Consider the following 115,343-nt stretch of genomic DNA (forward strand, 5'->3'; position numbering starts at 1 on the left):
TTAACCGTATTAATCGTGATATTGTAGAAAGTCCTTATAAAATTCGTGATCTTGGTATTCAAGTGATGGTTGAACCACCAGAAGGATTAGAAACATTACCACAAGATCAGCTTAACGATATCCAACAAATATTAGGAACGATCGTTCGCACGAGCATTTCAAGTGTTTACGCAGATGAATTAACAGAGGATGAAATCGAAGGGAAAATAGTCGTAAGCTCTCACCCTTTCGATGGAAGAGTGGTAATGGATCAAGAACCAATGATGACAATTCCAACATGGGTCTACGTTGTTGGTGGAGTGTTAGTTGCTTTAATATTAATTTTACTGTTTATTTTAATGAGAAATAGAAGAAGAAAGCTTGAAGATGAGTCAGTGGACGGATCATTAGCCGCGAATGCACCATTTGATTTACCTGAATTACCTGATGAAGATACATCTGAAGGAGCAGCAAAAAGAAGACAACTAGAAAAGCTGGCTAAAGAAAAACCTGAAGACTTTTCTAAATTACTACGAACTTGGTTATCAGAAGATTAGGAGGGAAGTAAATGGCTGTATCAAAAAAAGGAATTACAGGAAGGCAAAAAGCTGCCATACTTCTGATTTCTCTTGGTCCAGATGTTTCAGCACAAGTGTATAAACACCTTTCAGAAGAAGAAATTGAGAAATTAACACTGGAAATAGCTAATGTTCGTAAAGTGGATAGTGAATTAAAAGAAGAAATACTCGAACAATTTCATTCTTTAGTGTTGGCACAGGATTATATAGCACAAGGTGGAATAGGCTATGCAAAAAGTATATTAGAAAAGGCATTAGGTGAAGAAAATGCGATGGGAATTATTAATCGTTTAACTTCCAATTTACAAGTAAGACCTTTTGATTTTGCTCGTAAGGCAGATCCATCTCAAATTTTGAACTTCATTCAAAATGAGCATCCACAAACGATTGCGCTTATCTTATCTTACTTAGAATCAGAGCAGTCGGGGCAAATCTTATCAGCATTGCCTCAAGAGGTACAAGCTGATGTCGCGAAAAGAATTGCTGTTATGGACAGTACGTCTCCGGAAATTATTAATGAAGTGGAAGCTATTCTTGAACAAAAGTTGTCTTCAACGGTGACTCAAGATTATACCGAGGCTGGTGGTATTGAATCAGTTGTCGAAGTGTTGAATAGTGTTGATCGAAGTACAGAACGAACGATTCTAGATGCATTAGAAATACAAGACCCAGAATTAGCAGAGGAAATTAAGAAGAGAATGTTTGTGTTTGAAGACATTGTTACATTAGATAATCGTAGTATTCAGCGAGTCATTCGTGATGTTGAAAATGAAGATCTACAGCTATCTCTGAAGGTAGCAAGTGAGGAAGTTAAGGAAATTATCTTCAGTAATATGTCTCAAAGAATGGCTGAAGCATTTAAAGATGAGATGGAATTTATGGGTCCAGTTCGTTTAAAAGATGTAGAAGAAGCTCAAACGAGAATAGTATCTGTGATTAGAACGCTAGAAGAAGCTGGAGAAATCGTAATTGCACGTGGTGGAGGAGACGATATTATTGTCTAAAATCATCAAATCAACTCATTCTAATGCCAATCAGGCGTCAAAAAAAACGATTTCTATTATAAAAAGATTTCAACGGGATGATGAAATAAGCCATAGTCAAGAGAATGATAACAACTTAGAGAACGAGCAAGGTAATACAGAAGAAGATGAAAAAAATACTCTAAATCGCTTAAAAAAGGACATAGAGCAACAAAAAGCAGAAGCTGAAGCAATCCTTCATCAAGCTCACCAAGAAGCTGACGATATTCGACAACAGATTAAAGAGCAGCTTGAACATGCTGAACAAGAGAAAGACCAGCTCTTTGAGCAAGCGAAACAAAATGGATATGAAGAAGGCTTTAGTAAAGGTCAAAACGATGGCCTTCAATCCTATAATGAATTAATTGATCAGGCGAAAAATATTGTCACTCAATCAGAGCAGCAATTTAACCACCGAATTGAGGAAGCCGAACCTTTAATCATTGAGTTAGCAACGGCTTTAGCTAAGCGGATTATCGGGAATCAATTAATAGATGATCAACAAAATTGGACAAGCATGTTAAAACAGGTAATAAATGAAGTTCGTGAGCATGAAGATGTGAAAATTTATGTGCATCCTGATTGGTATGAGCTTACAGTCAGTCAGCAGGAAGAACTAGTGCAATTATTAAGCCATTGTGATCATCTTTTTATATACCCTGATGCTGGATTGATGAAACATGGATGCGTCATTGAAACAAAGCATGGACGTATTGATGCAAGTATGGATCGTCAGTTAAAGGAGTTAAAAACACAGTTATTAGCAAAGCTCAAGGAGGATTCACGTTGAATGTTCAATCTTTACCAGAATTAATTCCGCAGCTTTCTCCATTTAAATGGTACGGAAAAGTAACGCGAGTCATTGGTCTAATGATTGAATCGAAAGGTCCGCAAGCTTCTATTGGAGACCTCTGCTATATAACAACAGGAAGAAATTTAATGACAAGAGTAAGAGCAGAGGTCGTTGGCTTCAGAGATGAATTTGTTTTGCTAATGCCATTAAACGGAACATCCGAAATAGCTCCTGGTAGTTTAGTAGAAGCGACAGGAAGACCACTAGAAATTAAAATAGGCACTCAGCTAATAGGTTCGATTGTAGATAGTTGTGGTGAATTGTTAACGAAGGAGTCGTTACCAAAAGGGTTATCCAATTTTCAAACAGATAATGACCCTCCAAATCCAATTAAAAGACCACGAATTAAGGAGCTAATGTCCTTAGGAGTAAGATCCATTGACTCGTTATTTACAGTTGGAAAAGGGCAAAGAATAGGTATTTTTGCAGGGAGTGGAGTAGGTAAGAGTACACTATTATCGATGTTAGCGAGAAACTCTGAAGCAGATGTAAATATCATTGCTTTAATTGGAGAACGTGGACGTGAAGTAAAGGACTTCATCGAACGAGATTTGGGTGAAGAAGGGCTGAAGCGCTCTATTGTAGTTGTAGCAACATCAGATCAGCCTGCGTTAATGAGGATAAAAGGGGCGATGACAGCTACGGCCATCGCTGAATATTTTCGCCAACAAGGTATGGATGTTAACTTAATGATGGACTCTGTAACGCGTGTCGCAATGGCACAGCGAGAGATCGGCTTAGCAATAGGGGAACCTCCTACTTCAAAGGGATATACTCCGTCAGTGTTTGCTCTATTGCCTCGTTTATTAGAGCGCTCAGGAACAGATGAAAAAGGTTCTATTACTGCGTTTTATACAGTGTTAGTTGATGGTGATGACTTAAATGAGCCAATTTCTGATGCGGTCCGTGGAATTTTAGATGGACATTTAGTATTAGATCGAAAATTAGCTCAAAAAGGGCAGTTTCCAGCAATCAATGTTCTAAAAAGTATTAGTAGAGTGATGTCTGACATCGTAACGGAAGAGCATAGAAAAGCAGCTGAACGTTTGCGCTATTTCGTTTCTGTATATGAAGACAATGAAGATCTTATTAATATAGGGGCATATAAAAAAGGTAGTTCACCTGAAATTGATAAAGCTATTTTAATGTACCCTCAAATTGTATCATTTCTTAAACAAGCAACAGATGAAAATTCAACCATTGATCAATCAATACAAACGCTTATTAAATTGCTAGGAAATGGTGGTCGATCATGAGTTTTCAATACACATTACAAAAAGTTCTAGAGCTTAAACAATCACAAAAAAATGAATTTGAAGCTGCATATAAAGACGCAACCGATCATTTTGAAAAGGTAGCTACTCAGCTTTATCATCTTTTGAAAAAGAAGGAAGGTTTGGAGGAGATGGCTCGAAATCAATTGCAGCAAGGAACGTCGATTAAGGCCATACAATTTCAAGAAACGACATTGTCACAACTTGAAAAAGAAATATTGATTTTGCAACAACAAACTCAGCAGGCTCGCTTAAAAATGGTGAATAGGCAAGATCAATTAATGAATGCAACTGTTGAAATGAAAAAATATGAAAAAATGAAGCAACGAGAACATGAGCAATACAAAGAAGAGTCGAAACGAATAGAACTATTAGAAATGAATGAGTTATCGATTCAAGCATATGCGAATCGTTGAAATTAGGTGAGAAAATGAGTGATAAGGAACGCTCTTATAATAAGTTTCAATTATTCTTTTTAGTTATTTTCATTCCAATTATATTTGGATTAGTGTTGTTTGGTTTTGTTTTTTCTTTAATAGGATATGACGTTATTGGTCAAGCTCAAAAAATAGGTTCAACTATACCTATTGTATCTAATTGGGTTCAGGATGAAGATGAAGAGTTAGAAAACAACACTACAGAACAGCTTGAACAAGTTGAGGCTAATTTGGCTGAAAGCGAAGATGAAGTTACAAGGTTAGAATCAGAATTACAACGAAAAGAATTAGAGATTTTAGAACTTCACGATGAAATTGCAGATCTTCAAGAGGAACTTTTATTTCAAGGTCAAGAAGAAATTAGTATTCAAGAATCACTTGAAGAAATCGGGCAATTGTACGAATTAATGTCTGAAGAGAAAGTTGCGAACGTCTTGAGTCAAATTGATCCGGATGAAGCTGTTTTGCATTTAAGATATGTATCAATTGAACATCGTGCAGCTATTTTAGAGGAAATGGATGATAGTCAGGCTGTTGAATATTTAAGAAGAAAACTGAACGAGTAAATCGGGTTCTTTTGAAAGGAGGTGAAATGAAAAGTTGAATCAATTAATGATGGCACTGGCATACCAGAAACCAAACCTTGTCGTTCAAACGATGGGGAGCAATACTAATTCAATTAAAGAAGAAACGGATTTTTCTCAAGTGCTAGGTGGATTGCTAGAAGGTGACGAGGAGGTGGTACAAGACTTCTTAAATCACGACGATATAGAACTGCTTTTGGAAGAATTGGAGGTACCTGAATTTCTGGAATTTAAAAATTGGCTTTCTCAACCGGACGTAAGCGAAATTTGGGATAAGCTCTCTAGTAACCTTCAAGGAGATTTAACTGGAGATGATTGGTTTAAAGAAGGATCGACTGTTGACGAGCAAATGATGATAAGTTTGATCGCGATGTGGCAAGAATACAAAAACCAAGACGAACAAAACAGCATAGAGAATACTACTTTAAATTCAACCGTTATGGGACAGTTAGTTTTAGGGTTAATTCAAAGTCAGATGACTAATCCAAATGATGAAATAAATTCGCTAAAGACACGCGAGGAACAAAATGTAAATCAATTGCGTATTGATCAGGATAGGACCTTAAAGCAGTTTCTTAGAATGCTCATTCAAAATCATGATAGCGGCAACGGGAATAGTCGTAATCGGTTCTTTAATGAGCTATCTCTAAATCAAAACAGTCAGCAAGTAGATTCAAGTTCATTAGCGATCGGACAGATTGTTAAGAGATTAGTAGAATCAATGACTGAAGAAAGAAATAAGGGAAACCAAGTTAGTGAGCGGAATGTTGAATCAACTATGCTTTCTTTACCGAAAGATCTGAGATTAAATCCATTATTATCTGAAATAGGATCGTATACAACAAGAACTGATCAAGCAACAATTCATGTGGGTGAACAAATGCCTCGTGAAATTCAACAGCAACAATTCATGAGACAGTTTCAAAACCTAATGAGACATGCCACTATGACTCATTCTAAAGAAGGCGTTCAAACCCTTTCCGTGAAGCTGCATCCCGAGCATTTAGGTCGATTGGATGTACAATTAACGCAAATCAATGGGGTGTTGTCTGCCAAAATAATGGTTAGTCAATCAGCAGCAAAGGAACTAATTGAAAGCCAGCTTTCTCAATTAAGGCAAGCCTTTATCCAGCAGCAGCTTCCAGTTGAACGTATTGAGATCACGAATCAACAGTCTCAATTGGAAAAAGAAAAGGACAAAGAAGGTTCATCTTCACAACAGCAACGTCAAGATGCGAATGATGACGGACAAGAAGAGAATCGAGAGTTTCATGAGGAGTTTCAAGATAGTCTTTACTCAATAAATGAACAGGTTTAGGTGTGTGATAATATGCCAACGATTAACGAAAGCTTATATTTACAAGAAAGACAGCAGCAACCGCAAAATACGAATCAAAGTATTTTAGGAAAAGATGACTTTTTAAAATTGTTAATTACTCAATTACAAAATCAAGATCCGTCTAATCCAATGGATGACCGAGAATTTATTGCGCAAATGGCTCAATTTTCTTCCTTAGAGCAAATGACTAATATGAATCAAGCGATGCAATATTCTGTTCATTTACAGCAGAGTCAAAGCTTAGTACAGCATAGTGAGTTAATTGGTAAAACCGTTCAATGGAAACGTGAAGTTGAATTGGATGAATATCGAACGGAAACCGTATACGAAAATCATAAAGTGAAATCAGTTCGTCTAGAAAACGATGGTAAAATTCGTATTTTACTTGAAAATGATCGATGGATTAGCAATGATCAGGTTGTTCAAATTAGTGAAACAACAATAGAAGAATAAAAGGAAGTGAATGTATGGATCCAAGGGTTCAATGGCATCCGTTACCAAATCTTCCGAAATCACCTAGTGTTAATACTAATGATAGTCATGCAAAAAAGAAAAACTTTAAAGAAGTTTTTCAAACGGAACTAAACAATGCTACAAAATTAGTATTTACAAAACATGCAAAAAATCGAATGGAATCAAGAGGAATTTCAATTGATGATAACAAATGGATAGAAATCGAAAACAAGGTGGTTGAGGCAAGGAAAAAAGGTATTAAAGAGTCTGTTGTTATTACAGAAGATGCAACTCTATTGATTAATGCACAAACTCATACAATTATTACGGCACTCAATCGAAATGAAGCGAAATCACAAATTTTCTCAAATATTAATGGTACGATTTTAATTGACTAGACTGGACCCGTAAAGGGAAGTCTTTGACTGCTGATCGATAGATGCAGTTTATAAAAAGGAGGATACGTAAATGTTAAGATCGATGTATTCAGGTATTTCGGGTATGAACAATATGCAAACGAAATTAGATGTAATTGGGAATAATATTGCCAATGTCAATACATTTGGCTTTAAAAAAGGCCGTGCGACATTTAAAGATATGATTAATCAACAGATCGCAGGAGCATCCGCTCCTGGAGCTGGTATGGGGGGGACGAACCCTATGCAAGTAGGATTAGGTTCAATGCTCTCTTCTATTGATACAATTCATACTGGCGGTAGCTTACAAAATACGAATCGTGAATTAGACTTAGGGATTTCCGGGGATGGCTTTTTCCGGGTGACCGATGGAGATGCCATTTTTTATACACGTGCTGGAAATTTTTATTTTGATGAAGAGGGTGCAATTGTAACTTCTGGGGGACTTTACTTACTCGATGATGATGGTGACACAATTTTAGTACCGGAGGACGCACGTAGCTTCAGTATTGGTCAAACAGGTGTCGTAAACTATGTTGATGCAGATGGAGATTTACAAGAAGCAGGTACTATATCATTAGCATATTTTGCTAACCCAGAAGGTTTACAAAAGGAAGGAGATAACCTTTACCAAGTTACCCCTAACTCAGGTGGTGTCAATATAACGACTCCAGGTAATGAAGGTACTGGAGTGGTAGTTGCTGGAACATTAGAAATGTCAAATGTAGATTTATCTGAAGAGTTCACTGAAATGATTGTTGCTCAACGTGCTTTTCAGGCTAATACTCGAATTATTACAACTTCAGATGAAATCCTACAAGAGTTAGTGAATTTAAAACGTTAACGAATGAATGAACCACATAGGAAATACTAAGGAGGGTTGGACTAGGACGCAAACTCCTAGTCCATTTAATCAATTATGATTGAGCTTATAAGAATTAATGGGAAATCTTTTTACCTTAATGTCCTTCTAATTGAACAAATGGAGGCATTTCCAGACACAACCATTACACTTGTGAATGGGAAAAAAATTGTTGTTAAAGATGAAATAGAAGATGTAAAAGTTTTAATTAATAAACAATTTAAAGATCTAGGTCTTTTAGCAACATATAAAGATGTGGGGGGCGCATGATTGTTTAAGAATAAGTTAGTCAATATTATGTTAATCATTTTAGCTGCGCTGACATTACTTGGGGTTATTGTATTTGTCTTATTTAATCAATTTTTAGATAGTCCTGAAGAGGGGCAAGAACCAACGATTGATCAGATTATTAATTTATCTTTTGATACGGATGAAATTACGACAAATTTACAATCAAACGATTTTATTCGAGCCACTTTTCGTATACAAGTGGATAGCAGATCAGCACTATCAGAAATACAAAAGCGTGATTTTCAAATTAACAACATATTATTACGTTCATTATCCAACAAACGTTCTTCAGAGCTAGCTGGTAATGAAGGAATCGTCGATTTTGAAAATAGTATACGAGATGAAATTAATGCATTAATGCAAGAAGGTGAAGTGGTTCAAGTCTACACGACAAGTTGGGTCATACAATAATAACCTCAAATTGCTTTACTGCTTAATTGGATGGAGAGGTGAGGCACTTGGCTGACGTTTTATCTCAAGGCGAAATCGATGCCTTGCTATCAGCAATTTCCACAGGGGAAATGGATGCTGATGAATTGAAAAAAGAAGAAACTGAAAAGAAAGTTAAAGTGTATGATTTTAAAAGAGCTTTAAGATTTTCTAAGGATCAAATTAGAAGTTTGTCGAGAATTCACGAGAACTTTGCTCGTTTATTAACAACTTATTTCTCAGCACAACTGCGTTCATATGTACAAATATCTGTGACGTCAGTTGATCAATTACCATACGAAGAGTTTGTACGTTCCATTCCTTCTATGACAATATTAAATGTCTTTGAACCTTATCCACTAGATGGACGTTTAATCATGGAGATCAACCCGAATATCGCATATGCGATGTTAGATCGTTTACTTGGAGGAAAAGGGTCAAGTATTAACAAAGTTGATTCATTAACAGAAATCGAAACGAAGATTATGTCACAATTGTTTCAAAGAACACTCGATAGTTTTCAAGAAGCTTGGAGTTCTATTATTGAATTAGACCCTGTGATGGAAGAAATAGAAGTTAATCCGCAATTCTTACAGATGGTATCTCCAAATGAAACTGTTGTGGTCATTTCGTTACAGACAACGATTGCAGAGACATCTGGGATGATTAATATTTGTTTGCCACATGTTGTACTAGAAAGTATCTTACCAAAGCTTTCGATGCACTATTGGATGCAAGAGAAGAAAAAAGAGCGAGACGAAGGCGAACTAGAAAAGATTGAACAAAGTGTAAAGAAAGCTCCGTTACTCATTCAAGCTGAGCTTGGAGATTCAGAGATTACGATTCAAGAATTTTTAAGTTTAACTAAAGGTGATGTTATAGAATTGAATCAATCTATCGAAGAGCCATTAGGTGTCCTTGTAGGTGGAGAGAGAAAATATTATGCACAACCAGGTATCTTAAAGAATCGTGTATCTGTGCAAGTAACGGAATTGATTGAGGAGGTTGAGGATGATGAATGATGATATGCTATCCCAAGATGAAATAAACGAATTATTAAAAGGTGTTTCAAGTAGTGAAGATGAGGATAGTTCACAGCCTGATTCAGATAGTGATTTAGGTATTTCAGATTATTTGTCCGATGTTGAACAAGATGCACTTGGTGAAATAGGAAATATTTCATTTGGGAGTGCTTCCACTGCACTGTCAACGTTGTTAAGTCAGAAGGTCGATATTACAACACCGACCTTATCAATAATTAGAAGAGATGAATTGGAGGGTGAATTCCCAAAACCGCATGTAGCCATTCACGTAAATTATACAGAGGGCTTTGAAGGAATGAACTTGCTCGTTATGAAAACTTCGGATGCTGCCATTATTGCTGATTTAATGCTCGGTGGAGATGGAACAAACCCTGATGAAGAGCTAAATGAAATGCATACAAGTGCTGTACAAGAAGCAATGAATCAAATGATGGGATCAGCTTCTACATCTATGTCGACGATTTTCAATAAACGGGTTGATATTTCTCCTCCTGGAATTGATTTAATGGATGTGAAGAATGATGAAGGAACGAAGCATGTTCCTGATGACGATATTTTAGTTAAGATTTCTTTTAGGTTAACGGTCGGAAATTTAATAGACTCAACGATTATGCAATTGGTTACCATTTCTTTTGCTAAAGAGCTTGTGAATGAATTAATGAATCCGAGTATTCCTGAAGAGGAGCCGATATCAAAGCAAGCCGGAGAACCTGTTCAACAACAAGAGGTTGCCCAAGGTGAGACTCATTCAAGTAATCAGTCTTATCCTGAAAATAACTCATATTCTAATTCAACATCAGCACCTCAACCTAGTTATGCGAATCGTGGACAGCAACATCTAGGAGGTCAATTTAATCAGCGAGATGTTGATGTACAGCCCGCTGCATTTTCTCAATTTGAAAATCACCAGTTGTCATATGAAGAATCCAATAATTTGAATATGTTGCTTGATATCCCTTTACAGGTAACTGTTGAATTAGGGCGAACAAAGCGCTCGATTAAGGAAATTTTAGAATTTTCACAAGGCTCGATCATTGAACTTGATAAATTAGCTGGTGAACCAGTCGATATTTTAGTTAATCAAAAACTAATAGCAAAAGGTGAAGTTGTAGTCATTGATGAAAACTTTGGTGTTAGGGTTCTTGATATTGTGAGTCAAGAAGCGCGAATTAATCATTTAAAAAAATAGAGTAGGTGAAAGATAGTGGCGAAAAAAGTATTGATTGTTGATGATGCAGCTTTTATGAGGATGATGATTAAGGACATCCTATCGAAAAATGGTTATGAGGTTGTAGGTGAAGCTGCTGATGGTAATCAAGCGGTTGAAAAATATAAAGAATTTTCACCTGATTTAGTGACATTGGATATTACGATGCCTGAAAAAGATGGAATTGCAGCATTAAAAGAAATTATTGCACATGATGGTCAAGCAAAGGTAATCATGTGCTCGGCAATGGGGCAACAATCCATGGTTATTGATGCTATACAATCTGGTGCAAAAGATTTTATCGTAAAACCGTTTCAAGCTGATCGAGTGCTAGAAGCAATTGAAAAAACACTTGCATAAACGGAAGGCAAATGGGGGTAAGTTGTGAAGATGTTGTTTAAGGCTAGATGGGTGGGTATTATCATATTAATAATTTGGGGAATAATGCCAATTTCTGCATTTGCTGAAAATCAGGTTTCTTCTGATGAATGTAGTGTGACTCAATTTATCAATGGGGAATGCCAAGAATTTGTTGAGCCGTCCACGTCAACGGAAGAGTCTGAAGAAGGTCAGGTTGACGAAAGTATTTTCCCTGAAACGAATACTTTTGCTATGTTCGCCCAAACCATCTTAGCATTAGCATTCGTCATTATCTTACTATATGTACTATTGCGTTTTGTCGGGAAACGTTCGCAATCTTTTCGCTCAACTCAGATATTGCAGTCGATGGGTGGTGTTCCATTAGGTGGGAATCGATCTGTTCAAATTGTTCGTGTGAACGATCGAATCTTAGTAGTTGGAGTGGGTGAGTCCATTCAATTATTGAAAGAAATTACTGATCCAGAAGAGGTAAAGAAAATGATGTCACAGCAGCAACAAACAATGGAATCTTTTGATCAGCCTATTGACAAAGTGATGAGTTGGTTTAGAAAAGGTAAAGGTAGGTCAGACGCACATCCAACAAATCATGATGCATTTAAACAACTGTTAACTAAACAGTTAGGAGAAGTTACTGAAACTCAAAAGAAGGTTCGTGATGAGGTAAGGGAGCGTGGTCATAAATGATGGATTTTTTCATCATTTCAGTCATTAACCCATTGCCTGGATTGGATTTAGATTTTATTACGGAAGAGCCTACAGGAGTTGTAACTACGATTCAACTTCTATTAATATTAACGGTTTTGTCATTGGCGCCTGCTATTTTAATTTTAATGACTAGTTTCACAAGGATTGTGATTGTACTATCGTTTGTCAGACAAGGGTTAGCGACACAAACAATGCCTCCGAACCAAGTCATTATTGGATTGGCATTATTCTTAACGTTTTTTATTATGGCTCCTATTTTTGCAGAAATTAATGAAGTAGCGTTAACACCACTAATCAATGAAGAAATTGATCAAGATGAAGCATTTGAACTTGCTGTAGTGCCATTAAAGGAATTTATGGCGTCACATACAAGGGAAAAAGATCTTGCATTATTTATGGGATATGCTGGGCTAGAACAACCAGAGTCTTTAGATGATATTCCATTAACTGCACTTGTTCCGGCTTTTGCGATAAGTGAGCTGAAAACGGCCTTTCAAATTGGTTTTCTCATTTTTGTACCATTTCTTGTTATTGATATGATTGTTGCAAGTGTTTTAATGTCGATGGGAATGATGATGCTTCCTCCAATTATGATTGCATTACCATTTAAAATATTGTTGTTTGTGTTAGTAGACGGCTGGTATTTAATTGTTCAGTCTTTGCTTTTAAGTTTTAGTTAGCGGGTGGTGTTGGTTGTGAGTTCAGAATTTATTATAAGTATGGCGGAAAATGCGGTTTGGGTTGTCCTATTTGTTGCGGGTCCTTTACTTTTAGTTGCATTAGGTTTAGGACTTTTTGTGAGCATCTTTCAAGCAACGACACAGATTCAGGAACAAACGCTAGCGTTCATTCCTAAAATTGTTGGAGTATTTGTTGCTCTTATTGTGTTTGGGCCATGGATGCTTTCTACTGTTACGAATTTTGCCTATCAAATTTTTAGTAATCTTCATCGGTTTATAGGATAATGGTTGAATTTGTAAATGTTTTACCTGCATTTCTATTAATTCTTGTTCGTATTCTGGCATTTTTTGCGATTTTACCAATCTATGCTCACCATTCATTACCCAATACGTATAAAATCGGACTAGCTTGTTTTCTAGCCTGGGTGATGGTTTTTACGTTGGAAAATCCAGTTGTCGTGATGGATGGAACCTATTTTCTATTAGTGATGAAGGAAGCACTTGTTGGCTTAATGGTTGGATTGATTGCATCTATTATTATGTATGCCATTCATATAGCTGGTGGGTTTATCGATTATAGTATGGGCTTTATGATTGCAAATGTCGTTGATCCACAAACTGGTGCACAGACCCCCCTTACTGGGAGTTTTTTATATGCATTTGCTATTTTATTTATGCTTCTTATGAATGGTCATCATTTATTGTTAGATGGTATTTTTTTCAGTTATCAATTTGTTCCGATTGATCAGCTCTTTCTACCTTTTAGTCAAGAGAATATCATTCAATATGTTGTGACAACTTTCAATTCAATGTTTATTATTGCCTTTCAAATGGCATTTCCTATTGTGGGATCTCTCTTCCTTGTTGATGTTGGTTTAGGAATGATCTCTCGTGCTGTGCCACAAATGAATGTTTTTGTCGTTGGTTTACCGCTGAAAATCACAGTAGGGCTATTGTTATTGACCGTGTACATCAGCGTATTCTTTATCATCGTACAGCAATTGTTTGAACAGATGATTATAACGATGAGAACGTTGCTGCAACTATTAGGAGGGGCCTAAATTGAAACCATATCCATTTAAACTTCATTTGCAATATTTTGCAGATGAAAAAACGGAAAAAGCAACTCCTAAAAAACGACAGGACACTCGTAAGAAGGGGCAAGTAGCCAAAAGTAATGATGTTAATACTGCAATCATACTCTTATTTGTATTTTTATGTTTTTGGTTTTTTGGAAGTTATTTCGGAGAAACACTTACCAATCTGCTGAAACATACGTTTCAAACCTATTTATTGGAAACCGTAAACGAGCCATTTATTGAAACGGTGTTTATTGAACTGCTATTTCAAGCAGCTTTAACATTCTCACCTATTATGTTAATTGCGATGATTGCTGGTGTATTTGCTAGTTATATTCAAGTAGGTCCTTTGTTTGCTCCTGAAGCATTAAAGATGAAGATTTCGAAATTGAACCCTATTCAAGGAGCAAAGCGAATTTTTTCAGTAAGAGCTATTGTTGAACTCGTAAAGTCATTATTAAAAATATCTTTTGCGGGAATAACCGTTTTTACGATTATTTGGTTTAGTTTAGAGGACGTTATGCTGTTATCACAAAAAAGTGTTATGGAAGGCTTTGGTTTAATTGCACAGCTGACTGCGTTGTTAGGTATTTCTGTAGCCATTTTGCTATTGATACTAGCAGTACCAGATTATATTTATCAAAAATATGACCATGAAAAACAAATTAAAATGTCAAAAAAAGATGTTAAAGATGAACATAAAAATATGGAAGGGGACCCGAGGATTAAATCGAAACGAAAACAAAAACAAATGGAAATGGCGATGCAACGAATGATGCAAGAAGTACCAAAGGCAGATGTTGTTATAACGAATCCAACCCATTTCGCAGTCGCTCTTCGTTACGATGAATCGGTCTCTGAGGCACCCATTGTTATTGCAAAAGGTGTCGATATTATCGCACAGAAAATTAAAGGAATTGCATCAGAATATGATGTAATTACTGTTGAAAATAAACCATTGGCAAGGGCTTTGTATCATCAAGCAGAAATTGGTGACCAAGTGCCTGAGGCATTATTTAAATCAGTCGCAGAGGTTTTAGCATATGTTTATCGATTGAAAAACAAACAAGTCAATTAGTTTGTTGACGTAAGGGGAGAAGTTTTGTGGGAGTAAGAGATTTATCGGTTTTACTTGGTGTTATTTTAATCATCGCGATGTTAATTATACCTTTACCAACAATCATGTTAGATTTTCTAATTATTATTAATATTTCTCTTGCTCTTATTATTATTTTAGTAGCAATGAATACTCGAGAGCCTTTGCAATTTTCCATTTTTCCAACTTTACTGTTACTCGTTACCTTGTTTCGCCTTGGTTTAAATGTTTCTACTACTCGTTCTATTTTAAGTGAGGCAAAAGCAGGTAATGTCATAGATACTTTTGGTAGTTTTGTTGTTAGTGGAAATGCTCTTGTTGGTTTTGTCGTTTTCTTAATTTTAGTCGTCATTCAGTTTCTTGTTATTACGAAAGGGGCAGAACGAGTATCAGAGGTAGGTGCGCGTTTTACGTTAGATGCGATGCCTGGTAAGCAAATGAGTATTGATGCTGATTTAAATGCTGGAATGATATCAGATGCAGAAGCGAAGGAAAGACGAGAAAAAATAGAACAAGAAGCTGATTTTTACGGTTCAATGGATGGTGCTAGTAAATTTGTTAAAGGGGATGCTATTGCTGGTATCGTCATCGTTATTATTAATTTAATTTTTGGGTTTATCATCGGTATGATGCAACAAGGAATGACCTTTGATGAATCAGTAACGACATTTACATTACTTACTGTTGGGGATGGGTTAGTAAGTCAAATCCCAGCGTTGTTAATTTCGACAGCAACAGGAATTGTCGTAACAAGAGCGGCTTCTGAAGGCAGTTTAGGGCATGATGTGACGAAGCAAATTTTTGCATATCCTAAGATGCTCTATGTTGCAGGTGGAACGATTCTAATGCTAGGGATCGTCACACCGATTTATCCAATCGTTACATTTCCAATAGCGATTTTACTTATTATCGGTGGATATATGCTTTCTCAAAATGAGCTGAAGATGACTGAGGAAGAAGATGTCATAAATGAAGAAGAGACAGAAGATGATATGAAGTCTCCTGAAAGTGTAGTCAATTTGCTACAAATTGATCCGATAGAATTTGAATTTGGCTATGGATTAATACCATTAGCAGATGCTAACCAAGGTGGGGATTTACTTGATCGTGTCGTCATGATTAGACGGCAAATGGCATTAGAATTAGGAATGATCGTCCCGGTCATCAGAATAAGAGATAATATTCAATTACAACCTAATGAATATACAATTAAAATAAAAGGTAATGAAATAGCGAAGGGTGAATTGCTGTTAGATCATTATATGGCAATGAGTCCTGGAGTAGAGGATGAATCGATTGTTGGAATAGAGACAGTAGAGCCTGCATTTGGAATGCCTGCGCTTTGGATTGGTGAAGATATGAAAGAACAAGCAGAACTTTCAGGATATACGGTTGTAGACCCACCTTCTGTTGTATCGACTCATCTAACAGAGGTAGTGAAAAGGCATGCACATGAATTATTAGGTAGAGAAGAAACGAAGCAATTAGTTGATCATTTGAAAGAAACCTACCCAGCTCTTGTGGAAGAAGTAACGCCAAGCACGTTATCAACTGGTGAAATTCAAAAGGTGTTAACGAATTTGCTAAGGGAAAATGTCTCTATTCGAAATTTACCTACCATTTTCGAGACGATGGCCGATTATGGATCGATGACAAAAGATATGGATCTATTAACGGAGTATGTTAGACAGTCGTTATCAAGGCAAATCTCTAAGCAAATGACAACACCAGGAGAGCCTTTATATGTTGTGACATTAAGTGGCACGATCGAAAAGAAGATTGCCGATTCGATTCAACAAACTGAGCATGGAAACTTTTTGGCTTTGGATCCAAATGAGTCTCAACGAATTTTGGAGTCGGCAGCTGCAGAAACAGATCGGTTAGCGCAAATGGGGCAAACACCTGTTATTCTTTGTTCCCCAGCAGTAAGAATGTATGTGAGACAGCTAATTGAACGTTACTTACCTCAAGTGCCGGTGCTTTCTTATAATGAATTAGAAACGGATATAGAGGTGCAAAGTGTAGGGGTGGTGAATGTTGAATGAAAGTAAAGAAATTTATTGCTACAAATATGGCTGAGGCCATGCACTCTATTCGTTCAGAATTAGGCGAGGATGCAGTCATACTTCATTCAAAGAAAGTGGATACGGGTGGTTTTCTTGGGATGTTTACGAAGAAAAAGCTCGAAGTAATTGCCGCGATTGATCCACTTGGGAGTCAGCCTAAATCAAAGGCGTTAACTTCAGCAGCACGTTTAAAGCAGCAACCAAAACAAGCAAAGCAGCCAACAGTAAGTACCGATAATCAACAACTTTCCATGAAAAATGAGATTGAGCAGTTAAAAACGTTAATAAGTGAAATGAAACCTAAATCTAAAAATGATCTAGAGTATCCGCGTCCGTTCCAAGAGATCGAAAATCATTTAGCAGATCAGGGAGTATTGAAGTCTGCAAGGGGGATCATTATAAAGAAAATAATGAAAGATTGGTATGATAACGAAGAAGAGGATTTTCAATTGAATGTCGACTATTCTTCTATTTTAAAAACACTTTTTACTAATCTTTCATTTGGCCAACCTTTTAATAAAAAAATTGTTAACATTGTTGGGCCGACAGGTGTAGGGAAAACGACCACTATTGCTAAGTTAGCAGCCATTGCGACACTTCAAGAGAAAAAAAAGGTGGCTTTAATTACGACTGATACGTTTCGGATTTCAGCGGTAGAACAATTAAAAACATATGCGAAAATTTTAAATGTTCCTGTAAAAGTTGCTTATTCAATTGATGATTTTAAAAAAGGGATTGATATGTATTCACATTATGACTTAATATTAGTCGATTCTGCTGGAAGGAATTTCAGGAATTCTCTTTACGTCGAAGAGCTATCGAAAGTCATGAATTTTGACCAGGATACTGAAACACACTTAGTTCTTTCTCTTACTTCTAAGTATGAAGATATGAAGGCGATCATTGAGCAGTTTAACCTTATCTCCATTTCTTCTATTATTTTGACAAAAAAAGATGAAACGAGTACACACGGTGCTATGGTAAATATTCCATTTGAATATAATATGCCTCTTACTTATGTGACAACAGGTCAAAATGTGCCGGATGATATTATGACAGCTTCGATTGAATTAATTGCTTCTTCCATCAAAGGGAGGGCTAAAGATGAATGATCAGGCTGAAAATTTAAGAAAAATGGTTGCCACTGAAGCTACAAAAGAAGCGAAAGTTATCGCAGTTGTAAGTGGAAAAGGAGGGGTTGGCAAATCAAATGTTTGTTTGAACTTTGCCCTATCCTTGACACGTTTAGGTAAGAAGGTAGCTATTTTCGATTTAGATATAGGGATGGCTAATTTGGATATATTAATGGGAGTATCCTCAACCTATACGATCATGGATGTGCTAGAAAATGAGCTATCTATTTGGGATATCATTGAAAATAGTGAGGATGGATTAGCTTACATCGCTGGGGGGTCTGGCTTCTCATCTTTTGTAGAATTAACTGATTCAAAAATTCATCGCTTTTTTAACCAGTTAGAGTTAATAGGTCAGCATTTTGATTTTGTATTTTTGGATATGGGAGCGGGAGCAACAAAGGCTAGTATGCAATTTATTTTGGCAGCAAATGAAATTTTCGTGGTGACAACCCCTGAACCAACATCGATTACAGATGCTTATGCAATGGTAAAGTATATACATTTAAGTGATGAACAAATTCCGATGTATTTGCTCATTAATCGTGCTGAATCTGAAAAGGAAGCAAAGGATACCGAGCAAAACTTCAAGCGAGTTACATTACAATTTTTAGGTAAGCATTTACTCCCATTAGGGTATGTTCCTTTTGACGATAAAGTAACAAAATCTGTTAAGTCACAAAAGCCATTCGTTTTATTATACCCACAAACAAAGGCAAGTCAGTCAATTGCTCAAATGGCATCTTCTTATATTGGGATAAAAGAGTCTACACCTTCAAAGTTTGGACAATTCATAAAAAAAATGAAGGTATTCATGAATAAGTAAAAATAACAACGTGGAAAGTTGGGGATAACATGAATAAATTAATTCGTGTATTAGTAGTAGATGATTCTGCTTTTATGAGAAAAGTCATCTCCGATATTATTAACTCTGACACGCGTATGGAAGTTATTGCAACAGGTAGACATGGTGGGGATGCGATTAAAAAAATTGAAGAATTTGAACCTGATGTGATGACACTTGATGTTGAAATGCCAATCATGAGCGGATTAGATGCGTTGAAATGGATTATGAAAAAAAAGCCAATGCCTATTGTAATGATTAGTAGTAAAACAAAAATAGGAGCCGACGCAACCTTACAAGCAATGGAAGTAGGGGCTGTTGACTTTATTACAAAGCCATCGGGTGCGATTTCACTTGATATTGGGAAAGTGGCTGATGAAATAAAAGAAAAGGTTTACCATGCTTCAAAAGCGAATGTCGAGGCTCTACAGAACGAACATCGTCCTAGTAAAGTTCAACCAATCCCGATTAAAAAAGATAGACAAGCTGTGGCGACAAAATCTTCTACGCAAAAAATAATAGCAATTGGTACTTCAACTGGGGGACCGAAAGCATTAAAAACAGTCATTAGTCAACTTCCTTCATCCATACAGGCTCCGGTTTTAGTTGTTCAGCATATGCCAGCTGGGTTCACTAAGTCATTAGCTGATAGGCTTGATCGCTTGTCAGAGCTTACTGTCAAGGAAGCTAAATCAGGAGATGTGTTGGAGAATGGACATGTTTATATTGCTCCTGGAGGCTTGCATTTGAAGCTGGTCGTTCAATCTAAGGCTTTAACGATTCAAACAACTTTAGATGAACCAAGGAAGGGGCATCGTCCTTCGGTAGATACGATGTTTGAATCTTTGGCACAAATCAATCAAATTGATGTGATTGCGGTAGTGATGACTGGAATGGGAACAGACGGTACGATTGGATTAAAAGAATTAAAAAAGCGATATAACTGTTATTCCATTGCCGAAGCAGAAGAAACTTGTGTCGTTTATGGAATGCCTAAATCAATTGTGGCCAATAGATTAGCTGATGAAGTTGTTAGGGTTGAAAGCATTAGTCATTACATTACACAATATTGCCAAGGGTAGGGGAATAAAATGGATGATCTTAAAAAATTACAGCCATTTCATTTAGATGTATTAAAAGAAATTGGTAATATCGGTGCTGGTAATGCTGCGACAAGCTTGTCACTCTTATTAAATAAAACGATTGATATGAGTGTACCAGATGTTCGGGTTGTTTCATTACAAGAAATACCAGATCAAGTCGGTGGTGCTGATACAGAGGTAGCTGCAATCTTCTTACGTATAGAAGGGGAAGCTCCAGGTAGTATGTATTTTATAGCGGATATTACGGATATTGAAAAAATGATTTGCCGATTAATTGGAAATGATCATTTCCAACTTGTATCTCCTCCTTTTGATGAAATGGGTATGTCAGCCTTTTTGGAAGTTGGAAATATTTTAGCAGGATCTTATCTCTCTTCTTTTTCAGATTTTACTCAATTAGATTTGCAGCCGTCAGTTCCCGGTGTAAGTATTGATATGGCAGGGGCTATTTTAAGCTATGGCTTAATCCCAATATCTGAGGTCGGTGATTTTGCTATTGTGATTGATACGGAAATTGTTGAGGTGGATGAAGAATCTGAAAAGGTTTCAGGTCATTTCTTTTTATTACCGGATCCCGGTTCATTTCAAACGATCTTCAAAGCGTTAGGAGTGGAAATAGATGAGTGACGTTATTAAGGTTGGCATGGCTGATTTAAATATTGTCACTCCTCCAAATACGATTCGTACTTCAGGACTCGGCTCTTGTGTCGGGTTAATCATATTTGATGATCAAAAAAATGTTGCAGGTATGGCACATATTATGTTACCTAATTCAAAATTATGTAAACAATCTCCGCCAAATGTTGCTAAATATGCTGATACCGCAATACCAGCTTTGATACAGGATTTAAAGAAAAAGGGTGCTAAACCAGCATTTTTAAAAGCTAAAATGGCTGGCGGTGCACAAATGTTTTCGTTCTCAACTGGGAATGAGATGATGAGAATTGGGCCAAGAAATATTGAGGCTGTTAGAGCATTGTTGGAAGCATTGAATATACCAATTGTTTCTGAAGATGTTGGTGGGAAAAGTGGTCGCACGATTGAATTCAATCCAGTTTCTAATCTGTTGAATATTCGAACGGTCAACCAAGGGACGAAGGAGATCTAACAAACAGAGGTGATGAGATGGCACAAGTAGCAGCAGATCAAAAAATATGGGATAAGTGGATAGAAGAACGGTCGAGAGAAGCTTGTAACGACTTGATCCAACATTACATGCCACTCGTCCATTATCATGTACAACGCATCTCAATCGGTTTGCCAAAAAATGTCCAAAGAGAAGATTTAATTAGCCATGGAATGTTTGGTTTATATGATGCACTTGAGAAATTTAACCCTGAGCGTGACTTGAAATTTGATACATATGCTTCCTTTCGTATAAGAGGTGCAATCATTGATGGATTAAGAAAAGAGGATTGGTTACCACGCTCGATTCGAGATAAAATTAAAAAGGTTGAATCGACTATTGAAAAACTCGAACAATTGTATGGAAGGTTCATTACAAGTGAAGAAGTGGCGAAAGAGTTAAATATCGATAAAGCAGAAGTTGAGCAAGTGATGACGGAATATTATACGGCTTCGTTATTATCAATGGATGAACGACCACAAGATCAAGATAGAAACGAAACGTATGCGACAACATTAGAAGATAGACAAACAAAGAAACCTGAAGATAAAATGGTTGAAGAAGCAACAAAACAAGAACTAGCAGAAGTCGTTAAGCGTTTAACTGAAAAAGAGCAACTGGTTATTAGTCTCTTTTATTTTGATGAAATGACGTTTACTGAAATCGGACAAATTCTTAATCTTTCGACTTCTAGAATTTCACAAATTCATTCTAAGGCTTTATTTCGGTTACAACAAGTAATGAAAAAAAACGTTAAAGAGGGTGAAAAGCGGGGATGGTAGATGTAGCAGAATTCTATGAAGTGATCGTTTCTAAGGATAAAATGAATGCAACTATTCGACAAGTAGAAAAAAGAAATGAAGACGATAAAATCACAGCAGAAGATTTAAAGCGCTTGTTATATGACCATGACGTTGTCTATGGAATTGATGATTCAGTATTAAACCTTTTTGTTAATACACCGATTATTAGTCAAGAGCTTGTAGTAGCAAAAGGGAAAGCTCCGAAAGATGGTCATAATGCTTATTTAAAACCAATTTCATTTAATGAAAAAGCAAAAGATATAGAAAGCTATGAAAATATTGATATGCGAGATGTTGTGGACATTCCAACAGTTGTGATTGGTGAAAAAGTAGGAGAGAAAATTCAAGCAACGCCAGGAGAAGATGGTATAAATATAAATAACGAACAAGTACCCGCTAAGCCAGGTCATGATTTCAAGCTTGCGAAAGGAAAAAATACGAAAATTAGTGATAATGAGCTGGAACTTTATTCCTTAATTAATGGTCAAATTAGTGTCGATAAATATACGATCCATGTACATCCTACATATGAAATTAAAGGTGACCTTTCCATGAAAACAGGAAATGTTGATTTTGTAGGTAATGTCATCATTAATGGAAATGTTCCGGCTGGTTATTCAGTAAATGCAGTAGGTGATATTAGAGTCACTGGTACAGTTGAAGCTGCAACCCTTATTTCTGGTGGTTCTATCTTTATTGGTTCAGGGGTGGTAGGCCAGCATAAAAGCTATCTTGAGGCTGAAAAAGATATTAAAACAGCTTTTATAAATGAGGGAACTGTTAAAGCTGGCGGAATAGTTGAAGTAACACAAACCATTTTACATAGCCAAGTAACATCAGGGAAAATGGTCATTTGCAATCGAGGAAGAGGCCTTATAGTAGGAGGGGCTATTTCCGCAATCGAAACGATTAAAGCTAAAGAAATTGGAAATGATATGCATACTCAAACAGACTTATTTATCGGTCTTACAAAAGATACCATTGATGAGCATAAAGCTCTTGAAAAAGAAATGAATGAAATTAATGATGCATTAAAAAAGCTCACTCAGCTGTTAAGAACATTTTTAACAAAAGAGAAGAAAAACGGGACTTTAGAAGGGAGAGATAAACAAACAAAATTAAAAGTATTGCACTCATATCAAGAAAATAATGAAAAAAAACTAAAAATTCAAGAAAGATATTCTGAATTAGATGATATGATTGCCAATGAAGGAACTGGCCATGTGATTGCCGAAAAGAAGATGTATGGTAATGTTTCTGTTCACTTTGGTAAATACAAACGAACACTGAGATCTAATTACTCTAGACCGACTGTGAAAATGGAAGATAGCGAGATTAAAATCATAACGAAATAACAAGTAAGCGTTTACTTGGATTGGAGGGGATAGTCATGAGTATACGTCCGGTTGAAGTACAAGGGTCTTTTCCTCAATCACAAAAATCAGGTAAAATTCAAGAGCAACTTCAGCAACGAGGTCAAACATCACAAGACGTGATTGCCCAGCAAGAGAAAGAAGAAGCTAGAAAGTTACGTCAGCAAGTGAAGCAATCAGACGAATCTGAGCAGTCAAGGTTTCACAAGGATCGAGAATCTGAGCAACAAGAACAGAGTAATCAAGAAAGAAAACAAAAAAAACAAGAAGAGCCTACAAAACAAAAGCATCCTTATAAAGGAAACTTTATTGATTTTTCAGGATAGAAGGGAATTGTATGCTTGAATTATTAGTAGTCATTAGTTTATTACTGCATGGTTTTACGTTTTTATGGATTATGATTTTATTGCAGCGGATACGACATGTACAGAGCCAGCCAGATAGTATGAATCAGCTACAATCAGAAATGGAAGACATATTATTAGCGTATACAACAGAAATGAAAGAAGAGAATGAACGATTGCTTGAGAAGGTACAAAGAAATAAGCATCAAACGACAAGGAGTTTAGTGGAGGAACAATCAGCTAAAGCTTCAAATGATTCAATACAGCTAGAAGCGAAAGAGGAACAGGAACAGGAAGATTCTCTCCCATATATTCCTCCTATAGAAATAAACGAACAAGAAACATACGAAAAATCCTATACAGTAAAAGTATTAGAGTTAGCACAGTCCGGTCTCACTTCCGAGCAAATTGCCAAAAAATTAAAAATGGGAAAAGGTGAAGTTGAGCTTATACTGAAATTTCATCAATCATGACAATCCATACTTGCGCCGCTAGTGGCAATGTGGTATAGTAATTCTCGGTGTTAATCACACACGCTATTTGATTTATGAAAAGGTGCTGAATCCAGTCTTTCATAAAAATGATCATAGCGGAGGAAAAAAACCATAAATGAAGGAGGTGTTGGATGTGGCAGTAATCTCCATGAAGCAATTATTAGAAGCTGGTGTTCACTTCGGTCATCAAACTCGACGATGGAACCCTAAAATGGATCGCTACATCTTCACAGAAAGAAACGGTATTTACATTATTGATTTACAAAAAACAGTTAAGAAGGTTGAAGAAGCGTATCAATTTGTTCGTGATTTAGCTGCTGACGGTGGAAAGGTATTGTTTGTTGGTACGAAAAAACAAGCTCAAGACTCTGTCAAAGATGAAGCAGAACGTTGCGGCATGTATTATATTAACCAACGTTGGTTAGGTGGTACTCTTACAAACTTCGAGACTATTCAAAAACGTATTGCACGTCTTAAGAAACTTGAGAAAATGCAAGAGGATGGAACATTTGATGTTCTTCCTAAGAAAGAAGTTATTCTTCTTAAAAAGGAAATGGATCGTCTTGAAAAGTTTTTAGGCGGTATTAAAGATATGCAAGACGTCCCTGATGCTTTATTTGTTATTGACCCTCGTAAGGAACGTATTGCAATTGCCGAAGCACATAAGTTAAACATTCCAATTGTTGCAATTGTTGATACGAATTGTGATCCGGATGAGATTGACTATGTTATTCCAGGTAACGATGATGCCATTCGCGCAGTTAAATTATTAACTGGTAAGATGGCAGATGCAGTCATTGAAGCAACTTCTGCTGAAGCTGAAGAGGTTGAGGAAGAAGAAGAAACGACAACAGCTTAATTATTGTACTCAAATGGGGTGGTAAAGGGGGATTACCCTTTACCACTTTTTTAGAAGTTAAGATTTTTTCAATTCTTAGACGATAAGTCCTTTTTATTACACAATATTTTCACATGATACATAAAGACAATTAAAAGGAGGCGTTATTTATGGCAGTAACGGCGAGTATGGTAAAAGAACTACGTGAAAAAACAGGTGCTGGAATGATGGATTGTAAAAAAGCACTAACAGAAACAGGTGGCGACATGGAAAAGGCAGTTGATTTCCTGCGCGAAAAAGGAATTGCAAAAGCTGCTAAAAAAGCGGACCGTGTTGCAGCAGAAGGGTTAACAATTGTTAAATCTGAAGGCAATAAAGCGGTTATTGCTGAAATTAACTCTGAAACAGATTTCGTTGCTAAAAATGAAAACTTCCAAAAATTAGTTGGTGACCTAGCTGATTTTGTATTGAAAAATGAGCCTACTACTGTTGAAGAAGCACTTGGGCAAGAGTTTGCTCCTGGACAAACAGTCGAAGAGTTCATTAATTCATCTATTGCTAAAATCGGTGAAAAAATTTCATTACGTCGTTTTGTAGTAGTATCCAAAGCTGATGGTGATACTTTTGGTGAGTATTTGCATATGGGTGGGCGTATTGGTGTACTAACAATTCTAGAAGGCACATCTGATAGTGAATTAGCTAAAGATATTGCTATGCATATCGCTGCTATTAACCCGAAGTATGTATCGCGTGATCAAGTTGCTCAGGATGAAGTAGAGCGTGAACGCGAAGTATTAAAGCAACAAGCACTTAATGAAGGTAAGCCAGAAAATATTGTTGAAAAAATGGTTGAAGGCCGACTCGGAAAGTTCTTTGAACAAGTATGTTTAAATGATCAAGCATTTGTTAAAGATGGAGATCAAAAGGTAGGCAAATATGTAAAAGCAAAAGATGCTGAAGTAAAAGGTTTCATTCGCTATGAAGTTGGAGAAGGAATTGAGAAGCGTGAAGACAACTTCGCTGAAGAAGTTATGTCTCAAGTGAAAAAATAAAGATGAAGGGACACGAAGGTGTGTCCCTTTTTCACAAGAAGATGGTAAAACTTCAGGTTCGAGCGGAGGTCACTATGAAATCATATAATCGAGTAGTTTTAAAATTAAGCGGGGAAGCCCTAGCTGGTGATCAAGGGTATGGAATTGATCCATTGGTTATACAATCTATTGCCAAGCAAATTAAAGAAATTGTCGAATTAAATGTTGAAGTAGCTGTTGTAGTTGGTGGTGGAAACATTTGGCGAGGTATGGCAGGTAGTGCAAAAGGAATGGATCGTGCGACTGCTGACTATATGGGGATGCTTGCAACTGTCATGAATTCATTAGCATTACAAGATGGGCTTGAAGATATTGGGGTTGAAACGAGAGTTCAAACCTCGATTGAAATGCGTCAAGTAGCTGAACCGTATATACGTCGAAAGGCGATTCGTCATCTTGAAAAGAAACGTGTTGTTATTTTTGCTGCAGGGACAGGTAACCCTTATTTTTCTACTGATACAACTGCTGCATTACGTGCAGCTGAAATAGAGGCAGAAGTGATCCTTATGGCAAAAAATAAAGTCGATGGTGTTTATAGCGCAGATCCATCAGTCGATGCTTCCGCAAAAAAATATACAACGCTCTCCTTTATGGATGTGTTAAAAGAAGGTTTAGCTGTTATGGACTCAACAGCATCATCTCTTTGTATGGACAATGACATACCATTAATTGTCTTTTCGATTATGGAAGAAGGTAATATTAAAAAAGCCGTTACAGGTGAAGAAATTGGAACAATTGTCAGGGGGAATGAATAATGTCAAAGGAAATTATTAATGACGCGAAATCAAGGATGGAAAAGGCGATTGATTCGTTAAATAGAGATTTGGCTAAGCTTAGAGCCGGTCGAGCAAATCCTGCTCTCCTAGATCGAATAACAGTTGAGTACTACGGAGCTGAAACTCCGTTAAATCAGCTTGCAACGATTTCGGTACCAGAAGCGCGATTATTGACAATTCAACCATTTGATAAGTCTTCAATTGGTGAAATTGAGCGTGCAATTTTGAAATCTGAGTTAGGTTTAACACCTGCTAATGATGGATCTATTATTCGAATAACGATTCCACCATTAACAGAGGAGCGTCGTAAAGAATTAGTGAAAATGGTTAAGAAATCAGCTGAAGAGGCAAAGGTTGCTATTCGTAACGTACGTCGTGATGCAAATGATACACTGAAAAAAGGACAAAAGGATGGCGAGTTAACTGAAGATGATCTTCGTCGTTATACAGATGAAATGCAAAAATTAACAGATACGTATACAGCTAAGGTTGATGATGTTTCCGACCATAAAGAAAAAGAAATCATGGAAGTGTAAGATCGATCCATGTAAAATAGAGATTAAAGACCCTCTTTTTTATAGGGGGTTTTTCCACTTTCATCCTACCATATAACGAGTAAGTGTACAGTTATGTAAGATGTTGAACCTGCTGTAAGTAGATGGAGGGCGCTTAACATGCTTGATAGACTAACAAATTGGAGAACAAAACGTTCGAATGATGAAGATGAAATGCATTTATCAACGAATATACCGAAACACATTGCTATCATAATGGATGGAAACGGTCGTTGGGCAAAAAATAGAGGTTTACCGAGAATTGCTGGACACCGTGAAGGCATGAAGGTCATTAATAAAATTGTACGAAAAGCAAATGAGTTAGGTGTTGAAGTCTTAACACTTTACGCATTCTCAACGGAAAATTGGAAGCGTCCAAAAACAGAAGTTGATTTCTTAATGAAACTTCCCGAACGCTTCTTAGCGACTGAGTTACCACAATTAATGAAAGAAAATGTGAAAGTGCGTTTAATGGGAAGTATTAATGAATTACCAGAACATACAAAGAAGGCCGTTAACAAGGCCGTTGATCAAACCTCTGGTAATACCGGACTCATACTAAACTTTGCTTTAAATTACGGAAGTCGATTTGAGATAGCACTTGCGGTAAAAAAAATTAGTGAACAAGTTGAGCAAGGAATTATTAAGTCAGACGAAGTGAATGAGAATTTATTAACAGAGCATTTAATGACAGCTGAATTACGTGATCCAGATTTACTCATTCGTACGAGTGGAGAAATTCGATTAAGTAATTTTATGCTTTGGCAGGTTGCTTATAGTGAGTTTTGGTTTACGGAAGTATTGTGGCCGGATTTTAGTGAGCAGCATTTGGTTGAAGCGATCTTCGTCTATCAAAAACGTGCGAGAAGATACGGCGGTGTATAGAGAGGGGCGAGGTTTTGAAGCAGCGAATTATTACAGGAGTCATCGGTGGGGCATTATTTGTTAGCTTTGTCATCATTGGTGGTTGGTTGTTTTCACTTTTTATAACGATTGTCGCATCGATTGCAATGATTGAGCTTTTAAAGATGAAAAAGATCAGACCAATCTCGCTAATGGGTATTATAAGCTTACTTTCAATGTGGCTATTACTTGTACCAACAGTATGGTATGATCAAGTTATTCCATTTTCATTTACGAAAGTAGAAGTGTTTATCTTTGTGATTTTGGCTTTACTAATGTTTACGGTTCTTACAAAAAATACGTTTACATTTGATGAAGTTGGATTTGTAATCGTGTCATCGGTCTATGTTGGCTTTGGGTTTCACTACTTAATTGTAACAAGGGAAATACCAGATTTGGGTATGATGCTTGTTTTCTTTATTTTGTTCATTATTTGGACAACCGACTCTTCAGCGTATTTTGTTGGTCGCTCACTAGGTAAGCATAAATTATGGCCAGATATTAGTCCGAAGAAAACGATCGAAGGGTCGATTGGTGGAATTATTGGTGCGATATTAATAGGTTCTACGTTTCATTTTATATATCCGCTATTTTCCAGTTTTTATCTCGCTTTAGTTGTGATTATTGTCGCATCAGTATTGGGGCAATTAGGAGATCTAGTAGAATCAGCTTTAAAGCGTCATTATGCAGTAAAGGATTCTGGAAATGTATTACCTGGTCATGGTGGGATCTTAGATCGATTTGATAGTTTGATTTATGTGATGCCGATTTTACATTTGCTTCAGCTAATTTAAAATCATATCGTTTGTTTAGCAAGAAGAATCCTTGGAATAATGTAGGTGAAAAGATTGAAGCATATTAGCTTATTAGGTGCGACAGGTTCGATAGGGACACAAACTCTTGATGTAATTAGACAGTTTCCTAAACAATTCTCACTTGTAGCGATGTCAGTTGGACGAAATATTGATCTAGCAATTGAACAAATACATGAATTTAAACCGTCAGTTGTTTCGGTCATGTCAAAGACTGAATATGACAAGTTAGTTCATCAAGTTCCGAGTGATACAAAAATCGTTTGGGGGGATGAAGGACTAATTGAAGTTGCAACTATTTCGAAAGTGAGTATTGTCGTAAATGCTGTCATTGGCAGTGTAGGATTAGCGCCTACGTTAGCGGCGATTCGTGAAGGGAAAACAATAGCGATTGCGAATAAAGAAACTCTTGTGACAGCAGGTCATATTGTTACGAATGAAGCAAAACGTGCCAATGTTTCTTTACTGCCGGTTGATAGTGAGCATTCAGCTATTTTTCAAGCTTTACAAGGTGAACAAAGAAGTGAAATTGATAAGTTAATATTAACCGCTTCAGGTGGAAGCTTTAGAGATCGTTCTCGTTCTGATTTAAAAGGTGTAACCGTTCAAGAGGCTTTGCAGCATCCTAATTGGTCAATGGGAGCTAAGATTACAATTGACTCTGCCACGATGATGAACAAAGGGTTAGAGATTATTGAGGCACATTGGTTATTTGATATACCATACGAGAAGATTGATGTATTACTACATAAAGAAAGTATTATTCATTCAATGGTTGAATACATTGATGGAAGTGTCATTGCGCAATTAGGAACTCCTGATATGAAAGTACCGATTCAGTATGCGCTGACTTATCCAAATAGATTTCAAAATTTCACTAATGAACGACTAAAGCTATCAGAAATCGGACAATTACATTTTCAAGCGATGGATGTCGAACGCTATCGTTGTGTGGAATTCGCATATGAGGCAGGACGAATTGGCGGGACGATGCCGACGGTATTAAATGCAGCAAATGAAGTAGCGGTATCTCATTTTCTTCAAAACCGGTTGTCGTTTCTTGGGATTGAATCAGTCATAGAACAAGCTATGACTGAACATGAAGCGATTCAACAACCATCACTAGAAGAAATAGTAGCAGTAGATTTAGAAACACGTCAATTCATTAATACATTGATTAAATAAGAAAGGTGGTCGTCATTAGATGCAATCTATTCAAACGATTTTAGCGGTCATTGTTATTTTTGGCCTTCTCGTATCCATTCATGAATGGGGACACCTTTATTTTGCTAAACGTGCAGGAATACTTTGCCGTGAATTTGCTATTGGATTTGGACCGAAAATTTACTCTTTTAAAAAGAACGAAACGGTTTATACAATTAGACTCTTGCCGCTCGGTGGGTTTGTTCGAATGGCTGGTGAAGACCCCGAGATGATTCAAATTAAACCAGGATACGAGATTGGTTTAGTTTTTAATCAAAAAGGAAAAGTTTCCCAAATAATCATTAATAACAAATCAAAGCATCCTGAAGCACAAGTTGTGCAAGTTGAAAAGATAGATCTGGAAAAGCATCTAGTTGTAGAAGCTTATAACCAGGAGGAAGAACTTGTTCAATATGAAATTGATGAGAAAGCACACTACATTCAAGATGAACAAGCAACTCAAATTGCTCCGTGGAATCGTCAGTTTGGATCTAAATCAGTAGGTCAACGAGCGATGGCTATATTTGCAGGGCCATTGATGAATTTTGCCTTAGCGGTTGTTATTTTAATTGCTTATGCTTTATTGCAAGGTATGCCTGTTGATGAAGCAAGAATTGGCGATGTGACTAGTGATGGGGTAGCCATTTCAGCAGGGCTACAAAAAGATGATGTAGTCTTGTCTATTAATAATCATTCATTATCGACGTGGGAAGAAATGACATCGATCATTCAAGAACACCCAAATGAGGAGCTTATTTTTGAAGTAGAGCGTGAAGGTGAAACATTAACCATTCCTGTTGTTCCAGAAGCTAGAGAAGGACAGTTTGGAGAAAATGAAGGGTTTGTTGGTATTCGTGGTCCGACAGAATTCTCGATCGTCGGAGCTGTTCAATTTGGTTTCACTCAAACATACATGTTTGCTTCAATGATTTTTGAAGTGTTAGGAATGTTGTTTACTGGAGAATTCAAATTAGACTATGTTTCAGGCCCTGTCGGTATTTATAATTACACAGGTGAAGCGGCAGCACTAGGAATATTTGTGTTAATGCAATGGGCAGCTGCATTAAGTGTAAATTTAGGTATTATTAATTTATTGCCTTTACCAGCAATGGACGGTGGTCGATTGACGTTTATTGGATTAGAGGCTTTGCGTGGAAAGCCAATTGACCCACAGAAGGAAGGCTTTGTTCATTTTATTGGCTTTGTCTTATTAATGTTATTAGTTATTGTCGTAACATGGAATGATATAACGACGTTATTTATGTAGGAACGAACAAGTATCTAAATAGAAAGGAATTTGAAGGATGCGACAACGTACTTATTTATCACCTACACTTCGTGATATCCCAGCTGATGCGGAAATTAAAAGCCATCAATTGATGCTAAGAGCCGGGCTTATTAGGCAAACAGCTTCAGGAATTTACTCTTACTTACCTTTAGGCAAAAGAGTATTAAAAAAAGTAGAAGAGATTATTCGTAAAGAAATGGACGCAACTGGTGCACAGGAAGTATTAATGCCAGCTATTCAGCCGGCTGAGCTTTGGGAAGAATCAGGTCGCTTAGGGGCATACGGTCCTGAGCTTATGAGACTGCAAGATCGACATGAACGTGATTTTGTTCTTGGTGCTACTCATGAAGAAGTCATTACGTCTCTTGTGCGTGACGATATAAAGTCATACAAGAAACTCCCAGTAAATGTTTATCAAATTCAGACGAAATATCGTGACGAAAGACGACCTCGTTTTGGAGTTTTACGTTCACGTGAGTTTATCATGAAGGATGCTTATTCGTTTGATACAAGTAAAGAAGGCTTAGATGAAAGCTATAAAGCTATGTACGAAGCTTATAAGCGCATTTTTTCAAAATGCGGGCTTGATTTTAGAGCGGTTGAAGCAGACTCAGGGGCTATCGGTGGTACTGATACACATGAATTTATGGTGCTAAGTGAAATTGGTGAAGATACAATAGCTTATTCAGATGCATCAGATTTTGCTGCTAATATTGAAATTGCTCCAGTGAAAGCTGTGTCAGCAAACCATAATGAACAGCGAGTATTAGATGTTGAGAAGAAGGAAACTCCTAATGTAAAAACGATTGAAGAGGTTACGGCGTTTTTAAATGTAGATGCTACGCAAACGATTAAATCATTGTTGTTTATGATTGATGAAGAACCTGTGCTTATACTAGTACGTGGAGATCATGAAGTGAACGAAATTAAAATAAGTCATTTGTATCCTGGAGCTCAATCCATTGAATTGGCAACGATTGCTCAAACAAATGAATATTTAGGGTGTGAACCTGGATTTATCGGACCTCTGCAAGTTAAAGATATTACAATCATTGCCGATCATTCTGTTCAAACGATTGTAAATGGTATTTGTGGGGCGAATGATAAAGACTATCATTATATAAATGTGAATGTCGAGCGAGATGTTTCTGAGCTTAAGTATGCGGATATCCGTTTCATTCAAGAAGGTGATCCTTCACCAGATGGGAAAGGTACGATACGTTTTGCAAGAGGAATCGAAGTCGGCCATGTATTTAAGCTAGGAACGAAATATAGTGAAGCGCTAGGTGCTAGTTTTTTGAATGAGCAAGGTAAAGCAGAACCGATGATTATGGGTTGCTATGGCATTGGTGTTTCACGAACTGTTGCTGCTATTGTTGAGCAAAACCATGATGAAAATGGAATTGTGTGGCCAAAGGAAGTATCGCCATTTGATCTCCATTTAATTTCGATCAACATGAAAGATGATACACAAAGTCAACTAGGTGAACAGCTATATAGCCAGTTAAGAGAAATGAACTATGATGTGCTCTATGATGATCGCCCTGAGCGAGCTGGAGTCAAATTTAAAGATTCTGATTTATTTGGATTACCAATTCGAATTGCAATTGGAAAAAGAGCAGCTGAGCAAATAGTAGAAGTGAAAGTAAGAGCGACAGGCGAAATGTTAGAGGTCAAAATTGACGAACTAGAGTCAACAATAAAGCAATTAATAGAGAAATGATCGTTTTAGACTTTAGCATAAATTGTCGACAAAAACCCTGCTATAAAGTAATCTTATAGCAGGGTTTTTATATGAAAATGAACGTATGTTGAAATGGGGAGGATGAACGATGCCTGAGGAGCAGATTCGTAAAGAAAGGTTATTATTACTATTACAGCAAATACAACTTCCTGAACAGTTCATTCAACAACACTTCGAGAATGGGCTTATACGTAAACTTCAAATAGATAAAAAGAATCGCACATGGCATTTTTATATTGAGTTAAAAACGATCGTACCTTCTTCTGTCTATGAACTATTTTCAGTTCAATTAAAACAAGCATTTGAGCATATTGCAGCTGTAGAGTTTACGTTTATTTACGAGCAGAAGGAAATGTCTGAAGATGAGTGGATCGAATATTGGCCTTTCATTGTGACACAGGTACAAATGATTTCAGAGGGGATTAGACATTTACTAGCTAAGCAAGTTCCACGTTATGATGGTCGGCGACTTATGATTTCGGTTAGAAATGAAACAGAAGCTGTTGCTCTTAAGCGCAAAGTAACGGAACCATTGCAAGATGTCTTGGAAATGTTAAGCTTACCAATTGTCCAGCTTGAGACAAATGTTCAAGAATCAAAGCAGGAGTATGAGCAATTTGTCGAAAATCGCAAGAAGGAAGATCACTCTAAAGTGGTGGAGGCTATTTTAGAAAAGAAAAAACAAGAAGAACAAGTAGAGAAGAAAGTTAGCGATAAAAACCTCATGATTGGCTATTCAATTAAAGATGACCCTGTTTTGTTAGAAACTATCCGGGATGAAGAACGACGGATAACTGTACAAGGTTATGTATTTAATGCTGAGACGAGGGAATTGCGAAGCGGTAGAACGTTGTTAACATTTAAAATCACCGATTACTCTGATTCTATCTTAGTGAAAATGTTTTCTCGAGATAAGGAGGATGTTCCTTTATTACAAGCGATAAAAAAAGGAATGTGGGTAAAAGTAAGAGGTGGTGTTCAGAATGATACATTTGTTCGTGATTTAGTTATGATTGGTAATGATGTTAATCAGGTTGTCCCTAAAGAGAAGCAAGATACAGCGAAAGAAGATGAGAAGCGTGTGGAGCTTCATCTGCACACAACTATGAGCCAAATGGATGGAATCGTTTCAGCAGGTCGTTATGTTGAACAAGCTGCTAAATGGGGACATCAAGCAATTGCAGTCACCGATCATGGTGTTGTACAAGCCTTTCCAGAAGCTTATTCAGCAGGGAAGAAACATGGTGTTAAAGTACTATTTGGGATTGAAGCAAACTTAGTTGATGATGGAGTGCCAATTGCTTATAACGAAGCAGAGCGAAACCTGATGGAAGATGAATATGTCGTATTTGATGTTGAGACAACTGGCTTATCAGCTGTTTATAACACGATCATTGAATTAGCTGCAGTTAAGATAAAAGATGGGGAAATTATTGATCGGTTTGAGTCATTTGCAGACCCTCATGAACCATTGTCTAATACGATTATTGATTTAACAGGAATTACAGATGATATGGTTAAAGGCCAACCAGAAGTGGAAGAGGTACTTGAAAAGTTTAAAGCATTTGTGGGGAATGCCATTTTAGTCGCACATAATGCCAGCTTTGATATGGGCTTTCTTAATGTTGGCTACCGAAAGATGGGGTTAGGAGAAGTACCAAACCCTGTAATTGATACGTTAGAATTAGGACGATTTTTGTACCCAGAATTAAAAAATCACCGGTTGAATACGCTATGTAAGAAATTTGACATTGAATTAGTTAGTCATCACCGAGCGATTTATGATGCTGAGGCGACGGGGTATCTATTATGGAAAATGGTAAAAGACGCAAATGAGCGTCAGATTCATTCTCATCACCAGTTAAATGATCATATGGGACAAGGTAATGTTCAACGTCAAAGACCTTTCCATTGTATTATCCTTGCACAAACTCAAGAAGGGCTTAAAAATCTATATAAGCTTGTATCGATGTCACATGTCGATTACTTCTTTCGCACGCCAAGAATTCCTAGATCTCAGTTAAATAAGCTGCGAACTGGCTTGCTTATCGGTTCCGCGTGTGATAAAGGTGAAGTATTTGAAGGAATGATGCAAAAATCACCGCAAGAGGTAGAAGAAATTGCTACCTTCTATGATTATTTAGAAATTCAGCCATTAAGCAATTATGCACATTTAATTGAAAAGGAGCTAGTCAAAAATGATTCTGCTTTGCAAGAAATTGTGACAAACATTGTGAAACTTGGCGAGAAACTAAATAAGCCTGTTGTTGCTACTGGAAATGCTCATTACCTTGAAGAAAAAGATTATATTCATAGGAAGATCTTGATTGCCTCTCAAGGTGGGGCAAATCCATTAAACAAACAACAGCTACCTAAAGTCCACTTTAAAACGACCAATGAGATGCTAGAGGAGTTTCGGTTTCTTGGAGAAGATGGGGCGAAAAAAGCTGTCATAGAGGCATCACAACATATTGCAAACATGATCGAGGAGATTCATCCGATTCCTGATGACCTTTATACTCCAAAAATTGAGGGAGCCGATCAGGAAATGCGTGATATGAGTTACAATCGTGCTCGTAGTATTTACGGGGACACATTGCCTGAAATTGTAGAAAGCCGACTTGAAAAAGAATTGAAAAGTATCATTGGCCATGGGTTTGCGGTCATTTATTTAATCTCACAAAAATTAGTTAAAAAGTCGTTAAATGATGGCTATTTAGTTGGTTCTCGAGGTTCAGTTGGTTCATCATTTGTTGCAACAATGACAGAAATAACAGAAGTGAATCCATTACCGCCGCATTATGTTTGTCCTAAGTGTCATCACTCACATTTCTTTGACGATGGTTCAGTTGGTTCAGGGTTTGATTTACCAGATAAAGATTGTCCTGAGTGTGGAACGGCTTATATAAAAGATGGACAAGATATTCCATTTGAAACGTTCTTAGGTTTTAAAGGTGATAAAGTTCCTGATATTGATTTGAACTTTTCTGGTGCCTACCAACCGAGAGCTCACCATTATACAAAGGAACTATTCGGTGAGGAGTACGTATACCGTGCAGGGACAATTGGGACCGTTGCTGAGAAGACAGCATATGGTTATGTGAAAGGTTATCAAAGTGACTATAATTTAATGATGCGCGGAGCAGAAATTGATCGTCTTGTCTCAGGCTGTACTGGTGTAAAGCGAACAACAGGGCAACACCCAGGTGGTATTATTGTTGTACCAGATTATATGGATATACATGATTTTTGCCCGATTCAATTTCCAGCAGATGATAAAAATGCAGAATGGAAAACGACACATTTTGATTTTCACTCTATTCACGATAATCTTTTGAAGCTTGATATACTTGGTCATGATGACCCGACTGTTATTCGAATGTTACAAGATTTAAGTGGAATTGACCCGAAAACCATTCCTACCGATGATCCGGAGGTCATGAAAATCTTTAGTGGCCCTGATGTACTAGGAGTGACTGAAGATCAAATTATGTGTAAAACGGGTACTTTAGGAATACCGGAGTTTGGGACACGCTTTGTTCGACAAATGCTCGAAGAAACAAAACCAAGTACATTCTCGGAATTAGTCCAAATTTCTGGACTCTCACATGGAACAGATGTCTGGTTAAATAATGCGAATGAATTAATTTATGAGGGTATATGTGAGTTGAAAGACGTCATTGGTTGCCGGGATGATATTATGGTCTATTTAATTTACAAAGGGTTAGAACCATCACTTGCGTTTAAAATTATGGAATTTGTTCGTAAAGGGAAAGGCCTTCAACCCGAGTGGATTGAAGAAATGAAAAAGCATGATGTTCCAGATTGGTATATCGGTTCGTGCCAAAAGATTAAATACATGTTCCCGAAGGCACACGCTGCTGCTTATGTATTAATGGCAGTAAGGATCGCATATTTCAAAGTACATCATCCTATTCTTTACTATGCATCTTATTTCACCGTTAGAGCGGATGATTTTGATTTAGATACGATGATTAAAGGTTCAAATGCAATTAAAGCAAAGATTGAAGAAATCAACTTAAAAGGATTAGATGCTGCACCAAAGGAAAAGGCTGTACTAACCGTTCTTGAGCTAGCTCTTGAGATGTGTGAGCGAGGATTCTCATTCCAGAAGGTTGACCTCTATCGTTCTAGTGCAACGGAGTTTCAAGTAGAAGGAACGACATTATTGCCACCATTTAATGCGATGACAGGCGTAGGGACAAATGCTGCCTTAAATATTGAAAAGGCACGAGAAAATGGAGAGTTCCTATCTAAAGAAGATTTGCAGCAACGTGCAAAGTTAACGAAGACCGTATTAGAACACCTGGATGAACACGGTTGCTTGGGTGATATGCCAGATTCTAATCAATTGTCATTGTTTTAAATGATTCTTCTAACGATACGTTTGTTGAAAGGATTGCATTGACGTATAGAGTATGGTATTGTATTTATGGTAATACTTAGAATACATTCACGAGAAAGAGTGGGGGAAACCCACTCTTTCCTTTGTTCCATGGGATGAAATTGAACATGATAAATTGCTAAATTTTAATGAGGTTTTGTGAAATCACTTATAATAAGTGAGGAGTGAACCTTTTGGTTGCTGTTTAGCAAGGAGGTACTAATGAGTAAAAAGACAACTGAAATGGCTTCAGAATTGGTATCACCAATTCTTGATAGCCTACAATTGGAATTAGTTGATGTTGAATTTAAAAAAGAAGGACCAAATTGGTTTTTACGTGTGTTCATTGATTCTGACAGTGGAGTTGATCTAGAAGACTGTAGTAAAGTGAGTGAACATTTAAGTGAAAAGCTAGATGAGCTTGATCCAATTGAGCAAGCATACTTCTTAGAGGTTTCTTCACCAGGGGCCGAACGTCCTTTAAAAAAGGAAAAGGATTTTACGAAGGCAATTGGTAAGAATATTTATGTGAAGACATATGAACCTATTAAAGGTGCTAAAGAATTCGAAGGTCTTTTAACTTCATTTGATAATAGCACGCTAGAGCTTGAAGTGAAGGTTAAAACACGAACTAGCGCGGTTGAAATTCCGATTGATAAAGTAGCCAATGCAAGATTGGCGATTGTATTTTAAGCTCTTAATTTTGGAAGGGGGAAATAAACTCCATGAATAGTGAATTTATGGATGCACTAGTTACGTTAGAAAAAGAAAAAGGTATTAAAAAAGATGTTATTATTGAAGCTATTGAGGCTGCTCTTATTTCAGGGTATAAACGAAACTTTAATCAGGTACAAAATGTACGTGTCGATGTAAATCGAGAAAATGGTAGCATTCGTGTTTTTGCGCGCAAAACCGTCGTGGAAGAAGTATTTGATGCTAGGTTAGAAATCTCTTTAGATGAGGCTCAAAAAGTCAATCCAAACTATGAAGTCGATGATGTTGTGGAGATTGAAGTAACGCCAAAGGATTTCGGTCGAATTGCTGCACAAACGGCTAAACAAGTTGTTACACAACGTGTTCGGGAAGCTGAGCGAGGAATTATATATGCTGATTTCATCGATCGTGAAGAAGACATTATGACGGGGATCGTTCAAAGACAGGATCACCGCTTTATTTATGTCGACTTAGGAAAAGTCGAAGCGCTTCTTCCTTTAAATGAACAGATGCCAAATGAGTCGTATCGTCATAATGATCGTATAAAAGCTTATATTACGAAGGTCGAGAAGACAACAAAGGGACCGCAAATTCTTATATCACGTACACATCCAGGGCTTTTAAAGCGATTATTTGAACTAGAAGTTCCAGAAATCTATGATGGAACAGTTGAAATTAAATCGGTTTCTCGTGAAGCGGGTGATCGGTCAAAGATCGCAGTGCATGCTGATAATCCAGAGGTAGACCCAGTAGGCTCATGCGTAGGGCCAAGAGGACAACGTGTTCAAACGATCGTTAATGAATTAAAAGGTGAGAAGATTGATATTGTTCGTTGGTCTGAGGATCCTGTTGAGTATGTTGCGAATGCACTTAGCCCGTCAAAGGTTTTAAAGGTAAAAGTAAACGAAGAAGAGAAAATGACACAGGTTATTGTTCCTGATTATCAACTTTCATTAGCAATTGGGAAGCGAGGGCAAAATGCTCGCTTAGCAGCAAAGCTTACTGGTTGGAAAGTAGATATTAAAAGTGAATCTGATGCAAAGGAATTAGGTTTGTTTGATGAAGAAGGCTTTATCACTGTCAAAAATGATGAAGACGTATATAGTACAGACCAACCCTTTTAATAGAGGAGATGGTGGAAGATGAAGAAACGCAAGATTCCTCTTCGGAAATGCATTGTAACAAATGAAATGAAACCGAAGCAAGAACTGATTCGAATTGTTCGTTCACCAGAAGGAGAAGTCTCCATTGACCCTTCTGGCAAAAAAAATGGTCGTGGGGCGTACATCACAAACAGTGATGAATGTTTTGAGCTAGCTAAGAAGAAAGATGTCCTATCAAGGCACTTACAAGTTCATGTTGATTCTGATGTCTATGATCAACTTCAGCTTGCAAGTAAGAAAGGAAGGAAATAATGGCTAAATGGCTTTCGCTTTTAGGCTTAGCTGCAAGAGCCCGAAAACTTGTAACCGGTGAAGAACTTGTTCTAAGTGAGGTTAGAAGGTCGACTGCGAAGCTAGTATTAGTTGCACAAGATGGTTCAGACCTGACTAAAAAACGAATCATAAATAAATGTGAATATTACAATATCCCCATCCGACTCGTATCAAATCGAGTTGAACTTGGACAGTCTATTGGGAAGCCAGAAAGAGTTGTTGTCGCTGTAATGGATGGTGGTTTTGCGAAGAAATTAATCGCTCAAATAGATGAATGATGTTGGAGGGAAGTACATGAAGAAAATGCGAATATATGAATATGCTAAAGAGAAGAATGTAGCAAGTAAAGAAGTCATTACAAAGTTAAAAGAAAAAGGGTTTGAAGTTTCGAATCATATGTCTGTTCTTGACTCGAAAATGTTAGAGTCTCTCGAAGGGAAAAGTGAGAGTAACGAGTCGTCTAAAAAGGAAGACACAAAACAGAAGAAACAAGATAAGCCTAACCGTCCTGCGAATCAGAAGAACGGTCAGCATCAGCAGAAAAAAGGAAACACGAATAATAAAAAGAAGCCACAAAGAGGTCATCAAAACAAAGGCCATCAACAACAAGCAAAACAAAATCAGCAGTCGAAAGCACCTCAACCTCTTCCGGAGAAAATCACGTATCAAGAATCATTAACTGTAGGAGAATTAGCTGCTAAAATACACAAAGAACCATCTGAAATTATTAAGAAGTTAATGTTCTTAGGTGTAATGGCGACGATTAATCAAGATCTCGATAAAGATACGATTGAATTAATTGCTGGTGATTATGGGGTTGAGGTAGAGGAAGAAATTGTAATCGATGAAACCGACTTCGAAAGTATGATTGAAGAGGATAAAGAGGAAGACTTAGAAGAGAGACCACCAGTTGTGACTATTATGGGGCACGTTGACCATGGTAAGACAACTTTATTAGATTCTATTCGCCATACAAAAGTAACTGAAGGAGAAGCCGGTGGAATCACTCAGCATATTGGCGCATACCAAGTTGAATCAAACGGTAAGAAAGTAACATTTCTTGATACTCCTGGACATGCTGCCTTTACAACCATGCGTGCGCGTGGAGCACAAGTAACAGACATAACGATTCTAGTTGTTGCTGCTGATGATGGTGTTATGCCACAAACGAAAGAAGCGATTAGCCATGCGAAAGCAGCAGGAGTTCCGATTATTGTAGCAGTTAATAAGATTGATAAAGAGTCAGCTAATCCTGATCGTGTCATGCAAGAGCTTACAGAGTATGAACTTGTACCTGAAGCATGGGGAGGAGACACAATCTTTGTTAATGTCTCAGCCTTAGCGGGAACTGGTATTGATGAGCTACTAGAGATGATTTTGCTCGTTTCTGAAGTGGAGGAACTAAAAGCGAACCCTAATAAGCTTGGACGCGGAACTGTCATTGAGGCTGAACTAGATAAAGGTCGTGGTGCAGTTGCCACTTTACTCGTCCAAGCAGGGACATTAAAAGTAGGAGATCCAATTGTTGTTGGATCAGCTTTTGGTCGTGTTCGAGCTATGGTAAATGATCTTGGTCGTCGAGTGAAGCAAGTCGGACCTTCCACACCAGTTGAAATTACCGGTTTAAATGAAGTGCCACTTGCGGGAGACCAATTCCAAGCATTTGAAGATGAAAGGAAAGCGCGTCAAATCGGTGAGGTTCGAATGAGCCGTCAGCGTGAAGCAAACCTTGCGTCTAGTTCAAAAGTGAGCCTGGATGATTTATTTGATCAAATTCAGCAAGGTGAGGTAAAGGAAATCAATATTATCATCAAAGCTGACGTACAGGGCTCTGTTGAAGCGATGAGAGGTTCACTTGAGAAAATTGAAGTGGACGGTGTGAAAGTAAAAATTATTCATACAGGTGTTGGAGCGATTAATGAATACGATGTGATGTTAGCCTCTGCCTCAAATGCAATTGTGATTGGCTTTAACGTTAGACCAGACGTAAATGCAAAACGCACAGCAGACTCAGAAAAGGTAGATGTGCGCCTACACCGTGTTATTTATAATGCAATCGATGAAATAGAAGCAGCTATGAAGGGGCTTCTTGATCCTGAATATGAAGAAAAAGTCATTGGTCAGGTTGAAGTTCGAACAACATTTAAAGTTTCTAAAGTTGGAACGATTGCCGGTTCCTATGTCACTGATGGAAAAGTAACTAGGGATTCAACCGTTCGTCTTATTCGTGATGGCATTGTCATTTATGAAGGTGAAATCAATGCTCTAAAGCGTTTCAAAGATGATGCAAAGGAAGTTTCTGCTGGGTATGAGTGCGGGATTACGCTTGAGAACTTTAATGACATTAAAGAAGGTGATGTCATCGAAGCGTACGTTATGCAAGAAATTGAACGGTAATGGTTATCGGCTCAGTACGCTTAGAGCTCCTTATATATGATGTGCAATCGTTAAAAGAAAAGCGTTCTATCATTAAAAGTGTACAATCAAAATTAAAGCAAAAATACAACCTGTCAGTAGCAGAAGTAGGTCATCACGATGTTTGGCAGCGCGCTGAACTTGGGATTGTGACTGTGTCAATGAATAAAAAAGTATGTGAACGAGAACTGCAACGGGCATTGGCGCTGATTGACTCTATACCTGCTATTGAACGAACTGTGATGACCTTTGAATGGTTGTAGGCTTATAGGAGTGAAAAAACATGGGTAATGTTCGATCGCATCGTGTTGGTGAGCAAATTAAAAAAGAGTTAAGCGACATTATTATGCGAGAAGTGAAAGATCCTCGTGTGAAGTTTGTTACGGTTACGGGAGTAGATGTAACGGGTGATTTACAACAAGCGAAAGTGTTTATTACAGCACTTGGTAATGAAGAAGAAAAAGAGGCAACGATACAAGGGTTATCAAAAGCGAGGGGCTTTATCCGTACTGAAATTGGAAAGCGAATTCGTTTGCGAAAAACTCCAGAGCTTCTGTTTGAGTTTGATGAGTCAATCGAATATGGTAATCGCATTGAGACGCTTTTACAAGATGTAAATCGCAAAGATCATTAATATGTAGGAGGATAGAGGAGGTTTCCGTCTATCCTCTTTTACGGTTTAAGTGGAGGTTATTGTATGGAACAAAGCGGAATTCTTGTATTACATAAGCCAAGAGGCTATACTTCACATGATTGTGTCATGAAAATAAGAAGAATTTTTCAAACAAAAAAAGTGGGGCATACAGGGACTTTAGATCCGGATGTTAATGGTGTTTTGCCTATTTGTATTGGTAAGGGAACGAAAGTTGTTGAATATATGTCAGGATATGAGAAGGAGTACAATGCTGAGCTGACGATCGGTTATTCCACAACGACAGAAGATCGAAGTGGTGATATTTTAGAAAGTCAGGCTGTTACTGAAACATGGACAAAAAAGGAAATGGAGACCGTTCTCGATGAATTTGTTGGTCATATTGTTCAAGTTCCTCCGATGTACTCAGCTGTGAAAGTGAACGGTAAACGATTATATGCGTATGCTAGAGAAGGAAAAGTGATCGAGCGTCCGAAACGTCATGTACAGATTAAACGATTACAGCTAATATCTGATGTCGAGCACAAAAACAATCAAGTTTTATTTCGATTCAATGTTTTATGCAGTAAAGGTACATACGTGAGAACACTAGCGGTTGATATTGGAAAACGTTTAGGGTATCCAGCTCATATGTCTGATCTCGTTCGAATCGGGGCAGGACCTTATAAATTAGAGGACAGTTTTACATTTGAGCAATTAGAATCTTTAAAGGAAAAAGGAAGCCTTCATACCGTTTTGCAGCCTTTTGAAACGGCTATTAACCATTTTCCAAAAGTAGTTGTTGCTACCGAAGTGGAACCATTGATAAAAAATGGAGCTGTAATACCTTTTGATCACAAATGGTCACGCTTTTCCGTTTATAATGAAGCAGGAGAGTGTTTAGCTATTTACAAAGAACATCCTGAAAAAGAAGGTAAGTACAAGCCAGAGAAAATGTTCTGGATAGGTGGACAGCCTTTGCAGTGAAGAGAAGAGGTGAATAGATGGAAACGATTTTTATAAAGCATCCGATTGAGGCAAATGAATATAAACAACGTACAGTTATGGCTTTAGGTTTTTTTGATGGTGTTCATAAAGGGCATCAGCTTGTCATTGAGCAGGCAAAGAGTGAGGCGAATGCGAGTGGTGTACCTTTATCTGTTATGACCTTTTATCCACATCCTTTAGAAGTATTAAGGCCTGATAACGAACGGATGCACGTTATTACATCGTTGCCGGACAAAATGAAGTATTTAGAACAGCTAGGTGTCGATTATTTATACGTAATAGAATTTTCGATTCCATTTTCACGCCTTACTCCTCAACAGTTTGTTGATGATTATTTACGATCTTTAGAAGTCATTCATGTGGTGGCTGGCTTTGATTTCACATACGGAGCAATGGGTAAAGGAAACATGAAAACATTGATCGATCATGCTCAAGGCCAATTTAATTTGACAACTGTTGATAAGCTTAGTGAGAATAACGAAAAAGTTAGTTCAACACGAATACGTAAATTAATTGTCGATGGGGAGATTGAACATGCCGCTCACCTACTATCACGAGCTTATGTGATAAAAGGGACTGTAAGTGATGGGGAAAAAAGAGGCCGTCAAATTGGGTTCCCTACTGCTAATATTGCGATAAGGGAGCCTTATACAATTCCGAAGGTCGGTGTTTATGCAGTAGAGTTCATAGTCGATCAAAAAAAGCATGAAGGCGTCTGTAATATTGGATATAAACCGACTTTTCATGCTGAGCGTGAAAAGCCATCAATTGAAGTTCATATATTTAATTTTGACCAGTCGATATACGGAAAAGAAGTAGAGGTAAGATGGTTAAAACGAATTAGAGATGAGCAAAAATTTTCTAATGTTAATGAGTTAGTAAGTCAAATTACTAAAGATAAACAGACAGCAAAAGCCTTTTTTGCAAATCGATAATATTATGGGGAATTAGTGTTGTTTTAAGAATAGGAAGGTTGGTTAATTTAGTGTTTGTGCTTGCAATCTAAAGGTTGAAAGGTTACACTATATATGTACGTATGTACAATCCGTTTCTTGGCATACCGACTCACCGACGGTTGCTAGGGAATAGGAGATTATTGAGAAGGAGGTGGATAGGATGGCATTAACTCAAGAGCGTAAAAATGAACTGATTGCGGAGTTCAAAACGCACGATACGGACACTGGTTCTCCAGAAGTTCAAGTAGCTATCCTTACTGAGCAAATCAACACATTAAATGAGCACTTACGTACTCATAAGAAGGATCACCATTCACGTCGTGGTCTTTTAAAGATGGTTGGTCAACGTCGTAATCTTTTAACTTACTTACGTAAGAAAGATGTTACACGTTATCGTAACCTAGTTGACAAGCTTGGTTTACGTCGATAGTTATGTCAGAAAGCGGGAGTGTTCCCGCTTTTTTCTTAGTATTTCAGCTTTTATGTTAAAAGTGGCTAGGGAAAAGAAATGAATACATATGTTCTAGTATGGGATTGAACCCTTCCCTTATAAAATGATGTTTGGAAGGTTATAATAAATGTATTGATATTGGTGTACGAGAGGAGTACGCGTAAATGGAACAAACGAATCATGTATTTACAATGGATTGGGCTGGTCGGACTTTAACAGTTGAGACTGGACAATTGGCCAAGCAAGCAAATGGAGCAGTACTTGTAAGGTATGGAGACTCTGCGGTGTTATCGACAGCGACAGCTTCAAAGGAACCTAAAGATTTACCTTTTTTTCCCTTGACGGTAAATTATGAAGAACGTTTATATGCAGCTGGTAAAATCCCAGGTGGTTTTATTAAACGTGAAGGTCGTCCGAGTGAGCGAGCGATCCTAACGAGTCGTCTAATTGATAGACCGATTCGCCCACTTTTTCAAGATGGATTTCGTAATGAAGTTCAAGTCATTAGTATTGTGATGAGCTCTGATACGAATGCTTCATCTGAAATGGCGGCTATGATCGGATCATCATTAGCTCTATCTGTATCAGACATCCCATTTGAAGGGCCAATTGCCGGTGTGACGATAGGTCGATTAGATGGAGAATTTATTATTAATCCAACAACGGAGCAACTTGAGAACAGCGATATTGATTTAGTTGTAGCTGGAACGAAAGATGCGATTAATATGGTTGAAGCAGGAGCAAAGGAAGTATCGGAAGAAGCCATGCTTGAAGCGATCATGTTTGGCCATGATGAAATTAAGAAATTAATTACATTTCAAGAGGAAATTGTAGAAGCTGTTGGAAAAGAGAAGATGGAAGTCACCTTAAAAACGATTGATACTGAATTGGAGCAAGAGGTTCGGTCGATAGCTGAGGCAGAGTTAAAAGCTGCTGTACAAGTTCAAGAGAAACATGCTAGAGCTGAGGCGATTGATTCAATTAGTAATCGTGTTAAGGAATCATTTGCTGAGCGTGAAGACATTAAATTAGATGATGTGAGTGAAACGCTACACAAAATTGTGAAGGAAGAAGTACGCCGATTAATTACGGTTGAAAAAGTACGTCCAGATGGTCGTCAAGTGGATGAAATTCGGCCTCTATCATCACAGGTGAAACTTCTACCAAGAACTCATGGATCTGGCTTGTTTACACGTGGACAAACTCAGGCATTAAGTATTTGTACGTTAGGTCCTTTAGGAGATGTTCAAATCTTAGATGGACTTGGTATAGAAGAATCAAAGCGCTTCATGCATCATTACAATTTCCCACAATTTAGTGTTGGTGAAACAGGTCCAATCCGTGGTCCTGGTAGACGTGAAATTGGACATGGCGCACTCGGTGAACGTGCTTTGGAGCCGGTTATTCCTAATGAAGCTACGTTCCCTTATACAGTTCGACTCGTATCTGAAGTATTAGAATCAAATGGCTCAACATCTCAAGCGAGCATTTGTGCAAGTACGCTTGCGATGATGGATGCAGGTGTACCAATTAAAGCACCTGTTGCCGGGATTGCGATGGGACTTGTGAAACAGGATGAATATGTCACAGTTTTGACGGATATTCAAGGTATGGAAGATGCTTTAGGTGACATGGATTTCAAAGTAGCCGGAACAAAAGAGGGTGTAACCGCTCTGCAGATGGATATTAAAATTGCTGGTATTAACCGCGAAATTCTTGAAGAAGCATTAGCACAAGCTAAAAAAGGTCGTCTTGTTATTCTTGATAACATGCTAAGTGCAATTGGCGAGTTCCGACAAGAGCTATCGACATATGCTCCTAAAATCTTGACGATGCAAATTAACGCTGATAAGATTCGTGATGTTATTGGTCCAAGTGGAAAAGTAATCAATAAAATCATTGAAGAAACAGGAGTTAAAATTGACATTGAACAAGATGGAAAAGTGTATATTTCATCTGTTGATATGGAGATGAATCAAAAAGCAAAGACAATTATTGAAGATCTCGTTCGCGAAGTTGAGGTTGGACAAACGTACCTCGGAAAAGTAAAACGTATTGAGAAATTCGGTGCTTTTGTTGAATTGTTCAAAGGAAAAGATGGACTTGTTCATATATCACAGCTTGCGGAGGAACGAATAAATAAAGTTGAAGATGTTGTAAAAATCGGTGATGAAATCTTGGTTAAAGTGACAGAAATTGATAATCAAGGTAGAGTCAACCTTTCAAGAAAAGTGGTATTAAAAGAACAAAAACAAGATCAGTAATGATGTTCGGGGATTGGGGGTAAAGCCTAGTCCCCCTTTTTGTTCTAACCTGTCCCTCTCTTGCATAATATCGGATGAGAGGAGGCAAAGGATATGGGGAAAAAGTTCATTCATATTTGTACATTTGCAATCGTTATTTTGTTATCATTTAGTATCGTTCAAAATCCATTCTCAACTCATTATTTGCATACCTTAAAATATGAATCTGAAGCAGTTTTAAATGAACAAGATCCACTGTACAAACAAATTATGGCTAGTGCAAAGGAATATGAAGAGCCTGCGATAGATGCACGGATTGATCGAGTTTGGAAAGCAATACCGGGATATAATGGAATACGTGTTGATATAGATGCTACATATGAAAAAGTAAAAGATGACATGCAATTTGATGAGCGCAAAATCGTTTTTGAAGAAGTAGCTCCGTCTATCCATTTAGACGATCTTCCACCTGCTGCAATTTATAAGGGGAACGAAGAAAAACCGATGGTTGCTTTTCTCATTAATGTAGCTTGGGGAAATGAATACATTCCAGAAATGCTGAAAACGTTAAAAAAACATAATATTCATGTAACGTTTTTCTTAGATGGCTCATGGGTTAAGAAAAACCCACAATTAGCAAAAATGCTTATTGAAGAAGGGCATGAAATCGGCAATCATGCGTATTCCCATCCTGATATGAGTAAATTGACGAAAGAACGGGTAGATGAAGAATTGGAAAGAACAAATAAAGCAATTGAAGCGGCATTAGAAGTGACACCGAAATGGTTTGCTCCTCCAAGCGGAAGCTATAATCAAGCAGTCGTTGATCGTGCTGAACAATTTGGAATGAAAACCGTTATGTGGTCAGTTGATACTATAGATTGGCGTAATCCATCAGTAGAAGAAATGGTTCAACGAGTAACGAATAAACTGCACCCTGGTGCGATGATACTCATGCACCCAACTGAATCAGCTGCTGGAGGCTTAGAACAGCTTATATTAAACAGCAAAGAAAAAGGATTTAAAGTAGGTACGGTTTCAGATTTACTATCAGAAAAAAGGGTATTACTAAATACGTTTGACGAAAATAGGAGGATCACGAATGGTCAAGACAATTAAATTAGACAACGGTGTTCGTATTGTATCTGAGCATATTCCATCTGTCCGTTCTATTTCAATAGGAATATGGGTAGGTACAGGGTCCAGATTTGAAAAGGAAAATGAAAATGGGATTTCTCATTTTATAGAACATATGCTGTTTAAAGGAACAAAGACAAGGTCAGCTGCCGATATTGCAGAAGAATTTGATCGTATTGGTGGTCAAGTCAATGCATTTACGTCAAAGGAATATACCTGTTATTATGCGAAGGTTTTGGATACACATTCGAAGGTAGCGGTTGATGTACTCTCCGATATGTTTTTTCATTCAGTCTTTGCAGAGGATGAATTAGAAAAAGAAAAGAATGTTGTATTTGAAGAAATTAAGATGGTTGACGATACTCCAGATGATATCGTGCATGATTTGTTAAGTGAAGCTAGCTATGGAAATCATTCATTAGGATATCCGATTTTAGGAACAGTTCAAACATTGGGAGAATTCAATGAAAGTCATTTAAGAGATTACATGAATCAATATTATACAGGGGATTATGTTGTCATATCAGTAGCTGGAAATATTACTGATGATTTAATGGAACAATTAACGAATACATTTGCAAAGGTTAAAAAAACCCCCAACAAGCCTATATTAAACAGCCCAGTCTTTTCACCTAATCATGTTGTTCGTAAGAAGGATACAGAGCAAGCTCATATTTGTCTTGGGTATCCAGGCTTACCAATTGGACACGATGATGTGTATGGGCTGATTGTGTTGAATAATTACTTAGGCGGAAGTATGAGTAGTCGCCTATTTCAAGAAATTAGAGAGAAGAGAGGGCTATGTTATTCCGTTTTCTCATACCATTCTTCGTATTGTGACAGTGGATTACTAACTGTTTACGCTGGAACGGGTCATCAGCAGTTAAATGATTTAGCAGAAGCGATTCAATTAACGATATCAGAACTTGCGGAGAAAGGATTATCTGAACAGGAACTGAAATATGGAAAAGAGCAATTAAAAGGAAACATCATGCTAAGCTTAGAGAGCACAAATAGTAGAATGAGTCGGAATGGGAAGAATGAATTGTTATTAAATCAACATCGTTCACTTGATGAAATGATTAAAGAGATTGATCGAGTAGAATTAAACACAGTAAATCAATTAGCTTCATCGATTTTAACAAAAAATCCATCGATTTCACTTATTCAACAAAATGAATCGATTCCAAGCATATTTCAATAGTTCCATGAAAGGGCACTTGAAAAGTGAAAAAAACAAACTTTTTCAGTGCCCTTAGCGAGGTGGTCTTTTTTTGATTCATCGTTCATATGGTGTACAAAACATCGATAAGGAGGATGGAGATGAGGTTAAGCGAAATTAGTAATAAAGAAATCATTGATTTTCAAAAAGGAGAACGGTTAGGTATATTAGGGCAAACTGATTTACAAATTGACGAAGAGACAGGAGAAATACAAGCTTTTATTATTCCAACGATGAAATGGTTTGGATTCGGAAAGAAGGATAAAGAGTATACTGTTTATTGGAAACAAATTAAAAAGATTGGTGAAGACATGATCATTATTGAATTAGAAGCAAATTCAGATGAAATGATGTAGTCTTAATCATGAAAGCTCGCCATACTGGCGGGTTTTTTTTGTTCAGAAATAAAGAAAAAAATACAATAGGCATTGTGGTCGATTGGAGTAGATCTTACGAGAAAAGTCTAGAATGATTTTCTTTATTTGCTCATCTTCTATTCATTCACCTATTATTCCATTAGTTCATATGATGTGGTATATCGGTGTTGTTCTCGTCTTGCGTTTGATTTGTGTGGCAGATGCGTATAGAGAAGTGTTGTTTGTGAAAGGAGAACAGAGTTTTCATGTTAACAAATAAACATATTGTTCTGCTCGGTGGAGACGCCCGTCAAATTGAAATTATTCACAAGTTATCAAGTTTAGATGCACAATTAACTTTAGTTGGGTTTGATCAATTGAATGATGGGTATATTGGTGCGACTAAAGAAGTAATTGAACACGTTGATTGGTCAAAAACGGATGCCATCATTTTGCCGGTAAGTGGTATGAGTGTAGATGGACATATCGATACGATTTTCTCGAATGAACCGATCATATTTAAAGAAGAATTTTTACTTGAAACACCTGAGCATTGTGTTATTTACACAGGAATAAGCAATGACACGTTAGATTCGATCGTGAGTTCGTGTGATAGGTCATTAGTAAAGCTAATGGAACGTGACGATGTAGCTATATACAATTCGATCCCCACTGCAGAAGGAACTGTCATGATGGCTATTCAGCATACGGATATGACCGTGCATCGTTCCAACATTGCTGTTCTTGGATTAGGGAGAATCGGTATGTCGTTAGCACGAACATTTGCGGCATTAGGAGCTAAAGTGAAGGTCGGAGCGAATGATCCTGCACAAATTGCGAGAATTACAGAAATGGGATTGGAACCATTTCATACGAATCAAATCATTGAACATGTAAAGGATGTTGACATTGTGATCAACACCGTACCAAGTATGATTTTAACGGCAAAAGTATTAATGGGGATGAAGTTACATGCTCTCATCATTGATCTTGCATCAAAACCAGGGGGAACTGATTTTAGGTTTGCCGAGAAGCGCGGAATAAAAGCACTGCTAGCTCCAGGCTTGCCTGGAATTGTCGCTCCTAAAACAGCTGGTCAAATTCTTGCTGCTGTTTTAGCGGATTTGTTAGCGGAGAATTAAGAGTTGAAGGAGGATAATAAATGGGATTAGAAGGCAAGCACATTGGTTTTGGAATATCGGCATCACATTGTACGTATGAAGAGGTTGTTCCTCAAATTGAAAAATTAAAACAGCTAGGTGCAAAGGTAACTCCTTTCGTATCACATAATGTCCAGACAACGGATACGAAATTCGGTACAAGTGGCTATTGGTTAAATAAAATTCAAGATTTAACCGGACAGTCAATAGTTGACTCCATTGTAAAAGCTGAACCATTTGGTCCGAAAACACCTCTTGATTGTATGATCATTGCTCCAATAACAGGGAATTCAACGAGTAAGCTCGCTAATGCACAGACAGATGGACCTGTTTTAATGGGAGCGAAGGCTACGCTTAGAAGTGGGAGGCCAGTCGTCCTTGGTATATCTACAAATGATGCACTTGGATTAAATGGAGTCAATATAATGCGATTAATGGCAACAAAAAATATTTATTTTATTCCTTTTGGTCAGGATGATCCTATGAATAAGCCAACCTCTCTAGTAGCAAGAATGGAAGCATTAGTTGATACTGTTGAGTCTGCTATAGCTGGGAAGCAATATCAACCTGTCTTAATCGAAAAGTTCAAAGATTAAGCAAATTGCGGTGTTGCACAAAAGCCAACTATCCCTTACAGTTTAATAGGAGAAAAAATTGAAACGAACTTGTCTTGGATATGCTATAATCATTCCATCTATTCGTTATTAAATTGTAGTAGTGAAGGGAGATTACCAAAATGTCAAATCAATTTCATGTAGCTGTTGTTGGTGCAACAGGCGCAGTAGGTCAACAAATGCTTAAAACGTTAGAGGAGAGAGACTTTCCGATTGGAAGTTTAAAGTTGCTTTCTTCTAAACGTTCTGCGGGGAAAGTAATCACTTTTAAAGGTCAAGAATATACTGTAGAAGAGGCAACTCCTGAGTCATTTGAAGGTGTGCAAATTGCATTATTTAGTGCAGGGGGATCTGTTTCCAAAGCTCTCGCTCCTGAAGCGGTAAAGAGAGGTGCGATTGTCGTTGACAATACGAGTGCATTTCGAATGGATCCAGAGGTGCCATTGGTAGTCCCAGAAGTAAATGAAGAAGACCTAAAAGAACATAATGGTATTATTGCAAATCCAAACTGTTCAACGATTCAAATGGTCGTAGCACTTGAACCGTTACGTCAAAAGTATGGCTTATCTAAAGTGATCGTTTCAACGTATCAAGCAGTATCAGGTGCTGGTCTTGAAGCGATTGAAGAAATGAAACAACAAACTAAAGATATTTTAGAAGGCAAAGATGTTACTCCTGAGATTTTACCTGTAAGTGGAGATAAGAAACATTATCAAATTGCGTTTAATGCGATTCCACAAATTGATCTATTCCAAGATAATGGGTACACATTTGAAGAAATGAAAATGATGAATGAAACGAAAAAAATCATGCATATGGCAGAGCTTGAAGTGGCTGCAACATGTGTACGCCTTCCAGTTGAAACAGGGCATTCAGAATCAGTTTACATTGAAACAGAAAAAGGTGGAGCAACTGTTCAACAAGTAAAGGAATTGCTTGAAAATTCTCCTGGTGTCACGTTGCAAGATGACCCTGCTAATCAAGTGTATCCATTAGCTTCAGATTGTGTCGGGAAAAACGATGTCTTTGTAGGGCGTATTCGTAAAGATTTAGATCGTGATAATGGCTATCACATGTGGATTGTTTCTGATAACCTCCTTAAAGGGGCAGCATGGAATTCTGTTCAAATTGCTGAAAGTCTCGTGAAGCTTAATCTTCTAAAATAAAAAAGAAGGTGTATCATGAAAGTCATCGTCCAAAAGTTCGGTGGCACGTCTGTCCGAGATTTATCTAGTCGCCAGTTAGCAGCAGACCATGTCCGAGAGGCTGTTAAAGAAGGATTTAAAGTGATTGTTGTTGTTTCTGCTATGGGAAGAAAAGGTGAACCTTATGCAACAGACACTCTTTTAAATTTAATTGACACAAAAAGATTAATGCCACGCGAACAAGATTTACTTGTTTCGTGTGGTGAATTAATCTCGGCGGTCGTCTTTACTGATTTATTACGATCTTTAAATATAAAGGCAACGGCTTTTTCTGGTGCAAAAGCGGGATTTCAGACAAATGACGAATTTACGAATGCAAAGATTATGGCAATGGACTGTGATAACCTTATCCAACAGCTCGAGCTCGTAGATGTTGTTGTCGTTGCTGGATTTCAAGGAATAACAGTCGATGGAGATATTGCGACACTTGGTCGTGGAGGTAGTGATACTTCAGCTACGGCACTTGGCGCTGCTGTGAAAGCAAAATGGGTCGATATCTTCTCAGATGTAGAAGGAATTATGACTGCTGATCCTAAAGTTGTACAGGAAGCAAGGCCTTTACATGCTATTACGTACGAGGAACTATCTAACTTAGCTTATCAAGGTGCTAAGGTCATTCACCCTCGCGCTGTCGAAATTGCCATGCAAGCACAAGTTCCGATCCACATACGTTCAACGTATTCCAAACAAAAAGGTACGACAGTTACAACGAAGCAACAAATACGTGATCGTTTAATTACTGGTATTGCCCATCGTAATGGTGTGTCGCAACTAAAGGTATCTTCTAAAGATGGTGAATTTGATTTTCAAGAAATCGTTTTTAAGACAATGGCCAAAGCTCAAATTAGTATTGATTTCATAAATATGAATCCTAATGGAGTTATTTATACAGTTAATCAACATGAAGTCGATAGGGCTATTTCTGAATTAGCAAAAGTCGGCTATACACCTGAAGTGGTACGATATTGTGCGAAGGTATCTGCTGTAGGTGCTGGTATGGCAGGGGTTCCGGGTGTAACCGCACAAATTGTTAGTGCTCTATCACAAGAAAATATCCAAATTCTCCAATCAGCTGATTCACATACAACGATATGGGTTCTCGTAAAGGAAAAGGATTTAACCCGTGCCGTTAATGCTCTACATCGTATCTTTCAACTTGATCAAGTGGAACACCAACAAGGAGTGGAAGAATGATGGACATCGGAAAAGTCATAACAGCAATGCTAACCCCTTTTGATAGCGAAGGAAAGGTTGATTATGAACAAACGAAAAAGTTATTGGATCATCTAATTGCTAATGGTAGTGATGCTATTATTCTAGCTGGTACGACAGGTGAGTCACCTACATTGACCTATGATGAAAAAGTTAGCTTATTTCAGCTAGCTGTAGATTACACACAGAAAAGAGTTCCTATTATCGCTGGAACCGGAACAAATAATACTCGAGCATCCATTCATCTTACAGAAGTGGCTACGAAGCTCGGTGTAGACGGAATTATGCTCGTTTCTCCTTACTACAATAAACCCTCACAACTAGGTATATATGAACACTTCAAAGCTATTGCTCAAGCAACCCATTTGCCTATCATGCTCTATAATATTCCGAGTCGAACAGGAAGTCAGATTGATGCTAGTACAACGATATCTTTGTCGAAGATTGCGAACATTCAAGCAATTAAGGAAGCTAGCGGTGATCTAGAACAAATTGCTACAATTATTGAAAATACAGATGACCATTTTCAAGTCTATACAGGTGATGATTCTCAAACCTTACCGTCATTAGCAATTGGCGCGAAAGGCGTAGTCTCCGTATCTGCGCATCTTATCGGTAAAGAGATGCAAAAAATGATACACGCCTATTTAAATGGCAACGTAGTAGAAGCAGCTCAATTACATCGCCAGCTGTTACCTATTATGAAATCATTATTTATTGCACCTAACCCTGTATGTGTGAAATATGCTATTTCTCAATTGCATTTCAACGTTGGTTCAGTTAGGTTACCACTAGCTCCCATTACAAAAGCAGAAAAAGAATTAATCGATCAACAAATAAGACAAATTTAAATGATTAAATGACAGCACGTTCGGATTAGCTCCCTTCCGTATTTCGTTGAGTCTTCTGATCGGCCGTGGCTTTTTATTTGGTGAGGATGAAGAAGATAAAAGTTTGTAAATGAGATTGCCCATGCTAACTCGATAGAGTAAGTAAGTGGGCAATCCATTTATTTTCCCTCCATATTTAAACGCAATTATTAATAATTATTGCGCTATAATTGGATATACTCTACATTTGGAGTTTTAAGTGCTACTGTTGGAGGTGTAATTATGTTAGAGTATGCGTCAGCTTAAGGGCGTCGACGTTCAGTTACATGCACTTATTTTTCTACTTGATTACAGGTCAATCTTCCCCTTTAATCCAGTGATCATAACTTCCATCCCAAACTGAAACTCTTGATCCATGTCCGGAATGGTCAGGTTTATGGAAGACGGTGTCTCTAGGGCGGGATTAACTGAATCTTTATTGGCGATTTCTAAAAATCGGTACTCCTCCAGAATGAATGAAATCGTGTACGTGTTGAAGAACCATAAAGCTGAGAAAGCCTCTTTATGACCCATACCTGCCTTCTTAAAGATGCCATGAATCTCATCAATTAATTGTCTGCGATAAGGTGTGGTCGGAGCAGTTTCGGCTATAACAATAGCGGAATCTCGAATGGATAAAAGTTTGCCACGCCATTCCTTTGCGATCATCATTAATTGTTCATCCCAATCTACATCTTTATTTGGAAACGGAATGTTTTTACATATTTCATCAGCCACTAATTCGAGCAATTCGTTTTTATTTTTTATATGCCAATATAGTGAGGCGCTCTTAATACCTAACCTTTCTGCAATTTTTCTTATCGTAATGCTTTTGTAACCTTCTTCTTGGAGGATCTCTAGTGCAACACGTACGATTTTGGATTTATCCAACATTTTATGGTGTCCATCGTTTTCCATAGTCAACTATAAGTACCCCTTTCAATCAATTGTTATTCATTATTTTAGCCTATTTTCAAAAAAAGTTGAATTGTTTACTTGACAGTATATCATTTTCGAGTTAACCTATCATTGGTAGTTAACCTATCGTTGATAGTCTGGTTGCATATTTTATTATGATAAGGAGAGAAAAGATGATGAAAAGTAAATTAACTTATGCTGCATTAATTTGTTTGATCACGGTGATTGGTTTTGAACTGGGTGGTGCGATTTATGAAGGAGTAGTTGTTGCTTCCCAATGGAGTGCACATCCACCTACATCCTTTGCCATTCTTCAAGGAGACTATGGACTGCCTGTAGAGCATTATTGGATACCACTGCACATGCTGGCTCAAATCTTAATAGTCGTTGTGTTGTTCCTGTGCTGGAAGGCTAAAAGAGTGAGAAACATAATACTTTTGATTGTAGGACTTTACCTTATGCTCAGAATTCCTACCTTTCTGTACTTTATTCCAGAGCTTAATGTGTTTTCAACGACTGATCCCACAGGTCCCTTTTCACAAGAGTTGAAAGACCGTGCAGATCTATGGACGAACCTTAGTACAGGTAGAACGATTATTATTGCAAGTGTATATGTGCTTTGTTGGATATCTCTTGGTAGCTTTAGACAGCACAATAAAAAAATATTGATAGATGCACAGGTAAATGTAGTAAAAAGATAAATAATGACAGCTGACTGGAGGTTATAGTGTATGTTGAAATATCGAAAACTCATGATGTTCACGATAACTGCTAGTCTTGTGATATTTCTTGGTGGAGGTGGGTTTATCGTTTGGATGTTCGGTCAAGCAAAGAAATCAAATATCGGTGAGTTAATGTTTGAAAGTCGGCTTCCTATCCCAGAATTGATCTTTATATGAATAAATTTCATAATAGGCCTCATTTAAAAATTCAGAGACGAACAGAATTTTTGAAGGGGCTTTTTAAATTCTCTTTATACAGCTTGTTGTTGCTTTTGGCTTGCGCGAATACGATCAACAACGAGTTTAGAAGTATTGTAAACTAAAGTAACCAGATTAAAATGAACTTTGGCTCGTTTCCCTGTACCATTTCGAACATTGTTTAATTGAAAAAACTCTTTTAAGTAGGCATTGACCCGTTCCGCTGCGGTACGACGTTTAAAAATCATTTTCCAAGCTTTTGAACCTCTCGCGGGTACGGTGTATTTACGGAGGTCCGTTGTGGTTTTGACAAAGGTCTTCCAGAGCTAACGGACAGCCTTGGCACTCTTTGGGTCGAGTGTATTTTAACGTTTCGTATTTGGAGTCAAAGCTATCGTAACGATAAGAGTGTTCGCGGACACAGGTCGGGGCGAAATACTGATCAAACCCAACTATTTCTCGCTCATTCGAGTAGGTTCCATCTCATATAATTCTTGCATGCTAAATAAGCTCATTTGTCGTATAATCGCCATAGGAAGTACTCCTCCAGTCTTTTTGGGATGTTTTAGTCGACTACCATTATACTGGATTTAGGGAGGTACTTCCTTTTTTATGCCTTGGAACTCTTGTGGCACAAGGAGTTAGATTTATGAAATTGATTCATATGAAAAAACATTTCCATAACGTTCATTCATAGTATAATCGAGGAAAGACAGTCTTGTGTTTTAATTTGCTTTTCATGTATACTATGGATAGATGATTTGTTCGGGTTAGAAATGGAATCAATGTATTGGATGAGCTGAGTGGGTATAAGTATGCCTTCATGTATTTATTGCATTCGAATAGTACGTATGTTCGGTTTGTAGTTGGCGGAAACTCGGGAATTCTCATATGCAGCTATTCATTGAAGTCATTTTAGAAGTTGGTTTTTCTAAACAAGTTATTTTAATATAGAGTATTGATGTAGGAGGAACATTCATTGACAAAAGAAAATAATGAAAAAGTGCGTGTATTTGCCTTAGGAGGAGTCGGTGAAATAGGTAAAAACATGTATGTTGTTGAAGTAGACGAAGATATTTTAGTTATCGATGCAGGTCTGATGTTTCCTGATGATGACATGCTAGGTGTAGATATCGTCATTCCAGACGTTTCTTACCTTGTAGAAAATGAGGATCGAGTAAAAGCAATCATTTTGACACATGGGCATGAAGACCATATCGGAGGTCTTTCTTATGTGCTAAAGAAAATAAATGTCCCTGTTTTTGCGACAAAACTAACATTAGGGTTAGTTGAAGAGAAATTAAAAGAAGCAGGAATCTTAAAAGACGTCAAATTGAATTTGGTTGATCACAATTCAATTTTAACAATTGGTTCAACGACTGTGTCTTTCTTCCGAACAAATCACAGCATTCCTGACTCTGTTGGTATAAGTGTAGAGACGACTCAAGGGTCCGTTGTACATACAGGGGATTTTAAATTTGATCAAACACCTGTAGATGGGAAGCATGCTGAAATTGGAAAGATGGCAGCAATTGGCCAAAATGGAGTCTTATGTTTATTATCTGATAGTACGAACGCAGAGCGCCCTGGTTCAACGAAGTCAGAAACTGAAGTTGGACAAGGAATAGCAGAAGTATTTGATCAAGCTGAAGGTCGAATTATTGTCACAACCTTTGCTTCAAATGTACACAGAATCCAACAAGTACTTCAAGCTGCTGTAAAGACAAAGCGTAAGGTAGCGGTAGTTGGGAGAAGTATGCTGAAAGTGGTTAAGATCGCTGCTAAGCTAGGTTATCTAGACATTCCTAAGGGATTAATTACTGAAGTAGAAGATGTGAATACGTATCGTGATGAGCAAGTGGCCATTTTAACAACAGGTAGTCAAGGTGAGCCGATGTCTGCCCTAACGCGAATGGTTAAAGGCGCTCATCGTCAAATTACGATTAAAGTGACAGATACGATTATTATAGCCGCTTCTGCGATTCCTGGAAATGAGAAATCAGTTTCCGCTATTATAGACAAGCTTCATCGAATTGGTGCTGAGGTTGTCTATGGACAAGCGAAGGTTCATGCTTCGGGACATGGAAGTCAAGATGAGTTGAAGTTAATGCTCAATTTAATGCGTCCAACATACTTTGTTCCTATTCATGGTGAGTACCGAATGCAGTATGCGCACAAAGAGCTTGCAATGACAGTAGGTATGAATGCTGAAAATATTTTTCTTGTTGATAAGGGAGAAGTTGTTGAATTCGTTAATGGCCAAGCTAGAGTAGCAGGTAAGGTTCCATCTGGCCACGTTTTAATTGATGGCCTTGGGGTTGGTGATGTAGGAAATATTGTCTTACGTGACCGACGTTTATTATCAAAAGATGGAATTTTAGTCGTTGTCGTTACACTTAACAAAAAGACAGGAGAGTTCATTTCAGGACCAAATATCATCTCACGAGGCTTTGTCTATGTACGTGAATCAGAAAAGTTATTAGATGATGCGAATGAATTAGTTACGTCTATATTAACAAAGTGCGTAAATGAAAAAGTAAATGAATGGGCTTCTTTAAAGAGTAATGTCAGAGAAGGGTTAAGTCGTTTCTTGTTTGAAAAAACGAAGAGAAGACCGATGATTTTACCAATAATTATGGAAGTATAGATATTTAAAGCTGATCCTATAGGTGCAAACACCTATAGGGTCAGTTTTTTAAGTTTGATCACACTTTCTTCATGAAGTGGACGTAATCGCTTATATAAATAAGGTTCTTAGCAGGCTATTTATCTATTCTAAATGACCACTGACAAATGTTACATTTGCTTTCACAGGTTCACTATGATTAAAAAGAGAATTTTGTGAATGAAGCTAACGAAATAGCTCACTCACGACTGTCGAATAAATAGTCCTTCCTAGTCGCATACTGAGGTTAGATAAGCCTAAAGGAGGAAAGTGGCCAATGATGTATGGAACAAGTGAAAATGATCCTCAAGCACCACAGCAGCCAGAAAAAAATCCACAGAAAGAACAAAAAAGTGATCTTGTGGAGAAGATCCAAGAGCTAGGTCAAACGAGTGTTCCTGACATGGGGCAATCAAATATTCATTGTATGACAATCGTCGGTCAAATTGAAGGGCACATGCAATTACCCCCACAAAATAAAACGACGAAATATGAACATATTATACCTCAGCTCGTAGCAATAGAACAAAATCCAAAAATTGAAGGGCTACTTCTCGTTTTAAATACGGTGGGAGGAGATGTGGAAGCGGGTTTGGCGATTTCGGAGATGGTTGCATCAATGTCCAAACCTACTGTAACCCTCGTGTTAGGAGGCGGACATTCCATTGGTGTCCCAATAGCTGTTGCTGCCAATTATGCTTATATTGCAGAAACGGCAACGATGACGATACACCCTGTTCGATTAACGGGTCTTGTGATTGGTGTCCCTCAAACATTTGAATATTTAGATAAAATGCAAGAACGAGTGGTGAACTTTGTAACGAAGCATTCGTCGGTTAGTGAGGAGAAGTTTAAAGAACTAATGTTTTCAAAAGGGAATTTAACTAGAGATATCGGTACAAATGTAGTAGGGACGGATGCGGTTTCATATGGGCTTATAAATGAAGTTGGTGGTATTGGTCAGGCATTAGCTAAGTTAAATGAATTAATTGAGCAATATAAAAAGGAAAAGCCTGAAGGAGATGTCATTCAATGATCTTATATACGATGATGCCACAGGAATATATCTTTCCTCATGATGACCATACTTTTTTTACTCAAAAAGTGATTTCTAGTGAAGCTGGGCCACTTATTGTTGAGCAAATTAACCCATCTCAATATCGAATTGTTAGGTTATTAAGTAGCAATGCAAATGATTTTTTAAATGAGAAATATACACCTGGAACGATTATTCAAGCAAATCCCCAACTTTAGTAGTTTAGTCCCCTTTCTTCTTGTGCTATAATTATGTTCAGCAAAGGATCGTCAGAAGCAGTCAATAATTGACTGCTTCTTCTAGTATGTCTTTTAAGTAGAGGTGAATGAATTGGCAAGACGAAAGAAAAAAAGAAAAACCGAGTTTAAGTCACAACTTACATATGAGCTCATCGGTCTCGGCTTATTAGTCATTGCCGTTGTTACATTTGCACGTCTAGGTACGGTAGGGGAAGTATTTGTTCGATTATTCCGTTTCTTTTTAGGTGAGTGGTTTATCTTACTTGCCATCGCATTACTTGGAACTGCGCTGTATCTAATGATTAAGCGAAAGACTCCGGTTTTTTGGTCTCGACGCATGTCTGGGGTGTATGTGATTGCACTCGCATTTAGCTTGTTAGCACATATTAGCTTATTTAATCAGCTAAGTGGGAGGGAAGGATTCGAGGATCAATCCGTTATTCGTCAAACATGGAGACTTTTTTGGCTGGAAATGCGTGGACAAGCTCCAATCGATGACCTTGGTGGTGGAATGGTAGGAGCTTTTTCATTCGCTATTAGTCACTTTCTATTTGCCGAAGCAGGTACATATTTCTTTGGTGTTATTCTAATTGTAGTTGGAATAATCCTGTTAACAGGCAAATCGATATCTAATTTAATGAGTAAAGGCTTTAGAAGATTTTATACGTTTATTTTCGATACATTCCATCATCTAGGAGTCGAAAGTAAGCAAGCGTGGAAATCTTTCATGAATCGATTAAAAGAAGAAAAGCAAGTTTATAATGAACGAAAGAAAGAGCAAGAGGTGGATGTACAAGAATTGGAGGTTCAAGAATCAGAGCCTGAAATAGTCGATTTCACGCAGCGAGTAGGTCAACAGGAAAGCGTAGACGAGGAAAAAGAAAATGATTTGAACGTGTCGTTAGATTTGGAAAAGAGTTCCGAGGCTCAATTATCAACGGATATGAGTAATCATTTAGTTACAGGAGAAGAGTTAAATAAAGATTACCTCTTACCTGATATGGATATACTGAGTTTACCTAATAATCCAAGTCAATCAAATGAAAAAAAACAGCTTACAGCAAATGCGAAGAAATTAGAGCAAACGTTAGAGAGCTTTGGTGTGAAAGCGAAAGTATCGAAGGTCCATTTAGGACCAGCAGTTACGAAATATGAAGTTTACCCTAATGTTGGTGTCAAGGTTAGTCGAATCGTAAACCTTGCAGATGACCTTGCATTAGCACTTGCTGCTAAGGATATACGAATGGAAGCGCCTATTCCAGGTAAGTCAGCCATAGGTATTGAGGTTCCTAACCATGAAATCGCTGTCGTTACACTACGAGAAGTGTTAGATTCGATACAATCAAAGAAAGAGGAAAATGTACTTGCTGTTGGCTTAGGACGGGATATCTCTGGAAATCCAGTTTTAGCTCATCTTAATAAAATGCCACACTTGCTTGTTGCTGGGGCAACAGGAAGCGGTAAAAGTGTATGTATTAATGGTATTATTGTCAGTCTATTATTAAAGGCAAAACCTCATGAAGTAAAATTGATGATGATTGATCCAAAAATGGTTGAATTGACTGTATACAATGGTATACCTCATTTGTTAACACCAGTAGTAACAGAGCCAAAGAAGGCTTCACAGGCGTTGAAAAAAGTTGTTGCAGAAATGGAAAGGCGTTACGATTTGTTCTCTCATACAGGAACGAGAAACATTGAAGGATATAACGAGCTTGTACGTCGTCAAAATGAAGAGGAGGACGCAAAACAGCCGATGCTACCATATATTGTTGTTGTGGTCGATGAGTTGGCTGATTTAATGATGATAGCATCTGGAGATGTTGAAGATTCGATTGCAAGATTAGCACAAATGGCACGAGCAGCGGGTATTCATATGATTATCGCAACCCAGCGTCCCTCAGTAGATGTCATTACAGGTGTCATAAAGGCGAATATCCCTTCTCGAATTGCATTTGGTGTCTCTTCTCAAACGGATTCACGTACAATTCTAGACTCAGGTGGTGCCGAGAAGCTATTAGGTCGAGGAGATATGCTTTACTTGCCAGTAGGAGCTACAAAACCAACGAGAGTTCAAGGTGCTTTTCTATCTGATCATGAAGTAGAGTCTGTTGTTCAATATGTTATTTCACAGCAAAAAGCGCAATACGAAGAAGAAATGACTCCTTCTGAAGAGCCCATCATTGAAGAAAAAGTAGCTGATGAGCTTTATGATTCAGCGGTAGAATTAGTTGTTGAAATGAATACTGCGTCTGTGTCCATGCTTCAACGAAGGTTTCGTATTGGCTATACGAGAGCAGCGAGGTTAATTGATGAAATGGAAGCACGAGGGATTGTTGGACCGTATGAAGGTAGTAAGCCAAGAGAAGTTTTAATTAGCAAACGAAATGATGACGAAGCAACATCGTAATGGGGAAGGAGTGGCAAACTTGATTAAAGCAGATCAGAGACCTTTATATTTACAAGTTATCGAACGGTTAAAAGACGATATTGATAACAACCTATATGCAGAAGGGGAAAAGCTCCCATCAGAGTTTGAACTTTCAAAAAATTTAGGTGTAAGTCGAGCTACATTGCGAGAAGCTTTACGAGTATTAGAAGAGGATGGGGTTGTGATTCGCCGCCATGGAGTGGGGACTTTTGTTCACTCAAAACCGTTGTTTTCTGCAGGTATTGAAGAACTTCAAAGTGTGACGGATATGATTTTTAAGGCGAAAATGGCACCTGGCACTATTTATTTATCGTCTGCAGTCCATGAAGCGACAGAGGAAGACTGCTATCAGTTTAAAGAAGAAGAATTAAAAGAAATATTAGCACTCAAGCGAATACGAACGGCTGATGGTGTACCGGTAGTCTACTGTTTAGATCGCATCCCGTATCGATTCGTAGAAAATCATTCTATACATGAAATTAAATCCATCTTTCATTTTTTGGAAGATGTAGGTCATACGATTACGTATGCTGTTACGCATATAGAGCCGATTGGCTATGATAATGAAATTTCAGAAATGTTAGAATGTGATCCTGAATCCACATTATTATTGCTAAAGCAAATGCATTATGATGAGAACGAACAACCAGTACTCTATTCCTATAATTATTTTCGTGCTGATAAATTTAAATTCCACGTTGTAAGAACTCGTGTTAAAGCATAACCTATGCATGACAGAAAAAGGAGATGATCAGATGCAGTCTATTATCGAAAAGGTTGAAAAGCAAGGTGGGCTCACCGTTCATTTGATGCCCACGGATAAATACAAAACGAATACATTATTACTACTAATACGTGCCCCATTAAATAAAGAAACGGTAGCAAAGCGAGCTCTGCTTGGGCACGTCTTACAAAATGGCACAAGCAGCTCCCCTTCGCGAAAAGCATTACGTGAACGACTTGATGCTATGTACGGTGCAACATTAACGACAGATGTACAAAAAAAAGGTGAAGAACATGTTATCACATTTATGATGGATGTTGCTAATGAACGGTTTTTGAGTGATTCTACTCCTTTGTTTACGAACGCTCTGAACCTTCTAGCGGAAGTGGTAACAGATCCATTTCTTGAAAATGGCCTTTTTTCGGAACAAATTGTGGAGCAGGAAAAGCGGTCATTAAAGCAACGCATCCAATCAGTCTATGATGATAAAATGCGTTATGCCAATGTGCGTGTGACAGAGGAAATGTGCAAAGGTGAGAACTTCGCATTAACTTCATTTGGAACAGTTGAAGACGTTGAAGAAATTAGTGCCGAAGCTTTATATGAATACTATATTGAATTACTGCAAACAAATGCATTCGATTTATATCTCGTCGGTGCACTAGATCAACAGGAAACGCTAGAAAAGGTTAAACAGGCTTTTGAACTACCAGACCGTCAAGTCGTTGTCGGAGGAACGTTAGAAAGTCCGCAAGTGGAGAAAGTGAACATCGTCCATGAAAACCAAGATGTTAAGCAAGGAAAGCTTCATTTAGGCTATCGTACTTATACAACATATGGGGATGCTGATTATGTTGCAGTTCAAGTGTTTAATGGTATTTTCGGTGGCTTTTCTCACTCGAAGCTATTTATTAATGTAAGAGAAAAGGAAAGTCTAGCTTATTATGCAGCCTCCAGGCTCGAAAGCCATAAAGGGATTATGATGGTCATGTCAGGAATTGAGTTTAGTAAATACGATCGGGCGGTAGACATTATTAATGAACAATTAGAAGCGATGAGAAATGGAGAGTTTTCAGAAGGAGAACTGGAGCAAACAAAGGCGATGTTAAAAAATCAAATTTTAGAAACCGCCGATGTGGCGAGAGGGCTTGTTGAACTCCACTACCACCAAGTCATTAGTGGTTCAAATCGTTCATTATCAGATTGGTTATTAAGTGTTGATCAAGTGACGAAGGAAGACGTTATCGAAGCAGCGAATAAAGTTAAGCTTGATACGATTTACTTCTTAAAAGGGAAGGAGGAAGGCGCATGAAGCCCGTCACATTTACACAGATTGAAGAGACGTTGTACCATGAACAATTAGATAATGGCTTAAATATTTATATTTTACCAAAAAAGCAATTTAATAAAACATATGCAACCTTTACAACAAAATATGGATCTGTTGATAATCATTTTAAGCCAATTGGCTTAAAAGATGCTATTAAAGTTCCGGATGGAATCGCACATTTTCTTGAGCATAAAATGTTTGAAGATGAAGAAGGAGATGTCTTTCAACAATTTAGTAAGCAAGGAGCTTCAGCTAATGCATTTACAAGCTTTACACGTACAGCCTATTTATTTTCCAGTACAACCAAAGTTGAAGAAAATTTAGAAACGCTTGTCGATTTTGTTCAACACCCTTATTTTACCGAGGAGAGTGTGGAAAAAGAAAAAGGAATTATCAATCAAGAAATTACGATGTATGATGATAATCCTGATTGGAGAGCGTATTTTGGAGTCATTAGTAATATGTTTCATACTCATCCCGTCAAAATTGATATTGCTGGGACCATTGAGTCGATTGCGCCTATTACAAAAGATTTGCTCTATACGTGCTACCATACGTTCTATCATCCGAGTAACATGTTGTTATTCATTGTCGGACCAGTTGATCCTAGAGAGGTCATGGAGCAAGTAAAAAGAAATCAGCAGAAAAAAGAATTCGCTTCACCAGAAGACATTAAACGTTACTTCGACGAAGAACCTAATAAGGTAGCAAAGGAACATGAAGTACTGAACATGCCTGTTCAAACACCAAAATGTTTAATGGGATTTAAAGATATAGGTGTGCAAAGACAGGGCAAAGATTTATTACGTCGTGAATTAATTGTTTCAATTTTGCTTGATCTTATGTTCGGTCAAAGTTCTAATAATTACCAGGAGTTATTTGCTGAAGGGTTAATTGATGATAGCTTTTCCTTTGATTATTCAGCTGAATTTGGCTTTGGTTTTTCTGTTATAGGCGGAGATACGAGCAAGCCCAATAAGCTAGCGGCTCAGGTGAAGAATATGGTTACTACATTTAAAAGCGAACAACTTTCTGAGGATCATGTTGCTCGAACGATTAAAAAGAAAATTGGTTTCTTTTTACGATCATTAAATTCTCCAGAGTTCATTGCTAACCAATTCACAAGATATCAATTTAATGAAATGAATTTATTTGATGTTGTACCTACGTTAGAAGAAATAACGATTCACGATTTAAAGCAAGGTTTACAAGAACATTTTGACTTCGAACGGTTTACAGTATTCCAAGTCAAACCTGAGGGGTATCAAGAATAAATGAAAGAAATCGTCATAACAGGAGCTTCTGGAGGGATTGGCGCTGAAATAGCTAAAGAGCTAGCATCTCCAGAATGCTCTCTTTTTTTACATTATCATCAAAATGAAGAAATGATACAGAAAGTAAGGGAAGTGTGCCTGCAAAAAGGGGCGACTGTTAAATTGATTCAAGCTGATTTATCAGCTCAGGAAGGAGCCAAGCAGCTTATTGAGGGTCTTGTGGAGGCAGAAAATGTATATTCCATTATTCATAATGCAGGTATGAGTGAATTTCAATTATTTACGAGTACAACCGATCTTCATTTAGATTCATTATTAAACATTCATCTTATTAATCCTATGAAAATAACTCGCTCGCTTTTGCCTAATATGATCCGTGCGAAAAAGGGGAAAATTATTATGATTTCCTCGATATGGGGGTTAACAGGAGCTTCCTGTGAAGTGACGTATTCAGCAGCAAAGGGCGGAATGAATAGTTTTGTGAAAGCATTAGCAAAAGAGGTAGCGCCAAATGATATTCAAGTAAATGGTGTTGCACCAGGTGCGATTAATACGAGCATGCTTACGGAGCATGGTGTAGAACATATTGATTTATTAAAGGATGAAATACCAGCAAATCGTTTAGGATCAGCGAAAGAGGTTAGTCAGCTCGTTGCATTTCTCCATTCTAATCAAGCAAATTATATTAACGGACAAATTATTTCTGTTAATGGGGCATGGTATTGTTAAATCTTTTCCTAATAGAATGCATATTCTTCAAAAGAACAACAAAAAATACAATTGAAGTTCATGAAGAAGGAGGGGGTATCCATGTCCGTTCTCGATAATTGGGAGCAATGGAAAGATTTTCTAGGTGATCGGCTGCATCAAGCTTCTGATGAGGGGATGTCAGCTAATGTTGTATCTGATGTCGCTTATCAAGTTGGAGAGTATTTGGCACAACAAGTTGAACCTAAAAATGAGCAAGAGCGTGTGTTAGCTGAATTATGGAATGTTGCTGATGAACAAGAACAGCATGCAATTGCAAATATGATGGTTAAGCTTGTTCAAAATGAGGGTAGTCATTAATGAAGACATAGCTTGAAAAAGTGAAGTGTTCCATCCAATATGGGGCACTTTTCTTTTATATAAAATAGGGAGAAATGCGATATGATCATTGCACTTATAGAGCTTTGAATTCTTTTCTCGATATTTTGTTATGAATTACGACAAAGTTCTTTCATTTGTATTTAAAATCCATTATGATGAAAGTAAGTAACTACCAACTGACGTAAAGGATGAAGGAAATGACGATTAAGGAATGGTATATTGAGTATGAGATTCATAAAAATCGCCCTGGTTTACTTGGAGATATTTCCTCGTTACTTGGTATGTTGGAAATTAATATAGTTACGATTAATGGTGTTGAAAATAAAAGACGTGGCATGCTAATTAGAAGTACACACGATGATCAAGTCATAAGGTTAGAATCAATTATACATAAGATGGAAGACATTACATTGACAAAAGTACGTGAACCGAGGGTGAGAGATCGACTTGCGATTAGACATGGACGATATATTGAACGCGATGCGGATGATAAGAAAATATTTCGTTTTGTTCGTAACGAATTAGGGCTACTCGTTGATTTTTTGGCAGAAATGTTTAAACGTGATGGTCATTTTCTCGTTGGTGTTCGTGGGATGCCGCGAGTCGGAAAAACGGAGTCTATTGTTGCAGCAAGTGTTTGTGCAAATAAAAGATGGTCGTTTATCTCCTCGACTCTATTACGACAAACAGTAAGAAGTCAATTAGCGGAAGATGAATACACGGATGATCATATTTTTATCATTGATGGGATTGTAACGACGATGCGTTCAACAGAAAAGCATAAGAGTCTTGTTCGTGATATTATGAGGTTGCCTGCTGTGAAAGTCGTTGAGCACCCTGATATTTTTGTCCGTGAGTCAGAATATGAGTTGAATGATTTTGATTGTATCATTGAATTACGAAATGATGATAAAGAAGAAATCACGTATGAAATTGTCGAATCTGGTTTTTCCTCTTTTGATATTAGTTAAAGTAGGTAGGTGTTAAGATTGTCTGAATTAGGTCAACATTTAAAGGAAATTCGGGAGCAAAATAATATCACACTTGATGATTTACAACGAACGACAAAAATTCAGAAGCGATACTTAATTGCGATTGAAGAAGGTCACTATGATCGCTTACCTGGACAGTTCTATGCTAGAGCGTTTATAAAAACTTATGCTGAATCAATTGGGTTAGACCCTGAAGAGTTATTTGATCAATTTAAAAGTGAATTACCTAATCCCAAACAAGAAACGGTTCAGTTGCCATCACGTACAAAACGTTCCAATATATCAGCAAGGCCGACGAAACGTTCAAAGTCTCAGCCTGTGCTAACAACGATCTTAACGATTGTTATACTTGCTATTATTGCGGTAGTAACTACAATTATTATTCAAAATTACTTAGCAGCAGATGGAGCTGAGCAACCTGATATGAATCAAAATGTCGAAGGTGATTTTTATGAAACGGATGATGAAGACTCTGACGTAAATGAAGAAGATGAAGGTAACGAAGATGAGTTAGTTGAAGAAGAGCCTGAACCTGAGCCGGATCCAATTGAATTAAATTTTGTTGAAACACAAGGAATTACATCACTTTATGAGCTAACCGGAGCCTTATTTGACCATGTACGAATTGAAATGGATGGGACTTCATACATTGACATCCAAAATGGATTAGGACGAACATTATATATGTCAGATACAGGTGAAGATATCGAATTTGATTTCTCTGAGGAAGAGGAGCTGATTTTTAACTTTGGACGATCCACCGATGTTCAATTGTTTATTGACGATCAGCTTGTAGATTTCCCAACTGATTCTGTACATCAAAAGATTCATATTACAATTATCGATTTTGAAGAATAGTTGTCGCTTGCAGTAGTGACAGCTTTTTTCATTCATGCACTTTTAAGGGTCACAAATCAGTGGTGAAATGATTTGTTCATATGATACAATATGGATGTTATTCAATCAGTTTGAATTGTGAAAAGAGGGACTATTTTGAATTTACCTAATAAAATTACGATATCTCGTATATGCTTAATTCCTATTTTTATGATTATTTTGTTAATTCCTTCCTGGGTAGAAGTGTCGTTTCTCGGTACTGAGATGCCACTAAACCATTTAATGGCTGCTCTGATTTTTATACTGGCTGCAGCAACGGATTGGCTAGATGGTTACTATGCAAGAAAGCTAGGCCTTGTAACGAACTTGGGGAAGTTCCTTGATCCATTGGCCGATAAATTGTTAATTACCGCAGCTTTAATCGGTTTAGTGGAATTGCAATTGTTGCCTGCATGGATGGCGATTATTATTATTAGTCGTGAGTTTGCTGTTACAGGTATTCGTCTAGTAGCTGCTGCTGATGGAGTAGTGATTGCCGCAAGTTCACTAGGAAAGCTGAAAACGGTCATTCAAATCGTAGCAATATCAGCGCTTCTTTTACATAATTGGCCATTCCAGCCAATCTCTTTCCCTTTTGCTGGGATTGCTATTTGGGCTGCAACTATTATAACAGTATTGTCAGGTGTAGACTATTTTAAGAAAAACAAACAGGTATTGATGAATTCTAACAATTAGGTGGTCGAACATATGGATGCTGAAATTATTTCTGTCGGCTCAGAGTTGCTTTTAGGACAAATTGTAAACACGAATGCAGCGTACCTTTCTAAGGAATTAGCAGGCTTAGGAATAGATGTTTATTACCAAACGACTGTTGGTGATAACGATATAAGGTTACGTGCAGTCACAGAAAAGGCTTTGGAGCGAGCTGATCTCCTTATTTTCACAGGCGGATTAGGTCCAACAAAGGATGATTTAACGAAGGAAACGTTAGCTGCTATTTTAGGGAAATCATTAATTTATGATGAGCCCTCTTTAGCGAAAATAGCTAGTTTTTTTAAACAACGAAATAAACCAATGTCTGAGAATAATAAGAAACAAGCTTTAATTATTGAGGATAGTAAGGTTTTGATCAATCGATACGGTATGGCTCCAGGCATGGTGATTTCTAGAGGTGAAAAATGTATCGTTTTGTTGCCGGGACCACCAAAAGAAATGATACCAATGTTTGACGACGAGCTTCGTCCTCATATTTTAGCTGAGGGCAATTCTTCGTCTGTTATTGAATCTCGGGTGCTTCGTTTTTTTGGGATAGGTGAGTCACAACTAGAGACAGAGATTTTGGACCTTATCGAACGGCAAACGAACCCTACCATTGCTCCTTTAGCGGGAGATGGAGAAGTAACACTTAGATTAACGGTCAAACATCAGAATGCTGGTTTACGGCAGCAAATGCTAGATGACTTAGAAGGGCAAATACAAAAACGAGTTGGACCATACTTCTATGGATATGGTGATGCATCGATTGTTGAGCAAACCTTTTTGCAATTACAAGAAAAAAAATGTACGATAGCTACAGCAGAGAGTTTTACTGGTGGATTATTTGCAAAAGAGCTTAGTTCACATCCTGGTGCGGGTGATGTCCTGTTAGGAGGAATTGTTGCATATGCGACAAGTGTAAAGAAAAAGCTATTAAATATTTCTGAGCATATCATTGAAAATGAAGGAGTCGTCAGTCATAAGTGTGCCAAAGAAATGGCACTTCAAGCTAAAAGGAAATGTGACTCAGACATCGCCATTAGCTTCACAGGTGTTGCTGGTCCAACACCTCAAGAAGGCAAACGGATAGGTGAAGTGTATATCGCCATTGCAGGAATTGCTAATGAGCCAGTATCCTATCAATTAGATTTATCTGGTGAGAGAAATGAAATTGCAAATAAAGCCGTGAAATATGGCTGCTTTTATTTGTTGAACGAATTGAAAAGGTGGAGTAAAACAGAATGACAACGAATTTTAATGATTTTCAAATTTCAGAACCAATTAAGCGTGCAATTAAAGAGATGGGCTTTGAAGAACCATCACCTATTCAAGAGAAAGCTATACCGGTCATCCTTGAAAGAGGAGATGTGATTGGTCAAGCACAAACTGGTACTGGGAAGACAGCTGCATTTGGAATTCCGGTTGTAGAAAAAGTAACACAAGAGCGCTTTGTTCAGGCTCTAATATTAACGCCAACACGAGAATTAGCGATTCAAGTATCAGGTGAATTACAAAAATTATCTGTGCATAAAAAAATCCGCACATTGCCGATTTATGGTGGCCAATCAATTGGACATCAAATTAAAGCTTTGAAGCAAGGAGTTCAGGTTGCAATTGGGACACCTGGTCGAATATTAGATCATTTACGACGAAAAACGTTAAAGTTAGACCAAGTCCATACTGTTGTATTAGATGAAGCAGATGAAATGCTTGATATGGGGTTTGTTGATGATATTGAAACGATTTTGCGTCAAGTAAATCATGAGCGCCAAACCTTGTTGTTCTCAGCAACGATGCCTCCAGCCATTCGAAAACTGACTAAACGATACATGAAGTCACCTAAGACCGTTACGATTAACAAAGGTGAAGTAACAGCACCATTAATTAATCAAATGTATTTTAAAGTGTTGGAACGAAATAAAATTGATTCCTTATGTCGAATTATTGATAGTGAGGATATCGATTTAGGTATTTTATTTTGTCGAACGAAAAAAGGTGTGGCTGAATTAACGGAGGCTCTGCAAGCTAGAGGTTATCTAGCTGATGGCTTACACGGGGATTTAACACAGTCACAACGTGATGCTGTGATGAAGAAGTTTCGTGATTCATCAATTGAATTTCTCATTGCGACAGATGTTGCAGCTAGAGGAATTGATGTAGAAAATGTTTCACATGTTATTAACTATGATATTCCACAGGACCCTGAAAGTTATGTTCACCGAATTGGTCGAACAGGTCGTGCTGGCAAAAAAGGCTTAGCTTTAACATTAGTGACGCCAAGAGAAATGAAGCATTTGCGTTCAATTGAAAAAGAAATTAAAATGCCTATTCCTTCTCAAGAAGTTCCAACGATTGAAGAAGTAGTAGAAAAGCAACAAAGCTCATGGAAAAAGTTAATTAGTGACCAAGTAGAAGAAGGGGCAAACGAACTATTTTCACCACTTGTTGAAGAGATTTTACAAGAACATCAAGCAGAAGACGTTATTGCTGCTTTATTGAAGATGAATTTTTCAACTGATTCTTCAGTTGAAGAATCTGGCTATCAATTTGGTGAAACAGGTGGCGCAAAAGGAATGGTCCGCTTCTTTATTAACGTTGGTCGTAATATTCAATTGACACCAAAAATTCTAGTTGATGAAATTTCCGAATTAGTAGGTATTCCTGCTAAGACTATCGGGAAAATTGACATTTTTGAAAATTTCACATTTGTCGAGGTGCCTGAAGATGTCGCTCCATTTGTCTATGAAGCGCTTCGCTATTCACGTTTGAATGGTGCTAGAGTGAACTTGGAACCGGCTAAACCTCGTCCAAAGCGTGAAAGAAGAACCCCTACCCGAAATGAACGTTGATCAATAATTTGTTAGGTTTGTCCCGGAGATACGATGTATTTTGGGACAAACCATCTATTTCCCCTTTTTACATCCTACTTTATGTTCGTTATCAAACCCATTTAATTTAGTTATCAAAATAAAAAACCGAATAAATGTTCGTAAAAACTATTGGCAAAAGATGAAAAACAGGTTATGATAGTGTTAACTTCTAGAAAGTAAAAATAGTAAAAAGAATAGTTTTATATAGAGGAGAGGTTTAATAATGAGTGAACGTAAAGCTGCATTAGATATGGCATTACGCCAAATAGAAAAACAGTTTGGAAAAGGGTCTATTATGAAGCTTGGTGAACAAGCTGAGCAAAGAGTATCAACAATTTCTAGTGGCGCTCTAGCTCTTGATATTGCGTTAGGAGTAGGCGGATATCCAAAGGGTCGAGTTATTGAAGTGTATGGGCCGGAATCATCAGGTAAAACGACAGTTGCACTACATGCAATTGCTGAAATTCAACGCAATGGAGGTCAAGCTGCTTTTATCGATGCTGAACATGCATTAGACCCTGTTTATGCGCAAAAGCTTGGGGTTAATATTGATGAATTATTACTTTCGCAACCTGATACAGGTGAGCAAGCATTAGAAATTGCTGAAGCGCTTGTACGAAGTGGTGCGGTTGATATGATTGTTATCGATAGTGTTGCAGCACTCGTACCTAAAGCTGAAATTGAAGGAGAGATGGGTGATAGCCACGTAGGGTTACAGGCTCGCTTGATGTCACAAGCACTTCGTAAGCTATCTGGTGCTATTAATAAATCTAAGACGATTGCGATTTTTATTAACCAAATTCGTGAGAAGGTCGGAGTTATGTTTGGAAATCCAGAAACAACGCCTGGTGGTCGTGCTTTGAAATTCTATTCCTCTGTACGCCTTGAAGTTCGACGAGCAGAAACGCTTAAGCAAGGGAATGATATGGTAGGAAATAAGACAAAGATTAAAATTGTTAAAAATAAAGTAGCTCCTCCATTTAAGGTGGCGGAAGTGGATATTATGTATGGAGAAGGAATCTCTCGAGAAGGTTCTATTTTGGATATGGCAGCTGACCTTGATATTGTTCAAAAGAGTGGAGCTTGGTACTCATTTGAAGGTGAAAAGATGGGACAAGGACGAGAGAATGCTAAGCAATACTTGAAGGAAAATGCTGATATAACAGAGAATATAGAAGGAATGATTCGTGAGCATTATGGAATTAGTGGCGAGGTACAGGTTTCCGCTCCTTCTGACGAAGAGTTTGAAGAGGTGCCGTTTGATTTAAAGTAATTCAATAAACTAAGACGAATGAACAAAGGTATGTTAAGTCAACATCTGACTTAACATACCTTTCATCATTCTTTCATTTTTATAGGAAATGAGGATAGACAATGAAATTTTTGTATGTAACGGATACGCATATACGTGGAACGACTCCGAAAAATCGATTAGACAGTTACGTTGATACATTAAAGAAAAAATTAGATGAAGTTATTTCAATGGCAAATGAAGAGCAGGTGGATGTGATTTTACATGGTGGTGACGTTTTTGATCGTCCAGATTTATCACCTAATGTCGTAGGCCAGTTTGCTAAAATTTTCAAGCGAGCTAATGCTCCAATTTATGTAGTGGCGGGTAATCATGATACGTTTGGGCACAATCCGGAGACTCTCTCTCGTACAATGCTAGGTCTCATGGACTCATTTGGAGTGATGACAGTCATTCATCCGGAGCAGCCTTTACTATTAGAATTTAACGGAGTTCACATTCAAATTAGTGGGCAACCGTATCATTATGATCTGGATCAACGAGACCCTAAGCTAGATTACTATCCTACTAGAGCAGAACACATAGATGTGGCCATTCATATTGTTCATAGTATGCTTGTCGAAAAAGCGTTACCAGACGGTGTCGCACACACGTTAATTGATCATATTTGGGGAACGACTGCTGATATAACGTTAACCGGCCACTTTCATGGCGGGTTTGGAATAAAGGAGCGAGAAGGTAAATTTATTTGTAACCCTGGGGCGTTAGCAAGAGTGAATAATCATTGGTCTGAAATAAGTCGTAAACCGAAAGTGATCGTTGGAACAATTGAAAGAAACAAGGTCAACCTGCAGGAAAAAACACTTACGTCATCAGAAGCTGGCGATGCCGTTCTAGATCGTTCATTTCTAGAAAAAGCGGTTCACCAAGAGGAGAAATTACATTCATTTGTTCAGCAAGTAAAAGAAGCATCACAGTTTCAATCTCTAAAAATGAGTGATATTATTCAAGAGATAGCATCCTTACAAAATGTTGAAGAAAAAGTGAAGAAGGAAGCATTGCGGAGAATGACACAAGTTGAAGAAAAGTGGAAGGATGGCGAATATGAATAACATCCATTCGGTGCATATTGAAAATTTCCAATCGCATCTAGATACGTATATGGAGTTTGATCAAGGATTAAATATGATTGTTGGTCAGTCTGATAGTGGAAAGACAGCGATCATACGTGCACTGCGTTGGGTGCTATTTAACCAGCCGAGAGGAACGGATTTCTTACGGATATCAGCTGATTTCGTTCGTGTGACCGTTACGTTTACAAACGGTACAGTTATTTGTCGTGAACGCACAGCTTCGAAAAACCGATATACGATACGCCAAAAAGAACAAGATGATTTAATACTCGAAGGTTTTGGTATACATGTACCTAATGAAGTACTAGAAGCACACGGTATGGGTCATTTACGAGTAGATACAGATCATGACCTCGCTCTGCATGTTTCTCAGCAATTGGATGGTCCTTTCCTGCTTGAGGAAACAAGTTCAACAAGAGCTAAAGTACTAGGTCGAATAAGCGGTGCCCATTTTTTAGATATGGCTATTAGACAAACAACTAGAGATGTCTCACAGCTTAATCAACGGACTCGACAAGAGGAGGAAACGATTGACAAGCTTACAAAAGAGCTTGAGCCTTTTGGGCATATCGATTTGCTAAAAGAGAAACTTGATTTAGCTGGGCAAGAAATGCAACGACTAGAAGCTTTAATGCAAAGAAAAAAACAATTAGAAAAACTAGCTAATGTTCGTAAGAGAATGATTCAAGAAGAGAACGTTCAACAGAATCGATTAAGACTCGTGAAGGACGTAACAGAATGGGAGAATCGCGTAGTTAGGCTTGAATCTACGTTAAGGAGCTATCAAAGGCTTATAAGCTTACAAAAGCGCCAAAATGTATTGAGTCAGGATCAATCCAAATGTTTATTTTGGATTGATAAGACAAAAGGGATAGAAGCAACTGAACGTTATTACAGTCAGCTTAGGAAGGTTGTTGAACGTAGAAGAACACTTAAAGCCATTAGCCAACGTGATGAACGTTTAAAACAGCAATTTGCAAATGTGACAAGATCTATTCAAGTGACCTCATTTGTGGACGAGCTTAACATCAACCAAATTGAGCAGATAAGTCATGAAAAAGAACGATTAAAGAGATTGAAGAAGCAACGAATACTTCTTGACAAATCAAAGCAGCAGTCCGAAGAAGTAAAAAAAATAATCGTGCATTTGCCGCCAGTCAATCTTTTGTTAGAGAAGGTTTCATCTTTAGAAAACGAGCAAAAGCAACTGCTTAAATTAAACTCCCTACATTCGACCATAAATGAATACGAAAGAAGAATGAAAGATGGGGTTGCTTTTGTTCAATCTCAGTCTGAAATAGTTGAAAAATATGAAAAAGAGCGGTTGGAGCTATTAATTCAGAAAGGAACGTGTCCAACTTGCGGTCAAGAAATTAAAGAAAAGGAACATCAACATTTACTATAAAGGAGGGGTTCATATGTCCGTAGAGCAGCAGCTTGAACAAATGAAAAAAGCGATAGAAAAAGCAAGAGATACTAAGTACCGTGCAGAGGCCAAATTAGAAGAGCTTGAGAATCAAAAATCACGATTACTTGAGGAATTAGATGAATTAGGTGTAAAACCAGAAGAGCTAGAATCTGAGATTAATCGTTTAGAGCAAACGATTGAAAAGACTCTCAAGGAAACGTGGGAATTGATCCCTAAGGAATTGATTGATCATGACAGTTGAAAACGAGCAAGAACACTATAATCAATTGAAGGAGACATATGAGAGGGCATTAACAAAGTGGAATCGTCTAGATGAACGTAGGAATTTACTTGTGGAGCAAATTAGCGCTAAGAAAGCGGAGCTCGATTCTTATTTTAAAACGATTGATACGTATGAGAAGGCTCGTTTGCTTTTACAACAATCTGCTGAATATGCAAGAGAACAGGCAAAACAGCAAATTGAAACGCTTGTCACAAACGCTCTTCAATACATATTTGGGCCCTTATTTTCATTTCAAATTGAAATTGACGAACATGGAACGAGACCAATTGCAGAATTTTATGTTGTTTCGGAATATGAAGGGATAAAGGTGAAAACAAAGCCACAAGATGCCAGGGGCGGTGGCGTCGTTGATATTGTAACATTAGCGTTAAGGGTTGCTTTAATTGAAACCATTCACCCAAAACGTGAAGGCCCCCTATTGTTAGATGAGCCAGGGAAGCACGTTTCAGGAGAATATGTGCACGCTTTATTCGAATTTTTGAAATCATTAAGCACGATGTTTAATCGCCAAATAATTATGATTACTCATAATTATCACCTTGCACAATCAGGTGATCTAGCTTACGAGGTGAGCATGAAAGACGGGATCAGTGAAGTTTCAAATGTTGACTAGCTTGACAATGCATTAGTTGAGCTTTAAAATTAAGTGGAATGCGATTATTATCATAATTTTTATCTTAATCGCGATCATTTTACATGTATGTTTCATGAAAGTATGAAAAATGACACCCAACAATTAGATAGCAAGAGGAGGTGAAAGAGTGAGCTTTCAAATAGATGTAATCCTCTTCTCCGCTTTGCTTGTTGTCTCTGCAATCGTATTTGCAGTTGTTGGATATCTTGTTCGAAAATCCATTGCCGAAGCAAAAATTACTAGTGCGGAATTTGCAGCTAAACAAATTGTGGAAGATGCGAAGCGTGATGCTGAAACGAGTAAGAAAGAAGCGATCCTTGAAGTAAAGGATGATGTTCATAAAATTCGTACTGAGGCTGAACGTGAAGTTCGTGAACGCAGAAATGAGATTCAAAAACAAGAGAATCGTTTGGTTCAAAAAGAAGAGATTCTTGACCGGAAGAGTGAAACCTTAGATAAGAAAGAGGAATCTTTGGAAAAAAGGGAGGAATCTCTCACCAAAAAACAACGCCAAATTGAAGAGATGGAAAACAAAGTGGAGGAAATTCGGAAGCAGCAACAATTGGAACTTGAAAGAGTGTCCGGATTAACCCGCGAAGAAGCGCGTGAAACTATTCGTCATGAGTTAGAGCAAGACCTTGCTCATGAAACAGCTCATATGATTAAGGAACGAATGGTAGAAGCGAAAGAAGAAGCAGATAAGAAAGCAAGAGAGATATTATCATTAGCCATTCAACGCTGTTCTGCTGACCATGTTGCAGAAACAACGGTGTCTGTTGTCTCACTTCCAAACGATGAGATGAAAGGTCGTATTATTGGTCGAGAAGGACGTAATATTCGTGCTCTTGAGACGCTTACAGGTATTGATTTAATTATCGATGATACACCAGAAGCTGTGATTTTATCAGGATTTGACCCAATTCGAAGAGAAATAGCTCGAACCGCACTTGAAAAATTAGTGCAAGATGGTCGAATACATCCTGCGCGAATTGAAGAAATGGTTGATAAATCTCGTCGTGAAGTCGATGAGTCAATTCGAGAGTATGGGGAGCAAACGACCTTTGAAATGGGAATTCATGGCTTACATCCAGATTTAATTAAGATTTTAGGTCGTTTGAAATTTAGAACGAGCTATGGCCAGAATGTGTTAAAGCACTCCATGGAAGTGGCACATTTAGCTGGTTTGATGGCGTCAGAACTTGGTGAAGATGTGAAATTAGCCAAGCGTGCTGGGTTATTGCATGATATTGGAAAAGCGATTGACCATGAAGTAGAAGGTAGTCATGTTGAGATTGGCGTTGAGCTAGCTACGAAATATAAGGAGCACCCAACGGTCATAAATGCTATCGCTTCTCATCATGGTGATACAGAATCAACATCTATTATATCAACATTAGTGGCAGCTGCAGATGCTCTGTCTGCCGCACGGCCAGGTGCACGTCGAGAAACGCTCGAAACGTATATTCGTCGCTTGGAAAAGCTTGAAGAGATCTCAGAATCCTTTGAAGGTGTAGAGAAAACTTATGCAATTCAAGCGGGACGTGAGGTTCGTATTCTCGTTCGACCAGATGTGGTTGACGATGCACTTGCTCATAAGCTTGCTCGTGACATTACGAAGAAAATCGAGGATGAGTTGGATTATCCAGGTCATATTCGTGTTACGGTTATTCGTGAAACGAGAGCTGTTGAATATGCAAAGTAAAGTGGCGACTTGTCGCCACTTTCTTTTATAGATGGAAGGAAAAGTAAGGAAGCTTTTTGATGGAAGGAGAATGTATGAGAATTTTATTTATTGGGGATGTAGTCGGAGCACCCGGACGTCAAATGGTTCAAGAGTATATGCCAAAACTAAAAAAACAGTTTAAGCCAACACTTACGGTTATTAATGGTGAAAATGCAGCATCAGGAAAAGGGATAACTGAGAAAATCTATAAGGGGTTTCTAGATGCTGGTGCACAGGCAATTACACTTGGGAATCATACGTGGGACAATCGTGATATTTTTCAATTTATTTCACAAGCGAAACATATGGTTAGGCCAGCAAACTACCCTGATGGAACGCCCGGAAAAGGATATACTTATGTGCGTTTTAATGAAATCGAATTGGCAGTAGTGAGTCTAATGGGGAGAACGTTTATGCCTGCATTAGATTGTCCGTTTAAGAAGGCTGATGAGATTCTCGAAGAAGTGTCAAGACGCACACCTTTTATTTTTGTGGATTTTCATGCAGAGGCTACAAGTGAAAAACAGGCGATGGGCTGGTATTTAGATGGACGAGTGAGTGCAGTTATTGGAACGCATACACATGTCCAAACGGCTGACGAACGAATTTTGGAAAAAGGTACTGCTTATTTATCTGATGTCGGTATGACAGGTCCTTATGATGGAATATTGGGTGTTGATCGTGAAGCGGTTCTTCATAAGTTCTTGACAACATTACCTGTCCGATTTGAAGTAGCAGCTGGTCGCACGCAATTAAGTGCAGTTGTCATTGATTTAGACAGCAAAACCGGGTTTGCCAAAAAGGTTTCTCGTATTCAAATTAATGATGACCAACCATTAAACATGATGGAATAATGTTATCGTTTAGGACGTTTAACTAAAGGATCTTTAGGTTGCTTGAATATTTTTGGAATATGATTCGAATTGTTGAAATAAAATGAACTAGATATTGCATCTTGTGCAATTGGTTGTGAACCAATTGGACTGTCGTAATCATGAAAATACTAGGACTCATGGACAACCTACACGTATCCGTTTAAGAGGAGGTACACAAAAATGGAAGTCTTAAAAGTTTCGGCAAAATCTACTCCAAATTCTGTAGCTGGTGCTTTAGCAGGTGTGATTAGGGAAAGGGGTGCTGCAGAGATTCAAGCAATCGGTGCAGGGGCGTTAAACCAATCGATTAAAGCAATTGCAATTGCGCGTGGTTTTGTTGCACCAAGTGGGATTGAGCTAGTGTGTATTCCTGCTTTTACCGACATTGAAATTGAAGGTGAAGAACGAACTGCAATGAAGTTAATTGTTGAGCCTAGATAGGTCAGTCAATCAGATTAGTCGATTGACAGAAGTAGCTACTTAGCTGATTAATCAGTTAGGTAGCTATTTTTCATTTTCATGTAAAAGATATAACGATGATAATGGCTTTCATCGTAGATACTCTCCTGCTGAAAGCGAAGTATTATTCAGGAGTGGCTTATTTGCACCGATTGTTCGGATTCTCATACAGAAAAAAATTTTGGTCTAGCCTCACTTACAATTTGAATGATTCTAGTAAATTAGATAGGAATATGCTACGATTGCTAAGGTATAAATGAAAATTATGAAACAACTTACTTTTATAATAGATAAATATAAGAAGGGTGGAACAAAAGTGAAGGAGCAATTGTCATGGAAAGTTGGCGGACAACAAGGTGAAGGTATTGAAAGTACTGGTGAAATATTTGCCTCGGCATTAAACCGCTTAGGCTATTTTTTGTATGGATACCGACATTTTTCATCAAGAATAAAAGGTGGTCATACAAATAACAAAATACGTGTAAGTACATCGCCTGTTCATTCCATCTCTGATGATTTGACAATCTTAGTAGCGTTTGATCAAGAAACAATTGATGTAAATATTCATGAACTTAGTGAAGATGGAATAATCATTGCTGATGCAAAGTTCAAGCCCGTTCTTCCCGATCACTACAATTTGACATTAATCGATATACCATTTACTGAAATAGCGACGGAACTGGGAACTTCATTAATGAAGAATATGGTTGCTGTTGGAGCTACAAGTGCGATTATCGGTCTTGAACCATCTTCTTATAAGAATGTAGTGGAAGACCTTTTTCTTCGTAAAGGTGAATCGATTGTTGAAAAAAACATGGAAGCGATACGTACTGGTGCAAACTTTGTTAAGGAGCGAATTGGAGATACGTTGGAAGGTTACAAGCTAGCAGATGCTGATGGACAAAAACGGATGTTTATGATTGGCAATGATGCCATTGGACTTGGAGCGATTGCTGCAGGTAGTCGTTTTATGGCTGCATACCCGATTACTCCGGCTTCTGAAATTATGGAATATTTAATTGAAAAGCTACCTGAGTTCGGGGGGACGGTTATTCAAACAGAGGATGAAATAGCAGCATGTACTATGGCAATCGGAGCCAACTATGCTGGTGTTCGTGCTTTCACGGCTTCTGCTGGACCTGGTCTGTCATTAATGGCTGAAGCTATAGGGTTATCTGGAATGACGGAGCAACCACTAGTCATTGTTGATACACAACGTGGAGGACCGAGTACGGGCTTACCGACAAAGCAAGAGCAATCTGATCTGATGGCACTTCTCTTTAGTACTCACGGTGATATTCCGAAGGTTGTCATGGCTCCAAGTACAGTTGAAGAGGCCTTTTATGATACGGTTGAAGCGTTTAACCTAGCGGAAGAATATCAATGTCCAGTTATTTTAGTGACAGATTTAGCGTTATCTCTTGGGAAGCAATCGGTTGAACCATTAAATTACAATCAATTTGAGATTAGACGTGGCATCATTGAAACAGAAGAGACGATTCCAGAACGAGAGGAAAAGTCTTATTTTAAACGTTATGAAGTGACTGAGTCGGGCGTCTCAAATCGTGTCTTACCTGGGACAAAGAATGGTATTCATCATGTGACGGGGGTCGAGCATGATGAGGTAGGAAAGCCTTCTGAATCACCGGAAAATCGAAAAGCACAAATGGATAAAAGAATGCGTAAGCTCAATCAATTGAACAAACGTTTTAATCACCCTTTATTTATTCATTCGGAGCATAGGGAAGCCGATTTACTTGTTATTGGTATTAACTCTACGAGAGGGACGATTCAAGAGGTAATTCCACGTTTAGCGAATGATGGTATAAAAGCAAACCATGTCCAAGTGAGATTACTTCACCCGTTTCCTAAAGAAGAGCTTGAACTTGAGATGAAAAAGGCGAAGAAGGTAGTCATCGTTGAGCATAATGCTACTGGACAACTTGCATCTATTATTAAAATGAATGTGACAAATGCGAAGATTGAGAGCATTCTGAAATATGACGGAAATCCGTTTTTACCTAATGAGCTACATCAAGCATGCAAGGAGTTGGTCTAGATGGCAACATTTAAAGATTTTCGTAATAAAGTTAAACCGAATTGGTGCCCTGGTTGCGGAGATTTCTCCGTTCAAGCGGCGATACAACGAGCGGCTGGAAATATTGGACTTGAGCCAGAGGAGTTAGCAGTAGTATCAGGTATTGGCTGTTCTGGACGTATTTCAGGTTATATTCATTCATATGGGTTTCACGGTGTACACGGACGTGCACTTCCGATTGCTCAAGGGGTAAAAATGGCCAATCGTGATTTAACCGTTATTGCATCTGGAGGAGACGGGGACGGATTTGCGATTGGTATGGGACATACCATCCATGCCATTCGTCGTAATATTGATGTGACGTATATTGTTATGGACAACCAAATTTATGGTTTAACAAAAGGTCAAACATCACCGAGAAGTGAAATGGGCTTTAAAACAAAAAGTACTCCTAGTGGGTCTGTTGAATCAGCGTTAAATGTGATGGAGATGGCTTTGACAGCTGGAGCGACTTTTGTTGCGCAAAGCTTTTCAAGTGATTTAAAAGGCTTAGTCGCTTTAATAGAAGAAGGGATCAATCATAAAGGGTTCTCGCTTATTAATGTCTTTAGTCCATGTGTGACTTTCAATAAAGTAAACACGTATGAATGGTTCAAAGAGAACTTAACAAAATTGGATGATATAAAAGAGTATGATCCGTCGAATCGCCTGCTCGCGATGCAAACATTAATGGAGCATGATGGTCTCGTAACAGGATTAATCTATCAAAATAAAGAGCAACCTTCCTACCAAGAGTTAATTAATGGATATGATGATAAACCATTGTCAAAGCAAGACTTGAAAATGGAAGAAGCGAAATTTAACGAGCTAATGAATGAGTTTATGTAATTCATTCCTTTAATAGAGGATATTCTGAATAGATAATTCTATTTGCCGAATTGCGTAGGTATGCTTAATAATTGTTATAAAAAACAAAGAGTCGGGGACATAAAAAAAGTTTAGCTGAGAATCCGAACATATAGAGAATTTAGCGAAGTATATTTCAGGAGTGGTTTATGTTCAACACTGTGTATTTGTTCGATATCTCATTTATGAAAATACTTTTGTTTCAGCTTCATTGTGTACAGCGAATAAACGGGTTATAATTATTTATTGTATGTTTGTTTTAATCGCGTTATTCGAAAGAAAGGAGAGCTAATATGAATGAAGAGCAACGACTAGGAAAAGTAACGAATGCAAACGAAAAAGGTGCTACGCAGGACTTAAAATCCTCTGGTGGTAGCCAAAAAGATTATAGTAAGTATTTTGACTTTTCCAATGCTAAGGTCATTTCTGAGGAAGACAATAAAAAGGTCATTCGCATTGCAGGGCGAGATATTTCGATCTTAGAACAGCCTGATTATCGTCAAGGTAAACGAAGAGGAAAAGAAGAAGTTCAGGTTCTTCGTCCAGATAGCTTAATTCCAGATACGATGAGAGGAATTGGGGCTGGTAAGAAATTTCTTTTACGCACATATGGCTGTCAAATGAACACACATGACTCTGAAAATATGGCTGGTCTGTTACTGGAAATGGGCTTTGAAGCAACTGAAGAAACAGAGGAAGCGGATGTGATCTTGCTTAATACTTGTGCGATACGGGAGAATGCTGAAAATAAAGTATTTGGTGAGATTGGTCATTTAAAACCATTAAAACTGGAACGTCCTGAACTTATTATCGGGGTTTGTGGCTGTATGTCGCAAGAAGAAAATGTCGTTAATCGAATTATGCAAAAGCACCAGCATATTGATTTAATTTTTGGTACACATAATATTCACCGGCTGCCACATTTATTGCATGATGCTATACTAGGCAAGGAAATGGTCATTGAAGTATGGTCAAAAGAAGGAGACATCGTAGAAAATATGCCACGTGCTCGTCAAGGGAAGACTCAGGCGTGGGTGAATATTATGTACGGCTGCGATAAGTTTTGTACGTATTGTATCGTACCTTATACACGTGGGAAGGAACGCAGCAGACGTCCAGAAGATATTATTGCTGAAGTACGTGATCTTGCACGTCAGGGCTATAAGGAAATTACTCTGCTCGGTCAAAATGTAAATGCATATGGAAAAGATTTAGAAGATGTTGAATATGGATTAGGACAATTAATGGACGAAATTCATAAGATTGATATTCCACGTGTTCGTTTTACAACGAGTCACCCTCGTGACTTCGATGATTACTTAATTCAAGTGTTGTCAAAGGGTGGAAATCTAGTCGAGCATATTCATTTACCAGTTCAACATGGAAGCACTGCTATTTTAAAGCTAATGGCTCGAAAATATACACGTGAGCAATATTTAGAACTTGCTCATAAAATTAAAATGGCGATACCCAATGCTTCATTTACAACGGATTTAATTGTCGGCTTCCCAAATGAAACAGAAGAACAATTTGAAGAAACGTTATCGTTAGTACGAGAAATTGAGTTTGATAGCGCGTATACGTATATTTATTCAGCTAGAGAAGGTACACCAGCTGCGAAGATGAAGGACAATGTTCCGATGGAAGTGAAACGCGAGCGTTTAGCCCGGCTAAATGCCCTTGTCAACGACATTTCAGCAAAGAAAAATGTAGCGTATCAAGATCAAATTGTTGAAGTGTTAGTGGAAGGTGAAAGTAAGAAGAATCCTGATGTATTAGCTGGTCGTACACGGACGAATCGTCTAGTGAATTTCATAGCTCCTAAAGAAGTCATTGGGGAAATTGTATATGTAAAAGTAACTGAAGCAAAAACATGGTCATTAACAGGAGAAATGGTTGAGATGGCGGAGGTAAGGTCATGACAAAAGGATATACACGACAAGAAATACGCACAAAGGCAACAGAGCTTGCCAAAATGATGGCTAGTACAGAAGAGGTTGATTTCTTCAAGCGAGCTGAAAAGCAAATAAATGAGCATGTTAAGATTCAAGAGTTAATTGCTAAGATTAAGAAGCTACAAAAAGAAGCTGTAAACTTGCAACATTATGGAAAATCAGAAGCGTTAAAAGAAGTAGAAGCACAAATTGATGCTTTACATGAAGAAATTGACCAAATTCCACTCGTACAAGAATTTAAAGAAAGCCAGCTTGAAGTAAATGAGTTACTACAAATGGTTTCTAATACAATTTCAAAGTCAGTAACGGATGAAATTATTACATCAATGGGCGGAGATATCTTGAAACGAAGAACAACGAAAAGCCCATTCGATAGCTGTCAATAAAAGGTTAACTGGTAAGGAAGGCATTATTGCTTTTCATACCAGTTTTTTCTTTTAAGTGAGTGTTGCTTTTTTCTGAGGGTGTCGAACAAGTTAAAAACCAAACTTCATCAGTGCCCTTCTTTTATTCTATAGCCTCTTTTTTATATTTTCTGTACTAAATTCATTTATGTTCACATATCGTGTTAGAGATAATACTTTGCTTTCATCTTGTTACTTTCTATTGCACATTGGTCATTCGCCCTGCATAGGATGTCAGTGAAGGAATTGGCGGAGCGAATAAGGCAAAAGCCGTACGAGCGACCGACAACTCGATACGATATGAGAAAGAGGAGGGTTTAGTTTCATGTCTCAAAATGAAAATGTGAATTATCGTGAAATTATTACAAAAGCGGTATGTGGTAAAGGTCGTAAGTTTTTAGATGCAACTCATACGATTAGCCCTTCACACAAACCGTCAAGCATTCTTGGCTGCTGGATCATTAATCATAAATATACAGCTGAGAAGCAGGGTGACACTGTCGTCGTGCAAGGAAGCTATGATATTAATGTCTGGTATTCGTATAATCAAAATACAAAGACTGATGTTGCCACTCAAACCGTTACTTACACTGATGAAGTGGGTTTAACGATGCGAGATGACAACGTTCTATCGAATCAAATGGATGTTATAGCTCGTGCGGTTCAGCAACCAAATACACTTGAAGCAACGATTGCTGAAGAGGGATCGAATGTGAATGTGCAAGTGGAACGAGAGTTTGTCGTTGAATGTATTGGGGAAACAAAAGTGGCAGTAGCTGTTAACCCAAATGGAATCGTTGAAGATTATCCTATAGAAGATTACTCAGACCAAGTCAGTGATGAAGAATATGAAAGACTTGATCCGAATTTTCTTCACGGTGAATTTGAGAAGTAAGGAAAACGAGCAGGTCCAATTAGAGGCTTGCTCGGTTTTTCTGTCGTCTATCATGTGATTCAGACATTGTCTATGCTATAATAATAAAAGCGATTAATGGACGGTGGAGGGAAACGGATGGCACAAGTAACACCAATGATGAAGCAATATTTAGAGATCAAGGCTCAGTATACAGATGCCTTTTTATTTTTTCGTCTCGGCGATTTTTATGAAATGTTCTATGAAGATGCTAAGCTTGCTGCACAAGAGCTTGAGATTACGTTAACAGGCCGAGGCCAAGGGGATGAGCGGATACCGATGTGCGGTGTACCATACCATTCTGCAGACGCGTATGTGTCAAAGTTAATTGAAAAAGGCTATAAGATCGCGATCTGTGAACAAGTTGAAGATCCAAGACAGGCAAAAGGAGTCGTAAAGCGCGAAGTCGTGAAGCTATTAACTCCAGGTACTGTCATGGATGGACAAATGATTAAAGAGAAAGAACACAACTATTTAGTTGCGGTAACAGCGTTTGAAGATGGTTCATATGGAGTAGCGCGTGCAGACTTAACGACCGGTGAATGTGCGGTTACATTATTTGAAGATGATTTTGATGAAGTCATTCATGAATTGATAAACAGCGGTACGAAAGAAGTCGTCATTGCCTCAACATTAACAGAAGATTTGAAACTGAAACTAGAAGAACGAAAACAGTTTACGATTTCTGTCGAGGATGAATATGATATCTTGAATGGATATGATCATTTATGTGAAAACTTACAATCTCATAAACTCATTCAAGCATTCGGTCGTCTATTGCAATATTTAATTCGTACGCAAAAAAGATCGTTGGAGCATTTACAGCCTGTTATTTATTATCCTAGTAACTCTTATTTAAAAATGGATTCCCATACAAAGAGAAATTTAGAACTGACAGAATCGCTACGTGAAAAGAGAAAGGCAGGGTCTTTATTAGCTGTTGTTGATAAAACAGTCACTGCGATGGGTGGTAGACTTGTGAAAAGCTGGATTGATCGTCCTCTCGTTGACTTGAAGGAGATTGAGGGTCGTCTAGAAATCGTGACAGCATTCAAAGATCATTATTTTGTACGAAATGAGCTTAGAGATGAGCTACGACACGTGTATGACCTTGAACGCTTAGCTGGTCGTATTGCGTATGGAAGTGTAAATGCCCGAGAACTTGTACAGCTGAAACGCTCGTTACAATGTATTCCTGCCATTAAAGAGCATTGCATTCCACTTTTAAAAGAAAAAGTTAATGCTTGGTTTTACAATGATGAAGAGGTAGAACAACTGTTAGATCTATTAGAGGAAAGTCTAGTTGATGATCCACCCATTTCTGTGACAGATGGTGGAATGATTCGTCAAGGCTACCACGATGAACTAGATACATACCGAGATGCTAGTCGTAATGGGAAGCAATGGATTGCAGAATTAGAACAGAAAGAACGTAAGGAAACAGGGATTAAGACGTTAAAAGTAGGCTATAACCGTGTTTTCGGTTACTATATTGAAGTGACAAGGGCCAATGTTCATTTACTAGAGGAAGGTCGCTATGAACGTAAGCAAACGTTGACGAACGCTGAGCGCTTTATTACACCTGAATTAAAGGCGAAAGAAGCGTTAATTTTAGAAGCAGAAGATAAACTTACCCAACTAGAATATGATTTATTTGTCGGCATTCGAGAAGCTGCAAAGGAGTACGTAACAATTGTTCAAGCATTAGCCCATTCTATTAGTGAAATTGATGTCCTTAGTGGATTCGCTGAAATTAGTGAGGAAGCGCAATATGTGAAACCACAGTTTTCAAACAAGAACGAAATTGCGATTCAATCTGGACGTCATCCAGTCGTTGAGACCGTCATAAAAAAAGGGGAGTATGTACAAAATGATCTCCTTATGGAGCAGGGGCGTGAGATGCTGCTCATAACCGGACCGAATATGGCGGGGAAAAGTACGTATATGCGTCAGCTTGCCTTAATTGTTGTTATGGCACAAATAGGTTGTTATGTTCCAGCGGAATCGGCTGAACTGCCTATTTTTGACCAAATCTTTACACGCATCGGTGCGGCAGATGATTTAGCAAGTGGTCAAAGTACGTTTATGGTTGAGATGCTAGAGACAAAGTATGCACTGACAAAAGCAACAGAGAATAGTCTGATTTTATTAGATGAAATTGGTCGTGGAACGTCAACTTATGATGGTATGGCATTAGCGCAAGCTATTATTGAATTCATACATGATACAATCCGAGCCAAAACGATGTTCTCAACTCATTATCATGAGCTAACGGCTTTAGAAGGCTCTCTTGAAAACTTAAAAAATGTTCATGTTTCTGCTGTGGAAGAAGAAGGAAAGGTTGTTTTTCTTCATAAGGTCGTTGATGGACAAGCTGACAGAAGCTATGGGATTTATGTTGCTGAGCTTGCTGAGTTACCAGCAGAAGTGACGGGAAGAGCAGACGAATTATTAAAACAGTTAGAATCGACTCCTCTGCTAAACAGAGATAGTGTCGTGAAGGAGAATCAAAGTCAGCCCGAGCAGCTGTCTTTGTTTTCTGACAAGCATATTGAAGCAGAACGAGGGAAATCATTCAAACGGAACGATACGTCTGACAAAGTTACGAAGAAGCTACGTGAAAAGGATGTCTTACATATGACCCCTTTAGAAGCGCTTCATTTCATTAATGATTTACAGAAGTTAATCAAATAGAAAGAGGTGGGGTTCGATGGCTAAAATAATTAGGTTAAATGAAGCGTTGTCTAATAAGATCGCAGCAGGTGAGGTTGTCGAACGCCCTGCTTCGATTGTAAAAGAATTAATTGAAAATGCAATTGATGCAAATAGCACATCCATATTAATCGAAGCAGAAGAAGGAGGCCTTTCTCACATTCGCATTGTTGACAACGGTGAAGGTATGGACGATGATGATGTTGAAACAGCCTTCTTCCGACATGCGACGAGCAAAATCAAACATGATCGTGATTTATTCCATATTTCTACATTAGGGTTTCGTGGAGAAGCACTACCGAGTATTGCATCTGTTTCTTACGTAACAATGCTAACGAGTACGGGGGCAGAAAAGGGAATTGAATTGAAATTAGAAGGTGGTACAATCGTCTCGAAAAATGCAGCACGAGCTCGTAAAGGTACGGAAGTAGTTGTCACAAACCTTTTTTATAATACACCTGCTCGATTAAAATATGTGAAAACCGTTCATACAGAAGCTGGTAACATTAGTGATGTCATTAACCGTCTTGCACTAGCTCATCCGACTATTGCCTTTCATTATCGACATGATGGGAAAGACGTTTTACGGACCGCGGGTAATGGTGATGTTCGCCAAGTTGCAGCTTCCATCTATGGCCGTCAAGTTGCCAAGCAAATGGTTGAAATTAATGGCCGATCGCTAGATTATGAAATTGAAGGTTGGATCGCTAAACCGGAAGTGAATCGTGCATCGAGGCAGTATATTTCGATTTTTATTAATGGGCGCTATATCCGAAATTTTGCCTTAGCTCGTGCAATACAAGCAGGGTATCATACGTTACTTCCAATCGGCCGATATCCGATCGGAGTCTTTTCAATTAATATGGATCCTCAGCTCATTGATGTGAATGTTCATCCTGCTAAGCTAGAAGTGCGTTTAAGTAAGGAAGAAGAGCTTTCGCAGTTACTAACGGAAGTGATTCAAAAAGCATTTAAGAAAGAAACACTTATTCCAGAGGTGGATACTCGTCAGAGAAGTTCTTTTGAACCTACTGTAAAGGAGGAGCAGTTAAGTTTAAACTTGGAGCAACAGCAGAATGAAATGGATAGAACGATTGAAGATGATCATAATTCCACTAGTACGTTCGATTATAGTAAGTCTGTCAGTTATTCTTTTCAAGAAGGGACAAACCATCAGCTCCATCATGATACTAAGGAACAAGACAGTGAGATAGAAGAGAGAGTGCAAGAGAGGGATTTAGATAATAAAGAGAATCCAGCATCGCGCGTTCCGACACTTTATCCAATAGGACAAATGCATGGGACGTATATTGTCGCCCAAAATGATACAGGAATGTACTTAATTGACCAACATGCTGCCCAGGAGCGGATTAAGTATGAATATTTCCGTGATAAAGTGGGTCAAGTTACGCGGCAAGTACAAGAGTTAATGGTACCAATTACCTTTGAGTATACGGTGCAAGAAGCACATGTCATTTCTGAGCATATAGATGATTTAAAAGCAGTAGGTATCTTTTTAGAGCCTTTTGGACATCAGTCTTATGTTGTAAAATCTCATCCAAGTTGGTTTCCAAAAGGGTATGAAGAAGAAACGATTAAAGAGATGATTGATTATTTATTATCTTATAAATCAATCAATTTAGCGAAGCTCCGTGAAGAAGCGGCAATCTTAATGTCGTGTAAGGCAGCTATTAAGGCGAATCGCCATTTGCGCCATGATGAAATGTATGCGTTATTAGAATCATTGCGTAAAAGCGGTGATCCGTTTACTTGTCCTCACGGTCGGCCTATTATTGTTCACTTTTCTACGTATTCAATTGAAAAGATGTTTAAAAGAATCATGTAAGGGAAAAGGTGAGAGTAATGTGATAATTACAACAGCTAGGAAACAAATAAAAACACTTGCTAACGAGACTGAAAGAATGAGTCGAGGTTTAGGTGCAACTTATTTTTTGCGTGATGATCAGTCAGTCTCAACTCTCGTAAATGAGTACAAAGAAGATGTACTGGTTGTCGGAAAAGATCGGTTAACCTTATATCCTAAAGATGGTGGACACCCTTTCTTTTATCACCCTAATTCAGCCATGTTTCGGGTGAAGCAATTTTTGAAAACAGGATATGATCCACTCGTTGAGGTTGGTCGCTTACAAAAAGGAATGAATGTTCTTGATTGTACATTGGGATTAGCTGCAGATGCCCTAGTAGCTAAAATCGCTGTTGGTGAGAGTGGTTATGTGACTGGTATTGAAGCAAACCGTATTTTAGCCTATCTTGTTCGATATGGATTGTATAACTGGAAAGACGGACAACCTTATTTACTTAATGCGATGAAGGCAATCGAAGTCATTCATCAATCTCACTTCACTTTTTTACAGGGGTGCGAGGATGAAAGCTATGATGTGATCTATTTTGATCCGATGTTTGAGAGCAACATTGAATCGATTGGGATGAAGGGATTGAAGAGCTTTGCCTTTTATGATGACCTTACATTTGAGACAATTCGTGAAGCGAAAAGAGTTGCCAAGAAACGGGTTATTTTAAAGGATCATTTCCAAAGTAAACGTTTTGAACGGTTTGCGTTTCATGTTATTAAAAGACAGCATGCGACATTTCATTACGGTTTTATTGAAAAATAGGTTTGAATTTCCAAAAATCAGGAGATAATGATGAAAGAAAAATTATTAGTCATTGTAGGCCCTACAGCTGTAGGGAAGACAGCACTTAGTATTGAGCTTGCCAAACGCTATGATGGTGAAGTTATTAGCGGAGATTCAATGCAAGTCTATAAAGGAATGGATATTGGAACAGCTAAGGTATCTTTGGAAGAGCAACAAGAAATTCCACATCATTTAATCGATATTAAAGATATTGAAGACTCTTTTTCCGTTGCTGATTTTCAGGCAAAAGTGATCCCGTTAATTACAGCGTTAAATGACAAGCAGAAGCTACCGATATTAGTCGGAGGAACCGGATTATATGTTAATGCCGTTATTCAGAAATATGACTTAGTCAATCGACCTGGTGATAAAAACTATCGGCGACAACTTGAACAAGTAGCGATTGAAAGAGGAACAACATATTTACATAAACAATTGCAGGAGCTTGATGCCAAAAGTGCTGAACTTATTCATCCGAATAATGTACGGCGGGTGATTCGAGCATTAGAATTAACGAAGGTGCTAGGTGCTCCATTTTCTGAGCAACAGCAGGAAGAAGAGAAGGACAGTCCCTACGATTTAGTGTATATTGCTTTGTCTATGGAACGGGAGCTGCTGTATGAGCGAATTAATAAGCGAGTCGATCTAATGATGGAGCAAGGGTTGTTAGAGGAGGTGACGAATCTGCATAGGCAAGGAATTCGTCATTGTCAGTCCATTCAAGCAATTGGTTACAAAGAGCTATATCAATATTTAGACGGAGAAATTTCATTAGATTTAGCGATTGAGAAATTGAAGAAAAACTCTCGACATTATGCAAAAAGACAGCTCACTTGGTTTAGAAATAAGACCAATGCAAAGTGGTTCGATATGACAAATGGATTACATTCTGATGTTTTTTTTGAAATATGCCGATTCATTGAAGGACAATGGACTTCAATGGCGAAGTAAAGAGATAGTCAATTAGAGGAGGAGTCCTGATGAAACAACAACCTGTAAATATTCAAGATCAATTTTTAAATCAATTACGTAAAGAAAATATTCCGGTCACAATCTTTTTAACGAATGGCTTTCAAATTCGTGGACTTGTTAAGGGATTTGATAACTTTACGGTCATAGTTGAATCAGAAGGGAAACAGCAACTCGTATTTAAGCATGCGATTTCCACATTTGCACCTCAACGCAATGTTCAGCTTAAATCTGAGCCTGAAGCATAGAATGGAAAGCGGTCAAAGAAGCAGCTAAGTTAAAGGGCACTGAAAAAGTTTGGGTTTTACTTTTTCGGTGCCCTTTAAGCATTGTGCGAAACCGTAGTCTAATGAAATTCTGACAGAAGATGAGAGAGGTTCAACAGCATTGTAAAGTTGGACATAAAGGTCGGAAATAAGTTTTTTCAACTTCTTATATGAACTTGCTTTGAATAGTTATCATATAGTTATTCTTTTCTATAAGTATGTCTAATAAAAAAAGTGAAAGAGAAGGGTACTGAAAAAGTTTGACTTTTAACTTTTTGGTGTCCTTTAAGCAATGTGCGAAACCGTTGTCTGTTTTGAAAAGCTTGATTCTAGTGAGGCCTTTGCTAATCAAATCTTAAACCTCTAAGAATTTATAAGATTCTTAGAAGTTTACTCGATGAGGAAGTAGACGGTGTTGCGTGAGAAGTCGGCTTCACTCGTTATACGTTCCACTTTTAGAAACGCTCAACCTATTGTAACGGCTCAGCGCTACGCAATTAAGATGGAACAAAATAGGCTTTTGTCTCATATAATATAGAAGATCATATTGGACTGGTTTTTGTCAGCGAAGGGGTGAACATCATGGATAACCCAGCGTATGTGAGAAAAAAAGGTCGCATTAATGTTGTGCTAACGCAAAAACAAAATGAATTTGAGGAAGAGTCCTTATTTGAGAATGAAGAATCTAAAATAGAGCATGATGTATTAGCACGATTTGAACAGGAGCTAGGAGAATATGTTGGATTAGAGGAAGTGAAACGGCTCGTTAAGGAGATTTATGCGTGGCTATTTATTAATCGTTGTCGAGAAAAGGAAGGACTAAAGGTGACAAAGCAAGCACTTCACATGATTTTTAAAGGAAATCCAGGTACTGGAAAGACGACAGTTGCTCGTTTAATTGCATCATTCTTTCATGAAATGGGCGTGTTAGCTAAAGGTCACTTCTTAGAGGTTGAACGCGCAGATCTAGTTGGTGAATATATTGGTCATACCGCCCAGAAAACTCGTGAGGTGTTAAAAAAGGCACATGGAGGTGTGCTTTTCATTGATGAGGCCTACTCTCTTGCGCGTGGTGGTGAAAAGGACTTTGGCAAGGAAGCGATTGATACGCTAGTGAAAGCTATGGAAGATCGTCAACATGAATTTGTATTAATTTTAGCTGGATATTCAGACGAAATGGACTATTTTCTGTCCCTAAATCCAGGATTACCTTCACGTTTTCCGATTGCCATTGATTTCCCTAACTATTCAACAAATCAATTAATGGAAATGGTACGAAGAATGATACATGACCGACAGTATACGTTAACGGATGATGCACAAAAGCACGTAAAAGATCATTTGCAGAAGATTAGAAGTGAAGAGGAAGGGACATTTAGTAATGGACGGTATGTTCGAAATATGATTGAGGAAGCGATTCGTTTTCAAGCTGTACGGCTATTACGTGATGGTACATTTGATAAGGATTCATTAGTTACGATCAAACGAATGGATTTTCAGTTTCACTCTTCACATGTTAAAGTAAACTAATTGAGTAGCCTGCTTTATGAGCAGGCTTTTAAATTTTGCTTTGCTCATGATATGATGAGGAAGGATATTAAGGAAAGGTGTGGCTTGATTGGAAGAAGTGATAAAGCGAGGAAATGAGCAGGTCGTTCTCATTGGCTGTCAGTTGGATAGTGATGACGAACGTTTTGACTATTCCATGAGTGAATTAAAGAGCTTAGTTAAGACGGCTCAAGGTACAGTTGTTGCGACAGTAACTCAAAAACGTCAAAAGGTTGACCCATCAACTTACATAGGAAGAGGAAAGATTGAAGAACTAGTTGCGTTTTTAGAGGATACAGATGTGGATTTAATTGTTTTTAATGATGAGTTAACACCGAGTCAAATAAGAAATGTTTATACGAGAACGAAAGTAACAGTCATTGATCGAACTCAGCTTATTTTAGATATATTTGCAGCTCGTGCAAAATCGCGTGAAGGGAAGCTTCAAGTCGAGCTTGCTCAGCTTTCTTATTTGTTACCGAGATTGGCCGGTCAAGGTATCGCTTTATCGCGTCAAGGTGGGGGAATTGGTGCGAAAGGTCCTGGTGAAACGAAGCTAGAATCAGACCGCCGCCATATTCGCAGAAGAATGGATGAGATCAAACATCAGCTTGAAACGATAGTCAATCATCGAAAGCGTTATCGAGCTCAACGTAAACGAAATGAAACGTTACAGGTTGTGTTAGTTGGTTATACAAATGCTGGGAAATCAACCCTTCTTAATCGTTTAGCAAATGCAGAGACGTTGGAAGAGAATCAGCTATTTGCGACACTAGATCCAACAACGAGAAAGTGTTCATTAACAAATGGATTAACGATCTTACTTTCGGATACGGTTGGCTTCATTCAAGATTTACCTACAACTCTTGTAGCAGCCTTTCGCTCCACTTTGGAGGAGCTAATAGAGGCAGATTTATTCCTTCATGTTGTAGATTGTTCAAATGCTGATCACGTACAGCATGAAGGGACAGTGAAACAATTAGTTGCAGAACTTGGCGCACAGCACATTCCACAATTACTTATTTACAACAAAAGTGATCAAAAAATAGTACCTTTTGTCCCTTCCTATCATGATGATTCCATTGAAATTTCTGCACTGGAGTCTGATGACATTGACGCATTAAAAGAAGCAATTGAAGAGAAGCTTCTTGAGCAAATGGTCGCATATCATGTTCAGTTGTTTGCGACAGAAGGGAAATTTCTGGCTAAATGTAAACAAACAACGGTCCTAAAGCAAGCGGAATGGAATGAGGAAGGCGAGTATTATGATGTTCGTGGTTTTGTTCATCAAAATACAGCCATTGGTCAAGAGTTAATGAATCGGATGAAGGATGAGGAAGAGTAGAATGTACAATGATTTTCAACATCAGGAACGAATTGAAACGTTAACGCTCGAAATTGATAAACAGATTGAATCGAGACATAAGGAAATTGAACAAATTGCAATCATCAACCAAGCAAAAGTGATGAGGGCATTTAAACAAAATAAAGTTTCCGATTTTCATTTCACACCTTCGACAGGATACGGTTACGATGATATTGGACGAGACACACTTGAACAAGTATATGCAGATGTTTTCAAAGCTGAAGCAGCTCTTGTACGCCCACAAATTATTTCAGGGACACATGCGATTGCTACGACTCTTTTTGGAATTCTCAGGCCTGGAGATGATTTGCTTTATATAACGGGTCAACCTTACGATACGTTAGAGGAAATTGTCGGTATTCGTGGAAACGGAAACGGTTCTCTAAAGGAATTTCAAATTAATTATCAAGCTGTTCCGTTGTGTGAGAATGGCTGGATTAATGAAGAACAAATTAAACAATCGATTTCAGGAAAAACGAAAATGATTGGTATTCAACGTTCAAAAGGGTATAGTGATCGTCGTTCATTTACAATTGAAGAGATTGAACAGATGATTTATTTTATTCGAAAAATAAAATCTGACGTTATTGTGTTTATTGACAACTGCTATGGGGAATTCGTAGAAATAAAGGAGCCAACTGAGGTGGGTGCTGATATTATCGCTGGCTCTTTAATTAAGAATCCAGGTGGTGGAATTGTTAAAACGGGAGGGTACATTGTAGGGAGAAAGGATCTAGTAGAACTCGCTTCCTACCGATTAGCTGCTCCTGGGATTGGAGCAGAAGGTGGGGCTAGCTTGTACAGCTTACTCGAAATGTATCAAGGGTTCTTTTTATCACCACACGTTGTATCACAATCATTAAAGGGTGCGATTTTTACAGCGGCATTGTTAGAAAAATTAGGGATGAACACAAACCCGAAATGGAATGATAAACGAACGGACCTTATTCAATCGGTCAGATTTCCAACAGCGGAAAAAATGATTACTTTTTGCCAAGCGATCCAAGCAGCTTCGCCGATTAATGCACATGTTACTCCACAGCCAAGTTCAATGCCTGGTTATGAGAATCCGGTGATTATGGCTGCCGGAACCTTTATACAAGGAGCAAGTATTGAATTGACAGCTGATGGACCGATACGTGAGCCGTATATGGCGTATGTACAAGGTGGATTAACGTATGAACATGTAAAAATTGCTGTTTTACAAGCATTAGATTCGATTTTATAAAAGGGCATTCGTTGACTTGGTAGCAACAATCTAGTAAGATGAAAATTGGATAACTATAGCAAATTGATATCAATTATATAACAGATTGAGATCATACGAATGAAAGACAAATAAGCTTAGCTTATTTTCTTAATACAATTATGAAGAATGTTGAAAGGGGACTACATACTAATGGCAAAGTACACAAGAGAAGATATTTTGCGTATAGCTAAGGAAGATAATGTTCGCTTTATTCGTCTTCAGTTTAGCGACTTGCTTGGTACGATCAAGAATGTTGAAATTCCTGTAGATCAATTAACGAAGGCACTCGATAACAAAATGATGTTCGATGGCTCGTCAATTGAAGGGTTTGTCCGTATTGAAGAATCTGATATGTATTTATATCCAGACTTAGAAACGTGGGTTATTTTCCCATGGACACCGGAAAAAGGGCGCGTTGCTCGCTTGATTTGTGATGTCTATCAACCAGGTAAGCCAGGTGAAGAACCCAAACCATTTGAAGGGGATCCACGCGGCGTATTGAAAAATGTTTTAAAAGAAGCAGAAAAAATGGGCTATACGAACTTTAATATCGGACCTGAGCCAGAATTTTTCTTGTTTAAAAACGATGAAAACGGTGAGCCGACTCTTGATCTAAACGACAAAGGTGGCTATTTCGATTTAGCTCCAACAGATTTAGGAGAAAATTGCCGACGTGATATCGTTTTAGAGCTAGAAGACATGGGCTTTGATATTGAAGCATCTCACCATGAAGTTGCTCCAGGGCAACATGAAATTGATTTTAAATATGCGGATGCAGTGACAGCTTGTGATAACATTCAAACATTTAAGCTTGTTGTCAAAACGATTGCTCGAAAGCATGGTTTGCACGCAACGTTTATGCCTAAGCCACTATTTGGTGTAAATGGCTCAGGAATGCATTGTAATATGTCACTCTTTACAAAGGAAGGTAACGCTTTCTTTGATGAATCAACTGAATCACAATTAAGTGAAACAGCTATGCAATTCTTAGCTGGAATTCTTGATCACGCTGAAGCTTTTACAGCTATTACAAACCCAATTGTTAATTCATACAAGCGTTTAGTACCTGGTTATGAAGCGCCTGTATATGTTGCATGGTCAATGCGTAATCGTAGTCCACTTATTCGTATTCCATCCTCACGTGGTATTAGTACTCGTATCGAAGTGAGAAGTCCCGATCCGGCAGCTAATCCATATTTAGCAATGGCGGCGATGTTAGCAGCAGGACTTGATGGAATTAAGAAGAAGAAGACTCCACCTCCAGCTACTGATCGTAACATTTATGTCATGAGTAAAGAAGAACGTGTGGAAGAAGGCATTGCTGATCTTCCAGCAACGTTAAAAGAAGCAGTAGACAAGCTTATTCAAAATGATACGCTCGTACGAGCTCTTGGTGAGCATATTGTTGAGAACTTTGTTGAGGCAAAAGAGATTGAGTGGGATATGTTCCGTACGCAAGTCCATCCGTGGGAACGAGATCAATATTTAGAAGGTTATTAATACTAGGAACCCTTGACACTTTTGGTGTTGAGGGTTTTTTATTTCTTTTTCTTAAATTGATGTCTATTCATGAAATAAACGAAAAAGAGAGCGATCACCACGAAAAAACCCTTTGGTCGCTGTAGCAAGGTTATCATCTCCTTTATAAATAAAAGTCTTATTAACTTTTACTTTCATTATATGCTAGAGAAGGAGAATGAGAGAAGGTAAGAACCCTTTTTCGTGCTATAAAGGCTATAATGATAATATGATATAATGACAATGGATTGAATTTGAAGGGAGTTTAGGATGAGTAAAAAGACTGTTATTTTAATTGCATATGTTCTCACATTGCTTTTCTTTTTAAGAAGTGTAACACTCGTGATTTTTGCTGATGGTACAGGTGGATATGGAATGATTATTGTGTCCGCTCTTGTCATGACCTTTTTATTAAGGTGGTATTTAAAAGAACGTCAAAAAGAAGTAAATAAAGATACATAATGAAAGAAAAGGAACAAAAATGTTAATCATTTTTGTTCCTTTTTTGTGAGATTACCGATACCAGCTTGCTCCTAGAATGATAAGCAATATCACTAATACAACAATTAACGCAAAGCCAAAACCGCTTCCACTTCCACAGCGTGGTGGTGGTGGACAACAGTAACCACCATACCATGGTCCATAGTAGCCCATAAATGACACCACCTTTCATAAGGTTATACTATACCTTATGTCAAACTGAGAAAAACGCACTGGGTAAACGTGGAATACACATAAAATACGAGTTATAACTTTATGATCATGAGCATAACTATTTATTACGGTTGAAGACAAGCTTCGTTTTAATGGATTGTTCTAAATAAACCTACAACCTTCCCTAATACAGTACAATTCTTCAAAATAATTGGTTCCATAGTAGAATTTTCAGGTTGTAAACGTATATAATCCTTTTCTTTAAAGAATCTCTTTACGGTTGCTTCATCATCTTCTGTCATTGCGACGATAATGTCACCATTATTAGCTGATTGCTGTTGACGAACAATGACCATATCACCATCATAAATGCCCGCTTCAATCATACTTTCACCAATAATAGAGAGTGCATACATATTATCATTTGAGGCTAAATGTTCTGGAAGAGGAATGTAATCATCGACATTTTCAACCGCTGTAATTGGGAGTCCTGCGGTGACCTTACCAATAACAGGCACGTAATTTGCCGTACGATCTTTCACGATAGCATCATGATGGTCTAGGTTTAGAACTTCAATGGCTCTTGGTTTTGTTGGATCTCGACGGATAATTCCTTTTTTTTCTAGACGCGATAGATGTCCGTGTACAGTAGAACTCGATGCAAGGCCTACAGCTTCACCGATTTCACGTACAGAAGGTGGATAACCTTTCTTCTTTACTTCTACTTTGATGAAATCTAATATTTCTTGTTGTCGTTTTGATAGTTTTGACAATAATCGCACCTCATTTCTTCAAACTTTAATAGCTAAATTATACCATGCGAACATATGTAATGCAAACGTTAGTTCTAAAATGCGTGTTGACAAAAAACAAGTGTTCGTATTACGATAGGTACACGAACAAACATTCTTATTAGAGGTGATTCACTATGTTATCTGTAAAACGTCTGTCAAAGCAAGAGTGGTTTATTGTGATTTGTGGGATTATCGCTTTATTATTTATGTACACATCGATTATGATTCCCTCATCCTCTAACTCTATTGAAGGAAATGAAGAAAAGCATGTTTTTGAGGAGCAGTATGAGCAACATGAATATCTCGTCTTAAGTGAGGATGAAAATGAGTGAAGAAAGCCGTTATTTATTGTCGTGTAAGTACGAATAAGAAAGAACAGCAAACGTCATTAGAAAGACAAGCTGCTGAATTAAAACTGTTTGCAAAGGAACATGGTTTCGACGTTCGTGAAGTCGTTTCTGAAAAAGCAAGTGGGTTTCATGTAGATCGAGAAGGCATCTTACATATTCTTGATTTAGTAGAGAAGAGTGAGATTAACATTCTTTTAATTCAAGATGAAACTCGCTTAGGGAGAGGTCATGCTAAAACAGCACTATTACATCATTTCAGAAAACGAGAAATACCCATTTTTACGTTACAAGATCAAGGGGCTGTATCATTATCAGAAGCAGATGAAATGATTTTGGACATTTTATCTATAGTGGAAGAATATCAAAGGAAATTACACAATAGTAAGATTAAGCGTGGGATGAGAAAAGCGGTTGAAAATGGCTACAGGCCTGAACAGAATTTAAAAAATCGTACACATGGTGGTAGATCAAAAAAGGATGTACCTATTGAGGAAATTATTCGATTACGAGAAAGAAAATTAACGTTCCACGATATAGCCGTTACATTGAAAGGTCTTGGCTATGATGTGTCTAAAGCAACGATCAATCGCCGCTATCAAGAGTGGGAACGGAAGCAACCATAATCAAACCACTTGAAAGTATGTCAATCATTCGTGTAAAGTAATAGAAGTAGCAAAAAGGAGTGTTTGACATGCTTTCAAGTAAGCAAATTGAACGGATTAATGAGTTAGCAAAGAAGAGTAAAACAATTGGTTTAACAGATAAGGAAGCGAAGGAGCAAAAGCGGTTAAGAGAAGCGTACATAAAGACATTTCGTCAGTCATTTAAACAACAATTACATCAAGTAAAAGTTGTTGATGAAAAGGGAAATGATGTTACTCCAAAAGCGTTAAAAGATAGTAAAAAGAATTCATTGCATTAAATTAGCAAAGTTTGAGCGACTCTGGTCATTAAAATGGTAGTCTGTCCATTTTAATGACCTTTTAGTTGTGCTATTCAACTATTTTTCTTGATCTCGTTAACGAATAAGATTTTTACGGTAAGAGATTTAATTTATGGCTTGTATGAATGAGTTAAACTCAATTATGCTAACAAAAAGATATAATTGAATATTGATTTGTACAAATGTTAATATATTAATATAAATCATTTTCTTTTTTCATTTTAAATGAATAATGCTTGTGAAAATGTTGCAGAAAGTATATCATGATAGACGTGAGTGAGTATTCTGTAAATTTAGGAAGGTAGGTAAAAAGAATGTCAAGACAAACGGAACAATTAGCAATTAATACGATTCGTACACTATCAATTGATAGTATTGAAAAGGCGAATTCAGGTCACCCAGGAATGCCGATGGGAGCTGCTCCAATGGCATTTAGTCTTTGGACGAAATTTATGAATCATAACCCATCTAACCCATCTTGGTCTAATCGTGATCGCTTTGTATTATCAGCAGGCCATGGATCGATGTTGCTGTATAGTATGCTACATTTAGCTGGTTATGATGTTTCTTTGGACGATTTAAAGGAGTTCCGCCAATGGGGAAGTAAAACACCAGGACACCCAGAATTCGGACATACTCCTGGAGTAGAAGCGACAACTGGTCCGCTTGGCCAAGGAATTGCTATGGCAGTTGGGATGGCAATGGCAGAGCGTCATTTAGCAGACACATATAATAAAGATGATTATACAATCGTTGATCATTTTACATATTCGATTTGTGGTGATGGAGATTTAATGGAAGGCGTTTCAGCAGAGGCAGCTTCACTTGCAGGTCACTTGAAATTGGGCAGACTCATTGTATTATATGATTCAAACGACATTTCACTTGACGGTGATTTGCATTTATCGTTCTCTGAAAGCGTTGAAGATCGTTATAAGGCTTATGGATGGCAAGTTATTCGTGTTGAAGATGGGACAGACCTTGATGAAATCAATCGTGCTGTCGAAGAAGCACAGCAAGACGAGCGACCAACGTTAATTGAAGTAAAGACGACAATTGGTTTTGGTTCACCTAATAAATCTGGTAAATCTGCTTCTCACGGATCTCCACTTGGTAAAGATGAAATTGCTTTAACAAAAGCTGCGTATGAATGGACTTTTGAAGAGGATTTCCATATTCCAGAAGAAGTGAAAGATTTCTTTGCATCTAAAAAGGCTGAAGGTGAACAGAAAGAACAGGAATGGAATAAGTTATTTGCTGCTTATAAGCAATCATACCCTGAGCTTGCTGAGCAATTTGAGCTAGCGCAAAAAGGCGAGCTACCTGAAGGATGGGATGCAGAGCTTCCTGTATATGAAGCGGGTTCGAGCTTAGCTACTCGTGCATCATCAGGTGAAGTTCTAAATGCTATTGCGAAAAAGGTTCCTAACATTTTCGGTGGTTCTGCTGATTTGGCTGGTTCAAACAAGACATATATGAAAGATCTAGGTGATTATTCGCGAAATAACTATGCTGGGCGTAACATTTGGTTTGGTGTTCGTGAATTTGCAATGGGTTGTGCTGTCAATGGGATGGCATTACATGGTGGAGTAAAGGCATTTGGTGCTACGTTCTTCGTATTCTCTGATTATTTGCGCCCTGCGATTCGTCTTGCTTCTTTAATGAAGCTTCCGGTCGTGTTTGTCTTTACACATGATAGTATTGCAGTAGGTGAAGATGGACCGACACACGAACCTGTTGAGCAATTAGCCTCTTTACGAGCTATGCCAGGGCTTTCTATTATACGTCCAGGAGACGGGAATGAAACAGTAGCTGCCTGGAAAGTAGCAATGGAAAGTACGGATACGCCAACTGCACTTGTTTTAACTCGTCAAAACCTAAAAACATTAGCTAGTACGAAAGAACTTGCTTATCAAGGTGTGAAGAAGGGTGCTTATGTTGCTTCAAAATCTTCACAAGCTGAAGTTGATGCCTTGTTACTTGCTTCAGGTTCAGAGGTACCTTTAGCAGTTGAAGCGCAAGAAGCATTAGAAAAAGAAGGCATCCATGTGAATGTTGTAAGTATGCCAAGCTGGGATCGTTTTGAAAAGCAGCCTAAATCCTATAAAGATGAAGTGCTCCCTCCAAATGTAAAGGCTCGCCTCGGATTAGAAATGGGGTCTTCATTAGGATGGGCGAAATATGTAGGTGACCATGGCGATGTGATTGCGATTGATCAATTTGGAGCATCTGCACCTGGAGAAAAGATTATAAAAGAATATGGCTTTACTGTAGAAAATATAGTAGCTAAATTAAAAGTATTATTACAAAAATAAGAAATGCTTGAAGCACTATAAACTAGTTGTTTCAGACCGTAGGCAAAACGCCTTTGAGAATTTTTTCTCAAAGGCGTTTTTACATTATTTCCTCTATTTTCTGTTGGTGATACTGGAGAGTGGGTGTTTCTTCAGCACCCCATGATGTACGCAGACTCAATCTGATGCTGCAAAATCTCCGAGACAAAGGAAACACTGTTACAGTGATTGACCATGACAAGGATGTTATTAAAATTGCTGATCATATTGTCGATGTGGGACCGAGTGCAGGTACAAATATTTCAATCCAAACCATCTTCATTTGCATCCGCTTATTTTCCAACCTTATTGACATCATTGCCTGTTCATCCCTGACGTTTTTCAGTTATATTAAGGGGGAAAACGGTCTGATGTCTTCTGATTTCAGAGGGTTGAAGATAAGGGAATTTCCATTACTCCTCTATTCAAAGCGGATGGGATGGGGGGCGATTCCTTCAGGAGGAAAGGGAAGGTCGAAATCCACCGGCATGCCGGTTAGTTCAACGCCCTCCTGCGGAAAGCGTTCCCCCCATCCCGGGAGCGAGGTCGAAGCGCCGTATCGTGGCAACTACTCAAAAAAAGACTCGACTGTCTCGCTTTTGCGAGACTTAGTCGACAGGCTGAAACTAATTGTTTAAAGTGCTTCTTTGTGTTAAGTAATTAGCAAAAAGTTCACTCTTCGACAAAACTAGTGATCCTCTGCTCCGAGTTCAGACAACTATTTTATTTCCTATCTCGTATACTGAAGGAAACAATAACGAGAGGGTGTCCATGAATGAGACAATATGAATTGTATATTTTTGAAGAAAGTGTTGCTCACCAGTATTATGGACAAGAATCAAAATTGTTTTATCTGTTTCTTGACTATGAAAATGCTTCACCAATAAAAAAAGAAGTGATTCGAAAACAAATCGAATATATTACAAAACCGATACCGACTTTGTTTGTTCAGCAAAAAATAAAGCAAGCCTTTAAACAGAACCAACAATATGAAAATCATAAGCAGACGAATGTTATTACACTAAATTCAGGAGCGCAAGCAGAGTTAGTAATCGACAGTCAATCGATTCATGTTACCGCGAACGGGACACCAGAGGTCGAAATGATGTTCTTTGAAGTATTGAGAAGCTGTGCACCTACCTTTTTTGCCTTTAGTATTGAAGAGTACCGATACGGTTGGTTGAAACCGATTCAACAATTAAAACGTTCTCAACCTTTATAAGTTTTTTTGATAAAGCCTTTTAAATCGAGAGTCATTAAGATATAATAGGAAAGGTATTTAGCAAGAAGGAGGACGTTGTACGCATGATTTGGCATATCCTTGGATATACACTTGCTGTAGTAGCAGGTATCGCAATTGGGTTTTTCATTGCACGTAAGACAATGATGTCATATTTAAAGAAAAATCCACCTATTAATGAACAAATGCTTCGAGTGATGATGATGCAAATGGGGCAAAATCCATCGCAAAAGAAAATTAATCAGATGATGAAAGCGATGCAAAAGCAGCAACAAACGAAATAACAATGGACGAGCACCTGATATGACTGGGTTTGAGCGTTGTTGCTTCATGAGATTAAATCGACATTCTTATCATTTTGCTTAATCTTTCTTTGCAAAATCAGCTTAATCTTTCATAAGGACAAAATAAACCATTTTTTCTGATATTTGATTAATCAGAGGAGGTGGTTTTTTTGTTGTTATCTGATCTATTACTAGAGTATGCCTATGACAATATTGCTAGAGGGCATACCGAAAAAACGCTTATTAACAAAAAGCAAGAATTTAAGCAGTTGCAAAAATTTTTACATGAAAAAAGAGCTATTACACAAATTGAATCGATTACGACACATGATCTTAAAGCCTACATCAGACACAAGCAGCAACAAGGTTTACAACCGCAAAGCATAGTCTCGATGGCGAAAATTATTAAAGCGTTTTTTAACTGGTGTGTAATAGAGGAGTATTTAACAGCTAATCCAATGGATAAAGTTTTGCTCCCAAAAGTCCCAAAAAAGGTGTTGAGCGGTTTCACTCCAGAAGAAGTGACAAAAATGATTGATAGTTTTAGTTATAAAAATTACATCGAGGCACGAAATAAGACGATCATCGCTTTACTTAGTGATTGTGGGTTGAGGTCAATGGAACTTAGAGGATTAAAAAATCATGATGTTACAGAAACAAGCATTTTAGTTAACGGCAAAGGCAATAAGCAACGTATTGTATTTATTAGCCCTGTACTAAAAAAGTTTTTACTGAAGTATGAACGGATCAAAAAAGAACATTTTGAAAAACGTCTTGTTAAATCGGATCATTATTTTTTAACTTACAAAGCTGAGCAAATGTCTCATGTGGCTCTATTTCAGTTAGTAAAAGAAGCAGGGAGGAGAGCAGGGATTGAAGGTAAGAGGGTATCACCTCATGTTTTTAGACATTTCTATACTGTCCAAACGCTAAATAGTGGCACAATTGATCTTTACTCTCTCTCAAAGCTACTCGGACATTCACAAGTTTCTACAACTCAGCGGTATCTAGCGAGCATGACAGACGAAGAGCTTGAGATTAAAGCGATGACATCAAGCCCATTATCAAATTTAAACAAAAACAAAAGGAGAAATTAAAAATGACAACAACAACTCAAACAAATACAACAAATAATAAAACAACTTACACGGTAACAGCAACTGTCACTATGCCAGTTACAATTCAAATTAAAGCAGAATCAATCGAACAAGCAGAGCAAATGGCACACCATCAATTAGACGAGATTGCTTTTATGGGTGCAGAGTTAAAGCTAAATATGCTAAATGGACGTTCAGTAGAGCCAAGTGTAGAGGATTACCATGTCGATGATATTGAAGTGGGGGTGAAATAAGACAGCATAAAAAAGAGGACAGGCGATTGATACAGCCTGTCCCAACTAAAAAACTATGTCGATCTAACTAATAAAACTTATTACATTATTACTATTTAAATCGTAAATGTCAATTAAATTTTAAAAAGTAAAAGACACCATCAGATTTATGTGAGGTGATAAATAATGAGTCTAAAATCACGCATATATAAAATTTTACGTTTTGGAACGACATTGACGCTGTACGCAACAAGCGAATCGGCAAACGTATAGGCAGACGTGTGGCTGGAAGAGTTAGCGGTAAGTTTTTAGGTAAAATATTTCGATAGAAAAATACAAAATAAAAGGACGCAGGGGAGCTACCAACTCCTCTACATCCAGCCTATAATATATCCGCAAATATATTATAGCACTCATCCTTAAAAAAAGACAAGCATTTTAAGGGTTATTAAGTGTGCTTAAAAACAGGTTGGATTGCGTCCTCAATTAGAGGAGAAGATCACAATGACAACATTTCACATTAATACTGACCGTCAATCACTAAAATCCTTTCAATCAGTTGAGCAGCTTAATGAAGCTGTCTCAATCCATATGGAAACACTCAAAGATAACTCATGTAAAGTAAAGATCATGAATTTGTTATCGATTTTAAGCCAACACAGCCTTACTGTATGCGGAGTTTCATGGTTGAGTACATCTAGCTTGGCTACAATGTTAAACGTCTCTACACGTACTGTAAGACGCTATACGGCAGAATTAGAAAGCTTATCAATCATCCGTATTGTTCCAACTGTTGACCGTAAACGAAAGGGACAAACTAGTAATAGCTATGTGATTCTACAAGCTGAAAAGAGTGAATGTCCTACCACTTGTCCACCTGTTTGTCCTACTAATCTATCTAGTAATCAACCAAATGAATTATTAAAAGATCATAATAACGTAGTAGACGAGTCTAACGAATTAATATTGCCAACTTTTGTTCCAGAACGCTTTGGGAAATTGGCTAGTTTGGTATGTAAAACGGAAAAAGATATTGTTAAGCTATACAGTAAAGTTCAGTTAGCTTATCGAAAATGTAATCTTGATCTAAACATTGAGGCTTATCATCATGATGTAATTAAAGTGCTAAAAGGTGTGGTTTATAAAGCCAAATATAGCAAAATTTCAAACATTCTTGGTTACTTCTATAAGGGCATTCTCACACGATTTGACAGTATTTACAGTGAAGAGTTACAAACACTCATTGTTAGTCAGAAGGTTGCTGTATGAGGCTGGTAGAACGTTATAGATGTATGGATTACGTATGGATGTTTTAGTTGGTATTGGAAACACTAGCATTCGCAACGTGTATGGCTTGGTTGTGAATTGATGCATAAGACTTTTGAAAAAGTAGTTGACGAATAATTAGTCATGTCCTATACTGAGGTTATAAGACGAATAATTAGTCATTCAAATCATTGAAGGTGTGAAAAATTAATGCATGCATTAGATTATTTCTGTACAGTTTATAAAATCCAAAACAAACAACTAGCAAATTTTTTAGGGTGTAAACCTCCTCAAATCAATGATTGGAAAAAAGGAAGACGTCCTATTCCTAAGAAATACATCAAAGATTTATGCGATCTTTTCTCGGTATCAGTTGAACAGAGCTATTTGTTTAGCAAAAATGATATTTCAAAGCAAGATATGTACCAAATTAAGGTTTTATTGAAAAAAGCAGAGATTTTACATACTGAAAACTTAACAGATGAAATGCGAAGTCACTTAGAAATGGAACTATTGATGGCTGAAAATCATCATAAAATTCTTTTAGTCACTCAGGAACTCGAAAAAGAATTAGGTTCGATTGTGCTTTTTTCTGACAAGCTAGATTCTAAATTAGAACAGGTGAAAAAACTAATTGAGGATTTAAGGAGGTGATCACAGGACAAGCATATTAAACTATCAACCTGTCACACAAGCCATTACTTAATATAAAAAACTAATCAAATAAACGGAGGTAATTAAATGATTAAAGTAGTCGATGCAAGTGTAACTTCTAAACGTGGAGCATTTACCAATATGGCGATGGTTGACTTTAAAATTGAAGGTGAAGAACAGACTTTTGGAATCAACTTTTATAATCAGGAGATTCAAGGAGTCGTATACTTATTCCCTGAATTAAAGGCTAGAGGCATTAAAGATCCTGGTGATACGGAACAACTCAGTAAAGATGTTCTAGCTGTCCTTGAAGCTAAGGGAGAGTCTATAGATGTTACACTTGAAGAGAAATTGGCACATAAGGAAAATTGGCTTAAAAGTATAACTGTTAGCAAAGAAGAGAAACATGCAATTTTAGGAAGAATGCTGAAAGGTTTGGAAAGTGATGAGCAGAGAGAAGAGTTTAAAAGAAGAATTGAAGCGGTAATCAAGTAAAGGAGCAAGCCATATGCCAACAACAATCGCAGCACAATATCTTGCACTAACAGAAGCATACCAATCATTATCTCAATCAGATCAACAACAATGAAAGGAGGTGACAACGGATTTTCCCGAACTAATTGACCTTGAAGACAACTACGTAAGAAACTTTTTGACATAAATCTATTCATATATAAAATTTTTAAAAAAGACAAATAAACCCTTGACTATTGTCTAAAAAGAGTTTAAAGTAAATTACGTGTGTTTTAAATTTTTAGAGACTTGTCGAATACAAATCTTGCTACAGTTTTTATTATACTGATGGTGTATTAACAAGTCAATAAAAATCTGAATTATAATCCAAATTATATTGCAAAAAATTTGAGAGGGGTGAGAACAATGTAAAGGACGAGTCTAGCAATCTAACATTCCATTCGTAACCGCAGTCAGTCGCTGGATTAGCTATACATAATTCAAAAATAAAATAAAAATAAGAAGAAAACATAAGGAGGAATTTATTAATGACTAAAATTTATAATGCAGATGCAACAACACAAGAGGGAGCGGTAAGGCAAGTGACGGAAGAGGATGTATTGTTAAGTTTGGCTGCTCAACAAAAAGAATTCATAAAAATGCTGATTGATCAAAAAGAAAGTTTACAAAGAGACTATGCAATTTTTAATGAATTTCTTGAGGGAAACGAAGATTTACACGAATCGTATGTTACTCACTTGAAAGGACTAAAAAAGAGTCCACGTTTCAAGGAGCACTCACGAGAAATTCACACAGCGTTAACTGAACTTGGTGTAGATAACATGATCTTAGTGAATGGTGGGATTCAATAGTGGGATCTCCAGTACTATATTCAGGTTTGAAAATTCAAGTTAATAATAATGCAAAGGGTTTAGTGGCAATTAGTATTCCATATTGTGATTTAGAGGATTTCGTCAAAGAAAACCCATCTTACAATATTAATGATCTTTCGATATTAAGCCGTGAACCTAAGTTATATAAAGTGGATGTAAAAGAACACGAGAATAACTTAGCAAGGTTGGATAGGATTCGTAGTGAATGGGACTTAAATCACTTTGATTACAAATTCTATACTGAGGAAGAGGTAGAGGAGCTGCTGATTGAACAAGGGCTTGTTATAGCGGTTGAAGGTGTAGGAGAAGTTGAATCTGTAAGAGATTTGGCAGATGCTCATGGTACGTATAATCCAACAAATATAGCAAGAGAAAATTTTTATAAGAAGTTTAAAACATTTTAAGTAATACATAATCGAGGGGCTTCATGCCCCTCACAATCAAACATAAGGAGGCTGTTGGTTGCGAAATAAAAAAGAATACTGGTATTCATTACAACGATACAATTGGATTGTCAATAATCGTGTCATCGTCAATGGTAATGTATATGATCACAAGATAATTAATCCATTAAGACGTAACTATAACTTTGAAATAAATATGCAAGATGGAACGATTATTAAAAATTATCCTGGTCTACAAGAAGACATTATATTGCAACGTAAAGATTTTACAATAGATAAGACCGTCGGAAATTATAGAAAGTCTATAGCAGCTCTTAAGCGTAATGTAGAAAGTTATTACGCTGAAACTGGTGTGTTGCCAGTAGAGGAGCAATTGAATACATATCTTACTGGTGAGTTTAAGCAATTGAGTGATTCAATAAAAAAATACGAAACGGAGGGTTTTAATGGGGAGAATTCAACGACAAAAACTAAGGAGTTATGAAGAAATAAAAGGTAGAGTTATACAACATTTGTCGTATGCTCAAGTTAACAATTTTATATTTGATGAGCATTACGAGAAAGGGAAGATAAGTGAGGCTGACTTAATCATCTTTATCTTTCTTCAGTTGATGCACATTAATAAAATAGCTCTTACTAAAGCTGAGATTTCAAAATTCTTGAATATAAGTGATAGGCAAATTAGGGATTCAATTAAAAAAATGTCTAAAACAAAAGGAGTTACAAACGCTGAGTATTGTCGTCACAAGCAGACAGTGGAGATGAAAGAGCCGTTTGAGGTTAATTTAATTACAGTTAAAGAACATAAGGCTTTTAATCCCGACACGAGAAAAAGTAACAAGATGGATCATTTTTATGTCGACTTTATCCCTGAAGTGAAATCGGAAGAGGTTGATGGACAAGAGATTGCTGTTTATCAAAAGTTTTTCAGTGTACATATAGATGAATTTGATTTTTTGCGTGAAGGAATATTGAGTAGAAAGGAATTTGTTTTGTATTTATTCTTAAATCGCATACACAACAAGGATCGGAAAAAGCTTGCTTACATTTCAATCACAAGACTTTCAGAACGACTTAATATAAAAATGCCAGAGAATACAATGCGATACATAGAAAAATTACTTAATTTAGGCTTAATCACTGAAACGAGACCTGAGAACTATGAGTTTAATATTGAGAATGGCATCGAACCATCAAGTCATTATATGCCTGTTTATAATCTCCAAAAAATTAATGATGCCAATATTAAAGAGACAGACACGAAAAAACAGGAAGTGAATTTTAATAGTACGGAAGTAAATTATGATGATGTGGAAGAAATGTTTACTGATAAGGAAATGGAATCTAAATTTGAGGAAAATGATTATGTCAAAAGGGAATCTTATTCAATGGATTCGGAAGGAGAATTACCTTTTTAGGAATTGAATAAGATTAGAATGGAACAAAGTTGAAAAAACACACTTAAAAAACATTGATGTATCAAGGGTTTGACTACCCTGAATATCCACTATAAGACTTTTAAGAAGATACATAATAAGATAATTAATAAAACTTACAAGAAAACAAATCAGAAGACTAACAAGTATACACATCAGAAGATTCGCTAGAATCTTCTCCCCACGATAAAGTGTATTAGCATGTTGTTGTGTGGTTTTCCAATCGACTCATATCAAAAAAACAAGCGCCAACAGCAGCGCAAAGGAGCGATTTAAATGTTAAACATAAACGGATTAAATAATAAGACTAAAAGGAGAGATTTTATATATGGCAGAAGGGTTAAATGGTGTACGTAATAAAAAAGGAAATCTAAGTAAACAACTATACATTTATTCAGTAGGGACATTTGCATTTCACAATAATGAAGAAGATAAGATCTTCAAAAAGCTACAAAATCTTAAAGGTTATAGGAAACGATTGACGTATCAGAAAAAAGTGATTAGAGAAGAGATTCAAAATAAAGTTGTGCGTAGAGAAAGAAGAGAAGCGGTAAACGCTGAAATAAAAGAAGTTGTAGCAGCTATAGATGATCTGAAAGTGTCACTGTACAAAGAGTTTGATAAACATGATAGTGTTAGAGTGCTTCGAAAAAATGAAATGAAGGATAATAACGTTATTTCGATATTTGATTCTGTTTTGACACGTACATTGAAGATGAGCAAGAAGAAATCTCTAGACATTATTGTTGTTCAGTCATATCACCTTCAAGTGTTTGAATCGTTAATTAAAAATGGTTTCATGTTAAATGATGAAAAATACATATATTTCTCTTCTGGAGCGAGTCAAATACGACAGAAAAAAGGAGTTTGGATAAAGGAGAAACTCTGGAATAAATACAAGGACACTCTGACTTGTGGACTTGATATAGTGGATATCAATAACAGTAAAATGCAAGGTTGTAACATTAATAAATATCTCAGTTACAAAGCCCTTATTAACTCAGCGTCCGTTAAATGGGAAGGCTTTGATATTGATAGATGTATTGTTGTTGATGATCTTGAATTAAATATTACTGGTGATGTAGATTACATACATCGAGACACCTATAAGATTGAGAGAAAAGAAAATATGCCTGTTCCTGTCACTGTAACCGATGGAGTGGGGATGATGTTGCCCGAGGTGTCGAGTAAGAATTTTATGGTCAGATTGCCGTGGATTAAAGGCTTGTTAGCTGTTTATGATTTCACGAAGCATGGAAATAAAGTGAACGACATTGACGGTGTGGAATGGGATATCAAGCGTGACAATATACAAATTATCTTTACTCGCTCCCAATTCAAAATGGCTTCTTATTATTCATCGTGGGATGAATATAAGCGTAAGTTTAGAAAGTATAAATGCCAAGCATCCAAGTTAAATGAAGAAGAAGATGAGTTTAATGAAGGGAAATTAGCGTACCAGATGTTTCAGACATTAACTGATGTAACAGATGAAGAATTAGAAGAAATCGCTTCTTCAACAATTGAGGAAATTAAAAATTTAGGAAGTGACAAAGATGTAATGTTGAAGGTGCTGGGAGCAACAGATTCGAACGTAAGGAAAAGGAGCTTTCAAAGGGCATTAATGGAATATCCTGAACTATTGAATGATGCATACTCAAAAGAAACAATTATGACCAAGAAACGATCCTTAGTAAATGAGGCAAGAACAGGGAAACTTAATGTGCATGGCAGCTATACATATATTATTCCCGATTTGTATTCTTTTTCGGAGTATTTGTTTAATGGTGAGGCTAAAAGTTTATTGAAAAAGGATGAAGTATTTTGTCGGTTACATGAATCAGGAAAAGTTGCGGTGCTTAGAAGTCCTCACTTGAGCAGAGAATGGGGAATTCAGCAAAATGTAATTGATGATGAGAAGAAAGAATACTTTAAGACAGATGCAATTTTTATCTCAAATGAAAGTTTGTTAAGCAAACTAATCCAATGTGACCATGATGGAGATAAGGTACTGGTTCTATCTGAGCATAAAGATAAAAAGTTAATTGAGGTAGCGGAACGGAACATGAAGAATGATGATATTGTGCCGTTGTATTATAAAATGGAAAAAGCGAAGGCTCAAATTATTGATAATAAAAATATTTACGCTAGTCTTGAGCTTGGCTTTGAAGCTAACATCGGAGAAATATCGAATAACATAACAAAAGTATGGAACTCGAATAAGGTTGATTTAGATGTGATATGTTGGATGTGCATGGAATCAAATTTCGAGATTGATTTCGCAAAAACTCTTTTCCGTTTAAAGAGACCTGAAAAATATGATCCGATAATGAAACAATACATACATTCCAGATTACCTTACTTTTTGAAATATGACAAAAAGAAGGTAAAAAGGAAAAATGGTAAGGTGATCAAAAGAGCTAGAGTTGCTGAGAAGAATAACTCAACGGTGAATCGCCTTGAAGATATTATTCCAGCTAATAACATTCAGTTTAGAGAAGTAGCTGGTGGTGGTTTCGATTATCGTTTACTTATGAATGATCCTAAAGTTGAAACTGATAAGGTTATTACTGAGAAATATACAGAGCTTGATCAGAACAAAAAGGATCTTATGAACGAGAATCAAGAGGAAATGAAGAAAAGAGGAAAGCTTTGGGTTTATGAAAAAATTGCAGAAGAGCTTCTGAATATAAATGATGACA

At 37.6% G+C, this 115,343-nt stretch carries 118 protein-coding genes and 1 pseudogene (2 of these 119 running past the window's edge); 115 read left to right on the forward strand and 4 right to left on the reverse strand.

Going from position 1 to position 115,343, the window contains the following annotated elements:
• The 59 genes from fliF to dapA all read left to right on the forward strand — a co-directional run.
• On the forward strand, positions 1–536 hold the 3' portion of the coding sequence (gene fliF, locus MW695_RS05105; protein ID WP_247103963.1) for a flagellar basal-body MS-ring/collar protein FliF. The gene continues 1,054 nt to the left of window position 1, outside the view; 536 of the gene's 1,590 nt are visible here — the last part of the coding sequence; its start codon lies off the left edge, out of view; the stop codon is at positions 534–536.
• Between the two features lie 11 nt (positions 537–547).
• Positions 548–1,561: a flagellar motor switch protein FliG gene (fliG, locus tag MW695_RS05110; RefSeq protein WP_035340578.1), complete on the forward strand. Its 1,014-nt coding sequence runs from the start codon at positions 548–550 to the stop codon at positions 1,559–1,561.
• Positions 1,554–2,369 carry a flagellar assembly protein FliH gene (fliH, locus tag MW695_RS05115; protein WP_247103964.1) on the forward strand — a complete coding sequence of 272 codons (816 nt, stop codon included), beginning with the start codon at positions 1,554–1,556 and terminating at the stop codon, positions 2,367–2,369. Before fliG ends, fliH begins: the two co-directional genes overlap by 8 nt.
• Positions 2,366–3,688, forward strand: a complete 1,323-nt coding sequence (gene fliI / locus MW695_RS05120; RefSeq protein WP_247103965.1) for a flagellar protein export ATPase FliI — start codon at positions 2,366–2,368, stop codon at positions 3,686–3,688. The genes fliH and fliI overlap by 4 nt, the downstream gene beginning before the upstream one ends.
• Positions 3,685–4,122, forward strand: a complete 438-nt coding sequence (fliJ, locus tag MW695_RS05125; RefSeq protein WP_247103966.1) for a flagellar export protein FliJ — start codon at positions 3,685–3,687, stop codon at positions 4,120–4,122. Before fliI ends, fliJ begins: the two co-directional genes overlap by 4 nt.
• 14 nt (positions 4,123–4,136) lie before the next feature.
• On the forward strand, positions 4,137–4,709 hold the full coding sequence (locus tag MW695_RS05130) for a MotE family protein (RefSeq protein WP_247103968.1): 573 nt from the start codon (positions 4,137–4,139) through the stop codon (positions 4,707–4,709).
• 34 nt (positions 4,710–4,743) lie between these two features.
• A complete protein-coding gene (locus MW695_RS05135; RefSeq protein ID WP_247103969.1) occupies positions 4,744–6,045 on the forward strand; it encodes a flagellar hook-length control protein FliK in 1,302 nt (433 codons plus the stop codon).
• Between the two features lie 12 nt (positions 6,046–6,057).
• Entirely contained in the window at positions 6,058–6,519 is a 462-nt protein-coding gene (gene flgD / locus MW695_RS05140) for a flagellar hook assembly protein FlgD (RefSeq protein WP_247103970.1), read from the forward strand.
• 14 nt (positions 6,520–6,533) lie between these two features.
• The gene (locus MW695_RS05145) at positions 6,534–6,917 is read left to right on the forward strand and encodes a TIGR02530 family flagellar biosynthesis protein (RefSeq protein WP_247103971.1); all 384 of its coding nucleotides are present in this window, start codon (positions 6,534–6,536) and stop codon (positions 6,915–6,917) included.
• Positions 6,918–6,987: 70 nt separating this feature from the next.
• On the forward strand, positions 6,988–7,779 hold the full coding sequence (gene flgG, locus MW695_RS05150; RefSeq protein WP_247103972.1) for a flagellar basal body rod protein FlgG: 792 nt from the start codon (positions 6,988–6,990) through the stop codon (positions 7,777–7,779).
• Positions 7,780–7,854: 75 nt separating this feature from the next.
• Positions 7,855–8,067, forward strand: a complete 213-nt coding sequence (locus tag MW695_RS05155) for a flagellar FlbD family protein (RefSeq protein WP_247103973.1) — start codon at positions 7,855–7,857, stop codon at positions 8,065–8,067.
• Positions 8,068–8,499 carry a flagellar basal body-associated protein FliL gene (fliL, locus tag MW695_RS05160; RefSeq protein WP_247103974.1) on the forward strand — a complete coding sequence of 144 codons (432 nt, stop codon included), beginning with the start codon at positions 8,068–8,070 and terminating at the stop codon, positions 8,497–8,499.
• 47 nt (positions 8,500–8,546) lie between these two features.
• Positions 8,547–9,539 carry a flagellar motor switch protein FliM gene (fliM, locus tag MW695_RS05165; protein ID WP_247103976.1) on the forward strand — a complete coding sequence of 331 codons (993 nt, stop codon included), beginning with the start codon at positions 8,547–8,549 and terminating at the stop codon, positions 9,537–9,539.
• Positions 9,529–10,749: a flagellar motor switch phosphatase FliY gene (fliY, locus tag MW695_RS05170; protein WP_247103978.1), complete on the forward strand. Its 1,221-nt coding sequence runs from the start codon at positions 9,529–9,531 to the stop codon at positions 10,747–10,749. Before fliM ends, fliY begins: the two co-directional genes overlap by 11 nt.
• A gap of 15 nt (positions 10,750–10,764) precedes the next feature.
• The gene (locus tag MW695_RS05175; protein WP_035340608.1) at positions 10,765–11,127 is read left to right on the forward strand and encodes a response regulator; all 363 of its coding nucleotides are present in this window, start codon (positions 10,765–10,767) and stop codon (positions 11,125–11,127) included.
• Between the two features lie 30 nt (positions 11,128–11,157).
• Positions 11,158–11,832 carry a flagellar biosynthetic protein FliO gene (locus MW695_RS05180; RefSeq protein ID WP_247104147.1) on the forward strand — a complete coding sequence of 225 codons (675 nt, stop codon included), beginning with the start codon at positions 11,158–11,160 and terminating at the stop codon, positions 11,830–11,832.
• A complete protein-coding gene (gene fliP, locus MW695_RS05185; protein WP_247103979.1) occupies positions 11,829–12,533 on the forward strand; it encodes a flagellar type III secretion system pore protein FliP in 705 nt (234 codons plus the stop codon). The genes MW695_RS05180 and fliP overlap by 4 nt, the downstream gene beginning before the upstream one ends.
• A gap of 15 nt (positions 12,534–12,548) precedes the next feature.
• On the forward strand, positions 12,549–12,818 hold the full coding sequence (gene fliQ / locus MW695_RS05190) for a flagellar biosynthesis protein FliQ (protein ID WP_035340614.1): 270 nt from the start codon (positions 12,549–12,551) through the stop codon (positions 12,816–12,818).
• Complete coding sequence (fliR, locus tag MW695_RS05195; protein ID WP_247103981.1) at positions 12,818–13,594, forward strand: flagellar biosynthetic protein FliR; 777 nt, start codon at positions 12,818–12,820, stop codon at positions 13,592–13,594. The genes fliQ and fliR overlap by 1 nt, the downstream gene beginning before the upstream one ends.
• Position 13,595: 1 nt before the next feature.
• The gene (gene flhB, locus MW695_RS05200) at positions 13,596–14,690 is read left to right on the forward strand and encodes a flagellar biosynthesis protein FlhB (protein WP_247103983.1); all 1,095 of its coding nucleotides are present in this window, start codon (positions 13,596–13,598) and stop codon (positions 14,688–14,690) included.
• Positions 14,691–14,716: 26 nt separating this feature from the next.
• Positions 14,717–16,753 carry a flagellar biosynthesis protein FlhA gene (flhA, locus tag MW695_RS05205; protein WP_247103986.1) on the forward strand — a complete coding sequence of 679 codons (2,037 nt, stop codon included), beginning with the start codon at positions 14,717–14,719 and terminating at the stop codon, positions 16,751–16,753.
• Positions 16,750–17,886, forward strand: coding sequence for a flagellar biosynthesis GTPase FlhF (flhF, locus tag MW695_RS05210; RefSeq protein WP_247103987.1), 1,137 nt, complete (start codon positions 16,750–16,752; stop codon positions 17,884–17,886). Before flhA ends, flhF begins: the two co-directional genes overlap by 4 nt.
• A complete protein-coding gene (locus MW695_RS05215) occupies positions 17,879–18,733 on the forward strand; it encodes a MinD/ParA family protein (protein WP_247103988.1) in 855 nt (284 codons plus the stop codon). Before flhF ends, MW695_RS05215 begins: the two co-directional genes overlap by 8 nt.
• Before the next feature lie 29 nt (positions 18,734–18,762).
• A complete protein-coding gene (locus tag MW695_RS05220) occupies positions 18,763–19,833 on the forward strand; it encodes a protein-glutamate methylesterase/protein-glutamine glutaminase (protein WP_247103989.1) in 1,071 nt (356 codons plus the stop codon).
• A gap of 9 nt (positions 19,834–19,842) precedes the next feature.
• Positions 19,843–20,481, forward strand: a complete 639-nt coding sequence (locus MW695_RS05225; RefSeq protein WP_247103990.1) for a chemotaxis protein CheC — start codon at positions 19,843–19,845, stop codon at positions 20,479–20,481.
• On the forward strand, positions 20,474–20,962 hold the full coding sequence (locus MW695_RS05230; protein ID WP_247103991.1) for a chemotaxis protein CheD: 489 nt from the start codon (positions 20,474–20,476) through the stop codon (positions 20,960–20,962). Before MW695_RS05225 ends, MW695_RS05230 begins: the two co-directional genes overlap by 8 nt.
• Before the next feature lie 17 nt (positions 20,963–20,979).
• Positions 20,980–21,762: a FliA/WhiG family RNA polymerase sigma factor gene (locus tag MW695_RS05235; protein WP_247103992.1), complete on the forward strand. Its 783-nt coding sequence runs from the start codon at positions 20,980–20,982 to the stop codon at positions 21,760–21,762.
• Positions 21,756–23,138 carry a flagellar assembly protein A gene (locus MW695_RS05240; RefSeq protein WP_260505859.1) on the forward strand — a complete coding sequence of 461 codons (1,383 nt, stop codon included), beginning with the start codon at positions 21,756–21,758 and terminating at the stop codon, positions 23,136–23,138. Before MW695_RS05235 ends, MW695_RS05240 begins: the two co-directional genes overlap by 7 nt.
• Positions 23,139–23,173: 35 nt before the next feature.
• Positions 23,174–23,482 (forward strand): hypothetical protein, encoded by a 309-nt coding sequence (locus tag MW695_RS05245; protein ID WP_247103994.1) that lies wholly within the window; start codon positions 23,174–23,176, stop codon positions 23,480–23,482.
• A gap of 11 nt (positions 23,483–23,493) precedes the next feature.
• Entirely contained in the window at positions 23,494–23,973 is a 480-nt protein-coding gene (locus tag MW695_RS05250) for a DUF6115 domain-containing protein (RefSeq protein ID WP_247103996.1), read from the forward strand.
• A 154-nt stretch (positions 23,974–24,127) separates the two neighbouring features.
• Entirely contained in the window at positions 24,128–24,853 is a 726-nt protein-coding gene (rpsB, locus tag MW695_RS05255; protein ID WP_247103998.1) for a 30S ribosomal protein S2, read from the forward strand.
• A gap of 149 nt (positions 24,854–25,002) precedes the next feature.
• Positions 25,003–25,884, forward strand: coding sequence for a translation elongation factor Ts (gene tsf / locus MW695_RS05260; RefSeq protein WP_247104000.1), 882 nt, complete (start codon positions 25,003–25,005; stop codon positions 25,882–25,884).
• A 74-nt stretch (positions 25,885–25,958) separates the two neighbouring features.
• A complete protein-coding gene (pyrH, locus tag MW695_RS05265) occupies positions 25,959–26,678 on the forward strand; it encodes a UMP kinase (RefSeq protein WP_247104001.1) in 720 nt (239 codons plus the stop codon).
• Positions 26,678–27,235: a ribosome recycling factor gene (gene frr / locus MW695_RS05270; RefSeq protein ID WP_247104002.1), complete on the forward strand. Its 558-nt coding sequence runs from the start codon at positions 26,678–26,680 to the stop codon at positions 27,233–27,235. The genes pyrH and frr overlap by 1 nt, the downstream gene beginning before the upstream one ends.
• A gap of 138 nt (positions 27,236–27,373) precedes the next feature.
• Positions 27,374–28,138 (forward strand): undecaprenyl pyrophosphate synthase, encoded by a 765-nt coding sequence (locus MW695_RS05275; protein WP_260505860.1) that lies wholly within the window; start codon positions 27,374–27,376, stop codon positions 28,136–28,138.
• A 14-nt stretch (positions 28,139–28,152) separates the two neighbouring features.
• A complete protein-coding gene (locus MW695_RS05280) occupies positions 28,153–28,950 on the forward strand; it encodes a phosphatidate cytidylyltransferase (protein WP_247104003.1) in 798 nt (265 codons plus the stop codon).
• 54 nt (positions 28,951–29,004) lie between these two features.
• A complete protein-coding gene (locus MW695_RS05285) occupies positions 29,005–30,153 on the forward strand; it encodes a 1-deoxy-D-xylulose-5-phosphate reductoisomerase (RefSeq protein ID WP_247104149.1) in 1,149 nt (382 codons plus the stop codon).
• 28 nt (positions 30,154–30,181) lie between these two features.
• Complete coding sequence (gene rseP / locus MW695_RS05290; protein ID WP_247104150.1) at positions 30,182–31,438, forward strand: RIP metalloprotease RseP; 1,257 nt, start codon at positions 30,182–30,184, stop codon at positions 31,436–31,438.
• A gap of 37 nt (positions 31,439–31,475) precedes the next feature.
• On the forward strand, positions 31,476–33,182 hold the full coding sequence (locus MW695_RS05295; protein WP_247104004.1) for a proline--tRNA ligase: 1,707 nt from the start codon (positions 31,476–31,478) through the stop codon (positions 33,180–33,182).
• Positions 33,183–33,291: 109 nt separating this feature from the next.
• Positions 33,292–37,590 carry a PolC-type DNA polymerase III gene (locus MW695_RS05300; protein WP_247104005.1) on the forward strand — a complete coding sequence of 1,433 codons (4,299 nt, stop codon included), beginning with the start codon at positions 33,292–33,294 and terminating at the stop codon, positions 37,588–37,590.
• A 240-nt stretch (positions 37,591–37,830) separates the two neighbouring features.
• Complete coding sequence (gene rimP, locus MW695_RS05305; RefSeq protein WP_247104006.1) at positions 37,831–38,301, forward strand: ribosome maturation factor RimP; 471 nt, start codon at positions 37,831–37,833, stop codon at positions 38,299–38,301.
• Between the two features lie 32 nt (positions 38,302–38,333).
• The gene (gene nusA / locus MW695_RS05310) at positions 38,334–39,446 is read left to right on the forward strand and encodes a transcription termination factor NusA (protein ID WP_247104007.1); all 1,113 of its coding nucleotides are present in this window, start codon (positions 38,334–38,336) and stop codon (positions 39,444–39,446) included.
• Positions 39,447–39,464: 18 nt separating this feature from the next.
• Positions 39,465–39,737: an RNase P modulator RnpM gene (rnpM, locus tag MW695_RS05315; protein WP_247104009.1), complete on the forward strand. Its 273-nt coding sequence runs from the start codon at positions 39,465–39,467 to the stop codon at positions 39,735–39,737.
• Positions 39,737–40,036 (forward strand): YlxQ family RNA-binding protein, encoded by a 300-nt coding sequence (locus tag MW695_RS05320; protein ID WP_247104010.1) that lies wholly within the window; start codon positions 39,737–39,739, stop codon positions 40,034–40,036. The genes rnpM and MW695_RS05320 overlap by 1 nt, the downstream gene beginning before the upstream one ends.
• Before the next feature lie 16 nt (positions 40,037–40,052).
• The gene (gene infB / locus MW695_RS05325; RefSeq protein WP_247104011.1) at positions 40,053–42,155 is read left to right on the forward strand and encodes a translation initiation factor IF-2; all 2,103 of its coding nucleotides are present in this window, start codon (positions 40,053–40,055) and stop codon (positions 42,153–42,155) included.
• Positions 42,155–42,436, forward strand: a complete 282-nt coding sequence (locus tag MW695_RS05330) for a DUF503 domain-containing protein (protein WP_247104012.1) — start codon at positions 42,155–42,157, stop codon at positions 42,434–42,436. The genes infB and MW695_RS05330 overlap by 1 nt, the downstream gene beginning before the upstream one ends.
• Positions 42,437–42,456: 20 nt before the next feature.
• On the forward strand, positions 42,457–42,807 hold the full coding sequence (gene rbfA, locus MW695_RS05335; protein ID WP_247104013.1) for a 30S ribosome-binding factor RbfA: 351 nt from the start codon (positions 42,457–42,459) through the stop codon (positions 42,805–42,807).
• Positions 42,808–42,870: 63 nt separating this feature from the next.
• Positions 42,871–43,791, forward strand: a complete 921-nt coding sequence (gene truB, locus MW695_RS05340; RefSeq protein ID WP_247104014.1) for a tRNA pseudouridine(55) synthase TruB — start codon at positions 42,871–42,873, stop codon at positions 43,789–43,791.
• A 17-nt stretch (positions 43,792–43,808) separates the two neighbouring features.
• Positions 43,809–44,747: a riboflavin biosynthesis protein RibF gene (gene ribF / locus MW695_RS05345; RefSeq protein WP_247104015.1), complete on the forward strand. Its 939-nt coding sequence runs from the start codon at positions 43,809–43,811 to the stop codon at positions 44,745–44,747.
• Positions 44,748–44,928: 181 nt separating this feature from the next.
• Positions 44,929–45,198, forward strand: coding sequence for a 30S ribosomal protein S15 (rpsO, locus tag MW695_RS05350; protein ID WP_035340672.1), 270 nt, complete (start codon positions 44,929–44,931; stop codon positions 45,196–45,198).
• A 185-nt stretch (positions 45,199–45,383) separates the two neighbouring features.
• Positions 45,384–47,483 (forward strand): polyribonucleotide nucleotidyltransferase, encoded by a 2,100-nt coding sequence (gene pnp, locus MW695_RS05355; RefSeq protein ID WP_247104016.1) that lies wholly within the window; start codon positions 45,384–45,386, stop codon positions 47,481–47,483.
• 93 nt (positions 47,484–47,576) lie between these two features.
• Entirely contained in the window at positions 47,577–48,581 is a 1,005-nt protein-coding gene (locus tag MW695_RS05360) for a polysaccharide deacetylase family protein (protein WP_247104017.1), read from the forward strand.
• Positions 48,565–49,803, forward strand: a complete 1,239-nt coding sequence (locus MW695_RS05365; RefSeq protein WP_247104018.1) for a M16 family metallopeptidase — start codon at positions 48,565–48,567, stop codon at positions 49,801–49,803. Before MW695_RS05360 ends, MW695_RS05365 begins: the two co-directional genes overlap by 17 nt.
• A 119-nt stretch (positions 49,804–49,922) precedes the next feature.
• Positions 49,923–50,177, forward strand: a complete 255-nt coding sequence (locus MW695_RS05370) for a YlmC/YmxH family sporulation protein (protein WP_247104019.1) — start codon at positions 49,923–49,925, stop codon at positions 50,175–50,177.
• Between the two features lie 266 nt (positions 50,178–50,443).
• The gene (dpaA, locus tag MW695_RS05375) at positions 50,444–51,319 is read left to right on the forward strand and encodes a dipicolinic acid synthetase subunit A (RefSeq protein ID WP_247104021.1); all 876 of its coding nucleotides are present in this window, start codon (positions 50,444–50,446) and stop codon (positions 51,317–51,319) included.
• A 20-nt stretch (positions 51,320–51,339) separates the two neighbouring features.
• Positions 51,340–51,933, forward strand: coding sequence for a dipicolinate synthase subunit B (locus MW695_RS05380; RefSeq protein WP_247104022.1), 594 nt, complete (start codon positions 51,340–51,342; stop codon positions 51,931–51,933).
• 140 nt (positions 51,934–52,073) lie between these two features.
• Positions 52,074–53,117 (forward strand): aspartate-semialdehyde dehydrogenase, encoded by a 1,044-nt coding sequence (gene asd / locus MW695_RS05385; protein ID WP_247104025.1) that lies wholly within the window; start codon positions 52,074–52,076, stop codon positions 53,115–53,117.
• A 15-nt stretch (positions 53,118–53,132) separates the two neighbouring features.
• Positions 53,133–54,350, forward strand: coding sequence for an aspartate kinase (gene dapG / locus MW695_RS05390; protein ID WP_247104027.1), 1,218 nt, complete (start codon positions 53,133–53,135; stop codon positions 54,348–54,350).
• The gene (gene dapA / locus MW695_RS05395; RefSeq protein WP_247104029.1) at positions 54,350–55,219 is read left to right on the forward strand and encodes a 4-hydroxy-tetrahydrodipicolinate synthase; all 870 of its coding nucleotides are present in this window, start codon (positions 54,350–54,352) and stop codon (positions 55,217–55,219) included. Before dapG ends, dapA begins: the two co-directional genes overlap by 1 nt.
• 327 nt (positions 55,220–55,546) lie before the next feature.
• On the opposite strand, the gene MW695_RS05400 is transcribed toward dapA, so the two are convergent.
• Positions 55,547–56,155, reverse strand: a complete 609-nt coding sequence (locus MW695_RS05400) for a TetR/AcrR family transcriptional regulator C-terminal domain-containing protein (protein WP_247104151.1) — start codon at positions 56,153–56,155, stop codon at positions 55,547–55,549.
• 176 nt (positions 56,156–56,331) lie between these two features.
• Here MW695_RS05400 and MW695_RS05405 point away from each other — a divergent pair, with 176 nt between their 5' ends.
• Both MW695_RS05405 and MW695_RS05410 read left to right on the forward strand, forming a co-directional pair.
• Positions 56,332–56,856, forward strand: coding sequence for a hypothetical protein (locus MW695_RS05405; protein ID WP_247104030.1), 525 nt, complete (start codon positions 56,332–56,334; stop codon positions 56,854–56,856).
• A 30-nt stretch (positions 56,857–56,886) separates the two neighbouring features.
• Entirely contained in the window at positions 56,887–57,054 is a 168-nt protein-coding gene (locus MW695_RS05410) for a hypothetical protein (protein ID WP_247104031.1), read from the forward strand.
• A gap of 74 nt (positions 57,055–57,128) precedes the next feature.
• Here the strand turns inward: MW695_RS05410 and MW695_RS05415 are convergent.
• Positions 57,129–57,543, reverse strand: a pseudogene (locus tag MW695_RS05415) (IS5/IS1182 family transposase); the annotation flags it as partial.
• A 511-nt stretch (positions 57,544–58,054) separates the two neighbouring features.
• On the opposite strand from MW695_RS05415, the gene MW695_RS05420 reads away from it, so the two are divergent.
• The 37 genes from MW695_RS05420 to MW695_RS05600 all read left to right on the forward strand — a co-directional run bounded on the left by MW695_RS05420 (position 58,055) and on the right by MW695_RS05600 (position 100,069).
• A complete protein-coding gene (locus MW695_RS05420; protein WP_247104032.1) occupies positions 58,055–59,722 on the forward strand; it encodes a ribonuclease J in 1,668 nt (555 codons plus the stop codon).
• 295 nt (positions 59,723–60,017) lie between these two features.
• Positions 60,018–60,776, forward strand: coding sequence for a ClpP family protease (locus MW695_RS05425; protein WP_373646708.1), 759 nt, complete (start codon positions 60,018–60,020; stop codon positions 60,774–60,776).
• On the forward strand, positions 60,773–60,994 hold the full coding sequence (locus tag MW695_RS05430) for a YlzJ-like family protein (protein WP_247104033.1): 222 nt from the start codon (positions 60,773–60,775) through the stop codon (positions 60,992–60,994). The genes MW695_RS05425 and MW695_RS05430 overlap by 4 nt, the downstream gene beginning before the upstream one ends.
• Before the next feature lie 112 nt (positions 60,995–61,106).
• Entirely contained in the window at positions 61,107–63,425 is a 2,319-nt protein-coding gene (locus MW695_RS05435; RefSeq protein WP_247104034.1) for an FtsK/SpoIIIE family DNA translocase, read from the forward strand.
• Entirely contained in the window at positions 63,406–64,170 is a 765-nt protein-coding gene (locus MW695_RS05440; RefSeq protein ID WP_247104154.1) for a GntR family transcriptional regulator, read from the forward strand. The genes MW695_RS05435 and MW695_RS05440 overlap by 20 nt, the downstream gene beginning before the upstream one ends.
• 31 nt (positions 64,171–64,201) lie before the next feature.
• On the forward strand, positions 64,202–65,482 hold the full coding sequence (yfmF, locus tag MW695_RS05445; protein WP_247104035.1) for an EF-P 5-aminopentanol modification-associated protein YfmF: 1,281 nt from the start codon (positions 64,202–64,204) through the stop codon (positions 65,480–65,482).
• Complete coding sequence (yfmH, locus tag MW695_RS05450) at positions 65,479–66,774, forward strand: EF-P 5-aminopentanol modification-associated protein YfmH (RefSeq protein ID WP_247104037.1); 1,296 nt, start codon at positions 65,479–65,481, stop codon at positions 66,772–66,774. Before yfmF ends, yfmH begins: the two co-directional genes overlap by 4 nt.
• Complete coding sequence (gene ymfI / locus MW695_RS05455; RefSeq protein ID WP_247104039.1) at positions 66,775–67,503, forward strand: elongation factor P 5-aminopentanone reductase; 729 nt, start codon at positions 66,775–66,777, stop codon at positions 67,501–67,503.
• Positions 67,504–67,584: 81 nt separating this feature from the next.
• Positions 67,585–67,842: a DUF3243 domain-containing protein gene (locus MW695_RS05460; protein WP_035343825.1), complete on the forward strand. Its 258-nt coding sequence runs from the start codon at positions 67,585–67,587 to the stop codon at positions 67,840–67,842.
• A gap of 218 nt (positions 67,843–68,060) precedes the next feature.
• Positions 68,061–68,834: a DUF3388 domain-containing protein gene (locus MW695_RS05465; protein ID WP_247104040.1), complete on the forward strand. Its 774-nt coding sequence runs from the start codon at positions 68,061–68,063 to the stop codon at positions 68,832–68,834.
• An 18-nt stretch (positions 68,835–68,852) separates the two neighbouring features.
• Complete coding sequence (locus tag MW695_RS05470) at positions 68,853–69,713, forward strand: helix-turn-helix domain-containing protein (RefSeq protein ID WP_252120658.1); 861 nt, start codon at positions 68,853–68,855, stop codon at positions 69,711–69,713.
• Between the two features lie 135 nt (positions 69,714–69,848).
• On the forward strand, positions 69,849–70,427 hold the full coding sequence (gene pgsA / locus MW695_RS05475) for a CDP-diacylglycerol--glycerol-3-phosphate 3-phosphatidyltransferase (RefSeq protein ID WP_247104042.1): 579 nt from the start codon (positions 69,849–69,851) through the stop codon (positions 70,425–70,427).
• A 12-nt stretch (positions 70,428–70,439) separates the two neighbouring features.
• Positions 70,440–71,693 (forward strand): competence/damage-inducible protein A, encoded by a 1,254-nt coding sequence (locus tag MW695_RS05480; RefSeq protein WP_247104043.1) that lies wholly within the window; start codon positions 70,440–70,442, stop codon positions 71,691–71,693.
• Positions 71,690–73,297, forward strand: a complete 1,608-nt coding sequence (locus MW695_RS05485; RefSeq protein WP_247104044.1) for a DEAD/DEAH box helicase — start codon at positions 71,690–71,692, stop codon at positions 73,295–73,297. Before MW695_RS05480 ends, MW695_RS05485 begins: the two co-directional genes overlap by 4 nt.
• A 244-nt stretch (positions 73,298–73,541) precedes the next feature.
• Entirely contained in the window at positions 73,542–74,591 is a 1,050-nt protein-coding gene (gene recA, locus MW695_RS05490) for a recombinase RecA (protein ID WP_247104045.1), read from the forward strand.
• Between the two features lie 101 nt (positions 74,592–74,692).
• On the forward strand, positions 74,693–75,682 hold the full coding sequence (locus tag MW695_RS05495) for a metallophosphoesterase family protein (protein WP_247104046.1): 990 nt from the start codon (positions 74,693–74,695) through the stop codon (positions 75,680–75,682).
• Positions 75,675–77,108, forward strand: a complete 1,434-nt coding sequence (locus MW695_RS05500) for an AAA family ATPase (RefSeq protein WP_247104047.1) — start codon at positions 75,675–75,677, stop codon at positions 77,106–77,108. Before MW695_RS05495 ends, MW695_RS05500 begins: the two co-directional genes overlap by 8 nt.
• 13 nt (positions 77,109–77,121) lie before the next feature.
• Entirely contained in the window at positions 77,122–77,373 is a 252-nt protein-coding gene (locus MW695_RS05505; RefSeq protein ID WP_247104048.1) for a V-type ATPase subunit a family protein, read from the forward strand.
• Positions 77,363–78,028 carry an OLD family protein gene (locus MW695_RS05510; protein WP_247104049.1) on the forward strand — a complete coding sequence of 222 codons (666 nt, stop codon included), beginning with the start codon at positions 77,363–77,365 and terminating at the stop codon, positions 78,026–78,028. Before MW695_RS05505 ends, MW695_RS05510 begins: the two co-directional genes overlap by 11 nt.
• A 148-nt stretch (positions 78,029–78,176) precedes the next feature.
• Positions 78,177–79,751: a ribonuclease Y gene (gene rny, locus MW695_RS05515; protein ID WP_373646700.1), complete on the forward strand. Its 1,575-nt coding sequence runs from the start codon at positions 78,177–78,179 to the stop codon at positions 79,749–79,751.
• Positions 79,752–79,825: 74 nt separating this feature from the next.
• On the forward strand, positions 79,826–80,626 hold the full coding sequence (locus MW695_RS05520; RefSeq protein ID WP_247104050.1) for a TIGR00282 family metallophosphoesterase: 801 nt from the start codon (positions 79,826–79,828) through the stop codon (positions 80,624–80,626).
• A gap of 201 nt (positions 80,627–80,827) precedes the next feature.
• The gene (locus tag MW695_RS05525) at positions 80,828–81,088 is read left to right on the forward strand and encodes a stage V sporulation protein S (RefSeq protein WP_035343845.1); all 261 of its coding nucleotides are present in this window, start codon (positions 80,828–80,830) and stop codon (positions 81,086–81,088) included.
• Positions 81,089–81,422: 334 nt separating this feature from the next.
• A complete protein-coding gene (locus tag MW695_RS05530; RefSeq protein WP_247104158.1) occupies positions 81,423–83,165 on the forward strand; it encodes a 2-oxoacid:acceptor oxidoreductase subunit alpha in 1,743 nt (580 codons plus the stop codon).
• Complete coding sequence (locus tag MW695_RS05535) at positions 83,166–84,032, forward strand: 2-oxoacid:ferredoxin oxidoreductase subunit beta (protein ID WP_247104052.1); 867 nt, start codon at positions 83,166–83,168, stop codon at positions 84,030–84,032. It begins immediately after the preceding gene.
• A 311-nt stretch (positions 84,033–84,343) separates the two neighbouring features.
• Complete coding sequence (gene miaB, locus MW695_RS05540; protein ID WP_247104054.1) at positions 84,344–85,972, forward strand: tRNA (N6-isopentenyl adenosine(37)-C2)-methylthiotransferase MiaB; 1,629 nt, start codon at positions 84,344–84,346, stop codon at positions 85,970–85,972.
• Positions 85,969–86,391 carry a YlbF/YmcA family competence regulator gene (locus MW695_RS05545; RefSeq protein WP_247104056.1) on the forward strand — a complete coding sequence of 141 codons (423 nt, stop codon included), beginning with the start codon at positions 85,969–85,971 and terminating at the stop codon, positions 86,389–86,391. The genes miaB and MW695_RS05545 overlap by 4 nt, the downstream gene beginning before the upstream one ends.
• A 343-nt stretch (positions 86,392–86,734) precedes the next feature.
• On the forward strand, positions 86,735–87,304 hold the full coding sequence (locus MW695_RS05550; protein ID WP_247104057.1) for an outer spore coat protein CotE: 570 nt from the start codon (positions 86,735–86,737) through the stop codon (positions 87,302–87,304).
• A gap of 117 nt (positions 87,305–87,421) precedes the next feature.
• Positions 87,422–90,016: a DNA mismatch repair protein MutS gene (gene mutS, locus MW695_RS05555; protein WP_247104058.1), complete on the forward strand. Its 2,595-nt coding sequence runs from the start codon at positions 87,422–87,424 to the stop codon at positions 90,014–90,016.
• Between the two features lie 16 nt (positions 90,017–90,032).
• Positions 90,033–91,880: a DNA mismatch repair endonuclease MutL gene (gene mutL / locus MW695_RS05560; RefSeq protein ID WP_247104059.1), complete on the forward strand. Its 1,848-nt coding sequence runs from the start codon at positions 90,033–90,035 to the stop codon at positions 91,878–91,880.
• A 19-nt stretch (positions 91,881–91,899) separates the two neighbouring features.
• Positions 91,900–92,670, forward strand: coding sequence for a class I SAM-dependent methyltransferase (locus MW695_RS05565; protein ID WP_247104060.1), 771 nt, complete (start codon positions 91,900–91,902; stop codon positions 92,668–92,670).
• A gap of 27 nt (positions 92,671–92,697) precedes the next feature.
• Complete coding sequence (miaA, locus tag MW695_RS05570; RefSeq protein WP_247104061.1) at positions 92,698–93,642, forward strand: tRNA (adenosine(37)-N6)-dimethylallyltransferase MiaA; 945 nt, start codon at positions 92,698–92,700, stop codon at positions 93,640–93,642.
• A gap of 29 nt (positions 93,643–93,671) precedes the next feature.
• The gene (gene hfq / locus MW695_RS05575) at positions 93,672–93,908 is read left to right on the forward strand and encodes an RNA chaperone Hfq (protein ID WP_035343864.1); all 237 of its coding nucleotides are present in this window, start codon (positions 93,672–93,674) and stop codon (positions 93,906–93,908) included.
• A 600-nt stretch (positions 93,909–94,508) separates the two neighbouring features.
• Complete coding sequence (gene spoVK / locus MW695_RS05580; protein ID WP_247104062.1) at positions 94,509–95,456, forward strand: stage V sporulation protein K; 948 nt, start codon at positions 94,509–94,511, stop codon at positions 95,454–95,456.
• A gap of 88 nt (positions 95,457–95,544) precedes the next feature.
• The gene (hflX, locus tag MW695_RS05585) at positions 95,545–96,819 is read left to right on the forward strand and encodes a GTPase HflX (RefSeq protein ID WP_247104063.1); all 1,275 of its coding nucleotides are present in this window, start codon (positions 95,545–95,547) and stop codon (positions 96,817–96,819) included.
• A 1-nt stretch (position 96,820) separates the two neighbouring features.
• Positions 96,821–98,068 carry a methionine gamma-lyase family protein gene (locus tag MW695_RS05590; protein WP_247104064.1) on the forward strand — a complete coding sequence of 416 codons (1,248 nt, stop codon included), beginning with the start codon at positions 96,821–96,823 and terminating at the stop codon, positions 98,066–98,068.
• Positions 98,069–98,239: 171 nt separating this feature from the next.
• Complete coding sequence (gene glnA / locus MW695_RS05595) at positions 98,240–99,589, forward strand: type I glutamate--ammonia ligase (protein ID WP_247104065.1); 1,350 nt, start codon at positions 98,240–98,242, stop codon at positions 99,587–99,589.
• Positions 99,590–99,877: 288 nt separating this feature from the next.
• Positions 99,878–100,069, forward strand: a complete 192-nt coding sequence (locus MW695_RS05600; RefSeq protein WP_247104066.1) for a hypothetical protein — start codon at positions 99,878–99,880, stop codon at positions 100,067–100,069.
• Between the two features lie 51 nt (positions 100,070–100,120).
• Here MW695_RS05600 and MW695_RS05605 read toward each other — a convergent pair whose 3' ends face one another.
• Together MW695_RS05605 and lexA are read right to left on the reverse strand one after the other, a co-directional pair.
• Positions 100,121–100,261: a YjcZ family sporulation protein gene (locus MW695_RS05605; RefSeq protein ID WP_081727981.1), complete on the reverse strand. Its 141-nt coding sequence runs from the start codon at positions 100,259–100,261 to the stop codon at positions 100,121–100,123.
• Between the two features lie 149 nt (positions 100,262–100,410).
• The gene (gene lexA / locus MW695_RS05610; RefSeq protein WP_247104067.1) at positions 100,411–101,034 is read right to left on the reverse strand and encodes a transcriptional repressor LexA; all 624 of its coding nucleotides are present in this window, start codon (positions 101,032–101,034) and stop codon (positions 100,411–100,413) included.
• Between the two features lie 155 nt (positions 101,035–101,189).
• On the opposite strand from lexA, the gene MW695_RS05615 reads away from it, so the two are divergent.
• From MW695_RS05615 to MW695_RS05695, 17 genes are all read left to right on the forward strand, one after another.
• Entirely contained in the window at positions 101,190–101,387 is a 198-nt protein-coding gene (locus MW695_RS05615) for a hypothetical protein (RefSeq protein ID WP_247104068.1), read from the forward strand.
• Positions 101,384–102,028, forward strand: a complete 645-nt coding sequence (locus tag MW695_RS05620; RefSeq protein WP_247104070.1) for a YneB family resolvase-like protein — start codon at positions 101,384–101,386, stop codon at positions 102,026–102,028. The genes MW695_RS05615 and MW695_RS05620 overlap by 4 nt, the downstream gene beginning before the upstream one ends.
• A 68-nt stretch (positions 102,029–102,096) precedes the next feature.
• On the forward strand, positions 102,097–102,327 hold the full coding sequence (locus MW695_RS05625) for a DUF896 domain-containing protein (RefSeq protein WP_247104071.1): 231 nt from the start codon (positions 102,097–102,099) through the stop codon (positions 102,325–102,327).
• A 335-nt stretch (positions 102,328–102,662) separates the two neighbouring features.
• Positions 102,663–104,663 (forward strand): transketolase, encoded by a 2,001-nt coding sequence (tkt, locus tag MW695_RS05630; RefSeq protein WP_247104073.1) that lies wholly within the window; start codon positions 102,663–102,665, stop codon positions 104,661–104,663.
• Between the two features lie 119 nt (positions 104,664–104,782).
• Positions 104,783–105,319, forward strand: coding sequence for a P-loop NTPase family protein (locus tag MW695_RS05635; RefSeq protein ID WP_247104160.1), 537 nt, complete (start codon positions 104,783–104,785; stop codon positions 105,317–105,319).
• Positions 105,320–105,456: 137 nt separating this feature from the next.
• Entirely contained in the window at positions 105,457–105,903 is a 447-nt protein-coding gene (gene sirA / locus MW695_RS05640) for a sporulation inhibitor of replication protein SirA (protein WP_247104074.1), read from the forward strand.
• A gap of 83 nt (positions 105,904–105,986) precedes the next feature.
• Complete coding sequence (locus MW695_RS05645) at positions 105,987–106,205, forward strand: YneF family protein (RefSeq protein WP_247104075.1); 219 nt, start codon at positions 105,987–105,989, stop codon at positions 106,203–106,205.
• Positions 106,206–106,375: 170 nt separating this feature from the next.
• Positions 106,376–107,302 (forward strand): tyrosine-type recombinase/integrase, encoded by a 927-nt coding sequence (locus MW695_RS05650; protein ID WP_247104076.1) that lies wholly within the window; start codon positions 106,376–106,378, stop codon positions 107,300–107,302.
• Between the two features lie 2 nt (positions 107,303–107,304).
• The gene (locus MW695_RS05655) at positions 107,305–107,556 is read left to right on the forward strand and encodes a hypothetical protein (protein WP_247104077.1); all 252 of its coding nucleotides are present in this window, start codon (positions 107,305–107,307) and stop codon (positions 107,554–107,556) included.
• A gap of 483 nt (positions 107,557–108,039) precedes the next feature.
• On the forward strand, positions 108,040–108,804 hold the full coding sequence (locus MW695_RS05660) for an HTH domain-containing protein (RefSeq protein WP_247104078.1): 765 nt from the start codon (positions 108,040–108,042) through the stop codon (positions 108,802–108,804).
• A gap of 207 nt (positions 108,805–109,011) precedes the next feature.
• Complete coding sequence (locus MW695_RS05665) at positions 109,012–109,455, forward strand: helix-turn-helix domain-containing protein (protein WP_247104079.1); 444 nt, start codon at positions 109,012–109,014, stop codon at positions 109,453–109,455.
• An 87-nt stretch (positions 109,456–109,542) separates the two neighbouring features.
• On the forward strand, positions 109,543–109,950 hold the full coding sequence (locus MW695_RS05670; protein WP_247104081.1) for a hypothetical protein: 408 nt from the start codon (positions 109,543–109,545) through the stop codon (positions 109,948–109,950).
• A gap of 506 nt (positions 109,951–110,456) precedes the next feature.
• Positions 110,457–110,780, forward strand: coding sequence for a hypothetical protein (locus MW695_RS05675; RefSeq protein ID WP_247104082.1), 324 nt, complete (start codon positions 110,457–110,459; stop codon positions 110,778–110,780).
• The gene (locus MW695_RS05680; protein WP_247104083.1) at positions 110,780–111,205 is read left to right on the forward strand and encodes a hypothetical protein; all 426 of its coding nucleotides are present in this window, start codon (positions 110,780–110,782) and stop codon (positions 111,203–111,205) included. The genes MW695_RS05675 and MW695_RS05680 overlap by 1 nt, the downstream gene beginning before the upstream one ends.
• A gap of 58 nt (positions 111,206–111,263) precedes the next feature.
• Positions 111,264–111,689, forward strand: coding sequence for a hypothetical protein (locus MW695_RS05685; protein ID WP_247104084.1), 426 nt, complete (start codon positions 111,264–111,266; stop codon positions 111,687–111,689).
• Positions 111,652–112,623: a hypothetical protein gene (locus tag MW695_RS05690; RefSeq protein ID WP_247104085.1), complete on the forward strand. Its 972-nt coding sequence runs from the start codon at positions 111,652–111,654 to the stop codon at positions 112,621–112,623. Before MW695_RS05685 ends, MW695_RS05690 begins: the two co-directional genes overlap by 38 nt.
• A 346-nt stretch (positions 112,624–112,969) precedes the next feature.
• A protein-coding gene (locus MW695_RS05695) for a hypothetical protein (protein WP_247104086.1) crosses the window boundary here: on the forward strand, positions 112,970–115,343 show its 5' portion. It continues 272 nt past the right edge of the window; 2,374 of the gene's 2,646 nt are visible here — the first part of the coding sequence; the start codon lies at positions 112,970–112,972; its stop codon lies beyond the right edge, outside the window.

It is taken from the genome of Halalkalibacter sp. APA_J-10(15) (assembly GCF_023017105.1).
Taxonomy (GTDB): domain Bacteria; phylum Bacillota; class Bacilli; order Bacillales; family Bacillaceae_D; genus Halalkalibacter.

Excerpts from the sequence above, each read along its gene's own strand:
- tsf (WP_247104000.1), top strand. The coding sequence starts at position 25,003 with ATGGCAGTAACGGCGAGTATGGTAAAAGAACTACGTGAAAAAACAGGT.
- MW695_RS05275 (WP_260505860.1), top strand. The coding sequence starts at position 27,374 with ATGCTTGATAGACTAACAAATTGGAGAACAAAACGTTCGAATGATGAA.
- MW695_RS05510 (WP_247104049.1), top strand. The coding sequence starts at position 77,363 with ATGACAGTTGAAAACGAGCAAGAACACTATAATCAATTGAAGGAGACA.
- MW695_RS05365 (WP_247104018.1), top strand. The coding sequence starts at position 48,565 with ATGGTCAAGACAATTAAATTAGACAACGGTGTTCGTATTGTATCTGAG.
- dpaA (WP_247104021.1), top strand. The coding sequence starts at position 50,444 with ATGTTAACAAATAAACATATTGTTCTGCTCGGTGGAGACGCCCGTCAA.
- hfq (WP_035343864.1), top strand. The coding sequence starts at position 93,672 with ATGAAACAACAACCTGTAAATATTCAAGATCAATTTTTAAATCAATTA.
- MW695_RS05215 (WP_247103988.1), top strand. The coding sequence starts at position 17,879 with ATGAATGATCAGGCTGAAAATTTAAGAAAAATGGTTGCCACTGAAGCT.
- yfmF (WP_247104035.1), top strand. The coding sequence starts at position 64,202 with ATGCAGTCTATTATCGAAAAGGTTGAAAAGCAAGGTGGGCTCACCGTT.
- MW695_RS05645 (WP_247104075.1), top strand. The coding sequence starts at position 105,987 with ATGATTTGGCATATCCTTGGATATACACTTGCTGTAGTAGCAGGTATC.
- MW695_RS05245 (WP_247103994.1), top strand. The coding sequence starts at position 23,174 with ATGAGTATACGTCCGGTTGAAGTACAAGGGTCTTTTCCTCAATCACAA.
- MW695_RS05525 (WP_035343845.1), top strand. The coding sequence starts at position 80,828 with ATGGAAGTCTTAAAAGTTTCGGCAAAATCTACTCCAAATTCTGTAGCT.
- flhF (WP_247103987.1), top strand. The coding sequence starts at position 16,750 with ATGAAAGTAAAGAAATTTATTGCTACAAATATGGCTGAGGCCATGCAC.
- rimP (WP_247104006.1), top strand. The coding sequence starts at position 37,831 with ATGAGTAAAAAGACAACTGAAATGGCTTCAGAATTGGTATCACCAATT.
- tkt (WP_247104073.1), top strand. The coding sequence starts at position 102,663 with ATGTCAAGACAAACGGAACAATTAGCAATTAATACGATTCGTACACTA.
- MW695_RS05400 (WP_247104151.1), bottom strand. The coding sequence starts at position 56,155 with ATGGAAAACGATGGACACCATAAAATGTTGGATAAATCCAAAATCGTA.
- MW695_RS05465 (WP_247104040.1), top strand. The coding sequence starts at position 68,061 with ATGACGATTAAGGAATGGTATATTGAGTATGAGATTCATAAAAATCGC.
- ymfI (WP_247104039.1), top strand. The coding sequence starts at position 66,775 with ATGAAAGAAATCGTCATAACAGGAGCTTCTGGAGGGATTGGCGCTGAA.
- miaB (WP_247104054.1), top strand. The coding sequence starts at position 84,344 with ATGAATGAAGAGCAACGACTAGGAAAAGTAACGAATGCAAACGAAAAA.
- MW695_RS05300 (WP_247104005.1), top strand. The coding sequence starts at position 33,292 with ATGCCTGAGGAGCAGATTCGTAAAGAAAGGTTATTATTACTATTACAG.
- MW695_RS05690 (WP_247104085.1), top strand. The coding sequence starts at position 111,652 with ATGGGGAGAATTCAACGACAAAAACTAAGGAGTTATGAAGAAATAAAA.
- MW695_RS05480 (WP_247104043.1), top strand. The coding sequence starts at position 70,440 with ATGGATGCTGAAATTATTTCTGTCGGCTCAGAGTTGCTTTTAGGACAA.
- MW695_RS05320 (WP_247104010.1), top strand. The coding sequence starts at position 39,737 with ATGGCTAAATGGCTTTCGCTTTTAGGCTTAGCTGCAAGAGCCCGAAAA.
- MW695_RS05410 (WP_247104031.1), top strand. The coding sequence starts at position 56,887 with ATGTTGAAATATCGAAAACTCATGATGTTCACGATAACTGCTAGTCTT.
- spoVK (WP_247104062.1), top strand. The coding sequence starts at position 94,509 with ATGGATAACCCAGCGTATGTGAGAAAAAAAGGTCGCATTAATGTTGTG.
- MW695_RS05180 (WP_247104147.1), top strand. The coding sequence starts at position 11,158 with ATGTTGTTTAAGGCTAGATGGGTGGGTATTATCATATTAATAATTTGG.
- MW695_RS05230 (WP_247103991.1), top strand. The coding sequence starts at position 20,474 with ATGAGTGACGTTATTAAGGTTGGCATGGCTGATTTAAATATTGTCACT.
- rpsO (WP_035340672.1), top strand. The coding sequence starts at position 44,929 with ATGGCATTAACTCAAGAGCGTAAAAATGAACTGATTGCGGAGTTCAAA.
- fliG (WP_035340578.1), top strand. The coding sequence starts at position 548 with ATGGCTGTATCAAAAAAAGGAATTACAGGAAGGCAAAAAGCTGCCATA.
- ribF (WP_247104015.1), top strand. The coding sequence starts at position 43,809 with ATGGAAACGATTTTTATAAAGCATCCGATTGAGGCAAATGAATATAAA.
- MW695_RS05605 (WP_081727981.1), bottom strand. The coding sequence starts at position 100,261 with ATGGGCTACTATGGACCATGGTATGGTGGTTACTGTTGTCCACCACCA.
- frr (WP_247104002.1), top strand. The coding sequence starts at position 26,678 with ATGTCAAAGGAAATTATTAATGACGCGAAATCAAGGATGGAAAAGGCG.
- MW695_RS05655 (WP_247104077.1), top strand. The coding sequence starts at position 107,305 with ATGACAACAACAACTCAAACAAATACAACAAATAATAAAACAACTTAC.
- MW695_RS05220 (WP_247103989.1), top strand. The coding sequence starts at position 18,763 with ATGAATAAATTAATTCGTGTATTAGTAGTAGATGATTCTGCTTTTATG.
- MW695_RS05460 (WP_035343825.1), top strand. The coding sequence starts at position 67,585 with ATGTCCGTTCTCGATAATTGGGAGCAATGGAAAGATTTTCTAGGTGAT.
- MW695_RS05240 (WP_260505859.1), top strand. The coding sequence starts at position 21,756 with ATGGTAGATGTAGCAGAATTCTATGAAGTGATCGTTTCTAAGGATAAA.
- rnpM (WP_247104009.1), top strand. The coding sequence starts at position 39,465 with ATGAAGAAACGCAAGATTCCTCTTCGGAAATGCATTGTAACAAATGAA.
- glnA (WP_247104065.1), top strand. The coding sequence starts at position 98,240 with ATGGCAAAGTACACAAGAGAAGATATTTTGCGTATAGCTAAGGAAGAT.
- MW695_RS05660 (WP_247104078.1), top strand. The coding sequence starts at position 108,040 with ATGACAACATTTCACATTAATACTGACCGTCAATCACTAAAATCCTTT.
- dapG (WP_247104027.1), top strand. The coding sequence starts at position 53,133 with ATGAAAGTCATCGTCCAAAAGTTCGGTGGCACGTCTGTCCGAGATTTA.
- MW695_RS05405 (WP_247104030.1), top strand. The coding sequence starts at position 56,332 with ATGAAAAGTAAATTAACTTATGCTGCATTAATTTGTTTGATCACGGTG.
- infB (WP_247104011.1), top strand. The coding sequence starts at position 40,053 with ATGAAGAAAATGCGAATATATGAATATGCTAAAGAGAAGAATGTAGCA.
- yfmH (WP_247104037.1), top strand. The coding sequence starts at position 65,479 with ATGAAGCCCGTCACATTTACACAGATTGAAGAGACGTTGTACCATGAA.
- MW695_RS05670 (WP_247104081.1), top strand. The coding sequence starts at position 109,543 with ATGATTAAAGTAGTCGATGCAAGTGTAACTTCTAAACGTGGAGCATTT.
- fliR (WP_247103981.1), top strand. The coding sequence starts at position 12,818 with ATGGTTGAATTTGTAAATGTTTTACCTGCATTTCTATTAATTCTTGTT.
- mutL (WP_247104059.1), top strand. The coding sequence starts at position 90,033 with ATGGCTAAAATAATTAGGTTAAATGAAGCGTTGTCTAATAAGATCGCA.
- MW695_RS05495 (WP_247104046.1), top strand. The coding sequence starts at position 74,693 with ATGAAATTTTTGTATGTAACGGATACGCATATACGTGGAACGACTCCG.
- MW695_RS05665 (WP_247104079.1), top strand. The coding sequence starts at position 109,012 with ATGCATGCATTAGATTATTTCTGTACAGTTTATAAAATCCAAAACAAA.
- MW695_RS05615 (WP_247104068.1), top strand. The coding sequence starts at position 101,190 with ATGTTATCTGTAAAACGTCTGTCAAAGCAAGAGTGGTTTATTGTGATT.
- flgD (WP_247103970.1), top strand. The coding sequence starts at position 6,058 with ATGCCAACGATTAACGAAAGCTTATATTTACAAGAAAGACAGCAGCAA.
- MW695_RS05155 (WP_247103973.1), top strand. The coding sequence starts at position 7,855 with ATGATTGAGCTTATAAGAATTAATGGGAAATCTTTTTACCTTAATGTC.
- MW695_RS05145 (WP_247103971.1), top strand. The coding sequence starts at position 6,534 with ATGGATCCAAGGGTTCAATGGCATCCGTTACCAAATCTTCCGAAATCA.
- MW695_RS05425 (WP_373646708.1), top strand. The coding sequence starts at position 60,018 with ATGATGTATGGAACAAGTGAAAATGATCCTCAAGCACCACAGCAGCCA.
- miaA (WP_247104061.1), top strand. The coding sequence starts at position 92,698 with ATGATGAAAGAAAAATTATTAGTCATTGTAGGCCCTACAGCTGTAGGG.
- MW695_RS05430 (WP_247104033.1), top strand. The coding sequence starts at position 60,773 with ATGATCTTATATACGATGATGCCACAGGAATATATCTTTCCTCATGAT.
- truB (WP_247104014.1), top strand. The coding sequence starts at position 42,871 with ATGGAACAAAGCGGAATTCTTGTATTACATAAGCCAAGAGGCTATACT.
- pyrH (WP_247104001.1), top strand. The coding sequence starts at position 25,959 with ATGAAATCATATAATCGAGTAGTTTTAAAATTAAGCGGGGAAGCCCTA.
- MW695_RS05370 (WP_247104019.1), top strand. The coding sequence starts at position 49,923 with ATGAGGTTAAGCGAAATTAGTAATAAAGAAATCATTGATTTTCAAAAA.
- MW695_RS05590 (WP_247104064.1), top strand. The coding sequence starts at position 96,821 with ATGTACAATGATTTTCAACATCAGGAACGAATTGAAACGTTAACGCTC.
- MW695_RS05485 (WP_247104044.1), top strand. The coding sequence starts at position 71,690 with ATGACAACGAATTTTAATGATTTTCAAATTTCAGAACCAATTAAGCGT.
- mutS (WP_247104058.1), top strand. The coding sequence starts at position 87,422 with ATGGCACAAGTAACACCAATGATGAAGCAATATTTAGAGATCAAGGCT.
- MW695_RS05500 (WP_247104047.1), top strand. The coding sequence starts at position 75,675 with ATGAATAACATCCATTCGGTGCATATTGAAAATTTCCAATCGCATCTA.
- MW695_RS05550 (WP_247104057.1), top strand. The coding sequence starts at position 86,735 with ATGTCTCAAAATGAAAATGTGAATTATCGTGAAATTATTACAAAAGCG.
- MW695_RS05360 (WP_247104017.1), top strand. The coding sequence starts at position 47,577 with ATGGGGAAAAAGTTCATTCATATTTGTACATTTGCAATCGTTATTTTG.
- MW695_RS05535 (WP_247104052.1), top strand. The coding sequence starts at position 83,166 with ATGGCAACATTTAAAGATTTTCGTAATAAAGTTAAACCGAATTGGTGC.
- MW695_RS05235 (WP_247103992.1), top strand. The coding sequence starts at position 20,980 with ATGGCACAAGTAGCAGCAGATCAAAAAATATGGGATAAGTGGATAGAA.
- MW695_RS05625 (WP_247104071.1), top strand. The coding sequence starts at position 102,097 with ATGCTTTCAAGTAAGCAAATTGAACGGATTAATGAGTTAGCAAAGAAG.
- MW695_RS05545 (WP_247104056.1), top strand. The coding sequence starts at position 85,969 with ATGACAAAAGGATATACACGACAAGAAATACGCACAAAGGCAACAGAG.
- flgG (WP_247103972.1), top strand. The coding sequence starts at position 6,988 with ATGTTAAGATCGATGTATTCAGGTATTTCGGGTATGAACAATATGCAA.
- MW695_RS05250 (WP_247103996.1), top strand. The coding sequence starts at position 23,494 with ATGCTTGAATTATTAGTAGTCATTAGTTTATTACTGCATGGTTTTACG.
- asd (WP_247104025.1), top strand. The coding sequence starts at position 52,074 with ATGTCAAATCAATTTCATGTAGCTGTTGTTGGTGCAACAGGCGCAGTA.
- MW695_RS05675 (WP_247104082.1), top strand. The coding sequence starts at position 110,457 with ATGACTAAAATTTATAATGCAGATGCAACAACACAAGAGGGAGCGGTA.
- fliY (WP_247103978.1), top strand. The coding sequence starts at position 9,529 with ATGATGAATGATGATATGCTATCCCAAGATGAAATAAACGAATTATTA.
- fliP (WP_247103979.1), top strand. The coding sequence starts at position 11,829 with ATGATGGATTTTTTCATCATTTCAGTCATTAACCCATTGCCTGGATTG.
- MW695_RS05440 (WP_247104154.1), top strand. The coding sequence starts at position 63,406 with ATGACGAAGCAACATCGTAATGGGGAAGGAGTGGCAAACTTGATTAAA.
- MW695_RS05330 (WP_247104012.1), top strand. The coding sequence starts at position 42,155 with ATGGTTATCGGCTCAGTACGCTTAGAGCTCCTTATATATGATGTGCAA.
- MW695_RS05130 (WP_247103968.1), top strand. The coding sequence starts at position 4,137 with ATGAGTGATAAGGAACGCTCTTATAATAAGTTTCAATTATTCTTTTTA.
- recA (WP_247104045.1), top strand. The coding sequence starts at position 73,542 with ATGAGTGAACGTAAAGCTGCATTAGATATGGCATTACGCCAAATAGAA.
- MW695_RS05600 (WP_247104066.1), top strand. The coding sequence starts at position 99,878 with ATGAGTAAAAAGACTGTTATTTTAATTGCATATGTTCTCACATTGCTT.
- sirA (WP_247104074.1), top strand. The coding sequence starts at position 105,457 with ATGAGACAATATGAATTGTATATTTTTGAAGAAAGTGTTGCTCACCAG.
- MW695_RS05380 (WP_247104022.1), top strand. The coding sequence starts at position 51,340 with ATGGGATTAGAAGGCAAGCACATTGGTTTTGGAATATCGGCATCACAT.
- MW695_RS05520 (WP_247104050.1), top strand. The coding sequence starts at position 79,826 with ATGAGAATTTTATTTATTGGGGATGTAGTCGGAGCACCCGGACGTCAA.
- rbfA (WP_247104013.1), top strand. The coding sequence starts at position 42,457 with ATGGGTAATGTTCGATCGCATCGTGTTGGTGAGCAAATTAAAAAAGAG.
- MW695_RS05225 (WP_247103990.1), top strand. The coding sequence starts at position 19,843 with ATGGATGATCTTAAAAAATTACAGCCATTTCATTTAGATGTATTAAAA.
- dapA (WP_247104029.1), top strand. The coding sequence starts at position 54,350 with ATGGACATCGGAAAAGTCATAACAGCAATGCTAACCCCTTTTGATAGC.
- MW695_RS05505 (WP_247104048.1), top strand. The coding sequence starts at position 77,122 with ATGTCCGTAGAGCAGCAGCTTGAACAAATGAAAAAAGCGATAGAAAAA.
- fliJ (WP_247103966.1), top strand. The coding sequence starts at position 3,685 with ATGAGTTTTCAATACACATTACAAAAAGTTCTAGAGCTTAAACAATCA.
- MW695_RS05295 (WP_247104004.1), top strand. The coding sequence starts at position 31,476 with ATGCGACAACGTACTTATTTATCACCTACACTTCGTGATATCCCAGCT.
- pnp (WP_247104016.1), top strand. The coding sequence starts at position 45,384 with ATGGAACAAACGAATCATGTATTTACAATGGATTGGGCTGGTCGGACT.
- nusA (WP_247104007.1), top strand. The coding sequence starts at position 38,334 with ATGAATAGTGAATTTATGGATGCACTAGTTACGTTAGAAAAAGAAAAA.